The organism is Amycolatopsis pigmentata, assembly GCF_042684065.1.
Classification (GTDB): domain Bacteria; phylum Actinomycetota; class Actinomycetes; order Mycobacteriales; family Pseudonocardiaceae; genus Amycolatopsis_E; species Amycolatopsis_E pigmentata.
This window is the reverse complement of record NZ_JBHUKR010000011.1, coordinates 169597-284939: the sequence shown is the minus strand read 5'-3', so window position 1 is coordinate 284939 and position 115343 is coordinate 169597. Positions and strand designations below refer to the sequence as shown.

Sequence of the window (115343 nt, the reverse complement as noted above, 5' to 3'; positions counted from 1 at the left end):
GCAGTACCGTCGCGACCACACGACCCGCCTCGCGCATGACGGCCACTTCGGCCTCGGTCTTCATCTCGATCACACTCTCACCCCACACCGGTATACTTATACCGTAACCCTCTCCGCCCGGCGAAGGGGTACCGCACAACCGGTGGAGGGCCCTCAGCCGAGCCCGAGGGCACGGGCGATGAGCACGCGCTGGATTTCGCTGGTGCCCTCGCCGATCTCGAGGATCTTGGCATCCCGGTAGAACCGGCCGACCGGGAACTCGTTCATGAAACCGTAGCCGCCGAAGATCTGGGTCGCGTCGCGGGCGTTGTCCATCGCCGCGTTCGACGACACCAGTTTCGCGATGGCGGCCTCCTTCTTGAACGGCTCCCCACGCAGCATCTTCGCCGCAGCCGCGTAGTAGGCCAGCCGCGCGGTGTGCGCACGCGCCTCCATGTCCGCGACCTTGAACTGGATCGCCTGGTACTCGCCGATCCGGTGCCCGAACGCCTCGCGCTCACCGACATACCGCACGCACTCGTCCACGCATCCCTGCGCCAAGCCCACGCCGATCGCCGCGATCGCGACCCGGCCCTCGTCCAGCACGGACAGGAACTGGGCATAACCCCGCCCGCGCTCGCCGAGCAGGTTCTCCTCCGGCACCGAGCAGTCCGAAAAGGACAGTTCATGGGTGTCCGAGGCGTTCCAGCCCACCTTGGAGTACTTCGGCGCGACGGTGAAACCTTCGCTGCCGGACGGAACGATGATGGTGGAGATCTCCTTGCCACCGTCGGGCGCCGTCCCGGTGACCGCGGTGATACTGACCAGGCGCGTCAGCTTCGTGCCCGAGTTGGTGATGAAGGACTTGCTCCCGTTGATCACCCACCGCCCGTCGACGAGCTTCGCCGTGGTCCTGGTCGCGCCGGCGTCCGACCCGCCGCCCGGCTCGGTCAACCCGAACGCGCCCAGCGCCTCACCGGTGCACAGTGCGGGCAGCCAGCGTTCCTTCTGCTCGGCCGTGCCGAACCGGAAGATCGGCATGGCGCCGAGCGAAACTCCGGCTTCGACCGTCACCGCGACCGACGAGTCGACCCGGGCCAACTCCTCCAGCGCCAGGCACAGCGCGAAGTAGTCCCCGCCCATGCCGCCGTAGGACTCGGGGAAGGGCAGGCCGAACAGGCCCATCGCGCCCATGCGCTCGACGAGTTCGTACGGGAACTCCTCGCGCTCGTAGTAGCCACCGATGACCGGCGCCACCTCGGCACGCGCGAAGTCCTGCACCGTCTTTCTCAAGGTCTCGTGCTCTTCGGTCAACCGGAAGTCGATCATGATTTCTTCCTCTTTCTCCGCGGCCTTGCGCGACTTGAGAAGATCACCGGATCTCCTCTTGTTCCCGAAGTTCGGCGTGCGGGGTCACCACGGCGAGGGTCTCGTCCAGCGCGACCTGTTGGCCCGCCTGCACAAGCAACTGGCTGACCACGCCGTCGACCGGCGCGACCAGCGTGTGCTCCATCTTCATGGCCTCGACCACGAGCAAGGGCGAGCCGGCACTGACGTGCTCACCCGGCGAGACCTTGACCACGAGGACGGTGCCCGGCATCGGGCTGGTCACCGGCCCCGCGTCGCTCGATTCGCCGTGCGTGGCAAGCAGGTTCGGCCGTTCGCCGATCGCCACGCAACGACCGTCCCTGGCCAGCCACAGGTCCCCGCCGAGCGCGCGCAGGTAGCGCCGGAACTCCCCGGCGTAGTGGACCTCCAGCCTGTCCCCGGCGCGCCGGCCGGAAACCTCAACGGGTTCACTGTCGCCGACGGTGACCACCGCCGATTCCGGCGTGCCCTCGATCCGCACCAAGGCCTCGGTCTCCCCCGCCCGTAAGCGGAAGACGACACCACCGGGCGCGCCGAGCCGCCAGCCGCTCGGCACTTCCCACGGGTCCGCGTCACCCTGCGGGGTCAGCTCGATCAACCGGTCGAGCGCGGCCGCCACGAAGAACTCCTCGTCCACGGTGTGCCGGACCAGCGTGTCCAGCTTTCGCTCGACCAGCCCGGTGTCGATACGTCCATTGTGGACATCCGGGTCGGCGAGCAGCGCCCGCAGGAACGTCACGTTGGTGACCACGCCGGGCACCGCGACCTCCGCCAGCGCCCGATCGAGCCGGTGCACCGCGGCCGCGCGATCCGGTCCCCAGGCGATCACCTTCGCGAGCATCGGGTCGTAGTTCGAGGAAACCACCGTGCCCGGCGCGAGCCAGGAATCGACGCGGACGCCCCGCGGTTCGCCCACGGCGAGCACGGTGCCTCCGGTCGGGATGAACCCGCGGGCGGGATCTTCGGCGTAGACCCGGGCCTCCACGGCATGCCCGTTGAAGCGGATGTCCTCCTGGGCAAGCGAAAGCCGCTCACCGGCGGCGACCCGCACCTGCCACTCGACGAGGTCCAGACCGGTGACCAGCTCGGTCACCGGGTGCTCGACCTGCAGGCGCGTGTTCATCTCCATGAAGAAGAACTCGCCGGGCCGCTCCGCCGAAACGATGAACTCGACCGTGCCCGCGCCGGTGTACCCGACGGACCGCGCCGCCTCCACGGCGGCTTCGCCCATCCTCGCGCGGGTCGCCTCGTCCAGCAGGACCGAAGGGGCTTCCTCGATGATCTTCTGATGCCGCCGCTGGAGGCTGCATTCTCGTTCGCCGAGATGGATGACGTGGCCGTGGGCGTCGGCGAGCACCTGGATCTCGATGTGCCGCGGGGTGGGCACGAACCGCTCGACCAGCAGGCGATCGTCCCCGAACGACGAGGCGGCCTCCCGGCGTGCCGACTCGACCGCCGCGTCCAGTTCGTCCGGGCTCGTGACCAGGCGCATGCCCTTGCCGCCACCGCCCGCCGATGGCTTGAGCAGTAACGGATAACCCACCTCGTCCGCCGCTGAGGGGTCCGTACCACCCGGGACCACCGGAACCCCGGCGGCGGAAACCGTGGCCTTGGCGCGGATCTTGTCGCCCATCGCGTCGATGGCCGACGCGGGCGGCCCGATGAAAACGATCCCCGCGTCGGCGCAGGCCTGGGCGAAGCGGGCGTTTTCCGCCAGGAACCCGTACCCCGGATGCACGGCCTGCGCACCGGCGCTCTTGGCCGCCCGCACCACGTCGTCGATGGCCAGGTAGCTCGAAATCCGCAGGGCCGCGTCCGCCTCGCGCACCTGGCGGGTGCCGGCGTCGGCGTCGGTGTAGACCGCGACGGTGCGAATCCCCATGCGCCGCAACGTGTCCATCACCCGGATGGCGATCTCGCCCCGGTTGGCAACCAGAACCGTGTCGAACATGCTCACATCCTGAAGACGCCGTAGCCGATGGGTTCGAGTGGCGCGTTCGCCGCGACCGACAGAGCGAGCCCGAGCACCGTCCGGGTGTCGCCGGGTTCGATCACGCCGTCGTCCCACAGCCGCGCGGTCGAGTAGTAGGGGTTGCCCTGTTCCTCGTACTGGGCACGGATTTCGTCCTTGAAGGCCTCGGCGTCCCCGGCATCGTCGCGGCGGACGGCGGAAAGCACCGACGCGGCCTGCTCGCCGCCCATCACCGAGATGCGCGCGTTCGGCCACATCCACAGGAAACGGGGAGAATAGGCACGGCCGCACATCGAGTAGTTGCCCGCGCCGAACGAACCACCGATGACCACGGTCAGCTTCGGTACCCGGGCGCACGCCACCGCGGTGACCATCTTCGCGCCGTGCTTGGCGATCCCGCCCGCCTCGTAGTCCTTGCCCACCATGAACCCGCTGATGTTCTGCAGGAACACCAGCGGAACGCCGCGGCGGTCGCACAGTTCGATGAAGTGCGCGCCCTTCATCGCCGACTCGGAGAACAGCACCCCGTTGTTCGCGATGATCCCCACCGGGTGTCCGTGGATCCGCGCGAACCCGGTCACCAGCGTGGCGCCGTATTCCTTCTTGAACTCGGCGAACCGGCTGCCGTCGACGATCCTGGCGATCACTTCGCGCACGTCGTAGGGGGTGCGCGAGTCGGTGGGCACGACCCCGGGCAACTGCGAAGGGTCGACGGCGGGCTCCTCGGAGGCCACCACGTCCCACGGCCTGGGCGTGCGCGGCCCCAGAGTGTCCACGATGGACCGGACGATCCGCAGGGCGTGGGCGTCGTCGACGGCGAGGTGGTCGGTGACGCCCGATGACCGCGCGTGCACGTCACCGCCGCCCAACTCCTCGGCCGTGACGACCTCGCCGGTCGCGGCCTTCACCAGCGGCGGTCCGCCGAGGAAGATCGTGCCCTGGTTGCGCACGATCACGGCCTCGTCGCTCATCGCCGGCACGTAGGCACCACCGGCGGTGCACGAGCCGAGCACGGCGGCGATCTGCGGGATGCCGCGCGCCGACATGGTCGCCTGGTTGTAGAAGATGCGGCCGAAATGTTCACGATCCGGGAACACCTCGTCCTGCCTCGGCAGGAACGCGCCGCCCGAATCGACCAGGTAGATGCACGGAAGATTGTTGTGCAGGGCCACTTCCTGCGCGCGAAGGTGCTTCTTCACGGTCATCGGGTAGTAGGTGCCGCCCTTGACCGTGGCGTCGTTGGCGACGACCACGCATTCGCGCCCGGACACCCGCCCGATGCCGGTGATGATGCCCGCCGAAGGGGCTTCGTCACCGTAGAGTCCACCGGCGGCGAGCGGGGACAGTTCGAGAAACGGTGAGCCCGGGTCGAGCAGCGCGTCGACCCGGTCACGCGGCAGCAGCTTGCCGCGTTCGACATGCCGGATCCGCGCCTTCTCGGGGCCGCCGAGCCGCGCGACCGACAGGCGTTCGCGCAGCTCGGCGACGAGTGCTGCGTGCGACTCCGCGTTGCGGGCGTAGGCCTCGCTCCGCGGGTCGGCGGAACTGGTGAGCGTGGGAGCGTTCATGACCACCGGGGTGTTAGTCGTCGTTAACGTCACCCTTGATGTTAACGACGACTAACCTCGGCGGCAAGACAGCCCGGTGTTACTCAGCTGACAGCTTGACGCGGGTTTTTCAGGAGTGCGACGGGCGAACGCTCTTGTAGAAGATCTTGGCGTTGGCCTGCAGGTTGGGCAGGTACCCGTTCTGCTGTCCGGCGGCGTTCGGGTGGAACGACGGCGTGATGTCGGGGAGCTCCACGCCGTGGATCCAGTCGCTGCCCGAGCACACCTGGTGGCCGACGAACGACGACCGGACGTCGGCGTAGGTGAAGCCCGCCTTCTTCGCCGCGGCCTGAATCACCCCGTCGAGCACGCCCGCACCCTCGTTGAGGTAGCCGCGCGAAGTGTCGGACGGCGCGAAGGGGCAGGAAGGGTTGCCCAGCGCGTACAGCGCCGGGTAGCCCAGCACCACGACGTGCGCCTTGGGCGCCTTGCTCTTGATCTGCGAGTACAGGTTGTCGAGGAGCCCCGGCAGGCTGTTCCGGGCAATGTCCTCGCCCTTGTCCACCGCCTTCTTGCAGTCGGCGTCGGTGCCACCGGTGAGAGAGCCCTCCACGCACTGCGTGACGACGTCGGTGAACTCGACGTCATTGCCGCCGACGGTGATCGAGACCAGATTGGTCGACGAGCTCAGCTTTCCCAACTGGTCTTTGAGCACGGTCGCGGTCGTCGCGCCGCTGCAGGCCTGGAAGTCCAGCGTGGCACTGTTCGCTTTGGCGTAAAGCTCGGGGTAGGCATTCGTGTTTCTCAGGCACTTGTTGGGATCCGAGGCATCCACGGCGGTCCCGCCGGCGCCCACCCCGGCGGCGTAGGAGTCACCGAGCGCGGCGTAGTTCAACGACGCACCCGAAGCGACCCCCGTCAGCCCGAATGTCGCCGCCGCTGCGGCAGCCGCCACGGCCACGGCAGCACCAATCTTGAAACTTTTCGACACTGTGGGTCCCTTTCGTATGGAGGAATCTCCCCCCGGAAGGGAATATCAGACGCGTCGTGGCGGCAGAAGGGTTTCGGAACGCTCTTTCCCGAAGATGACCAAGACGGCGCTCGATCGTGCGGGGCCGGTCATCGAACACAACCGGCCCCGCACCGAAACGTCACACCCCGGACTTGAAGGTGGGCAGGTACCCGCCCTTCTGGCCGGCGGCGGTCGGGTGATAGGACTCATCGATCGGGTAGGTGACGCTGTTCAGCCAGGAATCACCCGAACAGATCTCATGACCGGTGAAGGCAGGCCGGACGTCGCCGAAGGTGAAGCCGGCGTTGCTCGCCTCTTTCTGGATCGTCGTGTCGAGCGTGTCGGCGCCGCCGTTGATGTAACCGCGCGAGGTGTCGGACAAGCCGACGATGCACGAGCCACCGATCTTGTAGAAGTGCGGATAGCCGAGAACGACGACGTGTGCCTTGGGAGCCTTGCTCTTGATCGCGGAATACACCGCGTCGAGCCTCGACGGCAGGGTGGTCCGGACATAGTCCTCCGCGCTGGTCACGGCGTCCTTGCAGGCGGATTCGCCTTCGAGCACGCACGTCTCCATCACGGTGGAGAATCCGGCGTCATTGCCACCGACGGTGATCGACACCAGGTTGGTGGACGAACTGAGCGCGCCGACCTGGTTGTTCAGCACGTCCGTGGTCTTCGCGCCGGAACACGCCTGGAAACTCAGCGCCGCACCGGACGATGAGGAGTAGAGCTCGGGGTAGGCGTTCGCGCTTCGCTTGCAGCTACTGGAATCGAGGTAGCTGCCCGCTCCGACACCGGAGGAGTAGGAGTCACCAAGAGCGACATAGTTGGTGGCCGCGTCCGCCACCCCGGCAAACCCCAGAGTCGCCAGCGAGGCGACCGCGCCGACGACGAGTGCCTTTACCGATCCGGCCGAAGGTAGGCGGACACGGTCCGCAGCCGATCTGCTTGTCTGGACCCATTTCCGCCGTGACCGCCGTCTGATTGGTAACGAATGGCAAAGCAACACGTTGCCGACCTCCCGTAAGAGATGAACTCACGGAAGGCTTACCAGGCGTTTCAATCACCGGAACACCCACTTTAGACGGGTCTCGACCAGGATGTTAGCGATCGCTAACGTGGACCCGATAGCATGACAACCGTGTCGACCCCCACCCCGCTCGTGAACGGCGCCAAGTCCGGCCGCCGCGAGCAGATCCTCGCCGCCGCCGCGGACCTGTTCGCCCATCATGGCTTCCACGGTGTCGGCATCGACGACATCGGCGCGGCGGTGGGCATCTCGGGCCCGGCGCTGTACCGGCATTTCCGCAGCAAGGACGCGATGCTCGGGGAGATGCTGAGCTCGATCAGCCAGTTCCTGCTCGACGGCGGCACGGCTCGCACCGGCGACGCGGAAGATCCCGAGCGCACCCTGGACGCCCTGGTCGAGTTCCACGTCGACTTCGCGCTCCGGCATCCGTCGCTGATCGTGGTCCAGGAGCGCAATCTGGCCAACCTGACCGACGCCGATCGCAAGCAGGTCCGCGCGCTCCAGCGGCGATACGTCGAGGTGTGGGTCCGCGCGATCCGCGATGCGGTGCCCGGCACCGGAGAGCGGCAGGCACGATCGGCTGCGCACGCGGTGTTCGGACTGATCAACTCGACGCCGTACAACCGCCATCTGGATGACACCGAACTGGCGGACCTTCTCCGGCGCCTGGCCCTCGGCGCGCTCCGGTCTCTGGTCTAGCGCGTGGCAAAACACGGTCCAGGTCCCTCGCACGAACACCCGGTCTAGCTGAGGCGGGAAATCCTGTGTTTGATGGGACGGGTGACCGAGAAGCGGAAGCTCGTGCGGAAGGCGCAGCGTGCTCTTGTCGCCATGCAACTCGGCCGCGACGACGAAGCCCTCGACCAGGTGGCGCCTTCGGCCCGTGACAAGCCGGCGCAAACCGCCGAAATGCGCGAGTTGATGCTGTTGCTGTTCGGCGAGTGCAGCGCGATGGTGTCCGCGCTCGGTGACGGCGGTAGCGCACCGGTGAAGGTGCAGGTGTTCGACGAGACGGGCGAAGAGGTTTCGATCGATCAGGCCGACCCGCCGGTCCGCACGGCGGTCCGGACCTTGCTGGCCGAGGTGCACGGCAACAGCCAGGCAGCCGTGGAGCAGGTCGAGATCGCCCTCGCGAACGCCGCTCCCGAGGAGGTCAACAGTCTCGTCCTGCAGGCGCTGCGCTGGACGATCCGGCTGTCCACCGAGTGCCAGGCACGCGCCCTGCCGCTGACACCCTGGATTTCCGAAGCTCTCACCTAGGGCGGGTCGCCGGGTGCGCGGCTCAGCTGAGGGCAGTGACCAGCAGGGCGAAGGCGGCGATGATGACCGCGACGCGGACGTAGTGGAAGCGGTCCCAGCGGTTCTTCTGCCGCTTCCAGTCGGCGGGCCGGTGCTCAGGCGTCCAGGTCTTGAGCCGGTTGTTGATCGGGACGAGGAGTGAGATCGACATGATCACGCTGAGGATCAGCAGTGCGCCGGCGGTGACGACGAGGCCGGTGCCGTGGTGGTGCCATCCGGCGATGGCCCAGACCACGACCAGAACGAGCGAAGTGATGTACCAGAACGGCATCACGGCGCCGAGCATCCGGCCTCCGTGGGCGTGGGCGCGCAGGCCACTGTCGCCCGGGAGCCCGTCGAAGATCCGGTTCATGACGAAGGCGACGGAGAACTCCACCCCCACCATCACGCCGACGACCACGGTGGTGAACACCTCCAGTCCGTTGAGCATGAGGACTCCTCCTGAAATCTAGCGCTGATAGCTGCCAGGTCAACGCTACACTTTCACCGCTCTGTTGACTAGCAACGCTAGATACCTCTCACCAGAATAAAGCTTGCCCCAAATATATCTCAGTAACTAAGATACTTACATGACTGAAGAGAATGTGGAAGTTCTGGTAGTCGGCGCCGGCCTCGCCGGGCTGACCGCGACCATGGTTCTGGCCCAGCAAGGAATCCGGGTCCTCACGGTGGACCGGCATCCCGGCACGTCGATCCACCCCAGAGCATCGGGACAGAGCTCCAGGACGATGGAGCTCTACCGCTACGCCGGCATCGACCGGAAGGTGCTGGGGGTGAGCAAGCGGGCGTCCCAGGGACTGCGGATCACGATCGCGTCGAGCCTCAACGGCAAGGTCCTCAACCGCATCCTCGAAGACCTTTCCGAGATCGACCTGGACGCCGCGACCGCCTTGCCCTGGGGCATGGCCGGGCAGGACGTGGTCGAACCGGTCCTGCTCGCCCGGGCCGGCGAACTCGGCGCGGACGTGCGGTTCTCCACCGAACTCGTGTCGTTCGAACAGGATGACGAGGGAGTCACCGCCGTGCTGAGCACCGGCACCGTGCGGGCGAAGTACCTGGTCGCCGCGGACGGTGGGCGCAGTCCGGTGCGCCGCCGCCTCGGTGTCCCCACCGAGGGCATGGGCACCATCGGGCAGGCCATCGGCGTGGTGTTCGACGCCGATCTCGGCGACCGGCTCCAGCCCGACATCACCGACCTGTACTACCTCCAGCATCCGCGGTTCACCGGTGCGCTGGTCAACACCGACATCCCCGGACGGTTCGTCTTCGGCACGGACCTTCGGCCGGAAAACGGCGACAAGGTCGAGGACTTCACCGAAGACCGGGTCACCGAGCTGATCCGGCTCGCCACCGACCTGCCCGGCCTGGCACCGGACATCCGGTGGATCGGCGCGTGGGACATCGCCGCACGCGTCGCCACGAAGTTCCGCGCGGGCCGCGTGCTCCTCGCGGGCGACGCCGCCAAGGTGACCCCGCCGACCGGTGGCATGGGCGGGAACACCGCGGTCGGCGACGGGCACGACGTGGCGTGGAAACTCGCGGCCGTCCTGCGTGGCGAAGCGGGCCCCGGACTGCTCGACAGTTACGAGGCCGAACGCAAGCCGTTCGCCGAGATGGTGGTCAACGCGTCGCTGCACAACATGAAGCAGCGCATGCGGACCGACCTGGACCTGACCGGCCTGCCCGAACCGGAGGACCCGATCGAACTGGCGCTGGGCTACCGCTGCCGTTCGGCGGCCGTGGTGATCGACGACGACGATCCGCGACCCACCGAGAACCCGAACAAACCCAGTGGCCGCACCGGATTCCGCGCCCCGCACGTGCCGATCACCGTCGACGGCCTTTCAATGTCCACAACGGACTTCTTCGGGCACGGCTGGGTGCTGATGACCGCGGACCCCGCCTGGCGCGAGGCCGCCGCCTCGGCCCGGCCCGTCGTCACCCCTCGCGTGCTCGGTGAAGACTTCACCGCCGCCGACGGCCTGTTCACGGACCGCTACGGAATCGGGCCGGGCGGCGCCACCTTGGTCCGCCCGGACGGTGTCGTCGCGTGGCGGACGGTGCGGGGAGTGGACGACCGGACGAGTGTTCTCTCCGGTGTTCTCGACCGCGTGCTCTGTCGCTGACGGAAAACCCCTGGACAATGAACGCACGGAGACGGGTTGCGCTGGTGCCGACCGCTCTCGCCGTCGGGGCGGGGAAAGCGGCAACTGGAGCTACCGCCTACTGCACCAGCGTGAATTCGTCGCTCAAGTCCGGCCACGTCGAGTGGTAGGCGCAGCGGCGTAGGGACGCCGGTCACCGGAGGCGGGTTCTGCGACACCACTCGGGGTGCGGGTCGACCGGCACCGCCTGTCGTCACACGGGTCCTCGGACGATCCGCCGCATCATCGAAGATTCCCTCCGGTGCCCGGCCGACCAGGCACTCTTGGTCGTTCTCGCCTCACCAGCCCGGCGTATGCTCCGCGAATGGTTTCCGTGCGCAGCGTGGTCGACCGCGTCGGGCCGACTCTGCTCCACGCGGTCGTGTTGCCGGAACCGTGCCCCGCGGTCGCGGATGTGGTCATCGCCGAGCCCGGCTCGGTTCAGGTGGCGGCCGGTGACCTGGTGCTCGGTGTGTCCGTCACCGGCGTCGCCGACGCGGTCGCCCTGCTGAAGGAGAGCGCGGCACGTGAAGCGGCCGCGGTGCTGGTGAAACCGCCGGTGGCGGGAAAACCGGCACTGCGGCGCGCGGCACGTTCCGCGGGCATCGCGCTGATCTCGGTCCGGGCGGCGACCGCGTGGGCGCAACTGGTCTGGCTGCTGCGCACCGTGCTGGACGCGGCCTCCCCCGACGACGGCGGTGAGGAGGCGGGCAGCCCCGGTGACCTGTTCCGGCTCGCCGACGTGGTCGCATCGGTGGTCGACGCGCCGGTCACCATCGAGGACACCAATTCCCGCGTGCTGGCCTACTCGGCGCGCCAGGACCTGACCGACCCGGCGCGGGTTTCCACGATCATGGGCCGTCGCATCCCCGACGACGTCCTCGCCCGGTTCCGGTCGCGCGGGGTCTTCCGTGAGCTGTCCCGGGGCAGGCAGACGATTTTCGTCGCGGCACAACGGGATGGCACATTGCCGCGGCTGATCGTGCCGATCCGGATGGGCGGCGAACTGCTCGGCTCGATGTGGGCCGTGGTCGACGGACCGGTCTCCGAGGAACGCGCCGCCGCGTTCGCCGACACCGCTCCCGTCGTCGCGTTGCATCTGCTGCGACGACGTGCGCACGCGGACTCCCAACGCCGTGCCTCGGCTGAGCTGCTCCGTGCGGTGCTGGAAGGAAAAGCGGGGCCGCGTGAGGCCATCGCCGGGTTGGAGTTGGCCGACGAACCGCACCGCGTGGTCGTCGTGGACACCCGCGGCAGCGACCCCACCGACGGCGAAGGCTCGCGCCTGGCGTTACTGGAACGGATTTCGCAGGGCATCGGCAGGCGTGCGGTCGCCACGGAGCTCGACGGTCTGCTCTACGCGGTCGTTCCGGACGCCGACGGGCCGGGATCCTGGTCCGAGCTGCGCGCCGCGCTCACCGACCGCCCCGGGACGCACCGGGTGGCCGCCGGCGCGCCGGTGGACATCGGCGAGCTGGCGAAATCCCGGAAGCAGGCCGAAGAAACGCTCGGCGTGCTCCGCGCCGGCCTGCTCGACGGTTCGGTCGGCAGTTTCGACGAGTTGTGGACCGTGCTGGCGCTGCACCGCGCGGCGAGCGCGGCCGCCACGGCGCAGGTGGCCGATCTGGGCCCGCTCGAACGACTGCGCGCGCACGACCGGGAAAACAACAGCGGATATGTCGACACGTTGTACGAATGGTTGCGCTTTCCCGGTGATCCGCGTGCCGCGGCGGGAGCCTTGCGTATCCATCCCAACACTTTCCGGTACCGCATGCGCCGGTTGCTGGAAATCGTTTCGCTGGACCTGGACGACGCCGACGTGCGGTTGGCGCTCCTCGTTCAGCTCGTTTCGTTACGATGGGCCTGACCGTGCCGTTCGTTCCCCATCCGGCCACAGCCACGGCGGAAACGGGTGCCCAAAGGCAGATTGGCCGCGGAGGAGTCTCCGCCTACTTTTGGTCGGATCGGGAAATGAGGTCGGAAGTGCTTGAATTCCACGGGACCGTGGCCGGTCTGTACCGGTGGCCGGTCAAGTCCCTGGCCGGGGAACGAATCGAGGCGGCCCGGCTCGACGAGCGTGGCCTGGCGGGCGACCGGTCACACGTCCTGATCGACCGCAGGCCCAAGCACGACGGGCACGTGCTCACGGTCCGGCAGAACGCCGCCCTGCTCGGCTGGGGCAGCTTCTACGGCCCGGACGTAGCCGACCCCGACGGCCCGCCGGCCCTGCGCACACCGGACGGGGGTGAACGGTCGTGGAGCGACCCCACCACCGCCGGGGCACTGGCGTGTTCCCTCGGCTTTCCGCTGGAACTCCGCGACGCGGTCGGCAGTCAGGACCGTGGCCCGACCGTCCACGTGACCATGGAGGCCTCCCGCGCCGAGTTGGCGCAGGAGTTGTCCGCGCCGGTCGAACTCGAACGGTTCCGGCCCAACGTGCACCTGTCCCTCGACGCGCCGGCCTTCGCCGAAGAACAGTGGAGCGCGGGCACCACGATCACGATCGGCGAGGTGGCCCTCGAGGTCGTCGGGGACGATTCCGGCCCCTGCATCCGGTGCGCGGTGCCGAGCTGGGATCCCGCCGGGCGCGAGCGCTGGCCCGAGCTGCAACGCTGGCTGATCAACAAGCACGACAACAAGTTCGGCGTGATCATGCGGGTCACCCGCGCCGGCGCGGTGGGCATCGGAGACACCGCGACGGCACGGCCGATCGAGTGAAAACCCGGCTGTCGCGCGGGTGTTCCGGGCAGCATGTGGAAGGTGGACGAACAAACCGCCGACCAGGCCAGGAAGATTCTCCACCGCGTGGGGCAACCGTTTTCCTTCCGCCGCGGTGAGATTCTGATGTCCTTCGGCGCGCCCAGCGATGACGTCGTGCTCATAGCGTCGGGGTCGGTGAAGGTGGTGTTGTCCGAACAAACCGGGGCGCAACTGGTCGCGGGCCCCTACGGACCCGGTGAGCTGATCGGCGAACTCGGCGTGCTCGACCGGCGTCCGCGCACCGCCACCGTCGTCGCACTCCATGACGGCGCGGGGGTCCGTGTGGCGGCGCCGGTGTTCCGGCGGCTCTTCGAGCGCGACCGGGACGTGATGCTGCTGGTCAATGCCACCCTGCGAGCGCGGCTGCACAAGGCGGACAACAGGCAGCTCGCCATCGCCTCGCAACACGTCGCCACTCGCGTAGCCGCGCAGTTGCTGGAATGGGCGGAGAAGTTCGGCACCCCCGAAGGAAGAGGCATCGCGGTCCGCGGCAACACCCAGGAAGACCTCGCCGGCGCCGTGGTCGCGTCGGCGAAATCGGTCGACGCCGCGCTGAAATCATTGCGCGACGACGGTTTGATCCGGACCCGGCGGCTCTGCTATCTCCTCACCGATCCCGCGTTGCTGGCCAGTTTGCTGCAGCGGCCCGGATGGCGCCCGGGAAAACGACGTTATCCCTGATTTCAGGTTGAAACGCGCCGACCGCCACCCGAAACTGTTGGCCATGACGACAATACGGGACGAAATGCCGGAGACGCGGGCCCTGCTGGGCGTCGACGTTATTGACTCCGCGTCCAACGAGGGCTATCGCCTCAACGCGTTGTGGGTGGCGCTCGATCGCATGATGCACACGGCACTGACCGACAACGGGATTCCGCCGGGGGAAGTCCTGAACAGCGAACCAGGAGGCGACGGCGGTCTCTACACCCTGCCCGGCCACCGCCTCGGCGCGATGCTGGACCTCACCACCCGGCTCGACGAACTGGCCGCCACGCACAACCGGTTCCACAAACCCGAAATCAAGCTCCGGATCGCGATCGAACTGGGCGCGGTCGGCGACGAAACCGGCTACTACGCGCCGAAAATCCGGCTCAACCGGCTGCTCAACGCGGGCGCGTTCAAGGCGCTGATGGAACGCTGTCTGCGGGAGCGTCCGGACGGCTCGGTCAACAGCGGACTGATCATTTCCAGATCCGCCTTCCACGAAGCGTTCGGCGGTGCCTACACGGCGACCGTCCATCGTCACGAATTCGTCGAGATCGAGGCGGCGGAGAAGAAATTCAAGGAAATGGCGTGGGTTCGCGTTCCCGGCCTGGATTCCAGGACCCTGGCGGAATTCGCCTCCGCCAGGGCGGAGGCCACCCGCGCCCGTGCGGAAACGGGCAAGGTGGTCAACCAGGTCTTCGGCGCCATGAACGGCGTGCAGGCGGGTGACGTCCACGGCGACATCAACTTCGGAACGGGCCCGCGGTGACCACCACCAACCATGCCGAAGCCGAGATGGACGGCCTTCAGGCGAGGGAATTCCACGGCTCGGTCACCATCGATCAGGAGCCGCACGAGAACGGGGTCCGGCATTCGACGGCCGGCGAGACCGAACTCGCCGACGTTCGCGACCGGTTCATCGATCCCATCGGCATGGGCCACGCTCGCCGGGTGATCGGCAACCGCGCCGTCGTCGTGCTCCAGGGGGTCGGCAGCGGGCGGGGCACCGCCGCATTGCGCCTGCTGGTCGAGTCCGGTTACGAAAAGGTCGTTCGCCTCGATCCCGCGCGGCGCCTGTGCACGGTCAAGGCGGACGACCTGCGCGAGCGGGAAGGATATCTCTGGGAATCGACCGGTCCGGGCTCGACCGCCTTGACCGACTCCGACTTCGACCACATCTGCCGCCTGATCCAGGACAAGAAGGCGCGCCTCGTGATCGTCGTCGATCGTGTGGTCCGCCTGGCGGCGGTGAGCGGAGCGATCATCGAGTTGAGCCCGCCTCACCCGGGGACCGTGGCACAGGCCTTCATCGCGGCAAGCCGCCCTCACGACCAAGACGTCGCGGCAACGCTCGAATGCGGCATGGCGAAGTACCTGAACCCGGGTGACCCGCCGCGGAAGGCCATTCGTGCCGCCGAACTCGCCATCCTGGTGGCGGACGGCGAACTGGCCGAGGAAGAAGCGTCCCGCGAACTCACGACCGGTGAGTCCTGCCCGGGAGGTCGAGTGCATCGATAAACACGCTTGTCGTGCGGGAACCACCTGACGCGAACAGAATTGTCTGTTGAGAACGATGACAGCGCCGCCGGGCTGCCTCACCGTGGTGATCGTTACTCGCGAGCGCGAACAGGAGGAAACCGTGCGCATCGCCGTCCCCCGTGAGATCAAGAAGCACGAGTACCGGGTGGCGCTGACCCCCGCTGGCGTCCACGAACTGACCGGTCGTGGACATGAGGTGTTCATCGAGACGGGTGCCGGGGTCGGCTCCGCGATCTCCGACGACGAGTACGCCGGTGCCGGCGCGAAGATCCTCGCGACGGCGGAGGACACCTGGGCCGAGGGCGAACTGTTGCTCAAGGTCAAGGAGCCGATCGCGGACGAGTACCGCTACCTGCGCTCGGACCAGGTCCTGTTCACCTACCTGCATCTGGCCGCCGACCGCCCGCTGACGCAGGCGCTCCTGGACGCCGGTACCACCGCCATCGCCTATGAGACGGTGCGGAAGCCGGACGGCTCGCTGCCGCTGCTCGCGCCGATGTCGGAGGTGGCGGGCAGGCTCGCGCCGCAGGTCGGCGCGTACGCGCTGATGAAGCCGAGCGGCGGCCGCGGGGTGTTGCCGGGAGGTATCCCGGGGGTGCACGCCGCACGTGTGGTGGTGATCGGCGGCGGCGTGGCCGGGCTGAACGCGGCGCGGGTCGCGCTGGGTCTCGGGGCCGACGTCGAGGTGCTGGACACCAACGTCGACCGGCTCCGCCGGATCGACCAGGACTTCGACGGCCGCATCCGGACGGTCACCTCGAACGCGCTGGCCGTGGAGGAGGCGGTCGTGCGCGCGGACATGGTCGTGGGCGCGGTGCTGGTCCCGGGCGCGCGGGCGCCGAGGCTGGTGTCCACGGCGCTGGTTTCACGGATGAAGCCGGGCAGTGTCCTGGTGGACATCGCGATCGACCAGGGCGGTTGTTTCGCCGATTCGCGCCCCACCACCCATGACGACCCGACCTACCAGGTGCACGACTCGATCTTCTACTGCGTGGCGAACATGCCCGGCGCCGTTCCCAGGACGTCCACCTACGGCCTCACCAACGTGACCCTCCCCTACGCGATCAACCTGGCGGAAAAGGGCTGGCACCAAGCCCTCCACGACGACCCTTCCTTCGCCGAAGGCCTCAACACCCACTCCCACACCGTCACCAACCCGGCCGTCGCCACCGCCCACTCCCTCCCCCACACCCCCCTCACCTAACCCCCACACCCCCAAGAAGGCGCGTTACCACGGACCCCCGCGGTAACGCGCCTTCTTCCACATAGGGGCACCCACAACCCACCGCAACTCGCGGCACTCCAACATCCCCCACTCACCTCGCGGGGGGTCCAGGGGGCTCGCCCCCTGGCGGGGGTTTGGGGGTTCGACCCCCAAAAAACGCGGTGGTTGCGCGCCCAAGGGAAGGTGGCAGCAGGCCACCGAACAGGGGCGGCCCGCTCAACCAGCCTGGGGGTCACTGGGAGCGGGCCGCCACTGACAAGTCTAGGCGGTCGTCGGCGACTTCGCTGCATCGGGGTGGCAAGTCGGCGGAAAATATTTGTTAACAGATCGTGCACGCGGCTCCGCCTTCTTCTCACGGTGCGTGATTTTTCCCCCTTGCACCCGAAAGGGTGACCGGTGAGGCAGGATGGCGGCCATGCAACACGACGGCAGCGGACGCATCTGGGTGGAGGGCCTGTCGAAGCAGTTCGGACCGGTCGCCGCCGTGCAGAATCTGAGTTTTGTGGTGGAGCCCGGTTCGGTGACGGGGTTCCTTGGCCCGAACGGCGCGGGGAAGACGACGACCCTGCGCATGTTGCTCGGCCTGGTCACGCCGACCGCGGGCCGGGCGTTGATCAACGGGCGCCCCTATCACCAGCTGGGCAACCCGGCGCAGGTGGTGGGCGCGGTGCTGGAGAACGAAGGCTTCCACCCGAAGAGGACGGCGCGTAATCACCTGATGGTGTACGCGGCGGCGATCGGCGTGCCGGACCAGCGGGTGGACCAGGTGCTCGGCCTGGTGGGACTGTCGCCCGCGGCGGGCCGCAAGGTGGGCGGGTTCTCGCTGGGCATGCGGCAGCGCCTGGCCCTCGCCACCGCTCTGCTGGGGAATCCGCAGGTGCTGGTGCTGGACGAGCCCGCGAACGGACTGGACCCCGAGGGCATCGTCTGGCTGAGGACCTTCCTGCGTTCCCTGGCCAGGGAGGGCCGGACCGTCCTGGTGTCGAGTCACCTGCTTTCGGAGGTCGAGCAGACCATCGACCAGGTGGTCATCATCAGCCATGGCATGACGCGGTACTACGGGTCCCTCGATCAGTTGCGCAGCAGTCAGACCTCGCGCGTGCTGGTGCAGGCCGCTGACGCGAACGCGCTGGTCAAGGCGCTCAGCGAGGCCGGGTACACGCAGGTGGAGGCGCTGCCGGACGGGCGGATCGCGGTGGCGGGCGCGACCCGGCAGCAGGTCGGTGACGTAGCGGCGAAGGCGAGCATCGCCCTCTACGGTATGGACGAGGACCGCGCGGATCTGGAACGTCTCTTCTTCCAGCTCACCACGCCGCAGTACGCGGCTCCTCCGCCCGGGTACGGCCAGCCGCCCACGGGTGGCTGGGCCTACGCGCCGCCGCCCGGCCAGCCACCCCAATCGCCCTATCAGCAATCGCCCTATCAGCAACAGGGACCGCACGACGGCTGGGGAGGACAACGCTGATGGGCCGCTTGATCAAGGCGGAGTTCCGCAAGACGCTCACGCTGAACGCCTGGTGGGTCCTGATCATCCCGCTGGTGCTCGTCTCCTTCTGGCTGTCCTTCATCTGGGGCCGCCTGACCAACGACTTCGTGGAGTACATCGGGAGCGGACCGGCGGCGATGATCGCCGCGCAGGCCGGGCTCGCCCCGGACCGGCTGCCGGTCGGGCTGATGGCGATCGCGCACGGGGTGAACATCGCCCAGCTCGTTCCGGCGATCTTCGGGGTGTTCGCGCTGGCGGGCGAGTACACCAGCAAGACGATCACCACCACGTTCCTGACCGCGCCGAACCGGGTGTCCGCGCTCAGCGCGAAGATGATCACCTATGTGCTCTGGGGCGCGCTGTACGGCGTGCTGAGCTTCGGGGTGGCGGCGCTGGCGACGGTGATCACCGTCGACTCGACCCGGTTGCCGAGCGCCGGGCAGTGGCTGGGCGCGCTCGGCGCCACGGTGCTGGCCTACGTGCTGGTGACCTTGTTCGGGGTCGGCTTCGGCGCGGTGCTGAACAAGATCGTGCTCGCGGTGCTCCTGCTCGTCGCGTACTTCCTGGTGGTGGAGAACGTGCTGGTCGTGGTGTTCTGGGGCAAGACGGACGTGCTCGGCGCGATCCTGCCCAACGGCACCGCGAACGGGATCGTCGGTGGGGTCGCGGCGGACGGGATGGGGATCAACTCGCTGAACATCCCCGGCGCGGTCGAGAACTTCGACAAGCTCGGCCTGCAACTCGCCGCCGGAGCTCCCGGCGTGATCTCCTGGTGGGCCTCCGCGCTGGTCTTCCTGGCGTGGACGCTGGTGTTCTTCGTGGGCGGCTGGGCGGGCAACCAGCGGCGCGATATCACCTGACCGGAGCAGCGGACCATCCGGCACGAGGCGGCATTTTGTCCCTGGGGGCACATAACCTGGCTTGGTGACCTCTCCTCCCACCGGCTGGCTCTCCCGGCTGGCCCGCGCCTGCTGGGCCCACCCGAAGATCGTCGTGCTGTCCCTGAGCGCGGCCGTGTTGAGCGTGGGCCTGCAAGCGGTGAGCCCGCTGCTGGTCCGCGCCGCGGTCGACGGCGCGGTCGCCGGGCGGACGGCGAACCTGGGCTGGCTGGCCGGCGGTCTCGTCGGAGCCCAGGTGCTGATGTTCGGCACCGCGTTCCTGCGCCGCTATTTCGGCGGCCGCGTCGCCCTGGACGTCCAGCACGACCTGCGGCAGGCGGTGTTCGGCTCGGTGGCGCGGCTGGACGGCGGCAAACAGGACTCGCTGCGCACCGGCCAGGTCGTCTCCCGCGCGATCACCGACCTGCAACTGGTCGTGTCGCTGCTGATGATGGTGCCCGTCTCGGCGGGCATGGTGGTGTTCGCGCTGTTCTCGGTCGCCGCGATGCTGTGGATGTCACCGCTGCTCACGGTGATCGCGTTGATCGTCGTCCCCGCGGTCGGGATCGTCGCGGGGCTGTCCCGTAAGCGCCTGTTCCCGGCCACCTGGTCGGCCCAGCAGTCCGCCGCCGACGTGGCGCAGCACGTGGAAGAGACGGTGACCGGGGTCCGCGTGGTGAAGGGCTTCGGGCAGGAGGCGCGCGAGGTGGCGCGCCTGGAGAAGACGGCGCGCAGGCTGTTCGCCGAACGCCTGCGTGCCGCGCGCCTGGCCGCGGTGCCGACCGCGACCACCTCCGCGCTCCCGGCCTTCGGTCAGGTGGCGGTGCTCGCGCTGGGTGGCTTTCTCGCGCTGCGCGGCCAGGTCAGCATCGGTACCTTCCTCGCCTTCGCCAGCTATGTGTCCGGTCTCACCGGCCCCGCGCGCATGCTGTCGTCGATGGTGGTTCAGGCCCAGCTCACCCGGGCCGGCGCCGACCGCGTGTACGAACTGATCGACGCCCAGCCGGAGGTCACCGACCCACCGGACCCACGCCCCCTGCCCTCGGGCCCGCTGGGCATCCGGCTCGACGAGGTGAAATTCGGCTACACACGGTCCGAGCCGGTCCTCGACGGCCTGTCCCTGGAGGCCAGACCGGGCGAGACGCTCGCCCTCGTCGGCACGGCGGGCTCCGGCAAGTCCACGATTTCCTTGCTGCTGCCCCGGTTCTACGACGTGCACGCCGGCTCTGTCCACTTAGGAGGGTGTGACGTCCGCGAGGTCCGGCTCGCGGATCTGCGCCGCGCGATCGGGGTCGTCTTCGAAGAGGCCTTCCTGTTCTCCTCCTCGATCCGGGACAACATCGCCTACGGCAGACCGGACGCGAGCGACGAGGAGGTCATCGCCGCGGCCAAGATCGCCGAGGCGCACGACTTCATCACCCGGCTGCCCAACGGTTACGCCACCGAGGTGGGCGAACGCGGACTCACCCTGTCCGGCGGCCAGAGACAGCGGCTCGGGCTGGCCCGCGCGCTCATCACCGACCCGCGGGTGCTGATCCTCGACGACGCCACCTCGGCGGTCGACACCGTCACCGAGGCCGCGATCCACGAGACCATGCGGTCGGTCATGGCGGGCCGGACCACCCTGCTCATCGCGCACCGCAGGTCGAGCCTGTCGCTGGCCGACCGGATCGCGGTCCTCGACGCCGGGAAGGTGGTGGACGTGGGCACCGCGGCCGAGTTGGAAGAGCGCTGCGAGTTGTTCCGCGAACTCGTGTCCGGGCCCGGTGAAGGCGTCGAGGAGGTACACCCCCACCCCGACTGCGCGGCCGAGCCGGAGGGCGGCATCACCCCCGAACTGTGGCGGGAGCCGCCGGAGGACGCCACGGCCGTGGCGGGAAGCGGAGTGGCCGCCCAGGGCGGGGCAGTGGCGGGGCCCGGCGTCGCGCTCAATCTCCCGCCCACCGAAGAACTCCTCGAAGGCGTGCGGAAACTACCCCCCGCGACCGACACGCCCGCGCTGGCCTCCGCCGACGTGACCACCCCCGATCCGCACTTCCGCTTGGCGAACATCCTGCGCCCGGTCCGCGCCCTGCTCACCGCCGTGATCGTCCTGGTCGGGCTGGACGCGGCGGCCTCGATCGCGGTGCCCGCGCTGTACCAGCAGGGCGTCGACCACGGCGTGCGTCCCGGCGTGCTCTCGGCGATCTGGATCACCGCCGGGATCGGCGCCGTGGTGATCGCGATCGACTGGCTGGTGATCGCCGCGCAGACCCGGATCACCGCGCGTGCCGGGGAAACCGTGCTGTACTCGCTGCGCGTGCGCAGCTACGCCCACCTTCAGCGGCTCGGCCTCGACTACTACGAGCGCGAACTGTCCGGCCGCATCATGACGCGGATGACCACGGATGTCGACGCGCTGTCCACGTTCCTGCAGACCGGTCTGGCCCAGGCGGTGATCAGCGCCCTCACCCTGCTCGGCATCTCCGCGGCGCTGCTGTTCACGGACCTTTCCCTGGCGCTGTACGCGCTGTCGGTGCTGCCCGTGCTCATCGGAGCCACGGTGATCTTCCGCCGTCTCTCGAGCGCGGCCTACACCGAAGCCCGGGAGAAGGTGAGCGTGGTCAACGCCGACATGCAGGAGAACGTCTCGGGCCTGCGGGTCGCCCAGGCCTACAGCCGGGAGCAGCGCTCGGCCGAGGTGTTCGCCTCCCGCAGCGACGACTACCGTCGTTCGCGCCTGCGGGCCCAGCGCTACGTCGCGACCTACTTTCCCTTCGTCACCCTGCTTTCCGGCGTCTCCGAGGCGATCGTGCTGCTGGCGGGTGCGAACCGCGTGGCAGGCGGCACGTTGCAGGTCGGTGTCCTGCTGGCGTTCCTGCTGTACCTCAACCTGTTCTTCACGCCGATCCAGCAGTTGTCCAACGTGTTCGACGGCTACCAGCAGGCGAAGGTCGGGCTGCGCCGGATCGCCGAACTGCTCCGCACCCCCACCTCGGTGCCACCGGCCGCGAAGCCGGTTCCCGTACCGGGCCGCCTCCTCGGCGAGGTGACCTTCGACGCGGTCGACTTCTCCTATCCGGAAACGCGTTCGCTCGCTCTCGCCGGCGTCTCGTTGAAAGTTTCCCGGGGCGAGACCATCGCTCTCGTCGGTGCGACCGGTGCCGGCAAGTCCACGTTGGTGAAGCTGGCCGCCCGCTTCTACGACGCGACCGGCGGGAAGGTCGGCATCGACGGAGTCGACGTGCGCAACTACGACCTCCCGGAGCTGCGCCACAGGATGGGTGTGGTGCCCCAGGAAGCGCACCTGTTCACCGGCACCGTGGCCGACAACGTCCGGTATGGGCGCCCGTCCGCGGCGGACGCCGAGGTCGAGGCGGCGGTGCGCTCGGTGGGTGCGCTGGACGCGGTGGCCGCGCTGCCTTGGGGTTTCCGGCAACCGGTGGGCGAACGGGGCCGGTCGTTGTCGGCAGGGCAGCGCCAGTTGGTGGCGCTCGCGCGGGCCCAGTTGGTCGATCCGGACGTGTTGCTCCTGGACGAGGCGACCGCCGCGCTCGACCCCGCGACCGAGTCGGCGGTGTTGCGCGCCACCGAAAACCTCACCCGCAAACGCACCACCTTCGTGGTCGCGCATCGGCTGGCGACGGCCGCCCGCGCCGACCGCATCGTGGTGCTCGACCACGGCAGCATCATCGAGCAGGGCACCCACGACGAACTTCTCGCCGCGAACGGCCACTACGCCCGCCTTTGGCGCACCGGAACCCCGGCTTGAGACCCGACCACGGACCGCGCCCATTTCTTTCCGCCAGCGAGGCGGCAGGGCGCCCCACTGCCCAGTGGGACGCGCAGTAGCAAGGAGCGCCCTGTCGACACGCTCGCGGGGGCGCGGAAAGTCACGGAACACTCTGTATCGACACACGCTGTCGGCCACGCTGCGAGGCCTGGAGGAAACTGCCTGATCACAGCGCCGCGGTCCGCGGCAGGACGAAGGAGATCTTCGCCACTCGGGCCCCGTAGTGACGGTCGGAGCCTGGACCGATCAAGTGAAAAAACCGCAGACCCCCGTACTGGAGATCGACCACTTCGATAACACCCCGAATCGGCGGAGGGTTAGCCTGGGAGGCGCATAGAGGACAAGTAAGATCGAGATGGATAGAGGCGAGTCCCTGCCGTGTCCAGCAGTAGCCCTGCGTCACAGTTCGGCCCCAACGAGTGGCTCGTCGAGGAGATGTACGACCAGTTCCTCGCCGACCCTTCTTCCGTAGACGCCGCCTGGCATGACTTCTTCTCAGACTTCAAGCCGACGCAGACTTCCCAGCGCAAGCCGGACACCGCCCCCGCCAAGCTTCAGCCGGACAAGCCCGCCCGGTCGAACGGCCAGGTGAAGACCGCGGCCGAAAAGCCGGCCACCGCCGCGCCCAAGCGCGCCCCGCAGGCGCCTGCCAAGGCCGCCGCTCCCGCCAAGGCCGCTCCGGCCAAGCAGCAGGCCGCCCCGGCGCGCCCCGCGGCCGCCCGGGAGGCCAAGTCCGAAGGCGAAAGCAAGCCGCTGCGCGGAGCCGCCGCCGCGATCGCGAAGAACATGGACGCCTCGCTCGCGGTGCCGACCGCGACCAGCGTGCGCGCGGTGCCGGCCAAGCTGATGGCCGACAACCGGATCGTCATCAACAACCACCTCAAGCGCACCCGGGGCGGGAAGATCTCCTTCACCCACCTCATCGGGTACGCGATGATCCGTGCGCTGCAGGACTTCCCGAACATGAACCGGCACTACGCCATCGTCGACGGCAAGCCGTCGGCGATCACGCCGGAGCACGTCAACCTCGGCCTCGCCATCGACATGAAGGGCAAGGACGGCAGCCGCACGCTGGTCGTCGCCTCCATCAAGAACACGGAGAACATGACGTTCCTCCAGTTCTGGCAGGCGTACGAGGAGATCGTCAAGAAGGCCCGCACCAACAAGCTGACCGCCGACGACTTCGCCGGCACGACCATCTCGCTGACCAACCCGGGCGGTATCGGCACCAACCACTCGGTGCCCCGTCTGCAGGCCGGCCAGGGCGCGATCATCGGCGTGGGCGCGATGGAGTACCCCGCCTCGTTCCAGGGCAGCAGCGAGAAGACCCTCACCGCCCTGGGCATCAGCAAGATCATGACGCTGACGTCCACCTACGACCACCGGATCATCCAGGGCGCCGAGTCCGGCGAGTTCCTCAAGCGGGTCCATGGGCTGCTGCTCGGTGGTGACGGTTTCTACGACGACATCTTCACGTCGCTGCGCCTGCCCTACGAGCCGGTGCGCTGGGTCGAGGACATCCCGGAAGGCGCGGTGGACAAGACCGCGCGGGTGATCGAACTGGTCGACGCCTACCGGATGCGCGGTCACCTGATGGCCGACACCGACCCGCTGAACTACCGGCAGCGCCGCCACGACGACCTGGACATCCTTTCCCACGGCCTGACCCTGTGGGACCTCGACCGCGAGTTCGCGGTCGGCGGGTTCGCCGGCCAGGAGCAGATGAAGCTGCGGGACGTGCTCGGCGTGCTGCGCGACTCCTACTGCCGGACCGTGGGCGTGGAGTACACGCACATCCTGGACCCGGACGAGCGCCGCTGGATCCAGGAACGCGTCGAGGTGCCGCACGCCAAGCCCGACCAGGCCGTGCAGAAGTACGTGCTGTCCAAGCTCAACGCCGCCGAGGCGTTCGAGACCTTCCTGCAGACCAAGTACGTGGGCCAGAAGCGGTTCTCGCTGGAAGGCGGCGAGACGGTGATCCCGCTGCTGGACACCGTGCTGGACAAGGCCGCCGAGCACGAACTCGACGAGGTCGTCATCGGCATGCCGCACCGCGGCCGCCTCAACGTGCTGGCCAACATCGTCGGCAAGCCGATTTCGCAGATCTTCCAGGAGTTCGAGGGCAACCTCGACCCGGGCCAGGCACACGGCTCCGGTGACGTGAAGTACCACCTGGGCGCGGAAGGCAAGTACTTCCGCATGTTCGGTGACGGCGAGACCAAGGTGTCGCTCACCGCGAACCCGTCCCACCTGGAGACGGTGGACCCGGTGCTGGAAGGCATCGTCCGGGCCAAGCAGGACCTCCTCGACAAGGGCGACCAGCACGGTGAAGGCTTCACGGTGCTGCCGGTGCTGCTGCACGGCGACGCCGCGTTCGCCGGCCAGGGCGTGGTCGCCGAGACGCTGAACCTGGCGCTGCTGCGTGGTTACCGCACCGGTGGCACGGTGCACATCATCATCAACAACCAGGTGGGCTTCACCACGGCGCCGGAGCACGCGCGGTCGTCGCAGTACGCCACCGACGTGGCGAAGATGATCGGTGCGCCGATCTTCCACGTCAACGGGGACGACCCGGAGGCCGCGCACTGGGTGGCCAAGCTGGCGGTGGATTACCGGCAGGCGTTCAACAAGGACGTCGTGATCGACATGATCTGCTACCGCCGCCGCGGCCACAACGAGGGCGACGATCCGTCGATGACCCAGCCGGCGATGTACGACATCATCGACACCAAGCGGTCCGTGCGGAAGACCTACACCGAAGCGCTGATCGGCCGGGGCGACATCTCCGTCGACGAAGCCGAAGCCGCGCTGCGCGACTTCTCCAGCCAGCTGGAGCACGTGTTCAACGAGGTCCGCGAGCTGGAAAAGCACCCGATCGCGCCGAGTCCGTCGGTCGAAGGGGAACAGCAGGTCCCGGCGAAGGTCTCGACCGCGGTGCCCCGCGAGGTCATCGAGCGCATCGGCGAGGCGTTCGGCACCGCGCCCGAGGGCTTCACCCCGCACCCGCGCGTCAAGCCGGTCATGGAGCGCCGGGCCAAGATGTCCCGCGAAGGCGGCATCGACTGGGCCTACGGTGAACTGCTCGCGTTCGGGTCGCTGGCGATGGAAGGCCGCCTGGTGCGGTTGTCCGGCCAGGACTCCCGGCGGGGCACCTTCACCCAGCGGCATTCGGTGCTCATCGACCGCAAGACCGGCCGTGAGTACGCGCCGCTGCAGAACCTGGCGGAGAACCAGGGCCGGGTGATGATCTACGACTCGGCGCTGTCGGAGTACGCGGCCGTCGGCTTCGAATACGGCTACTCGGTGGCGAACCCGGACGCGCTGGTGGCGTGGGAAGCCCAGTTCGGTGACTTCGTCAACGGCGCGCAGACCGTGATCGACGAGTACATCTCCTCGGGCGAGGCCAAGTGGGGCCAGCTCACCGACGTGGTGCTGCTGCTTCCGCACGGCCACGAGGGCCAGGGTCCGGACCACACCTCCGGACGCATCGAGCGCTTCCTGCAGCTGTGCGCGGAGGGCTCGATGACCGTCGCCGTGCCCTCCACCCCGGCGAACCACTTCCACCTGCTGCGCCGGCACGCGCTGGACGGGATCCGGCGCCCGCTGATCGTGTTCACGCCGAAGTCGATGCTGCGGAACAAGGCGGCGACCTCGGCGGTGGAGGACTTCATCGGGCAGTCGAAGTTCATGTCGGTGATCGACGACGTCGAGACCGAACCGGCGAAGGCCCGCAAGGTGCTGCTGACCTCCGGGAAGCTGTACTGGGAGTTGGTGGCCGAGCGCGCCAAGCAGGAGGCTTCGGACATCGCGATCGTGCGGATCGAGCAGTACTACCCGCTGCCGCTGAAGAAGCTGAAGGCCGCGCTGGAGCGCTACACGGGCTCGCCGGAGGTCGTCTGGGTGCAGGAGGAGCCGGAGAACCAGGGCGCCTGGCCGTTCTTCGGTCTGCACCTGCCGCGCCAGCTGCCGGACCTGCTTTCCGGCCTGCAGGTCGTGGCGCGCCGTCCGATGGCGGCGCCGTCTGCGGGCTCCTCGAAGGTCCACGACGTCGAGCAGAAGGCGCTCATCGCCAAGGCCTTCGCCTGAGGGAAGGACACCGGCAAAGGCCGCCTCGCGTACGCGAGGCGGCCTTTGTTCACCGCGGGAGCGGAGTCACAGTCACGCGCAGCGTGTCCGTTGAGGGTGGTGGTGGGTGACGGTGCGGGCCACAGTCACCCGCGAGTGGCTAGTTTCCGGTGTAGAGCAGGACGTTCGGCGAACCCGAGCCCGCGCTCGTGACCTTGCCCGTGGTGCCGTTCGACACCAGCGCGTTCCGCACCTGGTCCGGGCTGGCCGACGGATGGGTCGCCAGGTAGAGCGCGGCGGCCCCGGCCACGTGCGGTGTGGCCATCGACGTGCCGCTGATCGTGTTGGTCGCGGAGTTTCCGCCGATCCAGTCCGAGGTGATGTTGCTGCCGGGCGCGAAGATGTCCAGGCAGGTGCCGTAGTTGGAGTAGCTCGCCCTGGCATCGGTGTTCGTCGTCGCGCCGACGGTGATCGCCGACGGTGTCCGCGCGGGTGACGTGCTACAGGCGTCGGCGTTGCTGTTCCCGGCCGCGATCGCGTAAGTCACGCCCGAGGCGACCGAATTCGCCACCGCGTTGTCGACCGAGCTGTTCGCGCCGCCACCGAGGCTCATGTTCGCCACCGCGGGCTTCACGGCGTTGGCGGTGACCCAGTCGATCCCCGCGATCACCCCGTCATAGGTGCCCGAACCACTGCAGTCGAGCACCCGCACGGCCACGATCTGCACCTGCTTGGCGAGACCGTACTTCGCGCCGCCGATCGTCCCGGAGACGTGCGTCCCGTGGCCGGCGCAGTCCGTGGCGTCGCTGTCGTTGTCCACGAAGTCGTAACCGGAGGTGGCCCGGCCACCGAAGTCGCTGTGCGTCAGATTGACACCGGTGTCGATGATGTAAGCGTGCACGTTCGACGCCGTCGTCGAGTAGTTGTAGGCCGAGTCGAGCGGCAGTGAGCGCTGGTCGACCCGGTCCATCCCCCACGACGGCGGGTTCTGCTGGGTGTCGGTGACGTGCATGGTCCGGTTCTGCTCGACGTAGTCGACGCTGGGATCGGCCGCCAGCCGCTTGGCCTGCGCCTCACTCATCCTGACCGAGAAGCCGTGCAGCGCCGCCGAATACGTGTGGTGCACCGCGCCACCGAAGTGCGCGGCCAGTTGCCCCGCCATCGCGGAGACCGGCCCCGAATCCTTCTTCAGCACAACGATGTAGCTGTCCGGGATCGCGCCTTCGACACCGGCGCCCCGCACGGCGCCCTCCTGAGCGGCGGCGGCGCCGCCCGTGCCGAACACGGTGATCGCCGCCACGGCCGCGGCCACGCCGAGAACGGTGAGTGCTTTGCGCTTACTCACGGTGGATCTGCGCACGGTGCATTCCTCCTTGACAGGGCCGGCCAGGCGTGAAGCAACCCACCTGGCCACAAGGGCGAAAGATATTCACATGCGCGCGCACCACTGAGAGTAGAAGTGGGCGCTAAGGGGACAAAAGAGCCGAAAGTAGGGGTGAGTTCACGGAGCGCCGAACACGGTGCCCGTGCCCGCGAAGAGCCGGGCCGCGCTCAGCCCTGGTTTTCGAGGACGTCGAGGATCTGGCGCGCGGTGACCACACCGACGACCCGGCCCTCGCCGTCCACCACGACCCCAAGCCCGGCGGGCGATGACAGCGCCGCGTCCAGCGCGCCCCGGATGGGCGCTCCTTGCTGGTAGAGCGAACCGCCCGCGACCAGATCGCTTTCCGTCAGCTCATGGTCCACAGTGGACTTCGGTGGCAACCAGCCCCGGGGCTGATCGCCCGCATTGACCGCCAGCAACCAGTCCGACGTCGTCCCGGCGACCCGTTCGCCCAGCGCGATCGTGGTGACCGGCCTGGTCTCGACCCCATCGGAGTCCACAAAGGACAAACCGCGGTAGCCGCGGTCCCTGCCGACGAACGAGGCGACGAAGTCGTCGACCGGATGCCGGAGCACGTCCGCCGGCGTGCCGTACTGTGCGAGCCGTCCGCCCACGCGGAGCACGGCCACCTTGTCGCCCAGCCGGACCGCCTCGTCGATGTCATGGGTGACGAACACGATCGTCTTGCCCAGCTGCGACTGCAGGCGCAGCAACTCGTCCTGCAGCCCCTCGCGCACGATCGGGTCGACCGCGGAGAACGGCTCGTCCATCAGCAGCACCGGCGAGTCGGCGGCGAGCGCGCGGGCCACCCCGACGCGCTGCTGCTGCCCGCCGGACAGCTGCGCCGGATACCGGTCGCCCAGCTCGGCGGGCAGGCCCACGGTGGCCAGCATCTCGGCCGCCCGCTCCCGCGCCTTGCGCTTTCCCCATCCGGACAGCAGAGGCACGGTGGCCACGTTGTCGAGCACCGTGCGGTGCGGAAACAGGCCCGCGCTCTGGATCACGTACCCGATGCCGCGGCGCAGCACCGAAGGCTCGGATTCACGGACGTCCTTGCCGTCGAGCAGGACGGTGCCCGCACTGGGCTCGACCATGCGGTTGATCATCCGCAGCGAAGTGGTCTTCCCGCAGCCCGACGGCCCGACGAACACCGTGATGGTGCCGTCCTCGACCGTCAGGCTGAGGCCGTCGACCGCGACCGTGCCGCCCGGATACCGTTTCGTCACGCCCACGAACTCGATGGTCACGGCAGCGACCCTAGCGCTGTTCGTGCCGATGTGCCCGGAAACCGGGGCACATCGGCACCGGACCGCGCCCCGGGGAGGAGCGCTCCCAGAGGCGCGACCGGATTCGCTCGCACGGCTTAGTTCGTCACCCCGTCCTCCACCGCCGCTTTGGCCACGGCGGCGGCCACCTCGGGCGCCACACGCGGGTCGAGCGGGCTGGGCACGATGCGGTCCGCGGCGAGATCGTCCTGCGCCACCGCGAAGATCGCATCGGCCGCGGCGAGCTTCATCCCCTCGGTGATCGCCCGCGCGCCCGCGTCCAGTGCGCCACGGAACACGCCGGGGAAGGCGAGCACGTTGTTGATCTGGTTGGGGAAATCACTCCGGCCGGTCGCCACGATCGCCGCGTAGCGGGCGGCCACCTCGGGATGCACCTCGGGGTCGGGGTTCGACAGCGCGAACACGGTCGATTCGGGCGCCATCCCGGCCAGCGCCGATTCGTCGATCGTGGCACCGGAGAGCCCGAGGAACACGTCGGCGCCACGCAACGCCTCCACGAGGCCGCCGCGCAAGCCCGTGGTGTTGGTCGTCTCGGCGAGCCGCTCCTTGACCGGATTGAGTCCTTCACGGCCGGCGTGGATGATGCCCCGCGAGTCCAGCACGGTGACGTCACCGGCCCCGGCCTCACGAAGGATGTTCGCGCACGCCACCCCCGCCGCGCCCGCGCCGGAGACGACCACGCGCTGATCGGCGATGTCCCGGTCCAGTACCAGGTTCGCGCCGCGGAGCGCGGCCAGCGTCACGATCGCGGTGCCGTGCTGGTCGTCGTGCATGACCGGGCAGTCGAGGGCCTCCTTGAGCTTGTCCTCCAGCTCGAAGCACCTCGGCGCGGCGACGTCTTCGAGGTTGACCGCGCCGAACGACGGCCGGAGCCGCACGAGCGTCTCCACGATTTCGTCCACGTCCGTGGTGTTCAGGACCAGTGGGATCGAGTCCAGCCCGCCGAAGGTCTTGAACAGCACGGACTTGCCTTCCATCACCGGCAGCGAGGCGCTCGCGCCGATGTCCCCGAGGCCCAGCACGGCGGTGCCGTCGCTGACCACGGCGACGAGCCGGTCGGCCCAGGTGTATTCGCGAGCCAGCTCGCCGTTCTCGGCGATCGCCGTGCTCACCTTGGCCACCCCTGGCGTGTAGGCGATGGACAGATCGCGCGGCTCGGAGATCGGCCGGGTCGCCGTCACGGACAGCTTGCCGCCCTGATGTCCTGCGAAAATCTCCTCGTCGGTCACCGGCGAAGAACCGGTGGCCTGCACGTGAGTCATTTGGTGAATCCCTCCCGGGACAAGAAATTCCCCCAGTAACACTGTTCCCATGCGGCTCGATGCGGTGGCACCGGATCGCCGGCGAGACGTCCCGCGGTTCCACGACCGCGGACGAGGCGGTCCCCCCAGTGTTGCAGGCACGGTGTCGCCCCCGTCGCCGAGGTGCGGTTGAGATCACAAAAATCGCTGGTCAGACCCCTGATAGCAAGACGACCATCCGGCTTGGTTGCCTCGGCGGAGGCTCCGCCCACCCTCAACCGGCATGACTCACGCCACGGCCCCACCCCTCAACGGAGACGCTTCGCGCCACGGCCTAACGCCGGCCCCTCACCCACCACCACCCTCAACGGACGCGCTTCGCGCGACGGTCTTAAATTCAGGGCATGGAGGTTCGTGAGTTGGCGGTGCGTGACGCCTACGAGTTCGTGCCGAAGAAATTCCCCGACCGGCGCGGTCTGTTCGTCGCCCCGTTCCAGGAGGACGCGCTCGTCGACGTGCTCGGGCACCCGTTCCGGCTCGCGCAGACCAACCACAGCGTGTCGTGCCGGGGCACCATCCGCGGCGTGCACTACGCGGACACGCCGCCTGGCCAGGCCAAATACGTGTACTGCCCGAAAGGCGCGCTGCTCGATGTCGTGGTCGACCTGCGCACCGGCTCGCCCACGTTCGGCCGGTGGGATGCCGTCCGCCTCGACTCCACCGACTACCACGCCGTCTACGTCGCCGAAGGGCTCGGACACGCGTTCGTCGCGCTGGAAGACGACACGGTGATGGCATACCTGTGTTCCACCGCCTACAACCCGGTCGGCGAGCACGGCCTCACCCCGCTCGATCCCGCGCTCGACCTGCCCTGGCCGCACGATCTCACGCCGGTTCTGTCCGAAAAGGACACTTCCGCGCCCACTCTCGCGGAAGCGGCGGACGGCGGAATCCTCCCGCGCTATGACGATTGTGTGGCCTACTACGAAAAGCTCCGGGCCGGCCGACAGGACTCCTGAACCTGATCGGGCAAGCGCCGAGTAGCGCTTCGAGTGGGAAATTGGCCACTATCGGGACGCGCGCCCGGCGACCCCGTGGCATATTCGCACCAATGAACCACGAAATGTTCCTTCTCCGGCATGGCCAGACCGAGTGGTCGATCAAAGGGCGTCACACCGGGCGCACCGACATACCGCTCACCACCGCCGGCGAAAGCCAGGCCCGCGCGGCGGGACTCACCCTCGGCAGTCTGCGCAAGGGCCCTGCCCTGGTGCTGAGCAGCCCACGGCAGCGCGCCGTGCGGACCGCCGAACTCGCCGGCCTGGTCGTGGACGAGACCACCGAAGACCTCGGTGAGTGGGACTACGGCGAATACGAGGGCGTGACGACACCCACGATCCGCGAAACAGTGCCCGATTGGACGCTCTGGACGCATCCGGTACCCGGCGGGGAAAGCCCCGAACAGGTCGCCGAGCGCGCCGACCGGCTGCTCGCCAGGGTTCGCACGGCACTCGCCGAGACGGAGGTCGTGCTGGTCGGTCACGGCCATTTCGGGCGGGTACTGCTGGCCCGCTGGGTCGGGCTTCCCGCCACCGCGGGGGTGCACTTCGCGCTCGACCCGGCCGGGATCTCGGTGCTCGGTGACGAGCGCGGCGAACCGCAGATCCAGCACCTCAACATACCGCCGTCCTGACCGCGGGTCAGGAGAGAAGAGGAAGGCCTGGAGTTGGCCGAGATCCGCCGAATCCGCGAGTCCGATGTGGACACCGTGGTGGAACTGGTACACGACCTCGCGGCCTACGAGAAGGCGCCCAAGGCGTGCCATCTCACCCCGGAGAAGCTGCGGACCGCGCTGTTCCGTCCCTCGCCCGCGCTGTTCGGCCACGTGGCCGAGGAGGACGGCGAGATCGTCGGATTCATGCTGTGGTTCCTCAATTTCTCGACCTGGCGGGGCGTGCACGGGATCTACCTGGAAGACCTCTACGTCCGCCCCGGCCTCCGCGGTTCCGGCCTCGGCAAGGCACTGCTCGCCACGCTCGCGCGCGAATGCGTCGAAAACGGTTACGCCCGCCTGGAATGGTGGGTCCTCGACTGGAACCCGGCCACCGGGTTCTACAAGTCACTCGGCGCGACGGCGATGGACGAGTGGACGGTCTACCGCCTCACCGACAGCGCGCTGAGCTCACTCGCCGCGCATGCGCCAGGCTGACACACTCCGCGTTGCCGATGTGATCAGGGCCGCTCGTCGCCGTCGTGACGGGCGGCGGCGCGGCCTTCGAGCCCACCGCGCTGGGCGGCGTCCTGCTCGCTCTCACCCTCCCGCTGTCCCAGGGCCCAGGCACGCGAGGGCTGGCGGAAAAGCAGCACCAGCAGCAGGATGCCGGCGAAAATGACCGGCACACCGGAGCCGGGACGACCGGACGGTACCGCCAGGTACCAGCCGGCTCCGGCGGTGATCAGGGCGATGACCACGACGGGTGAGCGCGCCCAGGTGTGCCCGAGCGCCAGTCCCGCGCCGCACGCCAGCACCGCCAGTGCGAACAGGCCGTAGAACACCGCTTCGGCGGCCACGTTGACGCCGGGTGCGCTCGGCGCGGTCACCACCACGACACCGAGCGCCAGCAGCGCGGCGCCGGCCAGCATGGCGATCAGCCCGGCGAGGCGGATCTCACGGGGTGCCGGAACGATCTTGTCCGCGAGCGACACGGGAAACACATCCATCCTTGTTGCGCACGGCTCACGCGATCAGGCGATCGTTTCCCGTGCCCGCCCGCGAAATCAGCGGTGGACCTGCGGTGACGACCGAGCGTGGCCCGCTACCGATGGTAAGCCACCCGGTCGGCCGTTTTCGAATCGCCGCCCGGAGAGTCAAGATCTGAGTGTCGTCGATGAGCGGGCGGTCGCCCGGGGTGCAACTCGTCACGACGAACGACCCAGCGTTTCCGGGCGCGGCCCGGGGATGGGAGGTTCACCGGCAAGCCGTCGCGGTCGAGGCGTCCCTCCCGGCGTGGGTCTGTCTGCGCGCTTTTGTCGTCCGCACAACGCCGCGGACACTCGCGTGTGACTTACGCTGCGAAGGTGCGCGCCATTCTCGTCGTGAATCCGCAGGCCACTTCGACCACCGCCGGCGGACGTGACGTGCTGGCGCACGCGCTGGCCAGCCAGGTGAAGCTGGAAGTCGTCGAAACCGACTACCGGGGTCACGCGCAGGCGGTGGCGCACGGCGCCGCCCGTGAGGGGATCGACCTGGTGGTCGCGCACGGCGGCGACGGGACCGTCAACGAGGTGGTCAACGGCCTGCTCGCGGACGGCCCCGGTGAGGTGCCCGCGCTGGGCGTGGTCCCGGGCGGCTCGGCGAACGTGTTCGCCCGCGCGCTGGGCATCGCGCACGACCCGGTGGAGGCCACCCACCAGCTGCTGCGCGCCATCGAGGGCGGGCGGAGCAGGCGGGTCGGGCTGGGCCGCGCCGACGACAAGTGGTTCACCTTCAACGCCGGGCTGGGCTGGGACGCCGACGTGGTCAGCACGGTCGCGGACCGGCGGGGCAAGCAGACCAACGCCCTGCTCTACGTGCGCGCGGCGATCACCTGCTACTTCCGCCCCCCGCACGGCAAGCTGCCCCTGACCGTGCGCATCCCGGGCACGCCGCCCTTCGAAGTCCGCACCGCCTTCATCTCCAACACCGGCCCGTGGAGCTACCTCGGCGAGCGGCCCGTGCATCTCAACGCCGGCACCTCCTTCGACACCGGTCTCGGCCTGTTCGCTCTTCGTGGCCTCGGCCTGCCGACGGTGCTCTCGCACACCCGCCAGGCCCTGCGGGCCGAGGTCAGGCGGCACCGGGGCAGGCACATGGCCGCCTACGACGACCTTCCAGAGCTCAGCGTCGAAGCCGAACGGCCGGTAAACTTCCAGGTCGACGGAGATCCGGTGGGTCGCCGAACCCGGGTGAGGTTCGTCAGCGTGCCGGGAGCGTTGACCGTGCTGGTTTGACGGACGCCGGGTGATATGACGCGGCAAAGTGTCCGATGCCGTTCGTCGACGCCAGGGCCCCGCTCACCGAACACCTCGGGCCCATCGGACCCCCGTTTCGACGGGAAACCGCAGGTCAGCGAGGTCGCCCGACTAGGTGAGGTGACTCACCGATCTCCGGAAAACCCTTGTCGAAAGCGGTGGTTCGTGAAAGCATTCACAAGCACCCCAAAAAACGACCGCCATGACGACTGTGGCGCAGGACTTTGCGCCCTTAGAAGGAGCTCAGAATAATGGACTGGCGCCACGACGCGGCCTGCCGAGACGAGGACCCGGAGCTGTTCTTCCCCGTGGGGAGCAGTGGTCCCGCTGTGTTGCAGGTCGCCGAGGCGAAAGCCGTATGCCACCGCTGCACCGTTGCTTCCGACTGCCTGGCCTGGGCTCTGGCCAGCGGTCAGGACGCCGGCGTCTGGGGCGGTATGAGCGAGGACGAGCGACGCGCCCTCAAGCGCCGCCGCGCTCACATCGGTATGCGCAGCAACGCCTGAACGAACAACCCGTCACAGGCTGACGCGCCCGGAATTCCGGGGTCCGCGACAGTGCCGCTTATCGCAAGACGTCGAAGGCCGGTACCCATCTTCTCCGGGTACCGGCCTTCTGGTGTGTCAACCGGAGTTTCCCACCGCACCCCGAACGTAATCGCCTTCTTATTTCGCCGGGCATCGAAGAAAGGCCCGCACACAACAGGTAAATCCGACGTAAGTTTCACGCGGGCGGCGAACTCCGATAACGCCATACCGGCGGGTTCGCCGGGACTCGGCGCCGAGCCGCATTCACCACGGCACGACCTGGCCGAAACGATCGAGATACTCCAGGCCAGGCTTGCCCACCCTGGACAGCAGAACGTCGACCACCAGCGGGATGGTCTCCTCGATGGTGAACGGCGCCTTCGAGCCACCCAGGTCCGTCCGGATCCAGCCAGGAGCCATGAGGACGAAGGCACGCTGGGTCTCGGACTGCCGGGCCGCGAAACCGCGCATGAACATGTTCAAGGCCGCCTTGCTGCCCCGGTAGACCTCGCGCGATCCGGTGGTGTTGTTCGTGATGCTGCCTTGCCCGGAGGACATCGCCCCGATGAGCCCGTCGGGAGACACCAGGTCTTCGAGCGCCTCGATGACGCGCATGGGGCTGAGCGCGTTGGTGACCATCACCTCGACGAAATCGGCCGTCGGAACCGCGCCGATCGGCGTCCCCTCGTTGTTCGAGGTCCCCGCGTTGACGAAGAGCAGATCGAGTTCCCGTTGGGCGAGACGCTCGTGCAGGGGAGCCAGCTGAGCAGGCTCGTTGATGTCGAGATGCTCGACGGAAACGCGCCCCGCGGAGCGATCCGCGAGTTCGTGCAAGGGCGTCCGGGCGGTCAGGTCCCGGACAGTGCCGATGACGTTCCATCCTCGATCGATGAATTCGGCCGCCATCGCGTGGCCGAGGCCACGCGACGCACCGACGATCAGAGCGGTCGGCGTGCGCCGGTCCGCAGGAGTTGATGACACTTCGCGTCGTCCCTTCGAGTTCGAACCCGTCGCGACCCGAGCCGGCGTCCGCCGGCGTTCCAGGTCGTCCTACCGATGCGGCTTCAAGTCTTTCCGCTGTCCTGCCGTCAAGGCACGTTTCGAGGGCGGATTCGTATGATTGCCCTCATGACAGGCACGTTCATGGGTGAATCCGTCGCTGTTCGGCCTGAAGACGTGCGAATCATTCGCGCGCTCCAGATCGCTCCCCGGGCCTCGTTCGCCTCGATCGCGGCCGCGCTCGGCATGACCGAAGGAGCCGTCAGCCGCCGGTACCGGCGGCTACAGGGAGAAGGCATCATCCGTGTCGCCGGCGTCGTCAACCCGGGAGCACTCGGCCAGAGCCGATGGCTGGTACGCCTGCGCTGCCGCCCCGGCAGCGTCGCGGCGATCGCCGACGCACTGGCGAAGCGCGACGACGCCAACTGGGTGGCCATCAGCGCGGCGGGCTCGGAAGTCACCTTCGCGGTCCAGGCGCGGTCTCGCGAGCAGCGCGACGACCTGCTCGGTCACCGGCTTCCGCGCACCGCGGCCGTTATCGACATCAACGCGTACGCGATGCTCCGTCAATTTCTCGGCGGCCGTGGTCACTATTGGGCCGCTTTACGCGGCGTACTGACTCCAGAACAGGAATCGATCCTCGGAAACGAGGGCCCCCCTTTCACCGAATCGCCGGTCGTCGCCCGCGATCCCGTACGCCTCACCCCCGAAGACGAAAGAATGCTGAAGGTTCTCGCCGCCGACGGCCGCGCGGGTCTGGTCGATCTCGCCGCGGTGGCGGACCTCACGCCCGGACGCGCGGCACGCCGCCTTCAAGCCCTGCTCCTGCGCCGCGTCGTCCACATCGATGTCGAAATCGCGGCGGCGGCTCTCGGCTACCACGCTCGGGCCAACCTCTGGATCCGGGTTCACCCGTCGGCGATCAAAAGCGTCGGACGCGCACTCGCCCAAGAACCGGAAATAGCCTTCGCCGCGGCGGTTTCCGGCTCCTACAATCTCCATGCCGTCGCACACTGCCGGGACCTCGACGAACTGTTCGAATTCACGTCGGACCGCATCGGTTCCTACTCCGGGCTGGAAGGCCTGGAGGTCTCTCCCGTGCTGCGGCACATCAAGCAGGCAGGCACGCTCCTGTCCGGTGACCGCCTCGTCAGAGGCGGCGACTGAGCGGAATGCGGAGCGCGGCCTCCGTGCCCCGGGTACCGCCGTCTCGCAGCGGGCGCAGGGAAAGCGACCCCCGCAGCTCCGATTCGATCAGGGTGCGCACGATCTGCAGGCCCAGCCCGTCCGCGCGCTCCAGCGAGAATCCGGGCGGCAGGCCCCGGCCGTTGTCGCGGATCAGCACGTCCAGCCAGCGCGCCGAGCGTGAGACCGAGATCTCCACCTTGCCCGCCCGGCCGGCCGGGAAGGCGTGTTCGACCGCGTTCTGCACGAGTTCGGCCATGACCATGACCAGCGGCGTGGCGATCTCGGCCACCACCACTCCGAACGATCCGGTGCGCGAGATCCCCACGCGCGACTCCGCCGTGGCCACCTCACCCACCATCGGAAGCACCTTGTCGAGCAGCTTGTCCAGGTCCACCCGTTCGTCCACGGAAACGGACAGCGCCTCGTGCACCATCGCGATCGAGGCGACCCGGCGCACCGACTCGGTGAGCGCCTGCCGGGCCTCCGGACTCGGCGTGCGCCGGGACTGCAGCCTGAGCAGCGCCGCGACCGTCTGGAGGTTGTTCTTCACCCGGTGGTGGATCTCCCGGATCGTCGCGTCCTTGGACAGCAGCGCCCGGTCCCGGCGCTTGACCTCGGTGACGTCGCGCACGAGCACCAGGGCGCCGGCCGCCTGCCCGTGCGGACGCAGGGGCAGGGCCCGGAACAGGACGACCGCGCCACGCCGCGACTCGGCCTCGGTCCTGCTGCCCGGCTTGCCGTCCAGCGCGTCGAGGATGCGGTGGGCGACCTCGGTGGCGTCGAAGGGGTCGCGGATCAGCGACCGGGTCAGCGGCGCCAGCCGGGTGCCGACCAGATCGGATTCATGGCCCATGCGGTGATACGCGGACAGTCCGTTGGGGCTGGCGAACACGACGTTGCCGCTCGCGTCGAGGCGGATCAGCCCGTCCCCCACGCGCGGACTGGTGTGCACGTCGGACTGCGAATCGGGGAACGGGAAGGTGCCGTCGACGATCATCTGGCACAGATCGCCCGCGCTGCCGAGATAGGCCACTTCCAGCGGGCTGGGCACGCGCGGCGCGGCCAAGTTGGTCTCACGGCTCAGTGCCGCGATGACCTGGCCTCCGAACAGCACCGGGACGGCCTCCCGGCGCATCGGCAGGTCCCGGTACCAGTGCGGATCCTCTTCGCGGCAGATCCGTCCCTCGCGCACCGCCTGGGCGAGTTGAGGGTGTTCGTCCGCGGTGAACCTCGTGCCCACCACGTCCTCGGGGTGCGCGGTCGGCGCGGTCGTCGGCCGGGCCTGTGCCACACACACGAAATCGCCGCCCTGCGCGTCGAGGTCGGCCGAGACCGGCACCCAGAGCAGGAAATCGGCGAAGGACAGGTCCGCGAGCAGCTGCCACTCGGCCACCACCGCCTGCAGGTGGTCGGCCGCCTCGCCGGACAAGCCGGTGTTTTCGGCCAGCAGATCGGAAAGCGTGGACACGCTCTACGTCACCTTCCTTGCCCCAGTCCGGGCGCCCTACACAGCATGTCACCCCTAGTCTCAACGCGCGACTGTCAAAGTGACCACCCCGCGCGCCGTCAATGTCCGTGTTCTGTGGGGCATGGCCCACACCCCGACTGTGGGGGCAAGCCCCCAGACCCCCTCATCGCGGCGGCAGGGCGCCCGTCCACCCAACGTGAGGTGCGTTGGGTGGAGCGCCCTGGCGACACGATCGCGGGGGCGCGCAAAGTCGCGGAAAAAACAGCATGTCACACTTAGGAGAGCCTGCAGATGAAGGAGCTGAGATGTCGAAGCGAGCCCGGAAGCGCCGCGACCGGAAGAAGAACGGCGCCAACCACGGCAAGAAGCCCAACGCCTGAGCGACCCTCAAGCGCGAAGAAGGCCCCGGCTCGCCGGGGCCTTCTTCGCGTGCTTTGCTCCGTTACTCGCTCCGGTCGATCGTGACCTCGGTGCGCTCGACGGTCACCCCGCCGTGCTTCTCCACCGTCATCCGGATCGACGCGCGCAGCTTGCGTTTCAGCTCGGCAGGGGCGTGTTCACCGCCGCACTTGCGGGCCAGCAGGTCCTTGAGGTGCTCGTCGATGCCGTATTCCTCGAGGCAGGGCGGGCATTCCTCGATGTGCCTGCGGAGTTCGGCGTCACGCTCGGGGCTGCACTCACGGTCCAGCAGCAGGAAAATTTCCGCCAGCGCTTCCTGGCAGTCCACCTTGTCCTTGGCGGGCTCGGCGTTCACCGTCCCACCTCCTGACGTTCACCCCGGATGAAACCCCGTTCGCGGGCGACGTCGGCGAGCAGGTTCCGCAACTGGGCGCGGCCGCGATGCAGCCGGGACATCACCGTACCGATGGGGGTGTCCATGATCTCGGCGATTTCCTTGTAGGCAAAGCCTTCGACGTCGGCCAGATACACCGCGAGCCGGAATTCCTCGGGCAGTTGCTGGAGCGCCGCCTTCACATCGGTGTCGGGCAGCCGGTCCATCGCCTCGACCTCGGCCGAGCGCAGTCCGCTGGAGGTGTGGCTCTCCGCCTGGGCGATCTGCCAGTCGGAGATCTCCTCGGTCGGCTGCTGCGTCGGCTGGCGCTGCCGCTTCCGGTACCCGTTGATGTAGGTGTTGGTGAGAATGCGGTACAGCCACGCCTTGAGGTTCGTGCCCTCCTTGAACGACGCGAACGCCCCGTAGGCCTTGAGGTAGGTCTCCTGCACCAGGTCTTCGGCGTCGGCCCGGTTGCGGGTCATCCGCATCGCGGCGGAGTAGAGCTGATCCAGCAGCGGCATCGCATCCCGCTCGAAGCGCTCTGCGCGCTGTTCCGGCAGTTCTGCGGTGGAACCGGACTCGGATAACGCGGAATTCTGCGTGCTCGGCAAACTGTTCCCTTCCCCGGCGCGGCCGGCGGCATCCCCTGGGGAATGCGCGTATGTCGAGTACGAGGATACGCGGCCACGCAGGCCCGGGCTGAGGTTCGCGGGGCGGGTGACGCTTCGCACACGAGTCACGGGTTGTGGGGGTTGCACCAGCTTGATAGCCACGTCTCGCACAACAACCGCCCGCCGACCGGCATTCCCGGTCCCGTTAGCCTGCTCGCATGGCGGGAAAGGGAACTCCGGCGACCGCGTTGCTGGTCAAGCGGAAGATCACGCACCGGTTGCATTCCTATGAGCACGATCCCCAGCACGAGTCGTACGGACTGGAGGCCGCCGAGGCCCTGGGGGTGGCGGCGGAACGGGTGTTCAAGACGCTGGTCGCCGAAGTCGACGGCGTGCTCACCGTGGGTGTCGTCCCGGTCACCCACCAGCTCGATCTCAAGGCGCTCGCGGCGGCTCGCGGCGGCAAGCGGGCCCGGATGGCCGACGGCGCGGCGGCCCAGCGGGCGACCGGGTACGTCCTCGGCGGGATTTCGCCGCTCGGGCAGCGCGGCCGGCTTCCGCTCGTCATCGACGATTCCGTGAAGCGGTTCGAAACCGTCTACTGCTCGGCCGGGCGCCGGGGCCTGGAACTCGAACTGGCACCCGACGACCTGATCTCCCTCACCGACGCCACCGTCGCCCCGATCGCGACCTAGGCCCACGCGGTAGCACGCGACTTCGGTTCGCGGTCAGGACGCTAGGGACTCAGCGGTCGAAGGACACGCGACAACCACTCGGTGACCGACCGGGACAGCGCGTCCAGGTCCGAGTCGAGAGCGTGCGTGCCGGGGATGACGACGAGTTCGTGATGCGGGCCCGCCTTCGGGCGGCCGAACGGGTCACGCTCCCCTTGGACGACCAGCACGGGCACCTCGACCGCGTCGAGTTCGGCCTGACGGGACTTCTCCGGCTTCCCCGGCGGATGTTCCGGGAAGGCCAGGCACAGCACGGCCACGGCCTGTCCCGCCGAAGCCGTCCGGCAGGCGACCCTCGCACCGGACGAGCGGCCCCCGAACACGAGCGGCAACTCGTCGAAGCGCCCGGCGAGGTCGTCGGCGACCGCGAGCCAAGCCGCGTCGAGTTGCTTGGCCGGTGCCGGTGCCCGGCGGCCCGCGACCCGGTAAGGCTGCTCGACCAGCGCGACGTTCACTCCGGCGGCCCGCGCCGCGCGGGTGACCGCGACCAGGTCCTTCGCCTCGATCCCGCCGCCCGCGCCGTGTCCGAGGAGCAGCACGGCGATGCCTTCCTCGGCGCAGTGCAGTTCGGCACGGGCGGGGCCGTGCGGCGTGTCGATCGTCAGCGTGGTCATAGTGAGTCGAACAAGGGCTGGTCGAGTTCGGGTGCGGCGGGCTCGGCCTGGCGGATCAGGTCGGCACCGTTGTTGCGGACGTTGTTGACCCGGTCCGAAACCGGGCGCAGTTCGAGCGCGTCGACCAGGTCAGCGGGCGGTGACAGCAGGTCCGCGACGTCGCCACGATCGGGGTCCAGCCACGCCCCCCAGTCCCGCCGCGGCACGAGCAGCGGCATGCGGTCGTGGATGTCGGTCAGGCGGCCGGTCGCGGCGGTGGTGACGATCGAAAACGTGATCAGCGGGCTCGCGTCGGGATCGTTCTTGTCGCGCCAGCTTTCCCAGATCCCGGCGAAGGCGAGCGACGAGGAGTCGGGGCCGGTCATGAAGAACGGTTCCTTGACCTTGCCGGCGCGCCGCCATTCGTACCAGCCGTCGGCGGGGACGAGGCAGCGGCGTTTCGCGAGCGCCGTCCGGAAGGAGGGCTTCTCGCGCGCCGTCTCCGCCCGGGTGTTGATCATCCGGTTGCCCACCGACGGGTCCTTGGCCCAGAACGGCACCAGCCCCCACCGCATGAGCCGCAGTGTCCGCACCGCCGGCTCCTCGGCAAGGGTGTTGCCCTCGGCGTCCCGCGGATGCCGCTGCACCACCGTGACCACGTTCTTGGTCGGCGCCACGTTGTAGTCGGCGTCGCGCGCCTTGCCTTCGGTCTCGTCCGCCGCGCCGAATTCCTCGACCAGTTTGGCCGGGCTCTTCGACGCCGAATAGCGGCCGCACATCTCGCCCCACACTCCCTTACACGTCCGATCCCCACACCATCGTGACATCATTCGAAGCGGACGAGGCGGAAAAGGGGACGGGAATTTGGCCGCACGGGACTGGCGCAGGCTGGACGAAAGCGACGTCCGCGTGCGCCCGGGCCGGGGATCGCGGCCCCGGAGCAAGCGCCGGCCCGAACATGCCGACGCCACCCCGGCGATGGTCGTCGCCGTCGACCGCGGCCGCTGGACCTGCGCCGTCGAAGACGACCCCGGACAACTCGTGACCGCGATGCGGGCCCGCGAACTGGGGCGCACGCCCGTGGTGGTCGGCGACCAGGTCGGACTCGTCGGCGATGTCAGTGGCAAACCGGACACCCTGGCCAGAATCGTCCGGGTGGCCGAGCGCACCAGCGTGCTCCGCCGCACGGCCGACGACACCGATCCCTACGAACGGGTCGTGGTGGCCAACGCCGAGCAACTGCTCATCGTCACCGCCCTGGCCGACCCGCCGCCGCGTACCGGCTTCATCGACCGCTGTCTCGTCGCCTGCTACGCGGGCGGTCTGCGTCCGGTGCTCTGCCTCACGAAGGCCGACCTCGCCGACCCCGGCGAGCTTCTGGCGCGCTACGCCGACCTGGACGTACCTGCCCTGGTCACCCGGTATGACGAGGACAGCGCCGAACTCCTCGACACGGTGCGCAACGGCGTCAGCGCACTCGTGGGTCACTCCGGCGTCGGCAAGTCGACCCTGGTCAATCGCCTGGTGCCAGACGCGGGCCTGGCCACCGGCGTGGTCAGCGCGGTCGGCAAGGGCAGGCACACCTCCGTCGCCGCCGTCGCACTCCCGCTGCCCGAAGGCGGCTGGGTGATCGACACTCCGGGCGTGCGGTCGTTCGGCCTTGCCCACATCACCGCGGACGACATCGTCGCCGCGTTCGAGGAATTCGCCGAGGCCGCGGAGGAATGCCCGAGCGGCTGTGGCCATCTCGGCCCGCCCGAGGATCCGGACTGCGCGCTCGACGATGTCGAGGACTCCAGGAGGCTGGCGTCGCTCAGGCGACTCCTGGCCTCGCGCGCTGGTCTGGCAGCATGAGGCCTCCATGGGGGGCTTCACACTGGAGGGTTCATGAGGAAGACGGCACTTGTGGCCGCGGGCATGGCGCTGTTGATCACGGTCGGCGGATGCGGCGCGAAGACCGGGAACGCGCTCGGTCCCACGCCTGCCGGGCAGGACGGTTCCACCTCGCTTTTCGGTGACGTGCAGCAGTTGGTGCGCGCGGCTTCGGCGAAGGCCGGGCAGGTGAAGACCGCCAAGTTCACCTACACCCAAACGCTGGGCTCGCAACAGACCACCGGCGAGGGAGAGGGGCGCTTCGACGGCCCGAACACCGCGATGCGGATGACGCTGAACGTCGAAGGCGAGAAGGTCGAAGCGCGGATTGTCGGCAAGCAGATGTACTTCCAGCTTCCCGCCAGTGCCCGGGCGGCCTCCAGCGGCAAGCCTTGGACGAAGATTTCACTGGACGCCGGGGCGGGCAAAGGGTTTGGCCAGATGATGGACCAGGCCGAGCAGAACGATCCGGCCCACTTCCTCGATCAGATCCAGCAGGCCGGCACCATCACCAAGAGCGAGCAAACGGTGCTGGACGGTCAACGGGTGAGCCACTACTGGGTGGACCTGGACGTGGCCAAGGCGCTGGACAAGGTGGTCGGCGACGCCATGCCCAAGGACCAGATCCAGAAGATCGCGGGTCAGGTCAAAACCATCCCCCTGCAGATGTGGCTCAACGCCGACCAGTTGCCGGTGCAGGTCACCGAGGACCTCGGCGCGGTGATGAAGGCATCCGGCACGCCGGGAGCCGACCAGGGCATGGGATTCACGATGAAGTACACCGACTGGGGCGCCCCCGTCGACGTCCAGGCCCCGCCGGCCGACCAGGTCGGCGAGATGAAACTTCCCGGCTGACCGTTGCCTTCCCGGGGCACCCACGGGTGCCCCGGGAAGAACCTGTTCAGTCCATGTGCGGGTAGCGGATGCCCGTCGGGGCGTCGAAGGTCTCCTTGACCGACCGCGGGCTGGCCCAGCGGAGCAGGTTGAACATCGAACCCGCCTTGTCGTTGGTGCCTGAGGAACGCGAACCGCCGAACGGCTGCTGGCCCACGATCGACCCCGTGGGCTTGTCGTTGACGTAGAAGTTCCCGGCGGCGAACCGCAGTTCCCGGTGGGCCTGCCGCACCGCCGCGCGGTCGTCGGCGAAGACCGCGCCGGTCAGCGCGTACGGCGAAGTCTCGTCGACCAGCCGGAGAATCCGCTCGTAGTCGGCGTCCGGATAGACGTGCACGGCCAGGATCGGGCCGAAATACTCGGTCGCGAAGACCTCGTGCCCCGGATTTTCCGAAACCAGCACGGTCGGCTCGACAAAGTACCCGACCGAGTCGTCACAGTGGCCGCCCACCAGCGTGTCCAACTCGGCGTCACCATCCACACTGGACAACAGAGCCCGGTGTTTCGCGAACGCGCGGGCGTCGATCACCGCGCCCCCGAACAACGAAAAGTCGGTGATGTCACCGAACTTCACCGTGCGCGTGAGATCCGCCAGTTCCTCCCGGAGCCCGCCGTCCCACAACGAGCGGGGAAGGTAGGCACGGGAGGCCGCCGAACATTTCTGCCCCTGATATTCGAACGCGCCCCGCACCAGCGCGGCCGCCAGCTTGTCGCGACGCGCGGAGGGATGCGCGACGACGAAGTCCTTTCCGCCCGTCTCGCCGACGATGCGCGGATAAGCGCGGTAGCCGTCGAGATTCTCCGCGATGCGCCGCCACAGCAGTTTGAAGGTCGCGGTGGAACCGGTGAAATGCAGACCGGCGAAGCCGGGGTCGGCGAGCGCGACCTCGCTCACCGCCTGACCATCGCCGGTCACCAGATTGATCACGCCCGGGGGCAGCCCGGCCTCGGCGAAGATCTGCATGGTGTAGTGCGCCGCGAGCTGCTGGGTCGGTGTCGGCTTCCACACCACCGTGTTCCCCATCAACGCCGGAGAACTGGGGAGGTTCCCGGCGATGGCGGTGAAGTTGAACGGGGTGATCGCCACGACGAAACCGTCCAGCGGGCGGTACTCCAGGCGATTCCACGTGCCGGGTACCGAATTCGGTTGTTCGGCCAGGATCCGGCGGGCGTAGTGCACGTTGAACCGGAGGAAGTCGATCAGCTCGCAGGCCGCGTCGATCTCGGCCTGCTGCACCGATTTCGACTGGCCCAGCATGGTGGCCGCGTTGAGGGTGTCCCGGTAGGGCCCCGCGATGAGGTCCGCCGCTCGCAGGAAGATGGCGGCCCGCTCGTCGAAGGGCATCTCCCGCCAGCCCGGCGCCGCCCGTTTCGCCGCCGCCACCGCGTCGGCGACGTCCTGGGGCGTCGCCTGCGCGCACACCCCGAGCACGTGCCCGTGATCGTGCGGCTGGACGACGTCGAACGTCTCGCCGGCGGCCAAACGCCGCTTGCCGTCGATGGTCTGCGGCAACTCGTGCTTTTCGGCTTCCAATTCGGCGATGCGCCGCCGCAGTGACTCGCGCTCCGGCGAACCGGGGGCGTAGGCCCGGACCGGTTCGTTCACCGGCGTGGGCACGTTCGTGACCGCGTCCATGGTCGTCTACCTCCTGGGCTTGTGGCCTACCGTCGCACCGCGCTCTTCGCGCCACCCCAGGCGGGCGGTTTCCGCCTCACCCCGGCGTGGCGACTCCGTGGTGCGCACTGTTCAACCTACTGCGCCGTTCTTTACTAATCCGACCACAGTCACGGCTATCCGGCTTGCGTAGCGACAGTTCCGTGCTGCTCGGGGTCCGCCTACTTTTGGTCGGATTAGTAAAGGAGTTCCAGGAGGAACGGCAGTTCCTGCGCCGCGTACCAGGCGAGGTCGTGGTCTTCGGCCTCGCCGAGCGCGAACTCGGCATCGAGGTCGCCCAGGTCCGCTGCGTCGATCACGGCCGCGGCCGCGCGAACCGCCTCCTCGGCGTCCTCGGTGTCCACGTGCACCGCCGCCACGTCGTCCAGCACCACAGGCCCGCCGAGCCGGACCACCGCCGCGTCGAGATCCGGCCGCGCGGTGGCGTGGTCGACGTCGACCGAAACCACGACGCGCCGGGGCCTCTCCTTCTCGTCATCGGCCAGCAGCCTCAACGAGGCGCGGGCCGCGTCCAGCAGCGCCGCGTATTCGAGCTCCTCGGTCGACCCGCTCACGTAGGACTCACGCAAAGCGGGCGTGAGCGCGAACCCGGTGGCGCTGACGGGCTGGAACTTCCCCTCGCTCACCAGCTTCCGCAGCATCCCGATCGTCGCCGGAAGATAGACCCTCACCTGTGCGCACCCTTCGATTCCGTGTCCTGGCGGCAGGTTCTCTCACCACGGGGCACTCTGCAATTCCGACAGGGACTCCTCGATCATCGAAGCCAGCTGCCCGACGTCGGACACCGCCTTGCGATCCCCGTTGAGTCCGAAATAGACACCTCCGTGGTAGGAGGTCACTCCGATGGCCAACGTCTGGTTGCGGGCGAGCGGGATCACCGGATACATCTCGGTCATCTTCGCCCGCCCGGCGTAGAGCGGCATCTGCGGCCCCGGCGAGTTGGTGATCACCAGGTTGAAGATGCGCCCCGAGAACGACCGCGCGGTCCGGGCGGCCAGCGAGTGCATCGTCGCCGGCGCGAAACCGCCGACCTTCAGCATGGCACGCGCGGCCACCGAAGGGCGAGAGTCGGTGTAGGCGCGCATCGCGTGGCTGATGTGCTGCAGTCTCAGCACCGGATTCGGCTCTCCCACCGGCAGATCCACCAGGTGTGGCTCGAGCTGGTTGTTCACCAGCCCGGCGCTGGAGAACTCCACGCCCGGTTCGAGCACCGCCATCGGGACCAGCGCGCGCAGGGTCGTCGCCGGGACGACGTTCTCACCCCGCGAAACCAGCCATTCCCGCAGGGCGCCGGTGATCGCGGCGAGCACGATGTCGTTGACCGTGCCGCCGTGCCGGTCACGCACCCTGCGGTAGTCCTCCAGGCGAGTGCGCACCACGGCGAAGACACGGCCACCGGAGACGTGGGTGTTGAGCGGTCCGGCCGGCGCGGGACGGACCAGCGCCCGCACCGCCGTCGCCAGCCCGCCGACCGCGTCGGTGAACTTGTCCACCGTCGCGGCCGCGTCGCTGGCCGCCGCGCGCACGTTCTCCACCAGTTCGCCGGGCCGTTGAACGGTTTCGCTGACCGCGTCGAGCAGGAGCTGCGCCGCCGACGGGGGACGCCGTGGCACCCAGTTGTCCTCCGTGGGCTCACACGGCTGAGGAACGGAGTCCAGGATGAGCTGGCCGAGCTCCACCGTGCCCACGCCGTCGACGACCGCCTGGTGGGTCTTGGTGATCAGCGCGACGCGATCGTGCTCGAGCCCCTCGACGAAATAGACCTCCCACAGCGGGCGTTCATGGTCCATCGGCCGCGCCATCAGCCTCGCCACGAGTTCGAAGAGCTGCACCTCGGTGCCGGGAGTGGGCAGAGCCGAGCGCCGCACGTGGTAGTTCAGATCGAAGTCGACATCGTCCGCCCACACCGGCCTCGCCAGGTGCCCCGGCACGGTGAGCACCCGCTCGTGGTACCGCGGCAGGTACCCGAGCCGCTGCCGGATCAGGCACAGGACCTGCTCGTAGTCGAATCCTTCGCGGGGACGCTCGAAGATCGCCACGCCGCCCACATGCATCGGTGTCGCGGCGTCTTCCAGATAGAGAAACGACGCGTCCAGCGCGGAAAGACGGTCTGGCATAGAGCGATCCTGGCACATGCTGCTGTACTGGTGCCGTGCACGAAGCGAACACGGCGGTCTCACCCAAGGACCGATTCCTGACCGTCTACGGCCGCAAGCCCGTCCTGGAGGCGCTCGACGACCCGGAACTGCGGGTCGACAAGGTCATTCTCGCGGACACAGCCCGAGGACAGGCCGCGGAGGACATCCGGCGGGCGGCCAGGTCGGCGGGCGTCCCGGTGCACCGGGCCAGCGCCCATCGGGTGAAGGTGCTGGCCGGTAACGGCAAGCAGGACCAGGGGGTCCTGGCCGACGTGGTGGCCCCGCGCATGCGCCCGCTCGGTGCCGCGCTGAGGACGACGCCCCTGCCGGGTCGCGTGCTGGTGCTCGACGGCATCACCACGCCCGCGAACGTGGGCATGATCCTGCGGACCGCGACGGCGGCGGGTCTCGGCGGGATCGTGGTGCCGCGACGAGGGGTGGCGGCGCTGGACCCGCTCGTGGTGAAGGCTTCGGCCGGGGTCGCCTTTCGCGCGCCGGTCCTCCGGTGCGGCACGGCTGCCGAGGCCGCGGACCTGCTCACCGAAGCCGGGTACCAACTGTTCGGGTTGAGCGCTTCGCGTGGTGAGCCCCTGTTCGACGCGGCCGTTCCGGAGCTGGCGGCCTTCGTGCTGGGTGGTGAAACCGGCGGACTCTCGGCCGAGGTCGCCGAGCAGATGACCGGCTGGGTGTCCATTCCGATGCCGGGCGCGGTCGAGTCGCTCAACGTCGCCGCCGCCGCCGCGGTGCTCTGTTTCGACCTGGTGCGCCGCGGACTTCCGCCGGAAAGGGCACGGGGCAAGGGACGTCCGTCCCGGTGACAAAGCTGTCCATAATGGACACTCGACGGCGGGCCGGGAACAATCTCGCCGTTTCACCATTTCGTGGGCCGTTTGTCCGAATTCGCTCGCTGGATCGCTCTATCTGACGCACGACGAGCGAACCCACGGGGGAACGACCAATGCCGGACAGCGCCCTTGATCGGCTGCACCAGTACGAGCCCCGCCAGGGAAGGCCGGGCGGCGCGGGCCCCCTCACCCTGGACCTTCCGCCCCAGCCGGGTAAACCGGCGAGCGAGCAGGGCGGGCCGCCGCTGGAGCTGCGGCAGGTCCGCTCCGTGCTCAACCTCATCCTGGAGATACGTGCCGGATACCGGCCGCCGGCACGGCTCCGCGTGCTCGTCCACCCGCGCCTCTACCGCCTGCTGTGCGATGAGCCGCAGGCGACGAATATGCGCTTCACGCTGAAGACAGTGCATGCCTGTCGTGTGGCGCCGCAGGCCGTCGAAGCCTGCGGCACCGCACACCGCCAGGGGCGCGCCTACGCCGTCGTCGCGCGCTTCGAGCGAGCTCCGCAGGGTTGGCGGTGTGTCTTCTTCGACCTCATCCGCCCGGGGACGGGGTAGGTCGTGCCTTACCGGCCGCCCTTCTTGCGCTTCTTCGCCTCGGCTCGCTCCGCGGCACGGCGCTCACGACGGGTGTTGCTCCCGCCTTGGCCCTGCCCCGCGGCCGCCGCGCCCGAACCGGAGCGGCGCGACTGGACACCGCCCTGCTCGGCCGGACCGGAGTAGGTCAGGGCCTGGGGTGTCTCGCCGCGAAGGCCCGAGCCGCGCAGGGCGTTCGGGACCGGCTGTTCCCGCCGGGTCTCGGCCGGCGGAGCACTCGCCGCGACAGGCTGCTGGGGCGGCGTCGGCGCGGCGTGCCGTCCCGCGGAGAGAACCGCGGTGGCGGGTTCCGGGGCGGGCTGGGGCTCGGGTTGTTGCGGCTGCTCGAACTGCGCGTGGAAGAGCATCGCGACCGCCTCTTCCCTCAGCGAGTCGAGCATCGCGTTGAACATGTCGAAGCCCTCGCGCTGGTACTCGATGAGCGGGTCGCGCTGGGCCATCGCGCGCAGCCCGATGCCCTCCTTGAGGTAGTCCATCTCGTAGAGGTGCTCGCGCCACTTGCGGTCGAGGACGAACAGCAGCACCTGCCGTTCGACCTGCCGCATCGCCTCTTCGCCACCGATGGCTTCGACTTCCGCCTCACGCCGCCGGTAGGCCTCCAGCGCGTCCTCGACCAGAATCTCGGTCAGCGACTCGGCGCTGAGGTCCTCCTCGTCGTCGACCAGCGAGTCCCAGGTGACTCCGACCGGGTACAGCTGCTTCAGCGCGATCCACAGCTTTTCGTGGTCCCAGTCCTCGACGTAGCCTTCCGACGTGGCGCCCCGCACGTAGGCGGTGACCACGTCGACGAGCATGTTCTCCATCTGCTCACGCAGGTCCTCGCCCTCGAGCACGCGGCGGCGCTCGGTGTAGATCACCTTGCGCTGCTCGTTCATGACCTCGTCGTACTTGAGGACGTTCTTGCGCTGCTCCATGTTCTGCTGCTCGACCTGCGTCTGAGCGCTCTTGATCGCCCGCGACACCATCTTGTGCTCGATCGGCATCTCGTCGGGAAGGCGCATGGTGGTCATCACGCGCTCGACCATCACGGCGTTGAACCGCCGCATGAGCTCGTCACCGAGCGAAAGGTAGAACCGCGACTCGCCCGGGTCGCCCTGGCGGCCGGAACGACCACGGAGCTGGTTGTCGATGCGGCGGGACTCGTGGCGCTCGGTGCCGAGCACGTACAACCCGCCCGCATCGCGGACCTCCTCGGCCTCGGCCTTGGCTTCGGCCTTGACCTCTTCGAGCACGTGCGGCCACGCGGTCTCGTACTGCTCGGAGTGCTCGACCGGGTCGAGACCACGCTCGCGCAGCCGCTCGTCGGCGATGATGTCGGGGTTGCCGCCGAGCACGATGTCGGTACCGCGGCCCGCCATGTTGGTGGCCACGGTGACCGCGCCCTTACGCCCCGCGCGGGCGACGATCAGCGCCTCCCGATCGTGGTACTTGGCGTTGAGCACCTCATGCGGAACACGCAGCTTGAGCAGCAGTTTCGACAGGTACTCCGACTTCTCGACGCTGGTGGTACCCACCAGTACCGGCTGGCCCTTCTCGTGCCGTTCGGCGATGTCCTCGGCCACCGCCTCGAACTTGGCCTCTTCGGTCTTGTAGATCAGGTCGGGCTGGTCGGCGCGGACCATGGGCCGGTTGGTCGGGATCGGCACCACACCGAGCTTGTAGGTCTGGTGGAACTCGGCCGCCTCGGTCTCGGCCGTACCGGTCATGCCCGCGAGCTTGTCGTAGAGCCGGAAGTAGTTCTGCAGCGTGATCGTGGCCAGCGTCTGGTTCTCGGCCTTGATCTCGACGCTTTCCTTGGCCTCGATCGCCTGGTGCATGCCCTCGTTGTAGCGGCGGCCATGCAGGATGCGGCCGGTGAACTCGTCCACGATGAGCACTTCACCGTTGCGGACGATGTAGTCCTTGTCGCGCTTGAACAGTTCCTTGGCTTTGAGCGCGTTGTTGAGATAGCCGACCAGAGGCGTGTTCGCCGCCTCGTAGAGGTTGTCGATGCCGAGCTGGTCCTCGACGAATCCGACACCCTTCTCGGTGACACCCACGGTGCGCTTGCGGATGTCCACCTCGTAGTGCACGTCGGGTTTCATCAGCGGGGCCATCCGGGCGAACTCGACGTACCAGCGCGCGGACTGCTCGGCGGGGCCCGAGATGATCAGCGGGGTCCTGGCCTCGTCGATGAGGATCGAGTCGACCTCGTCGACGATGGCGAAGTTGTGCCCGCGCTGCACGCAGTCTTCGAGCGTCCAGGCCATGTTGTCGCGCAGGTAGTCGAAGCCGAACTCGTTGTTCGTGCCGTAGGTGATGTCGGCGTGGTAGGCCTCGCGGCGCGCCTCCGGTGGCAGTTCCGAGAGGATCACCCCGACCGTGAGACCGAGGAACCGGTGCACCCGGCCCATCCACTCGGCGTCGCGACGGGCCAGGTAGTCGTTCGTGGTGACGATGTGCACGCCGTTGCCGGAAATACCGTTGAGGTAGGCCGCCAGCACCGAGGTCAGGGTCTTGCCCTCACCGGTCTTCATCTCGGCGACCTGACCGAGGTGCAGCGCGGCGCCGCCCATCAGCTGTACGTCGAAGGGACGCTGGCCGAGCACCCGGAGGGCGGCCTCCCTGGCCACCGCGAACGCTTCGGGCAGCAGTTCGTCCAGCGATTCGCCCTCGCCGTCGGCGTAGCGCTCGCGGAATTCATCGGTTTTCGAGCGCAGTTCGGCGTCGGAAAGGTCCTTGACGTCGTCTTCGAGGGTGTTGATGTGATCGGCGATCGTGCGCAGCCGCTTGAGCATCTTGCCCTCGCCCGCGCGCAGCAGGCGATTGAGAACCATCCGGTCGACCTCACTAGCTCCTCAGAGTTGTCCGATCCCATCGTAGGGAAGAACCACGGACTCCCGCACGCACCATCACCTCCGGGGAAAGCCGGACGGCCCGTACGCGGGCGCGCACGGGCCGTCCGGACAGGGAAAACCCCTATCCGAGCGTGATGACGCCGTAGTCGAAACCCTTCCTCCGGTAGACGACGCTGGGCCGTCCGGATTCGGCGTCGTTGAAGAGGTAGAAGTCGTGGCCGACCAGCTCCATCTGGTAGAGAGCCTGGTCGACGCTGATGGGTTCGGCCGAATGGTTCTTCTCGCGCACGATGCGCCCGGGGGTGTGGTCGCTCGTGTCTTCGTCCCAGCGCTGTCGCGGGAGATCGATTTCGGCACCATGGACGACGTTGCCGGGCTGCTCTTCTTCGGGCGCCTCCAGCACCGCCGTGCTCGTGAAGGCCGGGCCGCGATCGCCGGTGATCGCGCCGGCGGCCATCGCCACCGAGGTGGCTTCGGCCACGGATTCCGGGCACCGGCGCCCGTAGTGCACGCGCCGCCGGTCGTGGAGCTTCCGCAGCCGGTTTTCCAGCTTGCTCACCGCGGCGTCGAGTGCCGCGTAGAAGTCGGCCGCGCAGGCCTCCGCGCGGACGGCCGGTCCCCTGCCCTTCCCTGTGATCTCGACCCGCTGGCAGTTCTTGGACTGGCGGCGGTTGGGTTCGTGGAAGAGCTCCACGTCGTAACGGAAGACCTTCTTGTCGTAACGTTCCAGTCGCGCGAGCTTGCCGCTCACGTGCTGCCGGTAATGGTCCGGCACCTCCACGTTGCGACCCTTAACGACGATGTCCATACACGACCTCCCTCACTCTGCTGAGTTCGAGCTCTCCGGAAATGACGCCGGATGCCGGCGTCATGTCATCGGCTGTTCACCTCCCTGCCGCGGGAATCGCTATAGCGGTGCACGTTAGCGGGGTAACGCGCGTCACAAAACCCCCCGAGCCGGGGGATGTTACGGAACGGCATACGGTGACCGTGTGCGCTCGGTTCCGCGCGGTCGGCGCAACCCGCTAGGCCGTTCGGAGGAGGAGAATCAGCAGTTTTCACCTTGACAACCGCTTGCGTTCCAGCGTTGCGGGCGTTCCGTGACGCTGGGGTGATAAGCCAGGCCGAGGTGGTTCCCACGCCTGTGGAGTCTCGCGCCATTGGCATTGGCGACCGGGCCTGCCTCATGTCCGGACAACGGGCTTGTTCGCCGTCACGTTCCCAGATCTTCACCTTTCCGTGTAAACACCCGGTACGGTCCCCTCCGCGAGTTCGCGCCCCCGGCGAGTGCCGGCCCGAAACGCGGTGATCACGGCACCGGCGAGGATGAGCCCACAACCGCACAGCTGCGGCAGAGTCGGACGCTCGCCCAGCACCAGGGCGCCGAGGATCATCGCGCCGACCGGAGTGAGCAGGAGCAGCACCGCCGCCACGTCGCCCCGCAGCCTCGGCGCGTTGACGGCCACCAGCAGCCAGCCGAACACCTGCCCGCACACCGCCGCCACGGCGAGCCAGCCGATCGCCGCCCAGCCAGGGGCGAGCGTGACGCCTCCCCACAGGAGGCCGGCCGGAAGCGACACGACGGCCGCGGTGACCGTGACCTCGGCGTAGGTCTGCCGGACCCGTCCGTCATGCCCGCTGCGGCGCAACAGGAACAAGAACCCGGAGTAGCACAGGGCGGCGAGCACCGCGTGGACGACGCCGAGGCCCGGAGCCGTGCCGGGTCCACCATGGTCGCTCACGCCCGCGGTGAGCACCACCCCGGTGACCACCGCGGGCAACGCGGCCAGATAGCGGCGGGTCACCGGCTCGCGGTCGACCAGCCACCCCAGCGCCGGGACCAGGATCACCTGCACGTTGACCAGCACGGTGGACAGCCCGGCGCCGATCTCGGGGATCGCCTGGGTCCACAGCACCATGTCCCCGGCGAAGAGGACCCCGGCGGCGACCGCGGTCCACCGCCGGCGCGAGGTGGGCGCACCGGTGCCTTTTCGTTCCACGAACGCGAGGGGAAGCAGCGCGGGCAGCGCGAGCAGGCAGCGATAAAACGACGCCGTTCCCGGCGAGCCACCCGACAGTTCGATGAGCACGGCCGACGCCGACACGCACAGCGCCCCTATCGCCAGGCCCGCCACCGGATGTCGTGCCACGGCGCCTCCCAGTCCCGGTTTCTAACGACCTATTCTTGTTATGACCGTTAGAACCCAGGGCTAAACCGGAACAGACAGATGAGGGAGGTGTGCCCCGGTGGCAACCGCTTCGGCCGGGTGGGAGTTCGAACTGGCCGGCGGGCATCCCGCCCTCGATCTGGTCAACACCGTCGCCTGGCGGTTGGACCCGGCCCGCACCGTCGACCGGATCTCCGGCTTCTCCTCGCTCGCGCGGTGGTCGGCCGCCGCCGGGCTGATCGCCCCGGACGTCGAAACGGACCTCCTGCAGCAGGCGGCGGCGCGACCCGATCGGGCGCAGGAGGCGCTGCGTGAGGCTCGCGCGATCCGCGAGGCCGTGCACGGCGTCGCCGGAGCGGTCGCCGACGGCCGTGAGCCCGGCGAGCACCACCTGAACACGGTGCACCGCATGCTGGCGCGCGCCATCGGGCGAGCCGAGATCGCGAGCGTGGTGCCCTGGCGGTGGACGCTCCGGCCCCGGGCGCCCGCCGACCTGCCCTGGGCCATCGCGCTCGCGGCGGGGCGGCTGTTCCAGGAGGAGGACCTCACCCGCTTGCGCCGCTGCCACGACGCGGGATGCGGATGGCTTTTCCTCGACCGCAGCCGCAACGGCTCACGCCGCTGGTGCAGTTCGGCCGACTGCGGCAACCGGGCGCGGGCACGGCGACACTACGAACGGCACCGCACCTCCTGACCACCTCAGCCGGCGGCCGTGAGCGCGAGCACGGCCGCGACCGGGACACCGGCCGCGGCGAGTGCCCGGGTACACGCCGCCGCCGTCGCTCCCGTGGTGACGACATCGTCGAGCAACACGACCGGCGTCGCAGGCGGTGGAAGACCGCGGGGCTCCACCACGAGACGGCCCTCGAGGTTCGCCACGCGCTGCGCGCGATCGAGCCCCACCGCGTCCCGTGCGCCGGAGCGCAGGCGCAGCGCCGGAGCCACCGCGACCGGCCGCCCCGCCGAGGCGAGCTCCGCCGCGCAGGCTCGGGCCAGTCGCAGCAGGTGCGGGCCACCACGCACGCGGGAGGCCGTTCTGCGCGACGGCACGGGAACCAGCCACCACCACTCGCCGAGCCCTGGCCGGGCTTCGGGAAGGTAGGGCAGCGCGGCGGCGAGTGCGGCACCCAGCCGCCCCGCCACGTCACGGCGGCCGCGTTCCTTGTAGGCCAGCACCAGCCGGCGGGGCGGCCCGGAGTAGGGCGCCAGCGCGTAGACCGGGACCGCACCCGTGGGCCCCCGTGCCACCGGGCCGGGTTTCGCGAGCATCGCGAAACATTCCGCGCAACACGGCGAGCCCGGATCACCGCAGCCCGCACAGGTCACCGGCAGTACGAGGTCGAGCGCCCTGTTCACCATTCGCATACGGACAGTGTGCCGGTGGCCACCGACAGTTTCGCCGCAAGCGCCGGTGACTCAGCCGGGATAGAAAGGCGATGCTTTGGGAAGCGTGTGCGGGTGGGGACGCCAGACCTCGCCGACATCGGAAGCCGTCCACAGTCCGCCGGAATCGGCCACCACGACCGAACGGCCGGGTGCGGCGGTGATCGAGCGCACCGGAGGCGTCAGATTCGAACTGTTGAAGGCGTCCATCCGCAGACCGTCGATCGGCACCTTGACGACGGGCTGCGAGGGCATCGTGGTCGCCGCCACCAGGCTGTCCTGGCTCAGCCAGTCCACGTCCACCACCCCGGTCAAGGCGCCCGTCTGCAGGCTCCGCAGACCACGCAACTGCACCGCGTCCTGCGTGCGCACCACCGCCGCGACCAGCAGCTGACCGTTGATCACTATCGCCGCCCTCGCGCCGTCGCGCGAGAGCCGGAGCACGCTGATCGGACCGACGGCCAGCACGTCCTCGGCGTTGACCACCTGAGGCATCCAGCTGCCGTCGGGAGTCCGCAGCACGCGCAGCACGGTCTCCCCGTCGACCACGGTCCACACCTCACCCGCGGTGCCGTCGGCGGTCGCGCTCGGCCGCCAGGTCGGCCTGGTCAGTGTTCCCCCGGAGAGCGGGCCGCCGGGGCTGCTCACCAGCGGCACCTCCCGGCCGAACCCACCGACCCGGAGCCGCTGCCGTCCACCCTCCTCGTCGACGATCGCGAGCTGCCTGCCGTCGATCGACTGGGCCGCGCTGATCGCGTTGTACACGCCCGCCCCCGCGGATCCCTGAATCGGCCCGCCATCGCCGAGCGACCGGATCCGGCTCGTGGCGACCATCAGGCCGGGCTGGTCGGCGCTGGGCGACGCCAGTCCGGTGTAGGAAGGCAGCTCCGACGGCAGCCACTCCGCCTGCCCGTCGACCAGCGGGACACCGTCGGAAAGCAGCCGCACCCGGTTCGGCGTCACCGTCTGCAGGGACAGCACGACCTGCGCGGCGATCATCCGCTTGACTTCCTGGGTCTGGTCGCCGACCCCGGTCAACGGCACCATCAGGGCACCGTCCCCGGTCGCGGTCACGGTCCCGTCCGTGGAGGCCCCCTCGGGCAGCGGGTTGCGCACCGCGCCACTGAGCTGATCGGAAGGCCCCGAAAGCAGCAACCGCACCACCCGGTCCGCCAGCCCCGACTGCGGCACCCCCGCCACGTACCGGAGATCGGGCACGACGGTGTTCGAGTCCTGGGCGAAGAAGTACACCGGCACACGCACGTAGTTGGCGGTGAAGTCGCTGTAGGCGACCACCATGGTGTCCGGCGGGTTGACGATCCGCCACTGGCCGTCGGTCTGCTTCTGCACCACCAACGGCATGTCGTAGGCCCTCTTGGCGGGGATGAAGGCGTTGTCCCGGCCGAGCATGCCGAGGCTGGTCCCGTGGATGAAGACGACCACCTGGTTCGGGTCCTGCGGAGGTTCGCCTCCCGAGGAGTACACGGTGTTGAACTGGTCGTCGATGACGTTCATGACCTTGCCCGGGTGCCAGTCCTTGCCCGCGTCGGCCAGGTACAGGCGGGCCGCCCCGTTGTTGGACAACGGCTGGGCACTGGCGTGCACGAAATCGCGGACGACGGTCAGCGCGTCGATGTCCCGAGCGGGCTGAGGAACGTCGGGATTCGAGGCCTGGCCGAGCTCGCCCTGCGGGACCGCGACCGGCTGCGACTCCTCCGGAACCGTCGCGCAGCCCGCCACGAGCACCAGCCCGGAACAGAGGGCGGCCACGCGCACGAAGACGGCGCGCAGCCGCCCGGTTCGTCTCACTGTGCGTCCTCCCTGCGGAGCTCCAGGACGCCCACAGGGTAATCGGAAGTCACCCCGGGAGAAGACACGCCGTTCGCCGGTTTGTCCGGCGGTGGAAGCGGAAGCGGGCTCTCCCCGAACGGTTCGCCCTGGCGGCGCGGCAGGATGAGCCGGAAACAGGCACCCTGCCCGGGCTGGCCCCAAGCCTGGAGCTGCCCGCCGTGCAGGCGCGCGTCCTCGTGACTGATGGCCAGCCCGAGACCGGTCCCGCCGGTCCGCCGGTTGCGCGACGGGTCGGCACGCCAGAACCGGTTGAACACCAAGTCGGCCTCACCCGGCCGCAAACCGACGCCGTGGTCCCGCACGGTGACCGCGACCGCGTGGTCGTTGGCCGCGAGCGTGATCCGCACCGGCCTGCCTTCGCTGTGGTCGACCGCGTTGGCCAGCAGGTTGCGGAGGATGCGCTCGACCCGCCGGGGATCGATCTCCGCCGCCGTCTCGTCCTCCGGCACGTCGACCTCGATGGGACTGCCCGCGGTGCCGGCGATGACCTGGACCTGTTCGACCGCCCGCAGCACCACCGGCGCCACGTCGATGTACTCGGCGGCCAGCTCTTCGACCCCCGCGTCCAGGCGGCTGATCTCCAGCAGATCGCCGAGCAGTGCCTCGAACCGGTCGAGCTCGTCGACCAGAAGCTCGGTGGACCGGGCGAGTCCGGCGGGGAACTGCTCGCGCGACGCGTGCAGCACGTCCGCGGCCATCCGGACGGTGGTCAGCGGGGTGCGCAGTTCGTGGGAGACGTCCGAGGTGAACCGGCGCTGAAGGGTGCCGAACTCCTCGAGCTGGCGGATCTGGCGCTGGATACTCGCCGCCATTTCGTTGTAGGAGGTCGCCAGTTTGGACAGGTCGTCCTCGCCCACGACCGGCAGCCGCTGGTCCAGGTCGCCACCGGCGAAGCGGGCCGCGGCGGCCGCGGCCTGGCGGACCGGGCGGACGACCTGCCGGGTGACCAGGTTGGTGATCCCGGCCAGCAGGCCGAGCAGCACCAGACCGCCGACGAGCAGCGTGTTCTGCACCGTGGTGACCGTGTTCTGCTCGGCCGTCATCGGGAACAGGAGATAGAGCTGGATGGGCCGCCCGGTGGTGGTGACCGGCGCGCCGACGATCAGGTACGTGGTGCGGCTGCCCGCCGTGTCCTCGACCGTATGGATCTGCCAGGCCACCTCGTTGGCCTCGGCGAAGCGTTGCAGCGAGTCGGGTACCTTCCAGATCGGGCCCGCCGAGTCGGTCGAGTTGGCCCCGCCCGCGGTGAGCACCGGCTCGAAGGCACCGGCCGCCGACGCCGCCGACCCCGGGTCTTCCGACGAACTGCTGGTGACCTTCTTGAGCACGGTCGCCAGCCGTCCGGTCAGCGCGTCCTGGTCGCTGATCCCGACCAGCTCGCTCTCGGCCGTGCCGACGACCTGCTGGGTCTGCGCCACCGCGGCCTGGCGTTTGGTGTCGGTGAGCCGGGTGGTGATCTGGTTCTGCAGCACCATGCCCAGCACGAACACCACCGCCGACGAAAGCGCGAGCGTCGACACGGTGACGCGGAACTGCAGGGAGTGCCGCCACAGTTCCCCGAAGGCGACCGCCCGGCCGCGCGCGAAGGCGGTCACCCGGCGGACGAGCCCCACCACGCGGGAGGCACGGAGGCGTTGTCCCAGCGCCCGGGTACCGCCTCGTGAGTTCACTACTGGCACATCCATCCCGGTCTTACGGCGGGCCCGCCTTGTACCCGACGCCACGCACGGTCAGCACGACCTCGGGGTGCTCCGGGTCCCGTTCGACCTTCGACCGCAACCGCTGCACATGCACGTTGACCAGGCGCGTGTCGGCCGCATGCCGGTAGCCCCAGACCTGCTCCAGCAGGACCTCGCGGGTGAACACCTGCCGTGGTTTCCGGGCCAGCGCCACCAGTAGGTCGAACTCGAGCGGAGTCAGCGGGATGGCCTTGCCCTCCCTGGTCACCTCGTGTCCGGGCACGTCGATGGTCAGGTCGCCGATGGCCAGCGACTCGGCCGGTTCCGCCTCGGTGCGGCGCATCCGCGCCCGCACCCTGGCCACCAGTTCCTTCGGCTTGAACGGTTTGACCACGTAGTCGTCGGCGCCGGATTCGAGACCCAGCACGATGTCGACGGTGTCGCTCTTCGCCGTGAGCATGACGATCGGAACCCCGGACTCGGCTCTGATGGCCTTGCACACGTCGATCCCGTTCATTCCTGGCAGCATCAGGTCCAGCAGCACGAGATCGGGTTTCAACTCGCGCAGCGCGGGTAACGCCCGGGAACCGTCGGCCACGACGGCAGTGTCGAACCCCTCCCCGCGCAGCACGATCGTAAGCATCTCCGCGAGCGCGGGGTCGTCGTCGACCACCAAGACACGTGCCTTCATGTCCACATATTCGCACTCCGGACACCGTTCGTGACCCCCGACCCGGTATCAACGTGGAGCTTAGCTCGGATGGACCAGTGGAAGGCCTGCCCCACGCGCACGGAAACGACACAGAAGTCGTTGCTTCTCAAGGCAAATTCTCCGCGGCAAGCTCCTGTGCGAGGCCGGCCGCGTCGAACCGCTCCGTCCCGTCGAGCACCTTCCACGGCGAGAGCCATCCCTCGGCGGCCAGTTGGTCGTAGACGCCGGCGCAGCGCGACTGGAGTCCGTCGTCGGATTCGAACGCGTCCTTGGCGCGGCCGTTCTCGGACCGGGCCCGGTGCTCGGCGCGCGCCGCGGCGACGCCGGGCGAGACCCGGAGAAGGAGTTGCGCGGCCGGAACGGGCAGTCCGAACCGGTCGATCTCCAGCTCACGAACCCAGCGCACGAACTCGCCCCGCGCGTCCTGGCGCAGCCGCGCCGCGCCATAGGCGGCGTTCGACGCTACGTAGCGATCCAACAACACGATGTCGTGCAGATCGAGGCCGGCGCGGATGACGTCCGCGGCGTCACGGCGGTCGAGCGCGTAGAGCAGCGCCATCCCGTAGACGGAAGCGCCGAGGTCACCGTGCTCATGGTGAAGCGCTTCACGCACGAGGTCGGCGTGCACGTCGCGGCCGTACCGTGGGAACGCCAGCGTCGTCACGGTCGCGCCCGCGTCGTGCAGCGCCTTCGTCAGCGAATCGGTCAAGGTGCGTTTGCCCGCGCCGTCCAGCCCTTCGATCACCACGAGTCGGCCCACCACACGAGACTATCGGTGCCTCGAGTGTGGGGCCGGAAGCGACATCGCTCCCGGCCCGCCCGCCGTCGGATCAGTAGCGGTAGTGGTCGGACTTGAACGGGCCCTCGGGGTCGACGTCGATGTATTCGGCCTGTTCCTTGGTGAGCTTGGTGAGTTCACCGCCGAGGGCCTGGAGGTGGATACGGGCCACCTTTTCGTCCAGTTTCTTGGGCAGCCGGTAGACCTCGCGGTCGTATTCGTCCGGCTTCGTGAACAACTCGATCTGGGCGATCACCTGGTTGGAGAAACTGTTCGACATCACGAAGCTCGGGTGACCGGTGGCGTTGCCCAGGTTCAGCAGGCGGCCTTCGGACAGCACGATGATCGAATGCCCGTCAGGGAAGACCCACTCGTCGACCTGGGGCTTGATGGTGGTCCGCCGGATGCCCGGGTAGCGGGTGAGACCGGCGATGTCGATCTCGTTGTCGAAATGCCCGATGTTGCCCACGATCGTCTGGTGCTTCATCCGCGCCATGTGCTCGGCCATCACCACGTCCTTGTTGCCCGTCGTGGTGATCACGATGTCGGCCTCGGGCAGCGCCGACTCCAGGGTCTTGACCTGGTAGCCGTCCATCGTCGCCTGCAGCGCGCAGATCGGGTCGATCTCGGTCACGATCACCCGGGCGCCCTGGCCCACCAGCGACTCCGCCGCGCCCTTGCCCACATCGCCGTAACCGCACACCACCGCGACCTTGCCGCCGATGAGCACGTCGGTGCCACGGTTGATCCCGTCGATCAGCGAATGCCGGATGCCGTAACGGTTGTCGAACTTGCTCTTGGTCACCGAGTCGTTGACGTTGATCGCGGGGAACAGCAGCTCACCCGCCGCGGCGAGCTGGTACAGCCGCAGCACACCGGTGGTGGTCTCCTCGGTCACGCCCCGGATGCCCTCCCCGATGCGGGTCCACTTGCCCGCGTCGGCCGCCAGCGACTCGCGCAGCAGCCCCAGGAAGACCTTCCACTCGTCGGGGTCGTTGTCCTCCGGCTGCGGCACGACGCCCGCCTGCTCGTAGCTGGTCCCCCGGTGCACCAGCATGGTCGCGTCGCCACCGTCGTCCAGGATCATGTTCGGACCGTGGGTTTCCCCGTCATCCCAGGTCAGCGCCCGTTCCGTGCACCACCAGTACTCTTCGAGCGATTCGCCCTTCCACGCGAACACGGGCACGCCCCGTGGCGCCTCCGCCGTTCCGTGCGGGCCCACGACCACCGCCGCGGCCGCGTGGTCCTGGGTGGAGAAGATGTTGCAGGAGGCCCACCGGACTTCCGCGCCCAGCGCGACCAGCGTCTCGATCAGCACCGCCGTCTGCACCGTCATGTGCAGCGAGCCCGTGATCCGCGCTCCCCGCAGCGGGAAGACCTCCGAGTACTCCTCCCGTAATGCCATCAACCCCGGCATCTCGTGCTCGGCCAGCCGGATCTCGTTGCGGCCGAAGCCTGCCAGCTCCAGATCGGCCACCGCGAATTCCAAACCGTTGCGTACGTCATGGCGCTTGGCAACGCTTTCGGGGGTCATCGGGCATTTCCTCCAAGAATCGGCGACAACAGCACAGTACCGTTGTCCGTTCATCGCGTGACACATTCGCCGGACGTTCACAAGGAGGGCTGCTCGTGCCGATTCCCGGCCCCGAGACCCGGATCGTCGAACTGCGCGTGCCCGGGCTGAGCGGTACGAGCGGCGAATCACTGCTCGACGCCGTGAGCACGGTCGAGGTCGCGGGGGACGGGATCGGGCGGGTGATCCGTCCGTCGGACCGCCTGCGCCGGCCCGCGCCCGGCCCGGTGCTCCACGCGATCGGCAGGCCCGTGCCCCGCACGTTGGAGGGCTACCTGTGGGGCACGATGACGTCGGGCGGCGCGGCGAAGGCGACCTGGGCCCTGTTGTTCCCCTTCTCCCTGGCGAACGTCGCGTACTGGATGCTGCCACCGGTGCCCGAGGGCAGCCGGGCGGCCACCGTGCTCGGCGCGCTGTGCCGCGCGCTTCTGCGCGTGGCCGGGCTCCTGCTGACCATGCTCCTGGTCAGCCAGCTCGCGGTCGTCGCCCTCGACCTGTTCGCCGGGCAGTGCCTGGCTCCGGCGAGTCACTGCCTGCCCGCCATTCCCCGCGGTCTGCGTGAGATCACGCCCCTGCGCCTCGGCGCGGGCCTGCTGCCGATGGTGGTGGTGATCTTCGTCCTGTACCGGCTGTCCGGCACGAACTGGCGGGTCAACGCGAACGAAGCTCCGGCGCGTGACGTGGGCCTGCCGGGCGACACGCTGCGCGCCACGGGCTCCTCCGCGCCGCGCTGCCTGCACGCGGTGGCGGGGCTCGCCTCCGTCACCTTGCTCGCTCTGGGCGGTCCGTTCGACACGCCGGAGCGACTGCCCGAACGGCTGGTCTGGATGCTGGCGCTGGCGCTCGTCCTGGCGACGGTGACACTCACCGCCGCCGATGTCCGTGAACTGGGCAAAGGTGCCCGGCGCGGCGTCCTCGTGGCGGCCGCACTGCTGATGGCGGCCGCCGCCGGATTCGAGCCCCGCGCCGGATCCGATGTGACGGTCCAGACGCTGGGTGCCACGCTGCTGGGTGTCTCGGTGCTCTTCGCGGTCGCTCTCGTCCCTGCCGCGCTGCTGGCCCGCCGCACCTGGCGTTCCCTGCCCACGCGCCTGCGGCCGTGGCTCGGCGGATGGGCGGCGGCCCCGGTGGTCGCGCTGGCCGTGCTGCTCGGAGCCGGATTCGGCGCCGGGCTGGCGATAGGGGCACGCCGCCTCCTCGGAGACACGGGCCTCCGTCTGCCCGAGAGCTACACGCCGGTGACCATGCTGTGGGGCGCGGGCCTGGTCATGGCTGGCATCGCGGCCGCCCTCGGCTTCGCGGTCGGGGTCCCGGCTCGGTGGCGCGCCCGCGGTGTCCCCGAGGCGGTACGGCTCCTGCAGGACAGTCCCGGTGAGGAACGGCTCGCCGGCCGGGCGTGGGCCCGTTCCGCATGGGAGCGGCGGCACCTGCACCATCTGGTTCCGGCCGTGGTCATCGGCATGTCGGTGTGCGCGGCCGGACTGCTGGTGGCCCGGTTCACGCAGCACGGACTGCCCGGCCGTCTCGGCGCGCTGTCCGCCCTCGGCCTGTTCGCGCTGGGCGCGATGGCCGTGGGGCTGCTGCGCGTGGTCTACACGGCGGCCACGAAGCCCGGCCGCAACCGTCACCTCGGCGCGCTCGCCGATCTCGTGTGTTTCTGGCCGCGCGCCGCGCACCCCACGGTGCCGCCCTGTTACGCGCTGAAGGTCGTCCCCGAACTCGCGGCCAGGGCCAAGGAACATCTCGCCGAGCCGAACACCCGGGTCGTGCTGGCCGGGGACAACCTCGGCAGTCTGCTCGCCCTGATCGCCACCGCGCGGCTGATGCACGGACCGGACGTCGACCGGGACCGCGTCGGCCTGCTCACGGCGGGCTCTCCGTTGCAGTGGGGCTACCAGCGGGCCTTCCCCGCGGTGCTTTCACACCGCTCGCTGACCTCGCTCTACGGTGCGCTCGAAGGCCGGTGGCGGGGGCTCGCGCGCGGTACCGACATCTTCGGCGGCGGGGTGACGACGTGGCGGCAGCAGGTGGTGGACGGCAAGCTGATCGGCGAGGGTTACCGCGTCAACGGCACCGCCGGGCCCTTGCCCGCCGCCTTACCCGGCCCGACCGGTGCGCTCGTGCTCGGCGGCGACCACTGGCTGCCCGACCCGATCCGCGGCGCACCCGGCACGCGGCGATGGGCGGCCGGCGTGCTCGGGCACTCCGACTACGAGGTCGACCCCGAATGGGACCGCGCCGTCGCCATGGCCGCGGGCCTGGAGCTGCCGGTGGCACCGCCCCGGCCGGCCGGGGAACAGGTTCCGCTGTTCCCCGACCTGCCGATCAACCTCAACCTGTTTCGGTGACCTCGCTCCGCCCGGACGGCCCCTCCGCGTCCTGCGGGGCCGTTCGGCCGAGCAGGGAGTTCCGGCGGCCGTAGGCGAAGTAGATCACCATGCCGACCGCCATCCAGACGACGAACCGCAGCCAGGTCAGCACGGTGAGGTTCAGCATCAGCCACACACAGGCGACGATCGCGAGGATCGGGACCAGCGGGACCCACGGCACCCGGAACGCCCGTGGCAGCTCCGGATGCGTTCGTCGCAGGATCAGCACCCCACCGGACACCAGCACGAACGCGAACAGCGTGCCGACGTTGACCATTTCCTCCAGCTTGTCCGCGGGAAAGAAGGCCGCGGTGGCCGCGACCAGCACGCCGATCAGCAGCGTCGCCCTGGCCGGGGTACCCCGGTTGCTGGTGCGGGCCAGTCCCCGGGGCAGCAGGCCGTCCCGTGACATCGCGAAGATCACCCGCACCTGGCCCAGCATCAGCACCATCACCACGGTGGTGAGACCCGCCAGCGCGCCGATCGAGATCACGTTGGCCGCCCAGTGCACGCCGTTGAGGGAGAACGCCGTCGCGAGCGTCTTGTGGCTGCCGTCGCCCGCCGAAGTCGCCAGTTCCTTGAACGGCACCATGCCGACGACCACCAGCGACACGGCGACGTAGAGCACGGTCACGATCGCGAGCGAGCCGAAAATGCCGCGGGGAACGGATTTCTGCGGGTTACGCGTCTCCTCGGCGGTCGTCGCCACGATGTCGAAGCCGATGAAGGCGAAGAACACCAGTGACGCACCGGCCAGCAGCCCGAACGTGCCGAAGGTGCTCGTCGACCCACCCGCGACAAGTGAGAAGAGGGACTGGTTCACGCCACTCTCGCCGGAGCCGCTGCCCGCCGCGGGCGGGATGTAGGGGTGGTAGTTGGCAGCCTTGACGTAGAACAGCCCGAGCACGATGACGAACAGGACGATCATCACCTTGATCGCCGTGATGACCATCGACACCCGCGACGACAACTTCGTCCCGACGGCCAGCACCGCGGACAGGACGACCACCAGCACCAGCGATCCCCAGTCGAAGGTGATGCCGCCCAGCTGCGTGGTGGTCTTCGTGCCCTCGCCGAAGAGGTAGCCGAGGACGGTCTCGAGGTAGATCGACCAGCCCTTCGCGACCGCGGCCGCGCCGACCGCCAGTTCCAGCACCAGGTCCCAGCCGATGATCCAGGCGACGAACTCACCGAAGGTCGCGTACGAAAACGTGTACGCGCTCCCGGCGACCGGCACCGTGGAGGCGAACTCGGCGTAGCAGAGCGCGGCCAGCCCGCAGGCGACGGCGGCCAGCACGAACGCGATCGAGACCGAAGGTCCCGCGTAGTCACCCGCCGTCCTGGCGGTCAGCGTGAAGATACCGGCGCCGATCACGACCGCGACGCCGAACACCGTCAGGTCCCAGGCGGAGAGGTTCCGCCGCAACCGGGTACCGGGTTCGTCGGTGTCCCTGATCGACTGCTCCACGGACTTCGTCCGCAGCAAACTGTTGCCCACCAAGGTTCCTCCCGTTGTCCTCGAGCCGGAGGTTCACTCAAACCCTAATTGGCAGGGTGGTGGGCGGCGACTCAACTGATCAACTCGCGATCGAGGTCGGGTTCGAGATAGATCAGGCTCACCGTGGGAATCTTGGCGCGGACCCGTGCCTCCGCGTCGTCGATGGCCCGTGCGACGTCGACGACGGTCAGATTGCGCCGCAGCGCGAGCTTCGCGGCCACCAGGAGTTCGTCGGGCCCGAGATAGAGCGTCCGGATGTGGATCACCCGGTCCACCTCGCCTGCGACGAGTTCGGTGACGATCTGGCGCAGTTCGGTCTCGGTGGCGCCTTCGCCGATGAGCAGGCTCTTCATCTCCACGATGAGGATGATCGCGATGACACCGAGCAGGATGCCGATGGCCAGCGTGCCCACTCCGTCCCACACCGCGTCACCGGTGATCACCGAAAGCCCCACGCCCGCCAGGGCGAACGCCAGGCCGACCAGCGCACCGGTGTCCTCCAGCAACACGACCGGCAGTTCCGGTGTCCGTGACTGGCGGATGAAGCCCCACCACGACCGCGAACCCTTGATCCGGCGCGATTCCCTGATCGCGGTGACGAAGCTGTAGCTCTCCAGCCCGATCGCGATCACCAGGATGAGCACCGCGACCAGCGGGGTGGACAGCGGCTCGGGGTGTTCGATCTTGTGAATACCCTCGTACACGGCGAACGCCGCGCCGAGCGTGAACAGCAACAGGGCCACGACGAACGAGTAGAAGTAGCGCTCGCGGCCGAAGCCGAACGGGTGCTCAGGGGTCGCCTTGCGCCGCGACTGCTTCTGGCCGAGGAGCAGCAACCCCTGGTTGGAGGTGTCGGCGAGGGAGTGCACCGACTCGGCGAGCATCGACGACGAGCCGGTGAACACGAACCCCACGAACTTGGCCACCGCGATTCCCGCGTTGGCGGCCAGCGCCGCGAGAATCGCCCTGGTTCCGCCGCCTGCCGACACAGTGACCCCCTGGAGTCGTTTCCGAATTGCCCGAATCGCAGCCTAAACCGCGCCCTCGAAGCCCGTGTTCTCGCCCGACTTGAGGCGGGCGCGCGGGCCGGAGGCTTCGGATTTGTGGAGGCGGGCCGCCGAACCGCGCACAGGACAGCATCACGGTAGTCACGGCCCGGCTACGCAAATCCGATCGCGCGCCTTGGAAAACGCAGCCTAGATGCGCTGCTCGCAAGCGTTGTCAACGGGGCGACACAGGGTCTTACGTCCCGGAGGTGGCACGGAAGAGCTGGGCCGGGCCTTCGCCGACGGGATGGACGGCCGCCTCCGGATCGGAGGCGGACAGCCACATCGACTGGCCGCGGGCCAGTTCCAGTGAGCGGCCGTCACCGGCCCGCACGAACAGGGTGCCCGCCGTGCACAGCAGGATCTGCGGGCGGCCGTTGGGAATCCGCAGTTCGTGCCGGTCTCCGGTGTCCCATTCGCAGCGGGACAACTCGAATTCGGGCGCGCCGGTGCGGTAGACGGCACCGCAGTCGGTCGGCTCACCGGACAGAATCGGCATGTCACAGCAGGTGAAGTCCACCACCCGCAACAACTCCGGCACGTCCACGTGCTTCGGTGTCAGCCCGCAGCGGAGGATGTTGTCGGAGTTGGCGAGAATCTCCACCGCGGTCCCGTGCAGGTAGAGGTGCAGATTGCCGGCAGGCAGGAAGATCGCCTCGCCCGCGCCGAGGACGAGCCGGTTGAGCAGCAACGCCGCCAGCACACCCGCGTCACGGGGATGCGCCTCGCCGAGTTCGAGGATGGTGCGGCATTCCAGGTCGAACTCGCCGTGCTCCTTGACGTGGGCGACACAGGCGTCCAGCACCTCGGGCAGCAACACGTCGAGATTGGCCTGCGGAAGCGTGATCCACGTGGTGAACAAGGCCCGCAACCCCGCCGAGTCCGGCTGAGCCGCGAGCAACTCGGTGTACTTGGCCAGGCCGGGCGTCTCGACGGCGCGCAGCAGTTTGACCGTGCGGTCCGGGTCGCGGAACCCGGCGAGCGCGTGGAATTCGGTGAGCGCGCAGACCAGCTCGGGCTTCGCCGTCGGGTCGGGATAGTTGCGGTTCGAGGCGTCCCGGGGGATTCCCGCCGCCTCCTCCCGCGCATATCCCTCGGCCGACTGCTCCGCGGACGGGTGCGCCTGCATCGACAGGGGCTCTTCGACCGCGAGGATCTTCAGCAGGAACGGGAGCCGCCCGTTCCACCGCTGGGCGCAGTGCGCGCCGAGCTGGCCTTCGGGATCGGCTTCGACGAGTTCGAGCAGGCTGCGTTCCGCGCCGTCCGGACCGATGATCCGTGACGGGTCACCGGGGTGTGCCCCCATCCACAGCTCCGCCTCGGGGTGCGGAGCCGGCACCGCCCGGCCGGTGAGCTCCGGGATGATCGTTCTCGATCCCCAGGCGTATGGCCGCACGGCGTTACGGAGCAGCTCCACTGGTTCTCAACTCCTACTTCTTCGACGATCTTGCGCGGGAACGCGATGGCCGCGATCACACCGCCCGTGCGCGACTCGCGCGATCCTACGGGCGTGCCCTCCGGTGCCTGTCCACCTGCTCTGGTGGCCGTCGGCCTCGGAGCACGAGGCGGTCACGGTGGCGGTCGCCCAGGCATTTCACGTGCCCTTTCTCATTCTCGGACCGGGAACCGCAGCGCGCTCACGCCGTCGCGGGCGCGTAATGGCCCGCGCCTCCCATACTTCCCGCCGCGAGCCCGAGGTAGACCGCGGCAAGGTCGAACCGTAGCGCGAGAACACCAGCGCGAACAGGGTCGTCCCCGGCGATCTCGTCGGCGGGAGCGACCACGCCCGCCCCGGGAAGGGTGTGCGAGGCCTCGTGGCGGGCCGCGTCGGCGGCGGGCCCGCTGTGCACCGCGAGCAGGAGCACGCGCGGCCGCGGCTGGCCGGAATCGACGTCCGGATCGGCGAAGATGTCCCGCTCACCGGTGCCCGCGATGGCGGCGCGCAGCAACGCGGGACGCGCGACCGCCTGCCGGTAGTCGGCGACATCACAGACCGTGCCCGCGTGGGCGCCCAACGCGTACGCCGCGTGGTCGGCCACGGCGACCGCGAGTGGATCGAGCCCCCACAGCAGGGGGGTCCGCTCCGCGAGCCTCAGGGCCAGCGCCTTCGCCGGGTTGGTGAACGAGTCTCGTGCGAGATGCCCTCGCTCGGCCTCGGAGTCGAGCTGGTCGGCCAGCGCCTGCACGTCGGCGACCAGCAGGCCCAGTGCGTTCGCGCACAGCAGCCCGGCGGCGAGGCCCCGGGGGAAGGTCAACTCCGGCGGTACCGGGATCCGGGGCGCGAGGAGCATGCCCTTGCCCGCGATCGAGGCCGCCACCGGACCGTCCTGGGGCCCTGACACCACCACCGACGCCCCGAACCGGCTCGCCCGTTCGATCCCCGCCGCCAGTTCCCGGTCGGCCGGGTCGTCGGTGTGGGCGAAGACGACGTCCAGCGCGCCGATCCAGTTCGGCACGGCATCGGCGATCACCACCGGAACCGGGCAGGAAGGCGCCAGCAACCCGGCGAGCAGCCGGGTCACCGCGCGGCCGACGCCGGGCCGGACCACGAGGACGAGTGCCCGGGGACGGCCGATGTCCAGACGGTCGGCGAGCCCGATCTCGGCCGCGAGCTCGCCGGTCGCCCGCACCTGGGCACCGGCCATCGCCGCGGCTCGGAGCAACCCGGCGGAGTCTGCCTCCGCCAGCCGCGCGGGGTCGTCGAGCAGGGTGTCGTCAAGCACCGTCGGCACTGGTGTCATTTTCGCTGGCCTCGTCGAGCAGCAGCACCGGAATACCGTCACGCACCGGGAAGACCCTGCCGCATTCGGTACAGGTCAGCGCGTCGGCCTCCGGGTCGTCCGGTGTGCCCACCTCCAGTGGCGCGTGGTCGGGCGAGGGGCACGCCAGGATCTCCAGCAACTGGGCGTCGAGCGTGACAGCCATGTTTCCTCCTTACCACGCCATTCCTGGCTCAACCACGCACAATCGCCAGGACTTCACCGGTGAGCGCCTCGACTTCCCCTTCGGTCGGGGCTTCCACGTTGAGGCGCAGCAACGGTTCGGTGTTGGACGGGCGGAGGTTGAACCAGCAACCACCGGGCAGTTCCACGGTGAGCCCGTCGAGTTCGTCGATCGTCGCGCCGGGGCGCTTCGCGAAGGCGTCCTTGACCGCGAGCTGGCGGGCCACCTGGTCGTCCACCGTCGAGTTGACCTCGCCGGAGGCGGCGTAACGCCGGTACGCGGAGGTCAGCTCCGAGAGCGGACCGTCCTGCTCGCCGAGCGCCGCCAGCACGTGCAGCGCGGCCAGCATGCCGGTGTCGGCACGCCAGAAGTCGCGGAAGTAGTAGTGCGCCGAGTGCTCACCACCGAAGATCGCGCCGGTGCGCGCCATCTCGGCCTTGATGAACGAGTGCCCCACGCGCGTCCGCACCGGCTTCCCGCCGTGCTCGGCGACGATTTCCGGCACCGCCTTGGAGGTGATCAGATTGTGGATGATCGTGCCGCCCGGCTCCTTGACCAGTTCGCGGGTGGCCACCAGCGCGGTGATCGCGCTCGGGGAGACCGGATCACCGTTCTCGTCCACGACGAAGCAGCGGTCGGCGTCGCCGTCGAAGGCCAGGCCGGCGTCGGCGCCGACCTCGCGGACCTTCGCCTGCAGGTCCACCAGGTTCTTCGGGTCGAGCGGGTTCGCCTCGTGGTTCGGGAAGCTGCCGTCGAGGTCGAAGTACATCGGGACGACGGTGATCTTGCCGTCACTGTCGCCGAACACGGTCGGCACGGTGTGCCCGCCCATGCCGTTGCCCGCGTCCACGACCACCTTCAGCGGACGGATGGTCGAAATGTCGACCAGACGGCGCAGGTAATCCGCGTAGTCGGTGAGCACGTCACGCCGGCTCACCGTGCCCTTGGGCCCCTCCGGCGCGGGCACCCCCTGCTCCACCGTGTCGCGGATTTCGGCGAGACCCGAGTCCTGGCCGACCGGCGCGGCGCCGGCCCGGCACAACTTGATGCCGTTGTACTTGGCGGGGTTGTGGCTGGCCGTGAACATTGCACCCGGCAGGTTCAGCGAGCCCGAGGCGAAATAGAGCTGATCGGTGCTGGCGAGGCCGATCGAGAGCACGTTGACACCTTGTGACGTGACGCCGTCGGCGAACGCGTCGGCCAGTCCGGGAGACGATTCGCGCATGTCGTGCCCGATCACCACGGTGTCCGAATCGGGTTTGACCAGCAACGCGAAGGCGGCACCGAAATCGCGGACGAGGCCGGCGTCGAGTTGTTCCCCCACCACGCCACGGATGTCGTAGGCCTTCACGATGGCCGACAGGTCTGACACGCTCTCTCCGGCTTTCCTCGGCGACTTCGGATGCCTGAGAGCCTACCGGGGTCGGCTGCCGGAGTCTGTGCTCGTCCCGGCGGAAGCGCTTCGCACCGCGGCGCACCGGCTCGGTGACGGGCGCTAGGAAATCGGGTCCGGCAGAACGCGCAGGTGACCACGCCGGCCGGACGGAGTGTCGGGTTCGGGGGGCGGCGCGGGCCGGTCCGTGCGACCGGCCTCGCGGACCGCCTCGGCGAGGGCGGTCAGTTCGTCGTCGGAGCGGTCGGGTGCGGAAAACTCGCCCTCGTGCCGGACGACCTCCCAGCCCTTCGGGGCCGTCAGCCGGAGCGCGTGCTGTTCGCACAGGTCGTAGGAATGCGGCTCGGACGCCGTCGCGAGGGGACCGACCACCGCGGTCGAATCGCTGTAGGCGTAGGTCAGCGTGGCGACTGCGGGATGTTGGCACCCCGTCCGCGAACACTTTCGTACGCTCGACACGAACATGGACCATAGCGCGTCACACCGACAACTCCACGCAGGCGCACCGGCACGCCGGTCGGGCACTTGGCGGTGCCCTCGGCGAGTAACCTTCCCTCTGTGTCCACGGCTCGCGGTTACCGACAACGGCGGCGCATCCGCCGCGACCGGCATGGGCGCGGGTTGCGCGGACCGCTCTACCCCGCGTCACTGCCCGCGGCGGTCAGCCGGGCGGAGAAGTTCGACCAGTTGGTGCTGGACGCGCTCGAACCGATCGAAGCCCGCTGGCGTGACCAGCTGACCAAGCTCGACGTGGCCGTGGACGACGTGCCGGAGGTGCGCGGCCAGGCCGCCGAGCAGACCGACGGGGTGCTGCACGACGGCGCGGTGCCGCTGTCCCGCCTGGTTCCCGCCGGTGTCGACCGGACCGGGATGCCGACGAGGGCGCGGATCGTGCTCTACCGTCGCCCCCTCGAAGCTCGCGCCAAGGATCCGGCCGAACTCGCCGAACTGGTGCACGACGTGCTGGTCGAGCAGGTCGCGGGCTACCTCGGGGTGGAGCCGGACGTCATCGAGGGCGAGTAGGACTCGGCGAAGCCTTCGCCCGTCTTCGCCCGCCTCCGGGCCGGGATCGAGGTCAGTGCGGTGAACAGCAGCGCGGCGATCTCACCGAGCAACAGAATGTCGCGCATGGTCGAGGTGTGGCTCACGATGACCGTGGAGCTGTTCGTGGGTACCGCGACGGCGACCTGATGTCCCCAGGCGGGCACGATCGGTACCGCCTTGCCGTCCACGGTGACCCGCCATCCCGGCTCCTGCTCGGCGGCCAGCACCAGCAGTCGCCCGGCGACGCCTTCGGACACCCGCACCCGCACGTCGGGCAGCGCGGCGTCGACCGGCGTGACCCCGAGGCTGGTGGCTGGCGACGAAGCGGTGACGGCCTGCTTGGCCACGCCGGGCGGGACCAGGACGACCTCGCCCGAGGGCGGAAGCAGCCGCAGCACGGCACGTCCGTCACGGGTCTGTTCCACCGCGACCGCCAGGTCCGGCGCGACCGCGACGACCGGCGCCGCGCCCACGCCGTGAGGCAGGACCACGAACAGCGCGCCCGACGACGCGGCGGCCGCGAGCGCGCCGCGGGTCGCGTCCGACGAAGGCTGCACCAGCGCGGCCTGCCAGGTGGTCAGCCGGTCGGGAGTGCCGGGACTGAGCGCGAGTTGGTCGTCGCCGAACCGCGGAAATCCGCCGCCCGACTGGCGCGGCGGTGCGCCGTCCTCGCCGAGGACGAGCACCGACCTCCCGGAACGCCCCAGTTCGTCGGCTTGAGTCGCGGCGAGCCGGTCTCCGCCGCCGGCCCGCAGGGGTCCCTCGCGGCCGGCGGTCAGCGCTGCCGCGCCGGCGATCGCGACGAGGACGACCCAGGCGAGGACGGCAGGCGTCCGGAGCCTTCGCACCCGCGCCGGGGCGTCGGCGAGCGAAGCGAGCACCAGCCACAGCAGGCCGGCGCCGACCATCAGCAACGGCACGCCCGCGAAGCCCGGTGCCGATGGCCCGCCCTGCAACGGCTTCACCACGGCCAGCCGCACCACGACCAGTCCGCACACGCCGAGCATGATCATCCCGGTCGCCGGGCCGGTCAGCGAACGTGGCCGGAGCGCGACCGCGGCCACCGCGGCGACCACGACGGCGATGCCCGCCGGGAGCGCGCCGGGTCCGCCCGGATCGAGCCCGATCAACTGGGTGGGCGTGACCGCCGTGCCGGGACCGCTCAGACCATGCAGGATGAGTGCGGGCTGGTTGACCAGCGTCGTCGGCCATGGCAGCAGCAACGCCAGTGGCAGCAACACCACGATGCCGACGGAGGCGACGCGCTTCCAGCCCGCCGAGGCGGCGCGATCCGAGGGCAGCACGACGAAACCGGCGACCAGCCCCAGCACCGCAAGCCCTTGCGCCAGCGGGGAAAACGCGCCCAGCAGCGCCACCCCGAGCGCACACCAGGAAGCGATGTGCAGCCATCCCTCGCCACCCGCGAGTACCGCCACCACACCCGCTGTCACCAACGGAAGGAGGATGTGTACGGCGACGACCTCCAAACGGCCCTGCGCCACCCCGGCGGTCGCCGCGGGCAACAGGGCGTAGACCGCGGCGGCGCCGGCCCTCGACCATCGGGAAACGCGGAGGCGACGGGTGGCGAAGTACGCCGCGAGCCCGGCCAACGGAGCGTCACCCAGCAACAGCACGGCGACGAGCGCGTGCGGACCGCCCACCGGCGCGAAGACCGCCCCCAGCCCGCCGAGGACCGCCAGCGATGCCGGGGCGGACCCCGCCGTGCCGCCACCGACCGGATGCCAGCCGGCCAGGTACGCCGACCACAGCTGTCCGAGATCGCCGACCGGAAGCAACCGCCCGCCCGCGAGATCGAGACCGAGCCGCCCGCCGTTGACGAACAGGCCGAGCACGGTCAGCACGACCGCCAAGGTCAGCGGCGGCGCCACCCGCGCGACGACAATTCTGTCCACAAAGGACAGCTCGGCTCGGGTTCGCTCCTCAGCCAAGGACTCTCCAGCCTGCCTTCCCGCCACGGGCGTCCGTCCTCCCCGGACGGACCGTCCGCACACCAAAGGTACGGGTGCCAGGCAAGATACTGGTCCCTCGGGCGCCGCACCTCACAGGCACGCCGCAGGACGACGCCGGGCATTGGCGGGAAAATCCCCGAAAGCCGCTCGAGAGCCACGGCCCGGCTACGCGAATCCGATCGCACGCCCTTGAAACACGGCCTAGACGGCGCGTTTTTTGAGCTTCCTGCGCTCACGTTCGGACAGTCCACCCCAGATACCGAAGCGCTCGTCATGCGCCAGGGCGTACTCAAGGCACTCGGCCTTGACCTCGCAGCCCTGACAGATCCGCTTGGCCTCTCGGGTCGATCCACCCTTCTCCGGGAAGAAGGCCTCCGGATCGGTCTGCGCGCACAGGGCACGCTCCTGCCATTCCGGTGGCTCGGCGGGGTCGAAGATGTCGGTGAGGTCGCCCAGTTCGCCTTCCGGGCCCTCTCCCCACTCCACGACGTACCCCCATTCCCTTCCGTCTGCTTCCAACCGCACGTCCGCCTCCTCAGCTTCCACGCACTCCCCAGGCTGGCGGTGTCGAAGCCGTCCCCGTCGCCCCCTTGCCAGCGACGAATGACAGCAATGTGATTACACCCGTGTAATGCGATGAGGTCAAGCGGAGTAGCGAGTTCGGGGGACATGTCTCCCCTTTCGCGCAAGGGGACACGCCGAGCGAGATCAGACTCACTGTTTACTTCGCGTTAAACCGGGCAGCGGGGTCCGCCAAGCGGGCAAAGGCGCCCTTTCGCCACCGCCCCGCCGCCGATAGGACAGACTGGAAGGCGTGCAGCGATCAGCGGTCCGCCCGAGCCCCGTGTTCTTCGGCCTTCTCGCACTCACCGTAGTCGGTGGCGTACTGGCCGCACTCAGCCATCCCACCACGACCAAGGACACGATGCTGACCGCCGGCGTCTTCCTGCTCGTGCTCGGCGGCTGGGCGGTTTCGCTCACCCTGCACGAGTTCGGGCACGCCATCGTCGCCTACCGGGGCGGGGACCACAGCGTGGCCGCCAAGGGCTACCTCAACATGGACGTCCGGCATTACGCCGATCCCGTGCTGTCCCTGGTTCTGCCGCTGGTCTTCCTGGCGCTGGGCGGCATCCCGCTGCCCGGCGGCGCGGTATGGATCAACCGGTGGGCCCTGCGCTCGCGCGCGGCCTCGTCCTGGGTCTCGCTGGCGGGCCCGCTGAGCAACCTCGTGCTGGGCATCCTGCTCAGCCTCGCCGTGGTCTACATCCCGATGAGCGTCGGCCTCGCGATCGGGATGTCCTACCTCGCGTTGCTGGAGATCCTGACCTTCGTGCTCAACATCCTGCCGGTGCCCGGCCTCGACGGGTTCGGCGCGATCGAACCCTTCCTTTCGCCGGACGCGCGCGAGTTCGCCGCCAAGGTCCGGCCATGGGCTCCGCTGGCGCTGTTCGCGCTGCTCTTCGCCGTCGCGCCGGTGCGGACCGCGTTCTGGGACGCGGCGAGTTACCTGTTCCGGTTGATCGGCGGCGACGAAGAACTCGCCTACTACGGTCAGCTGACCTTCATGTTCTGGAGGCGCTGATCCCCTGGTTCGACAGCCACTTCGCCGTGGCACGAGCCGAGTGGCGGAGCGCCGAGCGTTCCGCCAGGTAGTCACCCAGCATGCCGATGACCGGAAGAGCGCCCACGAAACGCTGGTAGAAGTGCCCGCGCGGCCGCTTTTCCAGTTCGCCGCTGATCGCCATCAGCAGGCGCGCCAGCCGCCAGAGCGCGGCGGCGCAGGCGGCGATGGTGATGCGCCGCTTCATCTGACGGCCGAAGTCTCCGGTCAGCTTCGCGACCTCGGCGTCCTCGGCGTTCTTCGACTCGGCCGCGGTCGAGGGATCGTCCTGTTTTCCCGCCGCCAGCGCGGGATCGACCTCTCGCTTGAACAGCACCCAAGCCAGCAGTCGCACGCGGTCGGCGACGTCGTGGACACCGTGTTCCTCGGCTATGGCGCACAACAACAAGCCCTGCGCGGACGCGCCCAGAGCGTCCTGCACGGGCAGCCGGTCGGCCAGCGCGCCGCCCAGTCCGGGAATCGCCGTGACCAGCGCGGTCAGCCGGCCGACCCGGTTGATCCACCACATGGTCCGTGCCTGTGCGCTCAGCCCGCGCCAAGCCACCGAACCCGGCACCTTAAGCGCCGCGAACCGGCGCAGCCGTCCCGGCGTCCGCATCGCCGCGACGACCGGGCCCGCGGCCCGGACGAAAGGCCGCAGCGCGGCCACTATCTGCCGATCGGAAATCGCCTCGGCCACTAACCGCTCCTCCCGGGGTTGCCCGCCAGCGCTCCGCCCAGAGCCAGGGCGGCCGGCAACGCTCCCCCCGCGAGCAGCAGCAGGGCCCGCCAGTCCTGAATGAGCACCAGATCTCCGCCTGGTCCGGACAAACCGAGTACCAGCACGGTCAGTACCCAGACCAGCAGTGGCGCAAACGCGGCTTTGGGATGGACCAGCAGACCCGCCCGCGACACCAGGAGCGGTGTGGTCACCACGGCGAGGATCACGGTCACCGGCACGGGGATCCAGGCGAGCCTCGGCAGCAGCGTGCCGTCGAGGCGCAGCGGCAGGAAGAACAGTTCCAGCGTCGCCAGCAAGACGGTGTCGAGGATCAACAACGCCAGCAGCGCCCAGTTCAGCGGTGACGTCCTCGCCGGCCCCGTTCCGGTACCGGCCACCGGCGCGCTCATGTCTTCCGCTCCGGGCGCGGGCTTTCGAGACGCGGGCTAGTCAAATTCCAGTCCTCCGAACAGATCCGTCTCGGACCCGGCCACGGGTCCGTGCGCCAAGAAGTACCGCTCGGTTTCCGCGATCCGCTGCGGGACACCGTTGGACAGCGCGAACATCGGCGGGTTCACCGTGATCTGGGTCGCGTGGGCGCGCAACGCCGCGATCTTCGCGGGCAACTGGGCGCGGATGTCGATCACCGTTCCCGCCGGGCCGTCGGGCGTCGGCACGGCACCCCCGCCCGAGGCGATGTGGAAGACGCGGCGGACCGACGCGACGGTGCGAGCCGCCGCCATGGTGATCTCGTGCGCCCGGATGTGGTCCGGATGACCGTAGCCACCGGAGGAGTCATAGGTCACGATCACCTCCGGCCGTCGCTGTTCGACGATTTCCGCCAGCTGCGCCGCCTGCTCGGCCAGGGACCCTCCGGCGAAGGCCCGCGGATGCCCGGCGGCCGGGGTTCCGGCCATGCCCGAGTCCCTCCACCGGCCTATCCCCCCGAGGAAGTAGTGGAAAGTTACACCGAGTGACCTGAGCGCGAGCGCCAGCTCCCCGGCGCGGTAGCCGCCCAGCTGATCGGCCGCCCACGAACCGAGCTGGTCCAAACCCCGCGGAATGATTTCTCCCTCTTCGCCGAGAGTACAGGTCACGAGCGTGACCTCGGCCCCCGAAGCGGCGTACGCGGCCATCGTGCCGCCGGTCGTGATGCTTTCGTCGTCCGGATGCGCGTGCACGAGCAATAACCTTCGGGTCACGAGTTCAGGTTAATTCGTGACGAACAGCAAGCGATTGTCACGGCTCCGTGACTACAACTTTCGGGCCGTCCACAAAGCGAGAAACGTGGGTTATTCTCCCCCGGAGCTACGCAGCGTGCGAAAGCTGGGGACCCTGGAGGGCAGCCGTGAGACGTGTGACATCACGCTTCCAGCTACGAAACGTCACCGTAGTATCTCGGCCCATTAAGCCATTTGGGTGAAGAACGGCGAGTTACTCTTCGGTAACGATCAAACGGAGAGTGTCCACCGCGTGGGATTCCGTGCCTAGGTTCCACGACTACGGTGAGCCACTCGATCACCTTCGACAGTTCGCCGCCCCAGGTCGAGAACGCCTCGGAACCCAAGACGGCGTCGAGCAAGGAGAATGGATGTTGACGCAGATGAAGTCCCGAGCAGCCAGAATTGGTGTGCTCATCGCGAGCGCGACGCTCGCGCTGACCGCGTGTGGCGGAGGGGGCAACTCCGCGACGCAGACCGGTCAAGCCTTCAAGGACTGCGACGCGAACCCGAACACGTGCAACACAGTCGCGGCGGACCAACTGCAGGACGGTGGCCAGGTCACCTTCGCCATCGAAAAGAACATCCCCAACTGGAACGTGACCTCAGCGAAGGGCAACGTCTTCGAGACCGCCGAGCTCGTCACGCGCATGCTGCCCTACACGTTCTACGCTCAGCCGGACCTGAACCCGACGCTGAACAAGGACTTCATCTCCTCGGCGGAGGTGACCAGCACCAACCCGCAGACCATCGTCTACAAGATCAACCCCAAGGCGAGCTGGTCGGACGGCACCCCGGTCGACGTCAACGACTTCATCTACAACTGGAAGACGCAGAACGGCACGGACTGCCCGAAGTGCTCGGTCGCCTCGACCGCAGGCTATGACGACATCGCCACGATCACCGGCGCCGACAACGGCAAGACGGTCACGGTGACCATGAAGCAGCCGTTCGCCGACTGGAAGACCATGTGGAGCTCTTCCGGTGCCATGTACCCCGCGCACATCGCGGCGCAGCAGGGTGACCAGAACACCCCGGACGGCCTGAAGAAGTCTTTCGACTGGTTCGGCACCACGGTCCCGACCTACAGCGCCGGCCCCTGGAAGCTCGACAACTTCCAGAGCAATGTCTCCGCCACCCTGGTGCCGAACCCGGGCTGGTGGGGCACGAAGCCGAAGCTCGAGCGGGTCATCTACCGGATCATCACCGACGCCAACCAGGAACCGACCGCGCTGCAGAACAACGAGGTGCAGGTCATCTACCCGCAACCGCAGGTGGACCTGGTCAAGCAGGTGAAGAACATCCCGAACGTGTCCTCCTTCATCGGCCTCGGCCTGACCTGGGAGCACTTCGACTTCAACCTGAAGACCCCGGCGTTGCAGAACCTCGCCCTGCGCAAGGCGCTGTTCACCGCGGTCGACCGGCAGGCACTGATCAACAAGACGGTGGGCCAGTTCACCGACAAGGTCAAGCCGCTGAACAACAACAACTTCATGCCCCAGCAGGCCGGCTACAAGGACGTCATCACGTCCACCGGTCAGGGCACCGGGAACATCGACAACGCCAAGAAGATCCTGACCGACGCCGGTTACAAGATCGACGGTGGCAAGCTGAAGGACCCGAGCGGCGCGGCGGTTCCGGATCTGCGCATCCGGTACACGGTGGGCAACCAGATCCGCCAGAACGAGTGTGAACTTTTCGCGCAGGCCGCCCAGCAGCTCGGCGTGACGGTCAAGGTGGACCCGACCGACGACCTCGGCACCACCACGACCACCGGTGACTACGACGTGATCGTGTTCGCGTGGGTCGCTTCGCCGTTCGTCTACGCCGGCGCGGTCCAGAACTGGTTGTCCACCTCGGACAGCAACTACGGTCACTGGGTCAACCCGGCCAGCGATGACCTGATCCGGAAGGCCAACCAGGAGACCGACCTGACCAAGGCGGCCGACGAGCTCAACCAGGCCAACCAGATCATGGCCGACGACGCGTACGTCCTTCCGCTGTACCAGAAGCCGACATTCATCGCGGCGCAGGACAAGGTCGGCAACGTGCGTAACGACTCGACGCTCGACGGGCCGGTCTACAACCTGGAGAGCTGGGGTCTTCGCAAGGGCTGATACCTACGCGATAGATTCCCCCGATAAACAACGGTGGGGAGGCCGTCTGGTAGACGGCCTCCCCACCTGCCCGCCCACCACCGCAGGCCGCCCGGCATGCCGCCACAAGCGGCCGCACCGGACACCCGTCCAGAGCAGGAAGACCTCCATGCTTGCCTTCGCACTGCGCCGGCTATTCGTGTCGATACCGATCCTCATCGTTTCGACCTTCGTCGTGTTCGTGATGGCGTCGCTGTCGGCCAACCCCCTGAGTTACCTCATCGCGAGGAACCCGCCTCCCCCGCCGCAAGTCATCGAGGGCGAGCGCCACCGGCTGTACCTCGACCAGCCGCTGCTGGAGCGCTACTGGCACTGGCTCACCGGTCTGTTCCGCGGCGATTTCGGGCCGTCGATCGACTCCACGGTGAACATCCGCGCGGAGATCTTCGACCGCTTCGGAGTCACCCTCCGACTGATCGTCCTGGCGATGCTGCTGGCGCTGATCCTGGCCGTGATCGTCGGGGTCGTCAGCGCGGTCCGCCAGTACTCGAAGTTCGACTACACGGCGACCTTCTTCGGCTTCCTCTTCCTGTCGATGCCCGCGTTCTGGTTCGCGATCCTGCTCAAGCAGATGGGGATCTCGATCAACACCGCGGCGAACGACCAGATCCTCTACACGATCGGCTCCGGTTCCATCTATGTGAACGGCGGCTTCGGAGCGCACCTCGGCGACATTCTCGGCCACATGATCCTGCCGACGATTTCCCTCGCGCTGACCACCTACGCCGCGTGGAGCCGGTTCCAGCGCGGGTCGATGCTCGAAGTACTGGGCAGCGACTACGTCCGGTTGGCGCGCGCCAAGGGCCTGCCCCGGTGGACGGTGACCCGCAAGCACGCCCTTCGCAACGCGTTGATCCCGCTGACCACGATCACCGCGCTCGACATCGGCTCGATCCTGGGCGGCGCGGTGGTCACCGAAACGGTGTTCCAATGGCAGGGCGCCGGGACATTCCTGCTGGATTCCATCCACAAGAGCGACGTGTACGCGCTGGAGGCCTGGTTGCTGGTCGCGGCCACCTTCGTGATCGTGCTCAACCTCATCGCCGACCTGCTCTACGGCGTTCTCGACCCGAGGATCCGCTATGCCTGATCAGTTCGAAACCGAGTCCAGGATGGGCGCTGCCGCCTCCACGCAGGCCGTTGTCCCCGAGCCGGTCGGAGAACAACCAGACCGCGAATTCACCGTCAGCGAGCGTAGCCAGGCGCAACTGGTGCTCCGCCGGTTCCGTCAGCACCGGCTCGCCATGATCAGCCTCATCCTGCTGGCCGTGATCATCCTGTTCGCCTACATCGGCGGCGCGCTGTGGAAGTACCACGCGAACGACATCACGCCCGACAACTCCCAGCCGCCGTCGCTGGACCATCCGTTCGGCACCGACGCGGTCGGGCACGACGCGATGGCCCAGGTGATGCGCGGCACCCAGATCTCGCTCCAGATCTCCGTGCTGGTCGCGGTGTTCGCCACGTTCGTCGGTGCCATCTGGGGCGCGGTGGCCGGCTTCTACCGGGGCGCGACCGACTCGGTGCTGATGCGCGTCGCGGACCTGGTCCTCACCCTGCCGCTGCTCGCGGTGGCCGCCGTGCTGGCGCACAACGTGGGTGGCACGTGGTGGCTCATCGCCGTCGTCATCGCCGGGCTGTACTGGGCGAACGTTTCCCGTATCTCGCGCGGTGTGGTGCTTTCCTTGCGGGAGAAGGAGTTCGTCGAGGCGTCCCGCGCGCTCGGCGCGAGTGACGCGCGGATCATCTTCCGGCACCTGGTGCCCAACGCGCTCGGCTCGATCATCGTCTACGCCACCGTCCTGGTGGCGCTGTCGATCCTGCTGGAGACCGCGCTGTCGTTCCTCGGCTTCGGGGTCACGCCGCCCGACACCTCGCTCGGGCTGCTGGTGAGCAACAACCAGACGGCGGTGGACACCCGCCCCTGGCTGTTCTATTTCCCCGGCCTGTTCATCATCCTGATCGTGCTGACGATCAACTTCATCGGGGACGGGCTGCGGGACGCGTTCGACCCACAGCAGACAAAGGTCCGCGCATGACACGCACGTCCACTCGCGGCCGCCAAAGTGATCGCCGTGACTTCGCGGAGGGGTCAGCATGACATCCAACGAACCCGTATTGAGCGTGCGGGATCTGACGGTCCGGTTCCCCACCGACGACGGGCTGGTGCAGGCCGTCCGCGGGGTGAGTTACGACCTCCACGGCGGTGAGGTCCTCGGCATCGTGGGCGAGTCGGGGTCGGGCAAGTCGGTGACCTCGATGGCCGTCATGGGGCTGCTGCCGAAGACCGCGCGAATCTCCGGCTCGGTCACCTACGGCGGCAAGGATCTGCTGAAGCTCTCCGACAAGGAGATGAACAAGATCCGGGGCCGGTCGATCTCGATGGTCTTCCAGGACCCGATGACCTCGCTCAACCCGGTCTACACGGTCGGTGACCAGATCGCCGAGGCGATCACCGCCCATCACGACGTGCGCAAGGACGTGGCGCACAAGCAGGCGGTGGATCTGCTCGACCTGGTGCGGATCCCGAACCCGAAGCAGCGCGCGGACGAGTACCCGCACCAGCTTTCCGGCGGCATGCGGCAGCGCGTGGTGATCGCGATCGCGATCGCCAACAACCCGCAGGTGATCATCGCCGACGAGCCGACCACGGCGCTCGACGTGACCGTGCAGGCGCAGATCCTGGAGGCGCTGCAGACGGCCCAGAAGGAGACCGGCGCGGCCATGGTGCTGATCACCCACGACCTCGGGGTGATCGCCGGACAGGCCGACCGGGTGCAGGTCATGTACGCGGGCAAGAGCGTCGAGACCGGCACCGTGGACGAGATCTTCTACACCCCGCGGATGCCCTACACGCTCGGCCTGCTGGGCAGCCTGCCCAGGCTGGACATCAAGACCGAACGGCTGGTCCCGATCGCGGGCTCTCCGCCGTCCATGATCAACATGCCGCCCGGGTGCCCGTTCAGCCCTCGCTGCCCGCTGGCACAGGCCGTCTGTGACGAGGAAGAGCCCAGCCTCTCGGCCGGCGCGAACGCCGGGCACCTCGCGGCCTGTCACTTCAGCGACCAGGTCGCCGGGCACGAGCCGGGTGAGCTGTTCCGCGCCACCTCCAAGGACACCACCGACCCGTTGCCAGCAAAGGAATCCCAATGATCACCTCAAGCCGCGGCAGCCAGGGTGGCAAGAGAGCGCGCCCTTTCTTTCCGCTATCGGGGCGGCAGGGCGCCCACGTCACCGACGTGACGTCTGCTGGTGAGGAGCGCCCTGTCGACACGATCGCGGGGGCACGCAAACCTGCGGGACAGGAGGAATCCCAATGACCGCGCCGGCGAAAACAGAACCGGTCCTGTCGGCCCGTGCTCTGGTCAAGCACTTCCCGATCCGCAGCGGCGGGATCATCCGCCGCAAGATCGGTGAGGTACAGGCGGTTTCGGGAGTGTCGTTCGACATCTTCCCGAAGGAGACGCTGGCACTCGTCGGCGAGTCGGGGTGTGGCAAGTCCACCACCGCCCGTGTCGCGCTGAACCTCCAGCCGCTGACCTCCGGTGAGGTCCGCTACGAAGGCAGCGAACTGAGCAAGCTCTCCGGCAAGGAGATGCAGCGTCTGCGCCGCAGCATGCAGATCGTGTTCCAGGACCCCTACGCCTCGCTCGATCCGCGGTTGCCGGTCAACGAGATCGTCGCGGAGCCGCTGCGCATCCACGGGCTCTACGCGAACGGAGGCCGGGAGCGCGTGCGCGAACTGCTGCGCACGGTCGGCCTGCGCCCGGAACACGGAAACCGCTTTCCGCACGAGTTTTCCGGCGGTCAGCGGCAGCGCATCGGGATCGCCCGTGCCCTCGCGCTGCGGCCCCGGCTGCTGGTGCTCGACGAACCGGTCTCGGCGCTCGACGTGTCGATCCAGGCGGGGGTGCTGAACCTGCTGGAGGACCTGCAGGAGGAGTTCGGGCTGTCCTATCTGTTCGTGTCGCACGACCTTTCGGTCGTCCGGCACATGGCGGACCGGATCGCCGTGATGTACCTCGGCAAGATCGTGGAGACCGCCCCGGCGGAGGCGCTGTTCGCCAACCCGGCGCATCCCTACACCCAGGCGCTGATCTCCGCGATCCCGATTCCGGATCCGCGCAAGGAGCGGACCCGGGAACGGATCGTGATCACCGGTGACGTGCCGAGCCCGGCCAACCCGCCGAGCGGCTGCCGATTCCGTACGCGCTGTCCCAAGTTCGCCAACCAGCTCTCCGACAGCGAGCGGGAACGCTGCGTCAACACCGAACCGGAGCTGACCGACCACGGGCAGGGGCACCCGTCCGCCTGCCACTACGCCGAGACTCTCCAGCTCATCTGAGCTCCTCCGTCCGGCCGGTGAGTCACTTGACGCCGCGGGTCCAGTCCACTGCCGTCGATCCGAACGGACCGACCAGGGGCGGCCCCGGCGTCACACCGGAAATCGTCGGCCCCACCGCCATCGTGTCGGCGAGCTGATACAGGGGCAGGACCACGTGCTGTGCCCACAGTTTCGGTTCCAGTTCGGCAAGACTGGTGTCCAGCGGCTTCGAACCGGTCAGTGCCGCGTCGATGGTGGGCTGCGCCGACGGGTCGCAGATCGCCGCCGGGTTGGCCGGCACGACCGGCGCGGTGCCGGTGGTGTCCTGTTCCGGTCGGCAACCGAAAGTCGACGCGAGAACCGACGCCGCGTCACCGCCGACCGGCAGCGGCACCACCGCGATGTCCACGCCCACGCTGCCGGAGCCGTCCGGCACCGCGGGCTGTCCGGCCCGGCTCACCGGCATGGCCAGCAGGGTGGAGAACAGATCACGCGGCTGCGGGTTGATGGTGCTGACCTGGACGCCGGCCGTGGTCAGCTGACCGGCGAGCGCCTTGAGGATGCTCGCGTAGGGCTCTGTCTGCCCCGGTGAGGCGAGCACGAGCGACAACTGTTTGCCGTCCTTGCGCCAGCTGCCCGCCTGCTTCGTGTAGCCGGCGTGGTTGAGCAATTGCTCCGCCTTGGCCGGGTCGGGAACGCCGACGCCGGACGGGATCGTGGCGGCATAGCCCGGCTCGGACGGCGGAATCACCTGGGCGTCGGCGCGCAGGCTCGACGACGGGCCGCCGGAAGTGCCCTCGTCGATCAGCTTGGACCGGTCGATCAGCGCGGCGATCCCGGCGCGCACGTCGTCGTTGGCCAGTACGCCGTTGGCGGGCCGCAGCAGCACGTCGGCCATGCGCGCGACCGGAATCGTGTGCAGTTGGACGCTGTTGCCGAGTTGGTGGAACAGGTTGATTCCCGTGCTGTCCGTGCGCGACAACACAAACTGGTCGTTGCCGGAGGCCAGCGCGGTTCGAAGGCCCGGTTGGTCGGCGCGGCGGAGCACGATCTGGTCGATCGCGGCCGGCTTGTCCCAGTACCGCTCGTTGCGCTCCAGGATGATCTCGCCGCGCGCGTTGTCCAGCTGCTTGATGGAGAACGCGCCGCCGTAGGCCGGGAAACTGGTGGCGAGCGCGCCCTGCCAGCCACCGGGGGCGTCCTTGAGCAGATGTGACGGCAGCAGGTCGGAAAACAGCGTCTGCCAGCCGGGGTAGGGCTTGCTGAAGGTGACCGCGAGTCCCTTGCCGCCCTCCCGGGGCTGGATGTCGGAGATGAGCCGGTAACCGGCCGGTTCCACCACGCCGGGCTGGTCTCGCATCGCGTCACGCAGGAACGTGAAGTCTTCGACCGCGATCGGGGCGCCGTCGGACCACGAGGCGTCCTGACGGATCTCGTAGGTCACCGTGAACGGGTTCTGCGAGGTGACCCCGGCCGAGCGCATCAGGGTGCTGTCGAGCTTGTACTGGCCGTCGGGGGCCCGGCGGAACACCGAAGGCAACAGGAGCTGGGAGAGCGCGGTGGTGATGGTCGACTGGTCGGCCAGGTTGTGCGGGTTGTAGCCGCCCACGATGTTTTCGACGCCGATCACGATCTGCGACTGCGCGACCGCCGTCGGCGACTGGGAGGTCGACGAGATCGGGGCCGGCGGGGGCGGAGCCGAGGTGCATGCGCCGAGCGTGGCCACGAGCACCATGATCAGTGCCCCCGCTTTGCTCCTACGCACGCTTACCTCCCCTGTGGGCCGTGGCGCCGAGCGGCTCGATGGTGTCACAGGCCGATCTGCCGCGGTACCGAGATTGCCAGACGAGGTTCAGCCGTCGGCATGGGACCGGGCGACCCCCGAAAGGAGAGACGTACGGCAGCGCGCCGGGGTTCCAGTTTGGTACAGCAGGGGACGTTTGCTACAGACTACGAGTAGTAAGGCCACCCCGCTGTACCGAACCCATCAGACCTGGTCGCGGGACTTGGCGCGGGAACGCTGCTTGGCCCGCTGGGAGAAGTCGAGAGTGACCTTACGCACACGGATCGCTTCGGGACCCACCTCGACGCACTCGTCGACCGAACAGAACTCCAGGGCCTCTTCCAGCCCGAGCTTGCGAGGACGGGCCAGGCGCTCCAGTTCGTCACCGGTGGAGGAGCGCATGTTGGTGAGCTTCTTCTCCTTGGTGATGTTGATGTCGAGGTCCTCGGCCCGCGGGTTCTCACCCACGACCATGCCCTCGTAGACGTCCGCTCCCGGCTCGACGAAGAAGGTGCCGCGGTCGGCGAGCTGGATCATCGCGTAGGCGGTGACGGGGCCGGACCGGTCGGCGACCAGCGAACCGGAGTGCCGGGTGCGGATCTCGCCCGCCCACGGGAAGTAACCCTCGAACACGTGGTTGGCGATGCCGGTGCCCCGCGTCTCGGTGAGGAAGTCGGTACGGAACCCGATCAGGCCACGCGCCGGCAGCACGTACTCCAGCCGGATACGGCCGGTTCCGTTGCCGCCCATGTGTTCCATGCGGCCCTTCCGGGCGGCCAGCAGCTGCGTGATCGCGCCGAGATGCTCCTCGGGCGAGTCGATGGTCAGGCGCTCGAACGGCTCGTGCAGCTTGCCGTCGATGGTCTTCGTGACCACCTGAGGCTTGCCCACGGTCAGCTCGAAGCCCTCCCGTCGCATCTGCTCGACCAGGATCGCCAGCGCCAGCTCACCGCGGCCCTGGACCTCCCAGGTGTCCGGCCGCTCGGTCGGCAGTACCCGAATGCTCACGTTGCCGACCAGTTCGGCGTCCAGCCGCGCCTTGACCAGCCGCGCGGTGACCTTGTCGCCGCCGTTGCGGCCAGCCAGGGGCGAGGTGTTCACGCCGATCGTCATCGAGATGGCGGGCTCGTCCACGGTGATCCGCGGCAACGGCTCCGGGTGCTCCGGGTCCGCCAGTGTGTCACCGATGGTGATGTCCGGGATGCCCGCGATGGCGACCAGGTCGCCCGCGGACGCTTCCTGCGCCGGCACCCGCTCCAACGCCTCGGTGATCAGCAGTTCGGACACACGCACGGACTGGACGGAGCCGTCCTCGCGCAGCCAGGCGACGGTCTGGCCTTTACGCAGGCGGCCCGAGTGGATCCGGAGCAACGCGATGCGGCCGAGGAAGTTCGACGCGTCGAGGTTGGTGACGAGCGCGCGCAGCGGCCCCTCGGCGTCGGCGGCCGGCGGCGGCACATGCCGCAGAAGCGTGTCGAAGAGCGGGTCGAGGTTGCTTTCGGCGGGCTGGCCACCGTCCTCGGGACGCTCCAGGCTGGCCCGGCCTGCTCGCGCGGAGGCGTAGACCACGGGGATCGACAGCAACGAGTCCAGTGCCGCGTCTTCGATGTCCTCGAGGTCGCTCGCCAGTTCGAGCAGCAGATCGTGGGTCTCCTCGACGACCTCGGCGATCCGCGCGTCGGGACGGTCGACCTTGTTGACCACCAGCATCACCGGCAGGCCGGCCTCGAGTGTCTTGCGCAGCACGAACCTCGTCTGCGGCAACGGCCCCTCACTGGCGTCGACCAGCAGCACGACCCCGTCGACCATGGACAGCCCGCGCTCCACCTCGCCGCCGAAGTCGGCGTGACCAGGCGTGTCGATCACGTTGATCGTCACCGGGCCGTCCGGCGTCATGCGGCGGATCGCGGTGTTCTTCGCGAGGATCGTGATGCCCTTCTCCCGCTCCAGCTCACCGGAGTCGAGCACCCGGTCGACCGGCTCGGCCCGCTCGGCGAACGCGCCGGACTGCCGGAGCATGGCGTCGACCAGGGTCGTCTTGCCGTGGTCCACGTGTGCCACGATGGCGACATTGCGAAGATCCGTGCGAACCTTCTCGGCGATTGCAGCGGGCACGCGTGAGCTCCTGATGGTTCAGTGCGGGGAGGGTGGGGGACCGCTCACCAGCGGTGGCCATAGGCGGTCCGCTCCAGGATACCCCTCCCCCCTTTGTGACCAGAGCCACAGGCCCTCCTCCTGTCCTCGCGCGACGCGAAGGACGCGGCGGACAGGCTGGTATAGAGTGACTCCATGCACAGCTTCGCTGCCTGGTGGTGGCCGCTTCTCCGGCGGCCGCGAAGCTGACAGCACTGTTCTGGAAACTGTCCAAGGTCCGCCCTGAAGTGGCGGGCCTTCGCTTTATCCCAGGCCTTCCCGGCGGGCGGCGACGAACCCAAGGGAAGCGACCATGAGACTGTCCGGCATCACACCGTCCGGCCACGCGCAGCTCGGGAACTACCTCGGCGCGATCAGCGCCTGGGCGGCCGAAGGCGGTGACGAAGACCTCTATTTCATCGCCGACCTCCACGCCATGACCACCACGCACAACCCCGCGAAGCTGCGCGGGCTCGCCGCCGAGACGCTCGCCGTGCTGGTCGCGGCCGGCATTCCGGCGGAACGCGTCTTCGTGCAGTCCGATCTGGCCAGGGAACTGGGCGCGCTGACCTGGATCCTCGAATGCACCTGTAGCTACGGCGAAGCCGCGCGGATGATCCAGTTCAAGGAAAAGGCGGGCGGGCAGGCCGGGGTCAGGCTGAGCCTGCTCACCTACCCGGTGCTGATGGCCGCGGACATCCTGCTGCAGGGCGCGTCCGAGGTGCCCGTCGGCGAGGACCAGAGCCAGCACGTCGAGTTGGCGCGAGCGCTCGCGCGACGGTTCAACGGGACCTACGGCGAGGTGTTCACCGTGCCCCGCGCGGTCGTGCCCCTGGCCGGAGCGCGCGTGCGCGACCTGAGCGACCCGGCCCGGAAGATGTCGAAATCCACCCGTGACGCGGCCGGGGTGGTGTTCCTGCTCGACGAGCCGGATCTGATCCGGCGCAAGATCCGCCGCGCGGTGACCGACACGCACACCCGGCCGGAGTACCTGCCCGAGGATCGGCCGGGCGTGGCGAACCTGCTCGAAATCCTGGCGGCCTGCACCTCGGCAACGCCACGGGAAGTGGCCGAACGGCATTCGACCTACGGCGCGCTGAAGGAGGCCGTGGCGGAGGCGGTGGTCGAGACCTTACGGCCGGTCCGCGAACGGACGCGGGAACTGCTCGCCGATCCCGCCGAACTCGGCCGCGTCCGCAAGGCGGGGGCCGCACGGGCCGCCGAACGCGGCGAGCACCGGCTTTCCTCGGCGCTCCGGCTCATCGGTGCGGGCTGACCACCCGGTGTTCGAAGCCGCGCCATTCAGCCGGTGAGAAGGGTTCTGAGCGCGGGAAGGAGACGGAGATCCGCGGGGAGCCACGGGACACTTCCCAGCGAGTGCGCGTTGATCCAGCGCAAAGCGTGGTGCTCCAAGGGTTTCGGGTCGGCGGCGGGGTCGGCGAGCCGGGCGGCGTAGACACGCAGCACCATCCCGGTCCGCAACGTCACCTCTTCGCCGACCCGTTGCCCCACGACGACCTCGACCCCCAGCTCCTCCAGGCATTCCCGGCGCACAGCGTCCACTTCGGACTCACCGCGCTCGACGCGGCCACCCGGAAGTTCCCACAGCCCGGCCACCTCCGCCGGGTAGGACCGCTGCTGGGCGAGCAGGGCCCCGCCCCGCACGATGGCCGCACCGACGATCACCTTCACGGGGAGGAGAGGGTACCGGCGGTCTTCGCCGTGGTTTCCGCGGCACGCCAGGTGACCTGGAAACGGGCCCCACCCTCGGGTGACTCGCTGACCGCGACCCGGCCGCCCCGCCGCCGCACCGCCTCGGCCACCATCGCCAGCCCCAGTCCCGCCCCGCCGGACGTGCGCGCCCGGTCGTCGGAAACCCGGTAGAAGCGGTCGAACACGCGGTCGCGGTGCTCGGCCGGGACCCCGGGTCCGTCGTCGTCCACCACGACCTTCACCGTCGACCGCCCGGCCAGGACGGACACCACGATCTGCGAACGGGCGTAGCGGCAGGCGTTGCGCAGCAGGTTGTTCAGCACCAGTTCCACCTCCGCGTGCGCGGCATACGCCCAGGCCCGGCCGGCGAGGCCGGACACCCGCGCGGGTGGCGACCCCGGCGGCAACCGGCGCACCGCGTCACGTGCCTGGGTGAGGAGTTCGACTGGTTCCCCGGGAGGCAGCTCACCGGCGTCGGACCTCGCCAGCGCCAGCAACCCGTCCAGGAGCGCCGACAACCGTTCCGCCTCGGCCAGGATGTCGGCCAGGGTCTCCTGCGCCAGTTCCGGATCCGGGTTGGTGACCGCGACCTCGGCCTGCACCCGGATCGAGGCGACCGGCGAACGCAGTTCGTGCGCGGCGTCCCCGGTGAACCGCCGCAGGCGCTGGGCACTCTCGTCCTGTCTGGCCAGCAGGGAGTTGAAATCCACGGCCAGCGCGCGCAGTTCGTCGTCGGCTTCGGGCAGCGGAAGGCGTTCTCCCGGCGGCAGGGCGCGCAGCGATCGCCGCATCCGTCCGACCGGCCGCAGCGCGAGGCGAACCGCCAACCAGGTCGCGACCGCCGCGAACACGGCTCCGAGGGTGGCCGCGCCGAGGAGCCAGCGCGACCCCGTGGTCGCCGCCGATTTCAGGCCCACCAACCCGGTTCCGGCGACGACGAGCCGAGGCGTGCCGTCGGGTGCCGCGACCACCGAGCCCAGCCAGCGCAGCCGTGGCTCCCCTTGCCCGGTGTTCAACCGTTCACCGGCCTTGAGCGCCCGGATGTCGCCCGGTCCCAGGTCGGTCACCGGCGGGCCGCCGTCGGCCGGCTCGCCCGAGATGTCGAGCACTCGGACCATCACGCCGTCCACCGGCGTGGGCAGGCGGCCTGCGGCCACCGCCGACGCCGCCGGGGTCATCGCGTCGGTCAGCTCGGCGTCGACCGATTCCCGTTGCAGCGGAGAAAGCCACCGGCCCGCCACCAGAGCCAGCCCCACCAGGAACAGCAGGGTGATCGCCGCGGCGGACAGGGTGATCCGGAACCACAGGGACCGCCGACCCCACCATCGGATCACCCCGGCAGCACCTGATCGAGTTGCGGGTCGGCGGCGCGATAGCCGTGACCACGGACGGTCCGCACGAGCGAACCCGCGCCGACGGCCTCGAGCTTCCGCCGCACATAACCGACGTAGACCTCGACCACGTTGCGAGTCGCCGCCTGCTCGTCACCCCAGACCGCGCGCAGTAGCTCGTCCTTGGTGACCACCGTTCCGGCGCGAGCGGCCAGCACCTCGAGCAAGCCGAACTCGCGCGGGCTCAACGAAATCGGGGAGCCGTCCCAGCGGACCTCACGAGTCGCCCGGTCGACCACCAGCGAACCGATCCGCAGCGGTCCGCGAGGCACCCCGTCCTGCTGAGCACGCCTCAGGACCGCACGAACCTGCGCGACCAGCACGACGAACGAAAAGGGCTTCACGACATAGCCGTCCGCACCGAGATCGAGCCCGTCGGCCTGGTCTATCTCGCCGTCCTTCGCCGACACCAGCAGTACCGGTGTGAACACTTCCTGTTCACGAAGCCGTTGCAGGACGCGGTAACCCGACAGGCCGGGCAGCATCACATCCAGCAGCAGCACGTCGAACGATCCGGTTTCGGCCAGGCGGAGCCCGGTCGGCCCGTCGGCCGCGGTGATGACGTCCATCCCTTCCGCCTTCAGCCCGCGCTGCAGGGCCTTGCGCACACCGGGTTCGTCGTCGACCACCAGAACTCGTGGGTTCACGCCGTAAGAATGCCTCTTTTCGGCTCGTGCCGCGTCCGCTCTCAGCACACTCTCAGCCGCACCCTCCCGGCTCTCAGGTCGATCTCAGAGTCGGGAGAGCATCGTCAGTCGTGGGGATGGAGCACAGCGGTGCTCCTCGAAACAGGGAGGAACAAGATGCGGCCGAGGACGAAGGCTCTTACCGCGGCGGTCACGGGATGCGCGCTCGGGGTGGGCGGACTCGCGTGGCTCGCGATGCCCGCCAGCGCGGGAGAAGCGCCGAAGCTTCCGTCGATCAGCGCCGAAGACCTGGTGCAGTCGGTGTTGACGACGAAGACACCCGCACTCGACGGGACGGTCGCCGTCACCAACAACCTCGGGTTGCCGATGCAGACGCTGCCCGGCGGCGTCAGCCTCAACATCGACTCGGCGCACGTCTACAACGATGGCAAGGGCGACAGCAAGGTCTCGATGCAGCAGGGCGCCGCCGACACGACCATGGTGCGCAACGGGAACACGATGTGGACCTACCACTCGAAGGACAACAGCGTGGTGAAGGCCACCGCGCCCGCCGACAAGGCGGGCCGGCCGGGCGAGGACGGCGCGCCCGCGGATCCCGCCGCGGCCGCCACGGCGCTCGTCGGCAAGGTCCGGGAGAGCAGCACGGTCACCGTGGAGGGCACGGCCCGGGTCGCCGGGCGCGCGGCCTACGAGCTGGTGCTCACGCCCAAGCCGTCCGAGCGGACGCTGCTGCGTGAGATCCGCGTCGCGGTCGACGCCGAAAAGCGGGTGCCACTGCGGCTGGCGGTGATGTCCAACGGCAGTGCGGACCCGGCGCTGCAGATCGCCTTCAGCGACATCGAGTTCACGCCGCAGCCCGCGAGTGAATTCCAGTTCACCCCGCCGCAGGGGGCGAAGGTGACCGAAGAGCAGGCGTCCGGCCACGAGGTCCCGGATGCGAGCACGCACAAGATCCTCGGCGACGGCTGGGACACCGTGGTCACCGGAATGGTTCCGGACTCGGTGCGCCAGCAGCAGCCGCGCAGGCACGGCCAGGACGCCGACCTGCGGTCGATGCTGCAGCACTACGGCAAGCCGGTGAGCGGGGCGTTCGGCTCCGGTTACGTCATCGGCACCAACGTGGCGACGGTCCTGATCACCGACGACGGCCGGTTCGCCGCGGGTGCCGTGCCGCAGCAGGTGCTCGTCGACTCGCTGGGGTCGAAGTGATGGCGACTCGCGGCTGCCAAGGCGACCGCGGAGCGCGCCATCAGGGTCCGCTATCGGGGCGGCAGGGCGCCCACCCTTCCCTCGTGAGATGCGCTGCGAAGGGGCGGCCTGTCGACACGATCGCGGGGGCGCGCAAGCTCGCGAAGGAAGCAGTGTGACCGCCTCGGGGGAGGCGGTCACACCCGCTCCGGCACTGGCAGCGCGGACCAGGGGGTTGCGCAAGGTGTACCGGAGCACGGTCGCGGTGGACCAGGTCGATCTGGACGTGCCCGAGGGCGCGGTGCTGGGCATGCTGGGCCCCAACGGCTCCGGCAAGACCACCACGATCCGGATGCTGCTCGGCCTGGTCCGCCCGACCGAGGGCGAGGTGGAACTGCTCGGTCACCGGATCCCCGAAGGAGCCGGCCGCGCGTTGCCGGACGTCGGGGCGCTGGTCGAGGGACCGGGCTTCCATCCGTTCCTGTCCGGCCGGGAGAACCTGGTGCGGCTGGCGGCCGCGGAGCCCCGGCTGGCCGTCGCGGACATCGGCCGGGCGGTGGGTGACGCGCTGGACCGGGTCGGTCTGACCGTGGCCGCGCACCGGCGCTACCGCGCCTATTCGCTGGGCATGAAGCAACGGCTCGGACTGGCCGCCGCACTGCTCGTGCCACGGCGGATGGTGATTCTCGACGAACCGACCAACGGTCTCGACCCGGCCGGTACCAGGGAAATCCGCAAGATCATCGCCGACCTGCACGCCGACGGCGTCACCGTGCTGGTGTCTTCGCACCTGCTCGCCGAGGTCGAGGCGACCTGCACGCACGTCGCCGTGCTGCACGCGGGCACGGTCGTGGCTCAGGGCGAACTGGCCGAGTTGCTGGAGTCCGGCAGCCCCGGTCTCCTGGTGTCCACACCGGACGGTGACCGGGCACTGGAATCGTTGCGGGAGAAGCGGATTCCGGGAAAGCTCACCCCGGACGGGGTGCGCGCGGACCTCACCGCGGCAACCGCGCCGGTCGTGGTGGAAACCCTGGTGCGCGCCGGGGTCGCGGTGCACGAGGTGCGCCGCGAACGCACCGGCCTGGAGGACCTGTTCGCCCGGCTGACCCAGAGCGAGGACGTGACGGCTCCCGGCGGTCTGTCCGAAGTGGACGAGGTGACGGCATGACGGTTCTTGCCTCGACGGCCGTGACCGCGCCGCGCGCGGCACACGCCGGACTGTTCCGGCTCTACCGGGCCGAGTTGAGATGGATCTTCCGGCGCCCCCGCACCCAGGTGGTACTCGGGTTGCTCGGCATGGTCCCGGTGGTGATCGGGATCGGCCTGGCGATCGGCCGCGCGACCGACAACGGACCCGGCAACGGCGGCGACAGCCTGCTCACCTCGGCGGCGGGCAACGCGCTGGTCCTGCCGATCGCCGCGCTCACCCTGGCGCTCAACCTGTTGTTGCCGCTGACCAGCGCGATGTCCGCGGGCGACGCGCTGTCCGGCGAACTGGCGCACGGCACGCTGAGGGGGTGGCTGCTGGCTCCGGTCGGCCGGGGCAGGCTGCTGACGGTCAAGGCGCTCGGCGTGGCGACGTTCGTCTTCACGTCGGTGCTGCTGATGGCCGTGATGGGGGTGATCACCGGCCTGGTGATGAACGGCACCGGCGGGCTGTTCACGTTGTCGGGCACCACCCTGTCGTTCCCACGGGCGCTCGGCACGATCGCGCTGGCCGTGCTCTGGGTCACCGTGCAGTTGTGGGCGATCGCCGCGGTGGCGCTGGCGATCTCGGCGTGCACCGAACATCCGATGCTCGTGGTGGTCTCGGTCCTGGCGGGCACCATCGTGTCCAGTGTGCTGCTGCTGCTTTCGGCGGTGGACTGGCTGCATCCGTTCCTGCTGCCGAAATCGTGGGACTCGATGCTCGATGTCCTGCGTGACCCGATTCCCGCCACGGGGCTTGTCGAGGGACTGGTCCGCGCGCTCTGTTACATCGTCATCGGGCTTTCCCTGGCCTACGCCCGCCTGAGCACGCGCGACGGCTGACCGCTCGAAGGCGCCCCGACGATCGCGATCCCCTCGGCTTCGAGCGCGAGCCGGATCGCGTCGCCGGGGCGCACCTCCGCGCCCACCGGAGCCAAAGCGTCCACTGTGGACGCAGTGGTCCGCACGCGGAGCCGGACATGGTCACGCCGGTGCGCCCAGGAGCGCACTTCACCGGCCACCCCGTCGCCGGCCAACCGGAGCGCTCCGGGCCGGAGGCCGAGCCGGACCGGACCGTCGGGCGCATCGAGCGCCACCTCGCCCAGCGCGCAGGTCACCACGCCCGCGGAGGCCGTCCCGTCGAGGAAGGTGGTCACGCCCAGGAACTCGGCCACCTGTTCGTCCACGGGACGGCGCCACACATCGCGCACCGCACCGGCCTGGCGGATCTCACCCGCCAGGAGCACGGCTACCCGGTCGGCGACGGTGAACGCCTCCTCCTGGTCGTGAGTCACCAGCAGCGAGGTGATCTTCGATTCACGGAGCACCGCGGCCAGGTCCACGGCGAGATGCTCGCGCAACCCGGCGTCCAAACCAGACAGTGGCTCGTCGAGAAGAAGCAACCGGGGTTCCGGCGCGAGCGCGCGCGCCAGCGCGACCCGTTGAGCCTCACCGCCGGAAAGTTCGGTGACCCGCCGCCGTTCGTACCCGCTCAATCCGACCAGCCGCAGCAGCTCGCCGACCCGATCCGGCGCCTTCACACCCTTCATCCGCAGCCCGAACGCGATGTTGCCGGCGACGTCTCGATGCGGAAAGAGCTGGCCGTCCTGGAACACCAACCCGAATCCGCGCCGGTGCACCGGTACCCGGGCCAGATCGGCGCCGTCCCAGCGAAGTGTCCCGGCCGCGATCGGTTCCAGTCCGGCGATGGCGCGCAGCAAGGTCGATTTTCCCGAGCCCGACGGCCCGAGCAGCGCGAGTGTCTCGCCGTCGGCGATCTCGAGGTCCGCTCCTCGCACCGCGGTCAACTGTCCATATCGGACAGTCAGATCGCGGACCGACAGTGCCATCTAGAACTCCCCCAGCCTGCCGCCGCCCAGCCTGTCGATCACCATTACGGCGAGCACGGTCACCACCATCAGCGTGGCGCAGGCGGCGTAAGCCATCTGGTTGTTCAGTTCGCCCGGACGCGAGATCAGCGTGGCGATGGCGACCGGCAACGTCGGCGTCTGCGGCCGGGCCAGGAAGCTGGTCGCGCCGAACTCGCCGAGCGCCACCACGTAGGAGAACCCGGCGGTCACCGCGGAAACACCGAGCGGGAGCATCAACGCGGTGTCCACGGTTTCGCCCAGCCCGTGCGCGGTTCGTCCGGGCGCCCGTCGCAGGGTGACCACCAGCACCGAAGCCGACACACCGACGATCATCGCGAGGAGCGTCGCGTCGGTGGCGGTCCGCAGCGAATTGGCCGCCGCCGCCCAGCCCGAAATCTGGAGCGTTCCGTCATGCCCGGTGCCCGAAAGCGCCCGGAAGCCGGCCGGCCCGGAACGCAGCACCAGGGCCGCCACAGGCGTCAGCAGCGACGCCAGCACGGCCAGCGCCGCGGCCACCACGACCCACTCACCACCTCTGGGGCGGCGCGCCGTCGCGGTCGCCGCCCGCAGCTTCAACGCGGTCTCCCGCCTTCGGCGAGCCAGCGCGCCCAGCAGCAGCACCGCGACCACCGCGATGATCTGCACCAGGGAGAGCGCGGCCGCTCCGGTCAGGTCCAGCAGGTTCTCGGTGCGCAGGTAGATCTCGGTTTCCAGGGTGCGATAACGCCCGCCGCCGAGGATCAGCACGACACCGAAACTGGTGGCACAGAACAGGAACACGACCGCCGCCGCGGAGGTGATCGAGGGCAGCAGAGCCGGAAGCGTGACCGAACCGAAGGCCCGCCACCGCGAGGCACCGAGCGCACGTGCCGCGTCCACGACTCGGGAATCCAGGTGCGCCCACAGCCCGGCGACCGTGCGCGAGACGACGGCCACGTTGAAGAACGCGTTGGCGAGCACGATCGCGAGGATGCCGCCGTCTGGCCACAGCGCACGGAAAGCCAGTCCGACCACCACCGTGGGCAGGACGAAGGGAACCAGCACGAGGGTGCGCACCAGACTCACCCCCGGCAACCTCACGCGCGCGAGCAGGAAGGCCACCGGCATACCGCACGCCACGGCGAGAACGGTCGACAAGGCCGCCTGCGCCACGGTGAACCCCGCCAGCCGCCACGTCTCCGCGTCGGCAAGCGTCGTGAACAGGCCACCGCCGAAGCCCCGCCGCAGGATCGCGAACACGGGCCAGGCGAAGAAGACCGCCAAGAATCCCAGTGGTAGCAGGGCCAGCAGGCCCAGCCCTAACCGCGTTACCGGCCGAGCAGCGAGCGCCACTGCTGGATCCACTGCTCGCGCCCGCCCTGCACCCGGTCTCCGGGCAGCGTCGCCGGGTTCGGCGGCAACGGCGCCACCTCCGCCCAGCCTCCGGGCAGGTTCACACCCTGGCGGGTCGGGTAGACGTACATGTTCTCCGCCACGCTGCTCTGGAACTGTTGCGACAGCAGGAAGTCGATCACCTTGTGAGCCTTGTCGGGCTGCTTGGTACCGGCCAGCACGCCGGCGTATTCGACCTGGCGGTAGCAGGTGTCGAGCAGCGCCTTCGTCCGCGGCTTGCCGTCCTCGCCGACTTCCGCGGCCGGTGACGAAGCATAGGACACCACGATCGGCCGGGGGCCCTTGCCGGCGGAGCCGGAGAAGTCCTGGCTGTAGGCCTCCTCCCAGCCGCTGTCGGCTTTCATGCCGTTGTCCTTCAACTTGGTCCAGTAGTCCCGCCAACCCTGCTCGCCGTACTTCGCGATGGTGCCGAGCAGGAAGGCCAGGCCCGGTGAGGAGGTCGCCGGATCCTCGACGACGAGGAGATCGCGGTACTTCGCGTCGGTCAGATCGTCGTAGCTGGTAGGCACAGGGAGATTACGTCGTGTGAACCAACCGGTGTCCACGTTCAGGCACACGTCACCCAGGTCGACGGCGGACATGCGGTGCTCGGAGCCGACGGCGTAACGCTGTGGCCCGCGGTCCGCCTCCGGGCTGGTGTAGGAGTCGAAGACACCTTCGCTCAGCGCACGCGAGGCGAACGTCGAATCCACGCCGTAGGCGACGTCACCGATCGGGTTCGCCTTGGTCAGCACCAACGTGTTGGTGAGCGCGCCGGCGTCACCCTTCTTGATGATCTGGAGCTTGATGCCGGTCTGCTGCTGGAAGGCATCGAGCAGTTGCTGGGGTGCGGCCCAGGAGTCGTGCGTCACCAGCGTGACCGTGGAGGCGGTATTGCTGTTCGACGAGGCCAGCGTGCACCCGGCGGTCAGCAGGGCGACCGCGCCCAGCGCCGCCGCGGCTCGTAGCGTCTTCATTTCCCTCCTAGACACCCGCCCCGGGCAGTCCCACGCCGGGTCCGCGGCAACCGTGCAGCGTACTCGCCGGGGTACCACGATGGACGCATGGCAGAGCTACTTACCGATCAAGAGATCTCCGACGCGCTGACGAAGCTGCCGGACTGGCAGCGCGAGGGCGAGTCGATCGTCCGCACCGCGGAACTCGCGGGCTTCCCTCAGGCCATGGAAGTCGTGAACCGGGTGGCCGAACTCGCCGAGAGCGTGAACCACCATCCGGACATCGACATCCGGTGGCGGACGGTGACCTTCCGTCTCAGCACCCATTCGGCGGGCGGACTGACGGTCAAGGACATCTCCCTGGCCGAGCAGATCGACGAGACGCTCGGCAGCGTGTGAGCCCACCGGTTCAGTGCCTGTTGGTGAACGCGCCCAGCCGATCTCAGGGCCAGGGCTCTCCTCAGTGCTCGACTCTCGTTTTGACTGATCGGAGCCCTGCCCCCGGGATCGGCTACCTTCGGGGGCGCGTTCCGCCGGTTACTTTGCCCAGGTGACTTGCGATTCGCAGGCAATCTGTCAGTGATGATGCCGGGTCAGCACCACGGCCGTGATGATCGCGCCCACGACCAGCACCGCGAGGGCGATCGCGAGCGCGATCTTCACGGCGCTGTACGGCCGCTCGCCCTGGACCTCGCCGGTGCGCCCGTTGACGAACACCTGGAACCGCTTACCGCCATAGAGATAGAAGGCGATCCACACCGGCAGCAGGACCAGCTTGTACATCACGTCGGCGTAGCTGGTGTCGACCCGATCGACACGCTGCACGTCGCCACCGATGTCACGGCGGCAGTCCGCCTGGATGGCCGGCGCCATCCGCCGCTTGGCCTCTTCCAGCCCGGTTTCGGGCTCGATGTCGTACCGCAGGGCGTGATAGCCGGCCAAGTACTGGGGCTGGTACGGCAAGGCTTCGGACAGAGGCCACGGCGCGAGGTCGTCGAGCCGCTTGACGGGCACGTGGTTGGTGCCCGGCACCAGCACGTCGTCGAAGAACCGGTCGACCATGCCGTTGGCCGGATACCAACGCGTGTGGCGGACCTGCCGGGTCTGCCGTTTGCCGTCGCTGTCGGTGTAGTGCTCGGTCACGTAGTAGTACTCGCCCCGAGCACCGGAGTACCGGGAACTGGTCTGCGCGTCATAGGTCCAGTGCGGGAGGTAGGTGCCCTTCGTGGACTCCGCGTCCGAAATCTTCTTCAAGGCCGACGGCGCGAACCAGCGCGACGACACCCAACCTCGCAACGCGCCTCTCAGCCCGTTGTGATCCACCGTGAATGGCAGCACCGCTTCAGGCAGAATCTGGCCGACCGCGGCGGGGTCGACCACGAGCGGCGCCGCGCAGAACTGGCACCGGCCGGACAGGTCGTTGCTCTGCGTTCTGGCGCCGCACTGACGGCAGACGAGTTCGTGCGACGCCACCGCCCCCACCGGTTTGCGGGGCAGCGCGGCCAGTTCGGCGAACGAATGTTCGCTCACCTGCCGTTCAAGCGCCTCGATCCGTTGCGTGAAACCGCAGTAGGGGCAGCGCAACGCGGTCGTTCCCGGCGCGAACTCGACCCGCGCGCCGCACCCTCCACACGGGTAGGACTGCGGCGAGACGGACGGGTAGGACGTCTCGGTCATGCTGTCTCCTCCGCGGCCTCGCGCGCACCCGCGATCGTGTCGACAGGGCGCTCCTTCCCTGCATAGGTCACGTCTTACGCCTGCGGCGGCAGCGGCGGCGGCCCGCCGGCAAACAGCGAGGCCAGTTCAGGGACCTGCGAAGCAGGCAGCCAGCCCGCCATCCCCTGCTTCCAGACCAGCGTGGCCGGAGTGAGCACCCCACCGGCCACCTGTCCGGCGAGCGCGCCACGGTCGAACGGGCCCAGTTGCGCACCGTTGGAGCCCAGATACCACTGTTCGGTGGCGGGAAGCGGCGGCGGCCCGCCTGCCTGCTGGGCCGCCATCCCCGGCGCCGGCGTGTCGGCGCGCGGGGCAGCCTGGCCGGACTGGGCGAGAGCCGATGCCATCTGCTGCCCCATGGCCACGCCGAAACCCAAGCCCAGCCCTTCCCCGGCGCCGCCGGGATTGTTCGCCGCGTCGCCGATAGCGTTCGCGGTCTGGAACCTCGTGTACTGGCCGAGATCCCCGATAATGCCCATCTGGGTCCGCTTGTCGAGCGCCGCCTCGACCTCCGGCGGCAGGGAAATGTTCTCGATCACGAACTTCGCGACCTGGATACCGAGGCCGGTCAGCTCCTGGTTGAGCACCCCGACCAACCGGTCGCCGATCTCGCCCTGCCGGGCGGCGAGGTCGAGCACCGGGATCCCGGCGGCGGCCAGCGCCGTGGCGAGCTTGCCGACGATCACCTGCCTCAGGTACTCCGACACCTCCTCGGTGCGGAACTCCGGGTCGGTGCCGACCAGTTCCCTGAGCAACGCCTGCGGGTCGGCCACGCGCATCGAGTACGCGCCGAAGGCCCGCAGCCGCACCATCCCGAACTCGGGGTCCCGCATGGGAATCGGGTTCTGCGTGCCCCACTTCAGGTCGGTGAACTGACGGGTGTTGACGAAGTAGACCTCGGCCTTGAACGGCGATTCGAACCCGTATTTCCAGCCCTTGAGCGTGGACAGGATCGGCATGTTCTGGGTCTGCAAGGTGTAGGTGCCCGGGGCGTAGGCGTCGGCGATGCGCCCCTCGTTGACGAACACCGCGCCCTGCGACTCGCGGACGATGAGCTTGGCGCCCATCTTGATCTCGTTCTCGTGCCGAGGGAACCGCCAGACGATCGTGTCCCGGCTGGAGTCCAGCCATTCGATGATGTCGATGAGCTCGCCACGGAGCTTGTCCAGGAAACCCACGATCGTCCCCTCGCCTCGAAAATGCCGGGGTGACCTTAGCAGGTGAGCTGGTCAAGCCGAGACGAAAACCTGTCGAGCCGACCTTCTCGACAGGAACGCGACAAAGCGCGTCACACCGCGTCCAACCCCGGATCAAGCGGCTCACCGATCCGCACGCCGACCGTGGTCATCCCTTGGACTTGGACGGGCTCCCGTGCCGGAACTCGACCACGTCACCGTCGGCCATCACGTAGTCCTTGCCCTCCATCCGGACCTTGCCCGCGGCCCGCGCGGCCGCCATGGAACCGGTCGCGACCAGATCGTCGAACGAGACCACCTCGGCCTTGATGAAGCCGCGCTCGAAGTCGGAGTGGATCACGCCGGCGGCCTGGGGCGCGGTGGCGCCCTGAGGAATCGTCCAGGCGCGGGCCTCCTTCGGACCCGCGGTGAGGTAGGTCTGCAGCCCCAGGGTGTGGAAACCGGCGCGGGCCAGCGCGTACAGGCCCGGCTCGGTCTGCCCCGCGGACTCCAGCAGTTCGCGTACCGACTCCTCGTCGTCCAGTTCGAGCAACTCGGCCTCGATCTTGGCGTCGAGGAACACCGCGTCCGCGGGAGCGACGAGCTTGGTCAGTTCTTCACGGCGGGCGTCATCGGTGAGCACGCCCTCGTCGGCGTTGAAGACGTAGAGGAACGGTTTGACCGTCAACAGGCTCAGCTCGCGCAGCAAGTCGGTGTCGACTTCCTTCTGCGCGGAGAACAGCGTGCGGCCCGAGTCGAGGATTTCCTTGGCCTGCTGAGCGTTCTCGAACGCGGGCCGGTTCTCCTTCTTGGTGCGGGCCTCTTTCTCGAGGCGGGGCAACGCCTTGTCGAGGGTCTGCAGGTCGGCGAGGATCAGCTCGGTGTTGATCGTCTCGATGTCCGACGAAGGGTCGATCCGGCCGTCGACGTGCACCACGTCCGGGTCGTCGAACACGCGGATGACCTGGCAGATCGCGTTGGCCTCGCGGATGTTGGCGAGGAACTTGTTCCCCAGGCCCGCCCCTTCCGAGGCGCCCTTCACGATGCCCGCGATGTCCACAAAGGACACCGTCGCGGGCACGATCTTCTCGGAGTGGAAGATCTCCGCGAGCTTGGTCAGCCTGGCATCCGGCAGGGGCACGACACCCACGTTGGGCTCGATGGTGGCGAACGGGTAGTTCGCGGCGAGCACGTCGTTACGGGTCAGTGCGTTGAACAGGGTGGACTTGCCGACATTGGGCAGGCCCACGATGCCGAGGGTCAGACTCACGACGATTGAGTCTACGGGGCCGCCGGGGACCGGCCCGTCCGGGCATGGCCAGGGCGGATTTCCGCCAGTGACGGCGCGGGCGTGGGTGGCAGTATCGAATTCATGAGCGCGAAGCAGGCATCCGGGCAGGTAGCCCGGGAGGGACTGTGGCACGACGCCGAACGCTGCTACCGCGCGGTCGCCTCACGGGACTCGCGCTTCGACGGGCAGTTCATCGTGGCCGTGAAGACCACCCGCATCTACTGCCGCCCCTCGTGTCCAGCGGTCACTCCGAAGGCCGCGAACGTGCGTTTCTACCCCACCGCCGCGGCGGCACAGGCCGGCGGCTTCCGGGCCTGCCGCCGCTGCCTGCCCGACGCCGTCCCGGGCTCGCCCGACTGGAATCTGCGCGCCGACCTCGCGGCACGGGCGATGCGGCTCATCGCCGACGGCATGGTCGAGCGCGAAGGCGTGCCGGGGCTGGCGCGGCGGCTCGGGTATTCGGAACGGCACCTCGGCCGCGTGCTGACCACCGAACTCGGTGCCGGGCCCCTCGCACTGGCCCGCGCGCATCGCGCGCACTCCGCACGATTGCTGATCGAACTGTCGAGCCTCCCGCTGACCGATGTCGCGTTCGCGGCGGGATTCAGCAGCGTCCGCCAGTTCAACGACACCGTCCGCGAGGTGTTCGCCCGCACTCCGTCGGAACTCCGCGCCCTCGCGGCCGGCCGCCGTGACCGTTCGCCGATGGCGGGCACAGGAGAAGGGACGAAACTCACCCTCCGTCTGCCGTTCCGGCCTCCGTTGGACGCCAGCGGCCTGCTCCGTTTCTTCGCCGACCGTGCGGTGCCGGGCGTCGAAGCGGTGGAGGACGGGATCTACGCGCGCACACTCCGGTTGCCGCACGGCCCGGCCGTCATCCGGCTCACCCCCTGTGACGAGCACATTCGTGCCGAGTTGTGGCTCGCGGATGTGCGTGACCTCGGCAGCGCCGTCACCCGCGCCCGCCGCCTGCTCGACCTCGACGCCGACCCCGAAGCCGTGACGAGCGTGCTCGGCGCGGACCCGCTCCTGTCCGGCGCGGTGACCGCGACGCCCGGCGTCCGGGTGCCCGGCGCCGTCGACGGGACCGAACTGCTGGTGCGCGCCATGCTCGGGCAGCAGATCTCGGTCGCGGCCGCGCGCACCGCGGCCGCCCGTCTCACCGACGCCCTGGGGGAAAAGCAGGAAGGGACGTTTACTACGAAACGAAGCCCCCTCCACCGCCTCTTCCCCACGGCAGAGGCCGTGGCCGAACACGGTCGCGACGTGCTTCGCGGGCCGCGAAGGCGAATCGACTACCTCTGCGAGGCGGCCGCCGCCCTCGCGTCAGGCGAGATCGAGGTCCACGTAGGCCGGGACCCTCACGAACTCCGCGCCGACCTCCTACGTCTGCGCGGCGTCGGCCCATGGACCGCCGACTACGTGGTCATGCGTTTGCTCGGCGCGCCCGACGTCCTGCTCACCGACGACCTCGTCGTGCAGAAGGGTGCCGCCTCGCTGGGCATCCTCGACCTCGGGGAGCATGCGCGGGCCTGGCGTCCGTGGCGGTCGTACGCCGGCATGTACCTGTGGCGAAACGCCTGACGTCCGCTCAAGCAACCACCTCCAGCGTCGACCCGGTGCGGGACTTGCGTACCCGCAGCCTGGTCGGGATCCGCTGCCGCAGCTCCTCGACGTGGGACACCAGGCACACCACACGGCCACCCGCCCTCAACTCGTCGAGAATGTTCATCACGACGTCGAGGGTCTCGGCGTCGAGTGTTCCGAAGCCCTCGTCGACGAACAGCGTGTCGAGCAAGGCACCACCGGTCTCCCCGGCCACGACGTCCGCCAGCCCGAGCGCCAAGGCGAGCGACGCGAGGAAGGACTCTCCGCCCGAAAGGGTCTTGGCCGGCCGGATGGTGCCGGAGTAGTCGTCCAGGACGTCCAGGCCGAGCCCGCCGCGCGTGCCGTGCGAGCCGGCGGCATCGGAGTGCACGAAGGAGTACCGGCCCTGGCTCATCGCGCGCAGCCGGGCCGTGGCGGCCACCGCGACCTCCTCCAGCCGCGCCGCCAGCACATAGGACCGCAACGACATCCGGCGAGCGTTCTGCCCCCGCCCGTTCACGACATCGGTGAGCGCGTCGAGTTCGGCGAACGCCTCCTCGAACGGCCGCAGTGCCGTGTTCGCCGCCTCGACCCGCTTGGCGAGCGAGTCGAGGTCCTCCGCTCGGCTTCCGGCCTCGCGCAGCGCGGCGACCGCGGCCTCGGCCCGTTCACGGGCGAGCCCGGCAGCGGCGGCCGCGGCTTCGACGTCGACCTCTTCGTCCGGACTCACCCCCGCCAGCTCCGGCTCGGCCAGCGTCTCCGACGCGGCGGCTTCCGCGGCCGCCGCCTCGGCCAGGCGCCGGTCGAGTTCGGCCACGGTCCGCTCGTCACGAACCGCCGCGTGCATCTCCCCGACAGTCGCGAAACCCGCCTGACCGAGCGCCTCACGCACCACCGCTTCGTGGTGTTCCGACCGTTCTCGCGCACTCTCCGTCGCCACTCTCGCTTCGGCGAGCGCGTCGAGCGCCCGCACGACCCGAGCGAGATGCTCGCGCCGCGCGCCGACGTCGGCGTGTTCGCCGCGTGCGTCGTCGAGCCTGCGCGCCCGCTCGGCGACCTGGTCGGCCAGCGCGGCCCGCCTGGTCTCGGCTGCGGTCGCCGCTTGTCCGGCGGACTCCCGTTGCTCGGCCAGCCCCGCCGCTTCGGCTTCCGTGGCGCGCAGCCGGGCTTCCAGCGAGGCCTTCTGCCGAGCCAGTCCGGTCAGCTCCGTCAATCGCGTGGTCAACTCTTCGAGTTCCGCGTCCACCTCGTCACGGGAACGGCCGCGGAGCCGTTCCCTCAGCGCGGTGAGCGCGGTCTGAGCCTCATGCTTCGTGGCTTCGGCGACTTCGCGCCGATGCTCCGCGCGACGCTCGGCCTCCTCCGCCGCACGTTCCTGCTCAGGATCCACCGAGCCATCGGACGGATCGGCCGGCGCCGGGTGCTCACCGGAACCGCAGACCGGACACGGAGAACCATCTCGGAGCCCCGTCGCCAGCTCGGCGGCCATTCCTTCGAGCCGGAGCTCACGAATCCGCAGCCGGTGCTCCCGCGCCCGCAGATGCTCCTCCGTTGCCGCCTGCGCCTTTCCGGTCGCTTCGGTGACCCTGCGCTCAGCGGCGGGCAAGCCCGCCGCATCGCGTGCCGCGGCGGTCAATTCGGCATGGCGTTGCCGCGACGCTTCGAGCACGACCTCCGCTTCCGCCGCCGCGTCGAGCCGTTCGCGAAGGTCGCGGGCCTGTTCCGGGATGCCGGCGAGTTTCTCCGAGAGCACCTCGGCCGTCGCGCGGGCCTCCTCCACCGCCTCGGCGAGCCGCACGATCTCTCGCTCGTCGTGCCGCTGCCGTTCCGCCTCGGTCACGAGACCGGCGAGCGCACCGGCCTCCTCGCGAAGTTTTCCGGCATATCGGCGCAGCTCGGCGATGTCCGAACCGGTCGCGGGGTAACCGGTCGCCGCCAGCTCACCGACCCGTGCCTCCTCCTCAGCGCGAGCGTTCCGGAGGAGTTCCGCGCTCCGGGCGGCCTGCGCTGCCACCCCGGTGACGGTCGCGGCACGGCGGGCCGCGGCGACCTCCTCGGCCAGACGCTCGCGCTCGCCCTCCTGCGCGGCGAGATCCGCGAGCCGCCGGCGGGCCGCGCGCACCCGCTGCACACGCTCGGCGGCGACCCTGCGGTCTTCGAGGATCTTTTCCGCGGTTTCCCGGGCCGAAAACGCTTGCGCATGCTCGGCCTTCGCCGCCTCGACGGCCTTTCCGGCCCGCTCCCGCGTGCCGGCGATCCAGGAGGTCACCTCTTCCTCCGGCACTTCTTCCCTGGCAGCCTGGGCGAAGCGGTCGAGCAGCGAACGCACCTCCTGCCGACGCTGGTCGAGCCGCCGCCGCCGTTCGGTACGGAGATCCCGGAACCACGCCTCCACGTCCGCGAACCGCTTGGTGCCGAACAACTTCTCCAGCAGACGTTCCCGCTCCGCCGTGTCGGCACGGAGGAACCGGGCGAACTCGCCCTGGGGCAGCAGCACCACCTGGAAGAACTGCGCGGCGTTCATGCCGAGCAACCGCTCCACGGTGCGCCCGACCTCGTCGATCCGGATGAGGCCCTCCGTGGGCTGTCCGGCCGGCGTCCCACCGAGCCAGGTCAGCGAAGCCTTGGCGGGCTGGCTGGTGGTGCCGTCGCCGCGGCGTTTCGGTCGCTGGTATTCCGGACTGCGTACCAGCCGCATCCGCTGGCCCTGCACGGTCAACTCGAGGACGACCTCGGTCGGCTCGTCCGCGCCGGCGAGATCGCACCGCAGCCGCTTGACCTCACCACGCGCGCCCGGAACGGAACCGAACAACGCGAAGGCGACCGCGTCCAGCAACGTCGTCTTGCCCGCGCCGGTATCGCCGTGCAGAAGGAACAACCCGTCCGCACCGAGCGCGTCGAAGTCCACCACCTCACGGTGTCGATACGGCCCGAAGGCCGCCACCTCGAGCCGGTGCAGCCTCATGACTCCCCCTTACCCGCGGTTTCCAGGGCGAGCCGCAGAAGTTCGGTCTCCGCCTCGTTCGGCGGCGCGCCACGGCAGTCGGACAGGAAGTTCTCCGCGATCTCCTGATCAGGACGACCGCGGACGGCTTCGGCGTACCGGAGCCCGGTCGTGCTCGCGTTCTCCGGTTGCCAGTCGAGGTGCACCGTGAACGGAAAGCGCTCTCGCAACCGGCGCATGGCATCGATGGGACGGACGGGGTCGGTGAGTGTGACCGACAAGTAGCAGTCCAGGAGACCGGCGTGCTCCTCGGCGGTCAGGAGCGCCTCGATCGCACCGGCGACCTTCGCGAGCTTTCGCGGAACCGGCAACTCGTGTCGTGTGACACCGGCCAGCCCGGCTTCGTCGAAGTCCACCAGCCACACCGATTTCCGTTGTGCCGCCTCGGAAAACGAATAGGCCAGCGGGCTTCCCGAGTAGCGCAGGCCCTCGGCGAGCGTCTGCGGGCCGTGCAAGTGTCCTAACGCGACATAGTCGACGCCGTCGAAGACCTCGGCCGCCACCTGGTCGACCCCGCCGACCGCGATCGTGCGCTCCGAGTCGGTCGCCTTGCCACCGGTGACGAAAGCGTGCGCGAGCACGATCGAACGCGTGCCGGGCGCGCGACTCGCGAGGTCGGCCCGGATGCGGCGCATCGCCTCGGTGAGCACGCCGGTGTGCCCTTTCGCCGCGGGAACGGCGAGCGCGTGGCGCGCCGGTTCCGGTTCCAGATAAGGAATTCCGTAGATCGCGACCGGACCGTGCGCGTCCTCCAGCACGACCGGATCGTCGATCCGGCCCGCCGTGGTGCGGAGGTGGAGACCACCCGCGGCGGCGAACTCGGCGAACGCGCCCAGCCGGGCCGCCGAATCGTGGTTCCCCGGTGTGATGACCAGTTCCGCCCCGGCGCGGCGAAGCCTGGTCATGGCGCGGGTGGCGACCTGCACGGCCTCCGCCGACGGCACGGCGCGGTCGTAGACGTCTCCGGCGACGAGCACGACGTCGACCGCCTCGGCGGCCACGAGGTCCGCGAGGTGCCCGAGCACGGCGTCCTGCTCGGCGAGCAGATCCGTGCCGTGGAAGGAGCGTCCGACGTGCCAGTCGGAGGTGTGCAGGAATCTCACGGCGCTCAAGCTAGGGCGGATCGCCGACAGAAACACGGCACCACGCCGGAGTACCTCACCCGAACGTGCGTTCGACCGGATGGAAGACCGGGTTCTGTCGGTGGTCTACGCCATGATGTGCGGCGGGGACCCGGAAAGGGGGTCTGGGGGCTTGCCCCCAGTCGGGGGTGTGGGGGCAAGCCCCCAGAGGAAAGGAGGGCAGGCAGTGGCATCCACCGTGATCAGCACGGCAGCCGTCGCCATCGCCGTGGTGCTGGTGGTGGCGATCATTCTGTTGTGGCGGCTGTACGGCGACAGCGTGCGGCGCGCGGACGCCGCGGCGCGGCTGGTGGAGGCCGAACGCGCACGAGTGGACCAGCAGCAGGTGGCGCTCCGCCGTTACGAGGTCGCGTTCGCCTCGATCAGCGGCCGGGGCGAACTCGGCGAACAGGTCCTCGTGGAGACCGCGCGCGCACTGGGGCTCCGCGAGGGGCTGCATTTCACGCTCCAGACCGATCTCGCCGGCGGCGGCGCGGCGAAACCGGACCTGGTGTTGCGGGTCGGCGGAGACCGCAGCGTCCCGGTCGACGCCAAGGCGAGCCTGGCCTGCTGGGCCGAAGCGGTCGAAACGGACGACGCCGACGAACGAAGGGACGCCCTCCGCGTGCACGTCCGCAACCTGCGGTCCCGCGCCGCGGAGCTGGCGGGCAAGGGCTACCAGCGGTGGGCGGACGCGATCTACGGGACGATCATGTTCGTCCCCTCCGACGCCGCGGTGGTGGCGGCGCTGGACACCGATCCCGAACTGCTCCGCTGGATGCTCGACCGGCGCGTTTTCCTGTGCGGGCCAACGGGTTTCGCGGTGCTCGCCTCGGCCGCCCTGTTCGCGGCCAGTGAGCGGGCCGTGGTCGACGACATCGAGAGAGTCCGCGGTGGCGCGGCGGCGGCCCACCGGGCGGCGGGCACGGCGGTCGAGGCGGTCAACCTGTCGACCACACATCTCCAGCGCTTCCTCTCGGCCCGGCGGCGCGAGTTGGACGCGCTGGAGGCGTTCCGGGCGACGGTCGGTCCGTTGTCCGAGGCATCGGGGAGCCCGACCGAACTCGCGACGATCCGTAAGGGAGACGAAATGGCCGCAAGCTGACAATCCGGGTCTATCGGAGGAGAAGACTCAACCTACAGACGGCCACGATGCGTCTGTGCAGTGTGACCCATTGCATGCTGATGCGCCCGCGGCCGCGACCGGGTAGCGGCGCGGGCAGACGGCCGGGAAACCCGGTGGCAGGTGCCGAACCCGGAAGAGCCTGTGTAACAACTACGTTGCCCGCCGGACTGGGAAAACACGAAACCGCTGGTAGAAAGTGGGGTGAGGCACTCCGGAGAAGCAGTTCGAGTTCAACTCCAAGGAGTCCCAGGCACTTGCTGTTCAGCAGGAGTTACGGTGTTGCCTCGTGACCGCCCTTCGCGATCGTGCGAGCGATTCGGACGCTGACGAGGTTGCCATACCGTGGGACGCTCGTCCCATCTTCGGCGCCAGGCGTGGCCTGCCTTGGTGGGGAGCGCTGCTGCTCGCGTTCGGCCTTGCCCTGGTGGGCGCTGCCGTGGACATGAAGACGCACAACGCCCTCGCCTGGGTGTTCAGGATCTGCTACTTCGTGGGCGCGGTGGGCGCGGTCTGCCTCGTGCAGCGTCGCAATCTGTTCGGCCCGATGGTTCAGCCGCCGCTGATCGTCGCCGTGACGGTGCCCGGCGTCGTTCTGGTGGTTTCCGGATTCCCGGCGAACGCCGACACGCTCACGAAGGCGCTCACCGTCGGAACGCCGTTGATCAACGGATTTCCGGCGATGGCCATCACCACGGGCTGCGCCCTCGCCGTCGGCATCTACCGGCTCTACCGCGAACGCGATCCGGACGCCCCGGCACGGGATGCGGATCGGCAGGGCGACGGCCCCAAGCGGCCGGCGAAACCGGCGCGGCCGACGGAAGAAGGGCGTCCCCGGCCTGGTCAGCCCGCCCGGGGTGGCGCGGGTCGCGGACAGCGTCCACCGGAAGGAAGGGGAGGTGGCCGTCCCCGTCCGACCGGGGAAAACGCGCTGCCGCCCCCGGGACGGCGGCCGCCTCCGGACGATGGTCCCCGTCGTGGTGATCCCGGTGGCCGCGGCGGCAGGACACCGCCTCCCGGCGCGCGGAGGCCGCGTGGTCCGGCGCCGGACGAACCTCCTCGCCGCCGGTCCGGCGGCGCCGGAGGCGATCGGCCACGACGGCAACCGCCACGGCCGGGCGACCCCCGCGGTCCGCAAGGCGGTGACCCCCGGCGCGGTTCCGGCCGGAACGCCCCGCCGCCGCGACGACGCCCTTGGGACGACGAGGCCTGACTCCGGACGAGCCACGCGGCCACTCAGCGATCGATGAGACGCGTCCGGTGAACAGACCGAAACCGCGGGAACAGCGGCTCAGCTCGGGAGCTTACGAAGCTCACGGGGAAGGGCGAACGCGATCTTCTCGTTGGCCGTGGTGACTTCTTCGATGTCGGACCAGCCGCGCTCGGACAGCCACTCCAGCAACTCCATCACCAGAACGTCAGGCACCGAGGCGCCACTGGTCACTCCGACGGTTTCCACGCCTTCGAGCCACGACTCGTCGACCTCGCGCGCGAAGTCGATCAACCGCGCGTCCCGGGCACCGGCCTGCAGGGCGACCTCGACCAGGCGCTTCGAGTTCGACGAATTCCGTGAACCCACCACCAGCACCAGGTCGCACTCCCCGGCCATCGCCTTGACCGCGACCTGGCGGTTCGAAGTCGCGTAGCAGATGTCATCGCTCGGCGGATCCGCCAGCGCCGGGAAACGTTCACGCAACTGGTCGACCCGTTCCATGGTTTCGTCGACGCTGAGCGTGGTCTGCGACAGCCATACGACCTTGGCCGGGTCGCGCACCTTGGCCTTCGCCACGTCCTCGGCGGTGTCGACCAGTTGCACGTGGTCGGGTGCTTCGCCGGAGGTCCCTTCGACCTCCTCGTGCCCCTCGTGACCGATGAGCAGGATGTCGTAGTCGTCCCTGGCGAAGCGGTTGACCTCCTTGTGCACCTTCGTCACCAGCGGACAGGTGGCGTCGATGGTGCGCAGGTTGCGTTCGGCCGCTTCGGCGTGCACCGCGGGGGACACACCATGCGCGGAGAACACGACCAGCGCGCCCTCGGGCACTTCGGAGGTTTCGTCCACGAAGATGACACCGCGTTCACGCAGCGTCTCCACGACGTGGCGGTTGTGCACGATCTCCTTACGCACGTAGACCGGCGCCCCATAAAGCTCGAGGGCCTTCTCGACCGCGATCACGGCTCGGTCAACGCCCGCGCAGTAACCGCGCGGTTTGGCCAGCAGTACTCGCTTGGCGGAACGGCTCGCTCCAGTCATGTCTCTCAGGGTACGGGCGTAGGGGACGGTGCCGCGAAACGAGTCCGTGCCGCGGTGACCCTCGTCGCGTACGCCCTCGGCGACCACCGCGTGTGCTGACGGTCACCACGACCCGCCCGGCCGCCGTGTTCGTTTGGGCTGGATGGCCGATATGCGGCACGCTGTACGCATGAAGCCGCTCCCGCTTCCCCTCCGCATCGCCGCGGGCTTGGCCGTGACGGCCGCGGAACGCGCCCGCGAACTGCCGAAACAGATGCTGGGCCTGCCCGTCACGGTGGTCTCCCAGGTGCTGCAGCTGTCCATGCGCGTGCAGCAGCACGTCACCGAGCTGGCCATCAAGGGCGACGAGATGCTCTCCTCGTTCCGCCCCGCCGAGGAAGAGCCCAGCTGGGCGACTTTCGACGAAGACCTCGTCCCCGCCACCACGAACGGTCATCGCGTGGAGGTCCCGGGCGGCGACCGCGACCCGTGGGAGCAGGAGGAACGCGCGCTCGCCGAAGACCACACCGAAGGCGAGTTCGACAGCGCCGGCGCCGTGTCGGTCCCTCGCGAAGACGAGGCGCAGGCCGGTCCCGAAGCCGTGGTCGGCCCGGCAGGCCTGGCCAACTACGACGAACTGACTTTGCCGCAGTTGCGCGCCAGGCTCCGCAGGTTCACCTTGGAGCAGTTGGAGGAGTTGCTGGCCTACGAACGCTCACACGCCAACCGGCCTTCCTTCGTGGGCATGCTGACCCGTCGAATCGGCAATGTCCAGCGTATGGCCGAAGGCGGGAGCGAAGCGGAAAGCCGCGGTCAATGATCGGCACCCCGTGACCGCTGAAACCGTCAAGGAACAGACGAGCGCCGAGCACCCGTGGCCGGTGCGCACGGTAGCGCGCAAGATCGCCGACTGGGTGCACCGGCTCGGTGCGGTGTGGGTCGAGGGCCAGGTCACTCAGGTTTCGGCACGCCCCGGTACCCAGACCGCGTTCCTCACCCTGCGCGACCCCTCCGCCGACGTGTCGATGACGGTCACCTGCCCGATGCGGCTGGTCCGCGAGATCGAACCGCCGCTGCGGGACGGCGCGAGCGTGGTGATCCACGCCAAGCCGACGTTCTTCCTCGGCCGCGGCACGATCAGCCTGCGCGCCAGTGAGATTCGGGCGGTCGGCATCGGCGAGTTGCTCGCCCGGATCGAGCGGCTGCGCCGCCTGCTCGATGCCGAGGGCCTGTTCGCGCGTGAACGCAAGCGACGACTTCCGTTTCTGCCCAAGGGAATCGGCCTGATCACCGGGCGGGCGTCGGCGGCCGAGCACGACGTGCTGGCCAACGCGCACGCCCGCTGGCCCGCCGCACGGATCCAGGTGCTCAACACCGCGGTGCAGGGCCCGAGCGCGGTACCGCAGATCCGCAAGGCATTGTCCATTTTGGACACCGACCCGGACATCGACGTGATCGTGATCGCGCGGGGCGGCGGCAGCGTGGAGGATCTCCTGCCGTTCTCGGACGAAAGCCTGTGCCGTGCGGTCGCCGCCGCCGGCACGCCCGTGGTCAGCGCGATCGGGCACGAACCCGACACCCCGTTGCTGGATCACGTGGCCGACCTCCGCTGTTCGACGCCCACCGACGCGGGCAAACGGATCGTCCCCGACGTCAAGGAGGAAACCGCGCGCGTGCACCAGATGCGGGACCGCGCGCGGCGGGCACTGCACGGCTGGGTGGACACCCAGTGCCGGCTGCTCGACCAGCTTCGGAGCCGTCCGGTCTTGGCCGATCCTCTCGGTCCCATCGGCCGCCGAGCCGAAGACGTCGAGCTGCATCGGGAACGCGGCCGGCGGGCGATCCTGGCCAGACTGGCCACCGAGCAGGCCGCGATCGCGTCCGCCAGGGCACAGCTGACGGCGCTCGGACCCGCGGCGACGATGCAGCGCGGCTATACCGTCGTGCAGTACCCGGACGCGGAAGGCAACCTTCAGGTACTCCGGTCCATCTCTGAGGTGTCGGAGGGAACTCCGTTGCGGGTGCGCGTCGTCGACGGCGCCGTGCACGCCCTCACCACGACCACCGAACCAGGAGAGTGACGTGCATGTGACGTTCCTCCCGCTCACCGCGGACGCCGCCACGAGAACCGGCGCCCGCACGGTGTTGAGCCGCACGGTCGAAGCCGACGCCGCGGCCGACGCCTGCTGGGCATCGCTGCTGGGCGGATGCGCTTCGGTCAAACGCTGGGGCCTCGACCAGCGGCTTCGGCAGTTGTCCCAGGCAACCTGCGAAATCGCCGGCAAGAAATGGTGGTTCGGTGACGGTGCGCCGCACCGCCGCCGGGTCGCGCACGCGCAAGGCCGCATCGAGGAAGCGATCACCGACGGCGACGGACCGGAGTTCGCGGCGGCGTTCGCCGGGTACGACCACGCGATGGCGACGGTCCTGGTGGCCGCGTCGAACCACCGGCGCGCGGCCCGCCGGCGTACCACGGCGGCCCGGCCGGTCCCCGGAGCCGGAGTTCGCGGCGAGGACAGTAGTGTGCGTTCGTGAGCGAGGAACTCGGCTACGAACAGGCCCGTGACCAGCTTGTCGAGGTTGTGCGGGAACTGGAGGCGGGCGGGCTGTCGCTGGAACAGTCCCTCGCGCTCTGGGAGAAGGGTGAGCACCTCGCGAAGCTTTGCGAGCGGCATCTCGAAGGCGCCCGTCACCGTATCGAGGCGGCGCTGAAGTCGGTGGAAGAGCAAAACGGTGACGAGGAGCCTGAGTGATCAGGTCGAGCCGCCGCGCCCAAGGTGGCCACTGAGCGCGCGAATCCAGGACGAGTGACCATCGTCGCGCCCCTGCCCGGTCTCGTTCTGGGAGACTGTCTGCAAAGGTGAGATCGCGGTGCGGTTCCGCACGCGCCCTGGAGCAGCCCGTCATGGGCGAGTTCTGAAAGAATCGTTGTCCGCCAAGCATGCAGGAGGCCGCGATGTCCCATTCCC

At 69.1% G+C, this 115343-nt stretch carries 101 protein-coding genes and 1 pseudogene (2 of these 102 only partly in view); 47 read left to right on the top strand and 55 right to left on the bottom strand.

All coding sequences use genetic code 11. The features are described 5' to 3' along the window. The 6 genes from map to ACFSXZ_RS23400 form a co-directional block, all read right to left on the bottom strand. Nucleotides 1-73: the beginning of a type I methionyl aminopeptidase gene (map, locus tag ACFSXZ_RS23425; protein WP_378267289.1), read on the bottom strand. The gene continues 695 nt to the left of window position 1, outside the view; the window shows 73 of its 768 coding nt (coding positions 1-73); its start codon is at nt 71-73; its stop codon lies beyond the left edge, outside the window. An 80-nt stretch (nt 74-153) separates the two neighbouring features. Then, nucleotides 154-1308 carry an acyl-CoA dehydrogenase family protein gene (locus tag ACFSXZ_RS23420; RefSeq protein WP_378267288.1) on the bottom strand — a complete coding sequence of 385 codons (1155 nt, stop codon included), beginning with the start codon at nt 1306-1308 and terminating at the stop codon, nt 154-156. 43 nt (nt 1309-1351) lie between these two features. Continuing rightward, entirely contained in the window at nt 1352-3298 is a 1947-nt protein-coding gene (locus ACFSXZ_RS23415; protein WP_378267287.1) for an acetyl/propionyl/methylcrotonyl-CoA carboxylase subunit alpha, read from the bottom strand. 2 nt (nt 3299-3300) lie between these two features. Continuing rightward, entirely contained in the window at nt 3301-4887 is a 1587-nt protein-coding gene (locus ACFSXZ_RS23410; RefSeq protein ID WP_378267286.1) for a carboxyl transferase domain-containing protein, read from the bottom strand. Between the two features lie 109 nt (nt 4888-4996). Further along, nucleotides 4997-5827 (bottom strand): SGNH/GDSL hydrolase family protein, encoded by an 831-nt coding sequence (locus ACFSXZ_RS23405; protein ID WP_378267285.1) that lies wholly within the window; start codon nt 5825-5827, stop codon nt 4997-4999. 190 nt (nt 5828-6017) lie between these two features. Continuing rightward, on the bottom strand, nt 6018-6728 hold the full coding sequence (locus ACFSXZ_RS23400; protein ID WP_378267284.1) for an SGNH/GDSL hydrolase family protein: 711 nt from the start codon (nt 6726-6728) through the stop codon (nt 6018-6020). A 315-nt stretch (nt 6729-7043) separates the two neighbouring features. On the opposite strand from ACFSXZ_RS23400, the gene ACFSXZ_RS23395 reads away from it, so the two are divergent. After that, nucleotides 7044-7610: an SACE_7040 family transcriptional regulator gene (locus ACFSXZ_RS23395; protein ID WP_378267586.1), complete on the top strand. Its 567-nt coding sequence runs from the start codon at nt 7044-7046 to the stop codon at nt 7608-7610. Nucleotides 7611-7682: 72 nt separating this feature from the next. Beyond that, a complete protein-coding gene (locus ACFSXZ_RS23390) occupies nt 7683-8171 on the top strand; it encodes a hypothetical protein (RefSeq protein WP_378267283.1) in 489 nt (162 codons plus the stop codon). 22 nt (nt 8172-8193) lie between these two features. Here the strand turns inward: ACFSXZ_RS23390 and ACFSXZ_RS23385 are convergent, their stop codons facing one another. Further along, nucleotides 8194-8640: an anthrone oxygenase family protein gene (locus ACFSXZ_RS23385; protein ID WP_378267282.1), complete on the bottom strand. Its 447-nt coding sequence runs from the start codon at nt 8638-8640 to the stop codon at nt 8194-8196. A 139-nt stretch (nt 8641-8779) separates the two neighbouring features. On the opposite strand from ACFSXZ_RS23385, the gene rdmE reads away from it, so the two are divergent. The 11 genes from rdmE (at nt 8780) to ACFSXZ_RS23330 (ending at nt 26805) form a co-directional block, all read left to right on the top strand. After that, nucleotides 8780-10336 carry an aklavinone 12-hydroxylase RdmE gene (gene rdmE, locus ACFSXZ_RS23380; RefSeq protein WP_378267281.1) on the top strand — a complete coding sequence of 519 codons (1557 nt, stop codon included), beginning with the start codon at nt 8780-8782 and terminating at the stop codon, nt 10334-10336. A 343-nt stretch (nt 10337-10679) separates the two neighbouring features. Then, nucleotides 10680-12221, top strand: a complete 1542-nt coding sequence (locus ACFSXZ_RS23375; RefSeq protein WP_378267280.1) for a PucR family transcriptional regulator — start codon at nt 10680-10682, stop codon at nt 12219-12221. 104 nt (nt 12222-12325) lie between these two features. Continuing rightward, entirely contained in the window at nt 12326-13072 is a 747-nt protein-coding gene (locus tag ACFSXZ_RS23370; RefSeq protein WP_378267279.1) for an MOSC domain-containing protein, read from the top strand. 42 nt (nt 13073-13114) lie between these two features. After that, a complete protein-coding gene (locus tag ACFSXZ_RS23365) occupies nt 13115-13795 on the top strand; it encodes a Crp/Fnr family transcriptional regulator (RefSeq protein ID WP_378267278.1) in 681 nt (226 codons plus the stop codon). A 43-nt stretch (nt 13796-13838) separates the two neighbouring features. Further along, nucleotides 13839-14588: a hypothetical protein gene (locus tag ACFSXZ_RS23360; protein ID WP_378267277.1), complete on the top strand. Its 750-nt coding sequence runs from the start codon at nt 13839-13841 to the stop codon at nt 14586-14588. Continuing rightward, nucleotides 14585-15337 carry a hypothetical protein gene (locus tag ACFSXZ_RS23355; protein ID WP_378267276.1) on the top strand — a complete coding sequence of 251 codons (753 nt, stop codon included), beginning with the start codon at nt 14585-14587 and terminating at the stop codon, nt 15335-15337. Before ACFSXZ_RS23360 ends, ACFSXZ_RS23355 begins: the two co-directional genes overlap by 4 nt. 121 nt (nt 15338-15458) lie before the next feature. Continuing rightward, nucleotides 15459-16562, top strand: a complete 1104-nt coding sequence (gene ald, locus ACFSXZ_RS23350; protein ID WP_378267585.1) for an alanine dehydrogenase — start codon at nt 15459-15461, stop codon at nt 16560-16562. 436 nt (nt 16563-16998) lie between these two features. Further along, entirely contained in the window at nt 16999-18048 is a 1050-nt protein-coding gene (locus ACFSXZ_RS23345; RefSeq protein ID WP_378267275.1) for an ABC transporter ATP-binding protein, read from the top strand. Continuing rightward, complete coding sequence (locus ACFSXZ_RS23340) at nt 18048-18929, top strand: ABC transporter permease (RefSeq protein WP_378267274.1); 882 nt, start codon at nt 18048-18050, stop codon at nt 18927-18929. The genes ACFSXZ_RS23345 and ACFSXZ_RS23340 overlap by 1 nt, the downstream gene beginning before the upstream one ends. Before the next feature lie 64 nt (nt 18930-18993). Beyond that, nucleotides 18994-22698, top strand: coding sequence for an ABC transporter ATP-binding protein (locus ACFSXZ_RS23335; RefSeq protein ID WP_378267273.1), 3705 nt, complete (start codon nt 18994-18996; stop codon nt 22696-22698). Nucleotides 22699-23097: 399 nt separating this feature from the next. After that, nucleotides 23098-26805, top strand: a complete 3708-nt coding sequence (locus ACFSXZ_RS23330) for a multifunctional oxoglutarate decarboxylase/oxoglutarate dehydrogenase thiamine pyrophosphate-binding subunit/dihydrolipoyllysine-residue succinyltransferase subunit (RefSeq protein ID WP_378267272.1) — start codon at nt 23098-23100, stop codon at nt 26803-26805. A 142-nt stretch (nt 26806-26947) separates the two neighbouring features. Here ACFSXZ_RS23330 and ACFSXZ_RS23325 read toward each other — a convergent pair. The 3 genes and pseudogenes from ACFSXZ_RS23325 to ACFSXZ_RS23315 all read right to left on the bottom strand — a co-directional run. Beyond that, nucleotides 26948-28144: pseudogene (locus tag ACFSXZ_RS23325) on the bottom strand (S8 family peptidase); the annotation flags it as partial. A 191-nt stretch (nt 28145-28335) separates the two neighbouring features. Then, a complete protein-coding gene (locus ACFSXZ_RS23320) occupies nt 28336-29415 on the bottom strand; it encodes an ABC transporter ATP-binding protein (protein WP_378267271.1) in 1080 nt (359 codons plus the stop codon). 116 nt (nt 29416-29531) lie between these two features. After that, complete coding sequence (locus ACFSXZ_RS23315) at nt 29532-30716, bottom strand: NAD(P)-dependent malic enzyme (RefSeq protein ID WP_378267270.1); 1185 nt, start codon at nt 30714-30716, stop codon at nt 29532-29534. Between the two features lie 383 nt (nt 30717-31099). On the opposite strand from ACFSXZ_RS23315, the gene ACFSXZ_RS23310 reads away from it, so the two are divergent. The 3 genes from ACFSXZ_RS23310 to ACFSXZ_RS23300 all read left to right on the top strand — a co-directional run bounded on the left by ACFSXZ_RS23310 (nt 31100) and on the right by ACFSXZ_RS23300 (nt 32904). Next, nucleotides 31100-31714, top strand: a complete 615-nt coding sequence (locus ACFSXZ_RS23310) for a dTDP-4-dehydrorhamnose 3,5-epimerase family protein (RefSeq protein WP_378267268.1) — start codon at nt 31100-31102, stop codon at nt 31712-31714. A 92-nt stretch (nt 31715-31806) separates the two neighbouring features. Next, a complete protein-coding gene (locus ACFSXZ_RS23305) occupies nt 31807-32388 on the top strand; it encodes an acid phosphatase (RefSeq protein ID WP_378267267.1) in 582 nt (193 codons plus the stop codon). A 33-nt stretch (nt 32389-32421) separates the two neighbouring features. Continuing rightward, complete coding sequence (locus tag ACFSXZ_RS23300; RefSeq protein ID WP_378267266.1) at nt 32422-32904, top strand: GNAT family N-acetyltransferase; 483 nt, start codon at nt 32422-32424, stop codon at nt 32902-32904. 23 nt (nt 32905-32927) lie between these two features. Here ACFSXZ_RS23300 and ACFSXZ_RS23295 read toward each other — a convergent pair whose 3' ends face one another. After that, on the bottom strand, nt 32928-33416 hold the full coding sequence (locus ACFSXZ_RS23295; protein WP_378267265.1) for a hypothetical protein: 489 nt from the start codon (nt 33414-33416) through the stop codon (nt 32928-32930). Nucleotides 33417-33773: 357 nt separating this feature from the next. On the opposite strand from ACFSXZ_RS23295, the gene ACFSXZ_RS23290 reads away from it, so the two are divergent. Together ACFSXZ_RS23290 and ACFSXZ_RS23285 are read left to right on the top strand one after the other, a co-directional pair. Continuing rightward, nucleotides 33774-34685 carry a diacylglycerol/lipid kinase family protein gene (locus tag ACFSXZ_RS23290; RefSeq protein ID WP_378267263.1) on the top strand — a complete coding sequence of 304 codons (912 nt, stop codon included), beginning with the start codon at nt 33774-33776 and terminating at the stop codon, nt 34683-34685. A gap of 272 nt (nt 34686-34957) precedes the next feature. Then, nucleotides 34958-35212: a WhiB family transcriptional regulator gene (locus tag ACFSXZ_RS23285; RefSeq protein ID WP_378267262.1), complete on the top strand. Its 255-nt coding sequence runs from the start codon at nt 34958-34960 to the stop codon at nt 35210-35212. Nucleotides 35213-35497: 285 nt separating this feature from the next. Here the strand turns inward: ACFSXZ_RS23285 and ACFSXZ_RS23280 are convergent, their stop codons facing one another. Further along, nucleotides 35498-36214: an SDR family NAD(P)-dependent oxidoreductase gene (locus ACFSXZ_RS23280; RefSeq protein WP_378267261.1), complete on the bottom strand. Its 717-nt coding sequence runs from the start codon at nt 36212-36214 to the stop codon at nt 35498-35500. Between the two features lie 147 nt (nt 36215-36361). On the opposite strand from ACFSXZ_RS23280, the gene ACFSXZ_RS23275 reads away from it, so the two are divergent. After that, nucleotides 36362-37399 carry an Lrp/AsnC family transcriptional regulator gene (locus ACFSXZ_RS23275; RefSeq protein WP_378267260.1) on the top strand — a complete coding sequence of 346 codons (1038 nt, stop codon included), beginning with the start codon at nt 36362-36364 and terminating at the stop codon, nt 37397-37399. Here the strand turns inward: ACFSXZ_RS23275 and ACFSXZ_RS23270 are convergent. Next, complete coding sequence (locus tag ACFSXZ_RS23270; RefSeq protein ID WP_378267259.1) at nt 37383-38888, bottom strand: sensor histidine kinase; 1506 nt, start codon at nt 38886-38888, stop codon at nt 37383-37385. The genes ACFSXZ_RS23275 and ACFSXZ_RS23270 overlap by 17 nt on opposite strands. Before the next feature lie 305 nt (nt 38889-39193). Between ACFSXZ_RS23270 and ACFSXZ_RS23265 the strand changes: the two genes are divergently transcribed. Beyond that, nucleotides 39194-39268 (top strand): 50S ribosomal protein bL37, encoded by a 75-nt coding sequence (locus tag ACFSXZ_RS23265; RefSeq protein ID WP_098515123.1) that lies wholly within the window; start codon nt 39194-39196, stop codon nt 39266-39268. Between the two features lie 62 nt (nt 39269-39330). Here ACFSXZ_RS23265 and rsrA read toward each other — a convergent pair whose 3' ends face one another. Next, nucleotides 39331-39642, bottom strand: a complete 312-nt coding sequence (gene rsrA, locus ACFSXZ_RS23260) for a mycothiol system anti-sigma-R factor (RefSeq protein WP_378267258.1) — start codon at nt 39640-39642, stop codon at nt 39331-39333. Further along, entirely contained in the window at nt 39639-40274 is a 636-nt protein-coding gene (locus ACFSXZ_RS23255) for a sigma-70 family RNA polymerase sigma factor (RefSeq protein ID WP_378267257.1), read from the bottom strand. Before ACFSXZ_RS23255 ends, rsrA begins: the two co-directional genes overlap by 4 nt. A 218-nt stretch (nt 40275-40492) precedes the next feature. Between ACFSXZ_RS23255 and ybaK the strand changes: the two genes are divergently transcribed. Beyond that, nucleotides 40493-40969 carry a Cys-tRNA(Pro) deacylase gene (gene ybaK, locus ACFSXZ_RS23250; protein WP_378267256.1) on the top strand — a complete coding sequence of 159 codons (477 nt, stop codon included), beginning with the start codon at nt 40493-40495 and terminating at the stop codon, nt 40967-40969. 41 nt (nt 40970-41010) lie between these two features. Here ybaK and ACFSXZ_RS23245 read toward each other — a convergent pair whose 3' ends face one another. Then, nucleotides 41011-41622 (bottom strand): alpha/beta hydrolase family protein, encoded by a 612-nt coding sequence (locus ACFSXZ_RS23245; protein ID WP_378267255.1) that lies wholly within the window; start codon nt 41620-41622, stop codon nt 41011-41013. Continuing rightward, nucleotides 41619-42380, bottom strand: a complete 762-nt coding sequence (locus tag ACFSXZ_RS23240; RefSeq protein ID WP_378267254.1) for an SOS response-associated peptidase — start codon at nt 42378-42380, stop codon at nt 41619-41621. Before ACFSXZ_RS23240 ends, ACFSXZ_RS23245 begins: the two co-directional genes overlap by 4 nt. Nucleotides 42381-42465: 85 nt before the next feature. Between ACFSXZ_RS23240 and rsgA the strand changes: the two genes are divergently transcribed. Next, nucleotides 42466-43455 carry a ribosome small subunit-dependent GTPase A gene (gene rsgA / locus ACFSXZ_RS23235; RefSeq protein ID WP_378267253.1) on the top strand — a complete coding sequence of 330 codons (990 nt, stop codon included), beginning with the start codon at nt 42466-42468 and terminating at the stop codon, nt 43453-43455. Nucleotides 43456-43488: 33 nt separating this feature from the next. Next, entirely contained in the window at nt 43489-44328 is an 840-nt protein-coding gene (locus tag ACFSXZ_RS23230; protein WP_378267252.1) for a hypothetical protein, read from the top strand. Between the two features lie 46 nt (nt 44329-44374). Here ACFSXZ_RS23230 and pruA read toward each other — a convergent pair whose 3' ends face one another. The 3 genes from pruA to ACFSXZ_RS23215 all read right to left on the bottom strand — a co-directional run bounded on the left by pruA (nt 44375) and on the right by ACFSXZ_RS23215 (nt 48159). Beyond that, a complete protein-coding gene (gene pruA, locus ACFSXZ_RS23225; protein ID WP_378267251.1) occupies nt 44375-46003 on the bottom strand; it encodes an L-glutamate gamma-semialdehyde dehydrogenase in 1629 nt (542 codons plus the stop codon). Nucleotides 46004-46218: 215 nt separating this feature from the next. After that, entirely contained in the window at nt 46219-46713 is a 495-nt protein-coding gene (locus tag ACFSXZ_RS23220) for a DUF6912 family protein (RefSeq protein ID WP_378267250.1), read from the bottom strand. Nucleotides 46714-46755: 42 nt separating this feature from the next. Next, nucleotides 46756-48159, bottom strand: coding sequence for a WS/DGAT/MGAT family O-acyltransferase (locus ACFSXZ_RS23215; protein ID WP_378267249.1), 1404 nt, complete (start codon nt 48157-48159; stop codon nt 46756-46758). A 35-nt stretch (nt 48160-48194) separates the two neighbouring features. On the opposite strand from ACFSXZ_RS23215, the gene ACFSXZ_RS23210 reads away from it, so the two are divergent. Further along, nucleotides 48195-48998: a TrmH family RNA methyltransferase gene (locus ACFSXZ_RS23210; RefSeq protein ID WP_378267248.1), complete on the top strand. Its 804-nt coding sequence runs from the start codon at nt 48195-48197 to the stop codon at nt 48996-48998. A gap of 140 nt (nt 48999-49138) precedes the next feature. Beyond that, a complete protein-coding gene (locus tag ACFSXZ_RS23205) occupies nt 49139-49582 on the top strand; it encodes an Rv3235 family protein (protein ID WP_378267247.1) in 444 nt (147 codons plus the stop codon). A gap of 8 nt (nt 49583-49590) precedes the next feature. Here the strand turns inward: ACFSXZ_RS23205 and secA are convergent, their stop codons facing one another. The 3 genes from secA to ACFSXZ_RS23190 all read right to left on the bottom strand — a co-directional run bounded on the left by secA (nt 49591) and on the right by ACFSXZ_RS23190 (nt 54608). Further along, entirely contained in the window at nt 49591-52437 is a 2847-nt protein-coding gene (secA, locus tag ACFSXZ_RS23200; RefSeq protein WP_378267246.1) for a preprotein translocase subunit SecA, read from the bottom strand. 142 nt (nt 52438-52579) lie between these two features. Further along, on the bottom strand, nt 52580-53266 hold the full coding sequence (gene hpf / locus ACFSXZ_RS23195) for a ribosome hibernation-promoting factor, HPF/YfiA family (RefSeq protein ID WP_378267245.1): 687 nt from the start codon (nt 53264-53266) through the stop codon (nt 52580-52582). Between the two features lie 421 nt (nt 53267-53687). Then, entirely contained in the window at nt 53688-54608 is a 921-nt protein-coding gene (locus ACFSXZ_RS23190; RefSeq protein ID WP_378267244.1) for a DMT family transporter, read from the bottom strand. Between the two features lie 97 nt (nt 54609-54705). On the opposite strand from ACFSXZ_RS23190, the gene ACFSXZ_RS23185 reads away from it, so the two are divergent. Further along, on the top strand, nt 54706-55320 hold the full coding sequence (locus tag ACFSXZ_RS23185) for a CGNR zinc finger domain-containing protein (protein WP_378267243.1): 615 nt from the start codon (nt 54706-54708) through the stop codon (nt 55318-55320). A 5-nt stretch (nt 55321-55325) separates the two neighbouring features. Here ACFSXZ_RS23185 and ACFSXZ_RS23180 read toward each other — a convergent pair whose 3' ends face one another. From ACFSXZ_RS23180 to ahcY, 6 genes are all read right to left on the bottom strand, one after another. Next, nucleotides 55326-55985, bottom strand: a complete 660-nt coding sequence (locus ACFSXZ_RS23180; RefSeq protein WP_378267584.1) for a ComF family protein — start codon at nt 55983-55985, stop codon at nt 55326-55328. 57 nt (nt 55986-56042) lie between these two features. After that, a complete protein-coding gene (locus ACFSXZ_RS23175; protein WP_378267242.1) occupies nt 56043-57818 on the bottom strand; it encodes an LpqB family beta-propeller domain-containing protein in 1776 nt (591 codons plus the stop codon). After that, on the bottom strand, nt 57815-59476 hold the full coding sequence (gene mtrB, locus ACFSXZ_RS23170; protein WP_378267583.1) for an MtrAB system histidine kinase MtrB: 1662 nt from the start codon (nt 59474-59476) through the stop codon (nt 57815-57817). The genes ACFSXZ_RS23175 and mtrB overlap by 4 nt, the downstream gene beginning before the upstream one ends. 76 nt (nt 59477-59552) lie before the next feature. Next, complete coding sequence (gene mtrA, locus ACFSXZ_RS23165; RefSeq protein WP_378267241.1) at nt 59553-60230, bottom strand: MtrAB system response regulator MtrA; 678 nt, start codon at nt 60228-60230, stop codon at nt 59553-59555. A gap of 127 nt (nt 60231-60357) precedes the next feature. Then, nucleotides 60358-61011 carry a dTMP kinase gene (locus ACFSXZ_RS23160; protein WP_378267240.1) on the bottom strand — a complete coding sequence of 218 codons (654 nt, stop codon included), beginning with the start codon at nt 61009-61011 and terminating at the stop codon, nt 60358-60360. A gap of 70 nt (nt 61012-61081) precedes the next feature. After that, nucleotides 61082-62563, bottom strand: coding sequence for an adenosylhomocysteinase (ahcY, locus tag ACFSXZ_RS23155; RefSeq protein WP_378267239.1), 1482 nt, complete (start codon nt 62561-62563; stop codon nt 61082-61084). A gap of 101 nt (nt 62564-62664) precedes the next feature. On the opposite strand from ahcY, the gene ACFSXZ_RS23150 reads away from it, so the two are divergent. Beyond that, nucleotides 62665-64950 (top strand): hypothetical protein, encoded by a 2286-nt coding sequence (locus ACFSXZ_RS23150; RefSeq protein ID WP_378267582.1) that lies wholly within the window; start codon nt 62665-62667, stop codon nt 64948-64950. Here ACFSXZ_RS23150 and ACFSXZ_RS23145 read toward each other — a convergent pair. From ACFSXZ_RS23145 to ACFSXZ_RS23115, 7 genes are all read right to left on the bottom strand, one after another. Beyond that, nucleotides 64934-66472, bottom strand: a complete 1539-nt coding sequence (locus tag ACFSXZ_RS23145; protein WP_378267238.1) for an amino acid permease — start codon at nt 66470-66472, stop codon at nt 64934-64936. The two genes, ACFSXZ_RS23150 and ACFSXZ_RS23145, sit on opposite strands and share 17 nt — an antisense overlap. A gap of 68 nt (nt 66473-66540) precedes the next feature. After that, complete coding sequence (locus ACFSXZ_RS23140; protein ID WP_378267237.1) at nt 66541-67458, bottom strand: cation diffusion facilitator family transporter; 918 nt, start codon at nt 67456-67458, stop codon at nt 66541-66543. Between the two features lie 253 nt (nt 67459-67711). Further along, nucleotides 67712-68932 (bottom strand): mannose-6-phosphate isomerase, class I, encoded by a 1221-nt coding sequence (manA, locus tag ACFSXZ_RS23135; protein ID WP_378267236.1) that lies wholly within the window; start codon nt 68930-68932, stop codon nt 67712-67714. Nucleotides 68933-69152: 220 nt separating this feature from the next. Continuing rightward, nucleotides 69153-70256 (bottom strand): hypothetical protein, encoded by a 1104-nt coding sequence (locus ACFSXZ_RS23130; RefSeq protein WP_378267235.1) that lies wholly within the window; start codon nt 70254-70256, stop codon nt 69153-69155. Beyond that, nucleotides 70231-70440, bottom strand: a complete 210-nt coding sequence (locus tag ACFSXZ_RS23125) for a Trm112 family protein (RefSeq protein WP_378267234.1) — start codon at nt 70438-70440, stop codon at nt 70231-70233. The genes ACFSXZ_RS23130 and ACFSXZ_RS23125 overlap by 26 nt, the downstream gene beginning before the upstream one ends. Nucleotides 70441-70468: 28 nt before the next feature. Then, on the bottom strand, nt 70469-71830 hold the full coding sequence (locus ACFSXZ_RS23120; protein ID WP_378267233.1) for a phosphomannomutase/phosphoglucomutase: 1362 nt from the start codon (nt 71828-71830) through the stop codon (nt 70469-70471). Between the two features lie 123 nt (nt 71831-71953). Continuing rightward, a complete protein-coding gene (locus tag ACFSXZ_RS23115) occupies nt 71954-72310 on the bottom strand; it encodes a DUF3499 domain-containing protein (protein WP_378267232.1) in 357 nt (118 codons plus the stop codon). Nucleotides 72311-72409: 99 nt separating this feature from the next. On the opposite strand from ACFSXZ_RS23115, the gene ACFSXZ_RS23110 reads away from it, so the two are divergent. Then, nucleotides 72410-72874: a metallopeptidase family protein gene (locus ACFSXZ_RS23110; protein ID WP_378267231.1), complete on the top strand. Its 465-nt coding sequence runs from the start codon at nt 72410-72412 to the stop codon at nt 72872-72874. Here the strand turns inward: ACFSXZ_RS23110 and ACFSXZ_RS23105 are convergent. Then, entirely contained in the window at nt 72835-74844 is a 2010-nt protein-coding gene (locus ACFSXZ_RS23105; RefSeq protein ID WP_378267230.1) for a hypothetical protein, read from the bottom strand. The genes ACFSXZ_RS23110 and ACFSXZ_RS23105 overlap by 40 nt on opposite strands. Nucleotides 74845-75066: 222 nt before the next feature. Beyond that, on the bottom strand, nt 75067-75321 hold the full coding sequence (locus ACFSXZ_RS23100) for a WhiB family transcriptional regulator (RefSeq protein WP_378267581.1): 255 nt from the start codon (nt 75319-75321) through the stop codon (nt 75067-75069). 358 nt (nt 75322-75679) lie between these two features. On the opposite strand from ACFSXZ_RS23100, the gene ACFSXZ_RS23095 reads away from it, so the two are divergent. Then, complete coding sequence (locus ACFSXZ_RS23095) at nt 75680-76447, top strand: site-2 protease family protein (RefSeq protein ID WP_378267229.1); 768 nt, start codon at nt 75680-75682, stop codon at nt 76445-76447. Here ACFSXZ_RS23095 and ACFSXZ_RS23090 read toward each other — a convergent pair. Genes ACFSXZ_RS23090 through mshB form a run of 3 tightly spaced genes read right to left on the bottom strand, consistent with a single transcriptional unit; the run spans nt 76428 to nt 78388 of the window. After that, the gene (locus tag ACFSXZ_RS23090) at nt 76428-77165 is read right to left on the bottom strand and encodes a hypothetical protein (RefSeq protein WP_378267228.1); all 738 of its coding nucleotides are present in this window, start codon (nt 77163-77165) and stop codon (nt 76428-76430) included. The genes ACFSXZ_RS23095 and ACFSXZ_RS23090 overlap by 20 nt on opposite strands. Beyond that, entirely contained in the window at nt 77165-77596 is a 432-nt protein-coding gene (locus tag ACFSXZ_RS23085) for a hypothetical protein (protein ID WP_378267227.1), read from the bottom strand. Before ACFSXZ_RS23085 ends, ACFSXZ_RS23090 begins: the two co-directional genes overlap by 1 nt. 36 nt (nt 77597-77632) lie before the next feature. Beyond that, nucleotides 77633-78388 carry an N-acetyl-1-D-myo-inositol-2-amino-2-deoxy-alpha-D-glucopyranoside deacetylase gene (gene mshB / locus ACFSXZ_RS23080; protein WP_378267226.1) on the bottom strand — a complete coding sequence of 252 codons (756 nt, stop codon included), beginning with the start codon at nt 78386-78388 and terminating at the stop codon, nt 77633-77635. Nucleotides 78389-78777: 389 nt separating this feature from the next. Here mshB and ACFSXZ_RS23075 point away from each other — a divergent pair, with 389 nt between their 5' ends. From ACFSXZ_RS23075 to ACFSXZ_RS23055, 5 genes are all read left to right on the top strand, one after another. After that, nucleotides 78778-80523, top strand: coding sequence for an ABC transporter family substrate-binding protein (locus ACFSXZ_RS23075; RefSeq protein WP_378267225.1), 1746 nt, complete (start codon nt 78778-78780; stop codon nt 80521-80523). A gap of 148 nt (nt 80524-80671) precedes the next feature. Then, complete coding sequence (locus tag ACFSXZ_RS23070; protein ID WP_378267224.1) at nt 80672-81652, top strand: ABC transporter permease; 981 nt, start codon at nt 80672-80674, stop codon at nt 81650-81652. Then, a complete protein-coding gene (locus tag ACFSXZ_RS23065) occupies nt 81645-82601 on the top strand; it encodes an ABC transporter permease (RefSeq protein ID WP_378267223.1) in 957 nt (318 codons plus the stop codon). Before ACFSXZ_RS23070 ends, ACFSXZ_RS23065 begins: the two co-directional genes overlap by 8 nt. Nucleotides 82602-82659: 58 nt before the next feature. Beyond that, on the top strand, nt 82660-83715 hold the full coding sequence (locus ACFSXZ_RS23060; RefSeq protein WP_378267222.1) for an ABC transporter ATP-binding protein: 1056 nt from the start codon (nt 82660-82662) through the stop codon (nt 83713-83715). Between the two features lie 163 nt (nt 83716-83878). Further along, nucleotides 83879-84907, top strand: coding sequence for an ABC transporter ATP-binding protein (locus ACFSXZ_RS23055; protein ID WP_378267221.1), 1029 nt, complete (start codon nt 83879-83881; stop codon nt 84905-84907). A 22-nt stretch (nt 84908-84929) separates the two neighbouring features. On the opposite strand, the gene ACFSXZ_RS23050 is transcribed toward ACFSXZ_RS23055, so the two are convergent. Both ACFSXZ_RS23050 and typA read right to left on the bottom strand, forming a co-directional pair. Next, nucleotides 84930-86621 (bottom strand): ABC transporter family substrate-binding protein, encoded by a 1692-nt coding sequence (locus ACFSXZ_RS23050; RefSeq protein ID WP_378267580.1) that lies wholly within the window; start codon nt 86619-86621, stop codon nt 84930-84932. A 252-nt stretch (nt 86622-86873) separates the two neighbouring features. After that, nucleotides 86874-88784, bottom strand: a complete 1911-nt coding sequence (typA, locus tag ACFSXZ_RS23045) for a translational GTPase TypA (RefSeq protein WP_378267220.1) — start codon at nt 88782-88784, stop codon at nt 86874-86876. 331 nt (nt 88785-89115) lie between these two features. Here typA and trpS point away from each other — a divergent pair, with 331 nt between their 5' ends. Further along, nucleotides 89116-90078 (top strand): tryptophan--tRNA ligase, encoded by a 963-nt coding sequence (gene trpS / locus ACFSXZ_RS23040; protein ID WP_378267219.1) that lies wholly within the window; start codon nt 89116-89118, stop codon nt 90076-90078. Nucleotides 90079-90104: 26 nt separating this feature from the next. On the opposite strand, the gene ACFSXZ_RS23035 is transcribed toward trpS, so the two are convergent. Genes ACFSXZ_RS23035 through ACFSXZ_RS23025 form a run of 3 tightly spaced genes read right to left on the bottom strand, consistent with a single transcriptional unit; the run spans nt 90105 to nt 92553 of the window. Continuing rightward, nucleotides 90105-90494 (bottom strand): (deoxy)nucleoside triphosphate pyrophosphohydrolase, encoded by a 390-nt coding sequence (locus ACFSXZ_RS23035; protein ID WP_378267218.1) that lies wholly within the window; start codon nt 90492-90494, stop codon nt 90105-90107. Next, nucleotides 90491-91849 (bottom strand): ATP-binding protein, encoded by a 1359-nt coding sequence (locus tag ACFSXZ_RS23030; RefSeq protein ID WP_378267217.1) that lies wholly within the window; start codon nt 91847-91849, stop codon nt 90491-90493. Before ACFSXZ_RS23030 ends, ACFSXZ_RS23035 begins: the two co-directional genes overlap by 4 nt. Then, nucleotides 91846-92553 (bottom strand): response regulator transcription factor, encoded by a 708-nt coding sequence (locus ACFSXZ_RS23025; protein WP_378267216.1) that lies wholly within the window; start codon nt 92551-92553, stop codon nt 91846-91848. Before ACFSXZ_RS23025 ends, ACFSXZ_RS23030 begins: the two co-directional genes overlap by 4 nt. Nucleotides 92554-92709: 156 nt before the next feature. Here ACFSXZ_RS23025 and ACFSXZ_RS23020 point away from each other — a divergent pair, with 156 nt between their 5' ends. From ACFSXZ_RS23020 to ACFSXZ_RS23010, 3 genes are all read left to right on the top strand, one after another. After that, nucleotides 92710-93762, top strand: coding sequence for a LolA family protein (locus ACFSXZ_RS23020; RefSeq protein WP_378267215.1), 1053 nt, complete (start codon nt 92710-92712; stop codon nt 93760-93762). A 154-nt stretch (nt 93763-93916) separates the two neighbouring features. Continuing rightward, on the top strand, nt 93917-94909 hold the full coding sequence (locus ACFSXZ_RS23015) for an ABC transporter ATP-binding protein (RefSeq protein ID WP_378267214.1): 993 nt from the start codon (nt 93917-93919) through the stop codon (nt 94907-94909). Next, nucleotides 94906-95772 carry an ABC transporter permease gene (locus ACFSXZ_RS23010; RefSeq protein WP_378267213.1) on the top strand — a complete coding sequence of 289 codons (867 nt, stop codon included), beginning with the start codon at nt 94906-94908 and terminating at the stop codon, nt 95770-95772. Before ACFSXZ_RS23015 ends, ACFSXZ_RS23010 begins: the two co-directional genes overlap by 4 nt. Here ACFSXZ_RS23010 and ACFSXZ_RS23005 read toward each other — a convergent pair. From ACFSXZ_RS23005 to ACFSXZ_RS22995, 3 genes are read right to left on the bottom strand one after another with little or no spacing between them, the layout of a single operon-like run. After that, complete coding sequence (locus tag ACFSXZ_RS23005; RefSeq protein ID WP_378267212.1) at nt 95742-96779, bottom strand: ABC transporter ATP-binding protein; 1038 nt, start codon at nt 96777-96779, stop codon at nt 95742-95744. The two genes, ACFSXZ_RS23010 and ACFSXZ_RS23005, sit on opposite strands and share 31 nt — an antisense overlap. Further along, nucleotides 96780-98081: an ABC transporter permease gene (locus tag ACFSXZ_RS23000; protein WP_378267579.1), complete on the bottom strand. Its 1302-nt coding sequence runs from the start codon at nt 98079-98081 to the stop codon at nt 96780-96782. 26 nt (nt 98082-98107) lie between these two features. After that, nucleotides 98108-99148: a thiamine ABC transporter substrate-binding protein gene (locus ACFSXZ_RS22995; protein ID WP_378267211.1), complete on the bottom strand. Its 1041-nt coding sequence runs from the start codon at nt 99146-99148 to the stop codon at nt 98108-98110. Nucleotides 99149-99235: 87 nt separating this feature from the next. On the opposite strand from ACFSXZ_RS22995, the gene ACFSXZ_RS22990 reads away from it, so the two are divergent. After that, complete coding sequence (locus tag ACFSXZ_RS22990) at nt 99236-99526, top strand: 4a-hydroxytetrahydrobiopterin dehydratase (protein WP_378267210.1); 291 nt, start codon at nt 99236-99238, stop codon at nt 99524-99526. A 177-nt stretch (nt 99527-99703) separates the two neighbouring features. Here ACFSXZ_RS22990 and ACFSXZ_RS22985 read toward each other — a convergent pair whose 3' ends face one another. The 3 genes from ACFSXZ_RS22985 to ychF all read right to left on the bottom strand — a co-directional run bounded on the left by ACFSXZ_RS22985 (nt 99704) and on the right by ychF (nt 103288). Continuing rightward, nucleotides 99704-100804: a hypothetical protein gene (locus tag ACFSXZ_RS22985; RefSeq protein WP_378267209.1), complete on the bottom strand. Its 1101-nt coding sequence runs from the start codon at nt 100802-100804 to the stop codon at nt 99704-99706. A 74-nt stretch (nt 100805-100878) separates the two neighbouring features. Next, the gene (locus tag ACFSXZ_RS22980) at nt 100879-102021 is read right to left on the bottom strand and encodes an SPFH domain-containing protein (RefSeq protein WP_378267208.1); all 1143 of its coding nucleotides are present in this window, start codon (nt 102019-102021) and stop codon (nt 100879-100881) included. 166 nt (nt 102022-102187) lie between these two features. Next, nucleotides 102188-103288: a redox-regulated ATPase YchF gene (gene ychF, locus ACFSXZ_RS22975; protein ID WP_378267207.1), complete on the bottom strand. Its 1101-nt coding sequence runs from the start codon at nt 103286-103288 to the stop codon at nt 102188-102190. A gap of 102 nt (nt 103289-103390) precedes the next feature. Between ychF and ACFSXZ_RS22970 the strand changes: the two genes are divergently transcribed. After that, nucleotides 103391-104893 (top strand): AlkA N-terminal domain-containing protein, encoded by a 1503-nt coding sequence (locus ACFSXZ_RS22970; protein ID WP_378267206.1) that lies wholly within the window; start codon nt 103391-103393, stop codon nt 104891-104893. 7 nt (nt 104894-104900) lie between these two features. On the opposite strand, the gene ACFSXZ_RS22965 is transcribed toward ACFSXZ_RS22970, so the two are convergent. Then, complete coding sequence (locus ACFSXZ_RS22965) at nt 104901-107861, bottom strand: AAA family ATPase (protein ID WP_378267205.1); 2961 nt, start codon at nt 107859-107861, stop codon at nt 104901-104903. Next, entirely contained in the window at nt 107858-109003 is a 1146-nt protein-coding gene (locus ACFSXZ_RS22960) for an exonuclease SbcCD subunit D (protein WP_378267204.1), read from the bottom strand. The genes ACFSXZ_RS22965 and ACFSXZ_RS22960 overlap by 4 nt, the downstream gene beginning before the upstream one ends. A 205-nt stretch (nt 109004-109208) precedes the next feature. On the opposite strand from ACFSXZ_RS22960, the gene rmuC reads away from it, so the two are divergent. Beyond that, complete coding sequence (gene rmuC / locus ACFSXZ_RS22955; RefSeq protein ID WP_378267203.1) at nt 109209-110126, top strand: DNA recombination protein RmuC; 918 nt, start codon at nt 109209-109211, stop codon at nt 110124-110126. 307 nt (nt 110127-110433) lie between these two features. Continuing rightward, nucleotides 110434-111357 carry a DUF6542 domain-containing protein gene (locus tag ACFSXZ_RS22950; protein WP_378267202.1) on the top strand — a complete coding sequence of 308 codons (924 nt, stop codon included), beginning with the start codon at nt 110434-110436 and terminating at the stop codon, nt 111355-111357. A 78-nt stretch (nt 111358-111435) separates the two neighbouring features. Here the strand turns inward: ACFSXZ_RS22950 and ACFSXZ_RS22945 are convergent, their stop codons facing one another. Further along, nucleotides 111436-112395: a 4-hydroxy-3-methylbut-2-enyl diphosphate reductase gene (locus tag ACFSXZ_RS22945; RefSeq protein WP_378267201.1), complete on the bottom strand. Its 960-nt coding sequence runs from the start codon at nt 112393-112395 to the stop codon at nt 111436-111438. Nucleotides 112396-112564: 169 nt separating this feature from the next. On the opposite strand from ACFSXZ_RS22945, the gene ACFSXZ_RS22940 reads away from it, so the two are divergent. The 5 genes from ACFSXZ_RS22940 to glpX form a co-directional block, all read left to right on the top strand. Next, nucleotides 112565-113194: a lipid droplet-associated protein gene (locus ACFSXZ_RS22940; RefSeq protein ID WP_378267200.1), complete on the top strand. Its 630-nt coding sequence runs from the start codon at nt 112565-112567 to the stop codon at nt 113192-113194. Between the two features lie 10 nt (nt 113195-113204). Beyond that, on the top strand, nt 113205-114455 hold the full coding sequence (gene xseA, locus ACFSXZ_RS22935) for an exodeoxyribonuclease VII large subunit (protein WP_378267199.1): 1251 nt from the start codon (nt 113205-113207) through the stop codon (nt 114453-114455). Between the two features lies 1 nt (nt 114456). Further along, entirely contained in the window at nt 114457-114909 is a 453-nt protein-coding gene (locus tag ACFSXZ_RS22930) for a hypothetical protein (RefSeq protein ID WP_378267198.1), read from the top strand. Then, on the top strand, nt 114906-115127 hold the full coding sequence (locus ACFSXZ_RS22925; RefSeq protein ID WP_378267197.1) for an exodeoxyribonuclease VII small subunit: 222 nt from the start codon (nt 114906-114908) through the stop codon (nt 115125-115127). Before ACFSXZ_RS22930 ends, ACFSXZ_RS22925 begins: the two co-directional genes overlap by 4 nt. A gap of 203 nt (nt 115128-115330) precedes the next feature. Then, nucleotides 115331-115343 carry the beginning of a class II fructose-bisphosphatase gene (gene glpX / locus ACFSXZ_RS22920; protein WP_378267196.1) on the top strand. 1040 nt of this gene lie beyond the right edge of the window, so 13 of the gene's 1053 nt are visible here — the first part of the coding sequence; it begins with the start codon at nt 115331-115333; its stop codon lies beyond the right edge, outside the window.

Excerpts from the sequence above, each read along its gene's own strand:
- ACFSXZ_RS23415 (WP_378267287.1), bottom strand. The coding sequence starts at position 3,298 with ATGTTCGACACGGTTCTGGTTGCCAACCGGGGCGAGATCGCCATCCGG.
- ACFSXZ_RS23390 (WP_378267283.1), top strand. The coding sequence starts at position 7,683 with ATGGGACGGGTGACCGAGAAGCGGAAGCTCGTGCGGAAGGCGCAGCGT.
- trpS (WP_378267219.1), top strand. The coding sequence starts at position 89,116 with ATGAGACTGTCCGGCATCACACCGTCCGGCCACGCGCAGCTCGGGAAC.
- ACFSXZ_RS23010 (WP_378267213.1), top strand. The coding sequence starts at position 94,906 with ATGACGGTTCTTGCCTCGACGGCCGTGACCGCGCCGCGCGCGGCACAC.
- ACFSXZ_RS22990 (WP_378267210.1), top strand. The coding sequence starts at position 99,236 with ATGGCAGAGCTACTTACCGATCAAGAGATCTCCGACGCGCTGACGAAG.
- secA (WP_378267246.1), bottom strand. The coding sequence starts at position 52,437 with ATGGTTCTCAATCGCCTGCTGCGCGCGGGCGAGGGCAAGATGCTCAAG.
- ACFSXZ_RS22995 (WP_378267211.1), bottom strand. The coding sequence starts at position 99,148 with ATGAAGACGCTACGAGCCGCGGCGGCGCTGGGCGCGGTCGCCCTGCTG.
- ACFSXZ_RS23005 (WP_378267212.1), bottom strand. The coding sequence starts at position 96,779 with ATGGCACTGTCGGTCCGCGATCTGACTGTCCGATATGGACAGTTGACC.
- ACFSXZ_RS23315 (WP_378267270.1), bottom strand. The coding sequence starts at position 30,716 with ATGACTCACGTGCAGGCCACCGGTTCTTCGCCGGTGACCGACGAGGAG.
- ACFSXZ_RS23345 (WP_378267275.1), top strand. The coding sequence starts at position 16,999 with ATGCAACACGACGGCAGCGGACGCATCTGGGTGGAGGGCCTGTCGAAG.
- rdmE (WP_378267281.1), top strand. The coding sequence starts at position 8,780 with ATGACTGAAGAGAATGTGGAAGTTCTGGTAGTCGGCGCCGGCCTCGCC.
- ACFSXZ_RS22945 (WP_378267201.1), bottom strand. The coding sequence starts at position 112,395 with ATGACTGGAGCGAGCCGTTCCGCCAAGCGAGTACTGCTGGCCAAACCG.
- hpf (WP_378267245.1), bottom strand. The coding sequence starts at position 53,266 with ATGGACATCGTCGTTAAGGGTCGCAACGTGGAGGTGCCGGACCATTAC.
- ACFSXZ_RS23375 (WP_378267280.1), top strand. The coding sequence starts at position 10,680 with ATGGTTTCCGTGCGCAGCGTGGTCGACCGCGTCGGGCCGACTCTGCTC.
- ACFSXZ_RS23240 (WP_378267254.1), bottom strand. The coding sequence starts at position 42,380 with ATGTGCGGCCGCTATTCGGCGTCGAAGAGCCCGGCCAAACTGGTCGAG.
- ACFSXZ_RS23085 (WP_378267227.1), bottom strand. The coding sequence starts at position 77,596 with ATGAGCGCGCCGGTGGCCGGTACCGGAACGGGGCCGGCGAGGACGTCA.
- ACFSXZ_RS23420 (WP_378267288.1), bottom strand. The coding sequence starts at position 1,308 with ATGATCGACTTCCGGTTGACCGAAGAGCACGAGACCTTGAGAAAGACG.
- ACFSXZ_RS23245 (WP_378267255.1), bottom strand. The coding sequence starts at position 41,622 with ATGACCACGCTGACGATCGACACGCCGCACGGCCCCGCCCGTGCCGAA.
- ACFSXZ_RS23125 (WP_378267234.1), bottom strand. The coding sequence starts at position 70,440 with ATGGCTGTCACGCTCGACGCCCAGTTGCTGGAGATCCTGGCGTGCCCC.
- ACFSXZ_RS23230 (WP_378267252.1), top strand. The coding sequence starts at position 43,489 with ATGAGGAAGACGGCACTTGTGGCCGCGGGCATGGCGCTGTTGATCACG.
- ahcY (WP_378267239.1), bottom strand. The coding sequence starts at position 62,563 with ATGACCCCCGAAAGCGTTGCCAAGCGCCATGACGTACGCAACGGTTTG.
- ACFSXZ_RS23020 (WP_378267215.1), top strand. The coding sequence starts at position 92,710 with ATGCGGCCGAGGACGAAGGCTCTTACCGCGGCGGTCACGGGATGCGCG.
- ACFSXZ_RS23055 (WP_378267221.1), top strand. The coding sequence starts at position 83,879 with ATGACCGCGCCGGCGAAAACAGAACCGGTCCTGTCGGCCCGTGCTCTG.
- ACFSXZ_RS23385 (WP_378267282.1), bottom strand. The coding sequence starts at position 8,640 with ATGCTCAACGGACTGGAGGTGTTCACCACCGTGGTCGTCGGCGTGATG.
- ACFSXZ_RS23360 (WP_378267277.1), top strand. The coding sequence starts at position 13,839 with ATGACGACAATACGGGACGAAATGCCGGAGACGCGGGCCCTGCTGGGC.
- ACFSXZ_RS22940 (WP_378267200.1), top strand. The coding sequence starts at position 112,565 with ATGAAGCCGCTCCCGCTTCCCCTCCGCATCGCCGCGGGCTTGGCCGTG.
- ybaK (WP_378267256.1), top strand. The coding sequence starts at position 40,493 with ATGGCGGGAAAGGGAACTCCGGCGACCGCGTTGCTGGTCAAGCGGAAG.
- ACFSXZ_RS23205 (WP_378267247.1), top strand. The coding sequence starts at position 49,139 with ATGCCGGACAGCGCCCTTGATCGGCTGCACCAGTACGAGCCCCGCCAG.
- ACFSXZ_RS23180 (WP_378267584.1), bottom strand. The coding sequence starts at position 55,985 with ATGGTGAACAGGGCGCTCGACCTCGTACTGCCGGTGACCTGTGCGGGC.
- ACFSXZ_RS23285 (WP_378267262.1), top strand. The coding sequence starts at position 34,958 with ATGGACTGGCGCCACGACGCGGCCTGCCGAGACGAGGACCCGGAGCTG.
- ACFSXZ_RS23060 (WP_378267222.1), top strand. The coding sequence starts at position 82,660 with ATGACATCCAACGAACCCGTATTGAGCGTGCGGGATCTGACGGTCCGG.
- ACFSXZ_RS22970 (WP_378267206.1), top strand. The coding sequence starts at position 103,391 with ATGAGCGCGAAGCAGGCATCCGGGCAGGTAGCCCGGGAGGGACTGTGG.
- ACFSXZ_RS23070 (WP_378267224.1), top strand. The coding sequence starts at position 80,672 with ATGCTTGCCTTCGCACTGCGCCGGCTATTCGTGTCGATACCGATCCTC.
- ACFSXZ_RS23130 (WP_378267235.1), bottom strand. The coding sequence starts at position 70,256 with ATGACACCAGTGCCGACGGTGCTTGACGACACCCTGCTCGACGACCCC.
- ACFSXZ_RS23370 (WP_378267279.1), top strand. The coding sequence starts at position 12,326 with ATGAGGTCGGAAGTGCTTGAATTCCACGGGACCGTGGCCGGTCTGTAC.
- ACFSXZ_RS23075 (WP_378267225.1), top strand. The coding sequence starts at position 78,778 with ATGTTGACGCAGATGAAGTCCCGAGCAGCCAGAATTGGTGTGCTCATC.
- ACFSXZ_RS23310 (WP_378267268.1), top strand. The coding sequence starts at position 31,100 with ATGGAGGTTCGTGAGTTGGCGGTGCGTGACGCCTACGAGTTCGTGCCG.
- pruA (WP_378267251.1), bottom strand. The coding sequence starts at position 46,003 with ATGGACGCGGTCACGAACGTGCCCACGCCGGTGAACGAACCGGTCCGG.
- ACFSXZ_RS23215 (WP_378267249.1), bottom strand. The coding sequence starts at position 48,159 with ATGCCAGACCGTCTTTCCGCGCTGGACGCGTCGTTTCTCTATCTGGAA.
- ACFSXZ_RS22965 (WP_378267205.1), bottom strand. The coding sequence starts at position 107,861 with ATGAGGCTGCACCGGCTCGAGGTGGCGGCCTTCGGGCCGTATCGACAC.
- ACFSXZ_RS23065 (WP_378267223.1), top strand. The coding sequence starts at position 81,645 with ATGCCTGATCAGTTCGAAACCGAGTCCAGGATGGGCGCTGCCGCCTCC.
- ACFSXZ_RS23410 (WP_378267286.1), bottom strand. The coding sequence starts at position 4,887 with ATGAACGCTCCCACGCTCACCAGTTCCGCCGACCCGCGGAGCGAGGCC.
- ACFSXZ_RS22985 (WP_378267209.1), bottom strand. The coding sequence starts at position 100,804 with ATGACCGAGACGTCCTACCCGTCCGTCTCGCCGCAGTCCTACCCGTGT.
- mtrA (WP_378267241.1), bottom strand. The coding sequence starts at position 60,230 with ATGAAGGCACGTGTCTTGGTGGTCGACGACGACCCCGCGCTCGCGGAG.
- ACFSXZ_RS23305 (WP_378267267.1), top strand. The coding sequence starts at position 31,807 with ATGAACCACGAAATGTTCCTTCTCCGGCATGGCCAGACCGAGTGGTCG.
- ACFSXZ_RS23050 (WP_378267580.1), bottom strand. The coding sequence starts at position 86,621 with ATGGTGCTCGTGGCCACGCTCGGCGCATGCACCTCGGCTCCGCCCCCG.
- ACFSXZ_RS23275 (WP_378267260.1), top strand. The coding sequence starts at position 36,362 with ATGACAGGCACGTTCATGGGTGAATCCGTCGCTGTTCGGCCTGAAGAC.
- ACFSXZ_RS23295 (WP_378267265.1), bottom strand. The coding sequence starts at position 33,416 with ATGGATGTGTTTCCCGTGTCGCTCGCGGACAAGATCGTTCCGGCACCC.
- ACFSXZ_RS23340 (WP_378267274.1), top strand. The coding sequence starts at position 18,048 with ATGGGCCGCTTGATCAAGGCGGAGTTCCGCAAGACGCTCACGCTGAAC.